Annotated in this window: 110 protein-coding genes, 2 pseudogenes and 2 riboswitches (2 of these 114 running past the window's edge); of the genes and pseudogenes, 50 read left to right on the top strand and 62 right to left on the bottom strand. The window is 69.0% G+C overall.

Going from position 1 to position 113,618, the window contains the following annotated elements; all coding sequences use genetic code 11:
- A protein-coding gene (locus tag DL990_RS35780) for a YbaB/EbfC family DNA-binding protein (protein WP_125801342.1) crosses the window boundary here: on the top strand, positions 1-66 show its 3' portion. Its footprint begins 288 nt before the window's first position; only the last 66 of its 354 coding nucleotides appear in the window; its start codon lies beyond the left edge, outside the window; it ends in the stop codon at positions 64-66.
- Here the strand turns inward: DL990_RS35780 and DL990_RS35775 are convergent.
- Positions 63-665: a DUF2537 domain-containing protein gene (locus tag DL990_RS35775; protein ID WP_125782021.1), complete on the bottom strand. Its 603-nt coding sequence runs from the start codon at positions 663-665 to the stop codon at positions 63-65. The two genes, DL990_RS35780 and DL990_RS35775, sit on opposite strands and share 4 nt — an antisense overlap.
- 25 nt (positions 666-690) lie before the next feature.
- Positions 691-1,506, bottom strand: a complete 816-nt coding sequence (locus DL990_RS35770) for an RNA methyltransferase (protein WP_125801341.1) — start codon at positions 1,504-1,506, stop codon at positions 691-693.
- A gap of 216 nt (positions 1,507-1,722) precedes the next feature.
- Between DL990_RS35770 and DL990_RS35765 the strand changes: the two genes are divergently transcribed.
- From DL990_RS35765 to DL990_RS35725, 9 genes are all read left to right on the top strand, one after another.
- Entirely contained in the window at positions 1,723-3,222 is a 1,500-nt protein-coding gene (locus tag DL990_RS35765) for a glutamate-cysteine ligase family protein (protein ID WP_125782025.1), read from the top strand.
- 24 nt (positions 3,223-3,246) lie between these two features.
- Positions 3,247-3,840 carry a TetR/AcrR family transcriptional regulator gene (locus tag DL990_RS35760; RefSeq protein WP_125801340.1) on the top strand — a complete coding sequence of 198 codons (594 nt, stop codon included), beginning with the start codon at positions 3,247-3,249 and terminating at the stop codon, positions 3,838-3,840.
- Between the two features lie 73 nt (positions 3,841-3,913).
- Positions 3,914-4,582 (top strand): heme oxygenase (biliverdin-producing), encoded by a 669-nt coding sequence (locus DL990_RS35755; RefSeq protein WP_125782029.1) that lies wholly within the window; start codon positions 3,914-3,916, stop codon positions 4,580-4,582.
- A gap of 185 nt (positions 4,583-4,767) precedes the next feature.
- Positions 4,768-6,636 (top strand): serine hydrolase, encoded by a 1,869-nt coding sequence (locus tag DL990_RS35750; RefSeq protein WP_125801339.1) that lies wholly within the window; start codon positions 4,768-4,770, stop codon positions 6,634-6,636.
- Between the two features lie 198 nt (positions 6,637-6,834).
- A complete protein-coding gene (locus DL990_RS35745; protein ID WP_037317970.1) occupies positions 6,835-7,458 on the top strand; it encodes a superoxide dismutase in 624 nt (207 codons plus the stop codon).
- Between the two features lie 90 nt (positions 7,459-7,548).
- Positions 7,549-8,307 (top strand): arylamine N-acetyltransferase, encoded by a 759-nt coding sequence (locus DL990_RS35740; RefSeq protein ID WP_125801338.1) that lies wholly within the window; start codon positions 7,549-7,551, stop codon positions 8,305-8,307.
- A 217-nt stretch (positions 8,308-8,524) separates the two neighbouring features.
- A complete protein-coding gene (locus DL990_RS35735; RefSeq protein ID WP_125801337.1) occupies positions 8,525-9,364 on the top strand; it encodes an SDR family NAD(P)-dependent oxidoreductase in 840 nt (279 codons plus the stop codon).
- Positions 9,365-9,409: 45 nt separating this feature from the next.
- Entirely contained in the window at positions 9,410-10,399 is a 990-nt protein-coding gene (locus DL990_RS35730) for a hypothetical protein (RefSeq protein ID WP_125801336.1), read from the top strand.
- 191 nt (positions 10,400-10,590) lie between these two features.
- The gene (locus DL990_RS35725; RefSeq protein ID WP_125782039.1) at positions 10,591-11,604 is read left to right on the top strand and encodes a hypothetical protein; all 1,014 of its coding nucleotides are present in this window, start codon (positions 10,591-10,593) and stop codon (positions 11,602-11,604) included.
- Here DL990_RS35725 and DL990_RS42020 read toward each other — a convergent pair.
- From DL990_RS42020 to DL990_RS35705, 5 genes are all read right to left on the bottom strand, one after another.
- Positions 11,601-11,768 (bottom strand): hypothetical protein, encoded by a 168-nt coding sequence (locus DL990_RS42020; RefSeq protein WP_233598691.1) that lies wholly within the window; start codon positions 11,766-11,768, stop codon positions 11,601-11,603. The two genes, DL990_RS35725 and DL990_RS42020, sit on opposite strands and share 4 nt — an antisense overlap.
- Entirely contained in the window at positions 11,746-12,039 is a 294-nt protein-coding gene (locus DL990_RS35720) for a hypothetical protein (protein WP_233598692.1), read from the bottom strand. The genes DL990_RS42020 and DL990_RS35720 overlap by 23 nt, the downstream gene beginning before the upstream one ends.
- Positions 12,036-13,295 carry an MFS transporter gene (locus tag DL990_RS35715; protein WP_125782041.1) on the bottom strand — a complete coding sequence of 420 codons (1,260 nt, stop codon included), beginning with the start codon at positions 13,293-13,295 and terminating at the stop codon, positions 12,036-12,038. The genes DL990_RS35720 and DL990_RS35715 overlap by 4 nt, the downstream gene beginning before the upstream one ends.
- A gap of 107 nt (positions 13,296-13,402) precedes the next feature.
- On the bottom strand, positions 13,403-13,834 hold the full coding sequence (locus DL990_RS35710) for a MarR family winged helix-turn-helix transcriptional regulator (protein WP_016337543.1): 432 nt from the start codon (positions 13,832-13,834) through the stop codon (positions 13,403-13,405).
- Positions 13,835-13,901: 67 nt separating this feature from the next.
- Positions 13,902-15,359: an NCS2 family permease gene (locus DL990_RS35705; RefSeq protein WP_125801335.1), complete on the bottom strand. Its 1,458-nt coding sequence runs from the start codon at positions 15,357-15,359 to the stop codon at positions 13,902-13,904.
- An 80-nt stretch (positions 15,360-15,439) separates the two neighbouring features.
- Here DL990_RS35705 and DL990_RS35700 point away from each other — a divergent pair, with 80 nt between their 5' ends.
- Complete coding sequence (locus DL990_RS35700; protein WP_125801418.1) at positions 15,440-15,667, top strand: DUF2530 domain-containing protein; 228 nt, start codon at positions 15,440-15,442, stop codon at positions 15,665-15,667.
- Between the two features lie 104 nt (positions 15,668-15,771).
- On the opposite strand, the gene DL990_RS35695 is transcribed toward DL990_RS35700, so the two are convergent.
- Complete coding sequence (locus tag DL990_RS35695; protein ID WP_125801334.1) at positions 15,772-18,579, bottom strand: sacsin N-terminal ATP-binding-like domain-containing protein; 2,808 nt, start codon at positions 18,577-18,579, stop codon at positions 15,772-15,774.
- Positions 18,569-19,510, bottom strand: a complete 942-nt coding sequence (locus DL990_RS35690; protein WP_125801333.1) for a DUF3027 domain-containing protein — start codon at positions 19,508-19,510, stop codon at positions 18,569-18,571. Before DL990_RS35690 ends, DL990_RS35695 begins: the two co-directional genes overlap by 11 nt.
- Before the next feature lie 49 nt (positions 19,511-19,559).
- Here DL990_RS35690 and DL990_RS35685 point away from each other — a divergent pair, with 49 nt between their 5' ends.
- From DL990_RS35685 to DL990_RS35675, 3 genes are read left to right on the top strand one after another with little or no spacing between them, the layout of a single operon-like run.
- Positions 19,560-20,324 carry a glutaminyl-peptide cyclotransferase gene (locus DL990_RS35685; protein WP_125801332.1) on the top strand — a complete coding sequence of 255 codons (765 nt, stop codon included), beginning with the start codon at positions 19,560-19,562 and terminating at the stop codon, positions 20,322-20,324.
- 51 nt (positions 20,325-20,375) lie between these two features.
- Positions 20,376-22,316, top strand: coding sequence for an MFS transporter (locus DL990_RS35680; protein ID WP_125801331.1), 1,941 nt, complete (start codon positions 20,376-20,378; stop codon positions 22,314-22,316).
- Between the two features lie 28 nt (positions 22,317-22,344).
- Positions 22,345-22,809, top strand: coding sequence for a DUF2771 family protein (locus DL990_RS35675; RefSeq protein ID WP_125782279.1), 465 nt, complete (start codon positions 22,345-22,347; stop codon positions 22,807-22,809).
- Positions 22,810-23,256: 447 nt separating this feature from the next.
- Here the strand turns inward: DL990_RS35675 and DL990_RS35670 are convergent, their stop codons facing one another.
- Positions 23,257-23,643, bottom strand: a complete 387-nt coding sequence (locus DL990_RS35670) for a cold-shock protein (protein WP_016337551.1) — start codon at positions 23,641-23,643, stop codon at positions 23,257-23,259.
- Between the two features lie 132 nt (positions 23,644-23,775).
- Here DL990_RS35670 and DL990_RS35665 point away from each other — a divergent pair, with 132 nt between their 5' ends.
- Positions 23,776-24,021, top strand: coding sequence for a hypothetical protein (locus DL990_RS35665; RefSeq protein ID WP_125782053.1), 246 nt, complete (start codon positions 23,776-23,778; stop codon positions 24,019-24,021).
- Here DL990_RS35665 and DL990_RS35660 read toward each other — a convergent pair.
- Complete coding sequence (locus DL990_RS35660; RefSeq protein ID WP_125801330.1) at positions 23,957-24,610, bottom strand: HAD family hydrolase; 654 nt, start codon at positions 24,608-24,610, stop codon at positions 23,957-23,959. The two genes, DL990_RS35665 and DL990_RS35660, sit on opposite strands and share 65 nt — an antisense overlap.
- A 94-nt stretch (positions 24,611-24,704) precedes the next feature.
- Between DL990_RS35660 and DL990_RS35655 the strand changes: the two genes are divergently transcribed.
- A complete protein-coding gene (locus DL990_RS35655) occupies positions 24,705-25,316 on the top strand; it encodes a TetR/AcrR family transcriptional regulator (RefSeq protein ID WP_199746734.1) in 612 nt (203 codons plus the stop codon).
- A complete protein-coding gene (locus DL990_RS35650; protein WP_125801329.1) occupies positions 25,313-26,284 on the top strand; it encodes a R2-like ligand-binding oxidase in 972 nt (323 codons plus the stop codon). The genes DL990_RS35655 and DL990_RS35650 overlap by 4 nt, the downstream gene beginning before the upstream one ends.
- Before the next feature lie 63 nt (positions 26,285-26,347).
- Here DL990_RS35650 and DL990_RS35645 read toward each other — a convergent pair whose 3' ends face one another.
- A complete protein-coding gene (locus DL990_RS35645; protein WP_125801328.1) occupies positions 26,348-27,493 on the bottom strand; it encodes a hypothetical protein in 1,146 nt (381 codons plus the stop codon).
- A gap of 77 nt (positions 27,494-27,570) precedes the next feature.
- Positions 27,571-29,229, bottom strand: coding sequence for an AMP-binding protein (locus DL990_RS35640; RefSeq protein WP_125801327.1), 1,659 nt, complete (start codon positions 29,227-29,229; stop codon positions 27,571-27,573).
- Positions 29,230-29,362: 133 nt separating this feature from the next.
- Here DL990_RS35640 and DL990_RS35635 point away from each other — a divergent pair, with 133 nt between their 5' ends.
- Both DL990_RS35635 and DL990_RS35630 read left to right on the top strand, forming a co-directional pair.
- Positions 29,363-30,124: a PhzF family phenazine biosynthesis protein gene (locus tag DL990_RS35635; protein ID WP_125782063.1), complete on the top strand. Its 762-nt coding sequence runs from the start codon at positions 29,363-29,365 to the stop codon at positions 30,122-30,124.
- A complete protein-coding gene (locus DL990_RS35630) occupies positions 30,124-30,498 on the top strand; it encodes a YccF domain-containing protein (protein ID WP_125782065.1) in 375 nt (124 codons plus the stop codon). The genes DL990_RS35635 and DL990_RS35630 overlap by 1 nt, the downstream gene beginning before the upstream one ends.
- A gap of 124 nt (positions 30,499-30,622) precedes the next feature.
- Here the strand turns inward: DL990_RS35630 and DL990_RS35625 are convergent, their stop codons facing one another.
- Genes DL990_RS35625 through DL990_RS35595 form a run of 7 tightly spaced genes read right to left on the bottom strand, consistent with a single transcriptional unit; the run spans position 30,623 to position 35,852 of the window.
- Positions 30,623-31,438, bottom strand: coding sequence for a metallophosphoesterase family protein (locus tag DL990_RS35625; protein WP_125801326.1), 816 nt, complete (start codon positions 31,436-31,438; stop codon positions 30,623-30,625).
- Positions 31,439-31,475: 37 nt separating this feature from the next.
- Positions 31,476-32,270: an HAD-IIA family hydrolase gene (locus DL990_RS35620; RefSeq protein ID WP_125782068.1), complete on the bottom strand. Its 795-nt coding sequence runs from the start codon at positions 32,268-32,270 to the stop codon at positions 31,476-31,478.
- A gap of 10 nt (positions 32,271-32,280) precedes the next feature.
- Positions 32,281-33,348 (bottom strand): sulfate/molybdate ABC transporter ATP-binding protein, encoded by a 1,068-nt coding sequence (locus DL990_RS35615; RefSeq protein ID WP_125801325.1) that lies wholly within the window; start codon positions 33,346-33,348, stop codon positions 32,281-32,283.
- Positions 33,345-34,163, bottom strand: a complete 819-nt coding sequence (locus tag DL990_RS35610; protein WP_199746733.1) for an ABC transporter permease — start codon at positions 34,161-34,163, stop codon at positions 33,345-33,347. Before DL990_RS35610 ends, DL990_RS35615 begins: the two co-directional genes overlap by 4 nt.
- Before the next feature lie 25 nt (positions 34,164-34,188).
- Positions 34,189-34,944 carry a molybdate ABC transporter substrate-binding protein gene (modA, locus tag DL990_RS35605; RefSeq protein WP_125801323.1) on the bottom strand — a complete coding sequence of 252 codons (756 nt, stop codon included), beginning with the start codon at positions 34,942-34,944 and terminating at the stop codon, positions 34,189-34,191.
- Positions 34,941-35,345, bottom strand: a complete 405-nt coding sequence (locus DL990_RS35600) for a molybdopterin-binding protein (protein WP_125782076.1) — start codon at positions 35,343-35,345, stop codon at positions 34,941-34,943. The genes modA and DL990_RS35600 overlap by 4 nt, the downstream gene beginning before the upstream one ends.
- 33 nt (positions 35,346-35,378) lie before the next feature.
- Entirely contained in the window at positions 35,379-35,852 is a 474-nt protein-coding gene (locus DL990_RS35595) for a MarR family winged helix-turn-helix transcriptional regulator (protein WP_125801322.1), read from the bottom strand.
- 78 nt (positions 35,853-35,930) lie between these two features.
- Here DL990_RS35595 and moaA point away from each other — a divergent pair, with 78 nt between their 5' ends.
- The 4 genes from moaA to DL990_RS35575 all read left to right on the top strand — a co-directional run bounded on the left by moaA (position 35,931) and on the right by DL990_RS35575 (position 39,320).
- Positions 35,931-36,995: a GTP 3',8-cyclase MoaA gene (gene moaA / locus DL990_RS35590; RefSeq protein ID WP_199746732.1), complete on the top strand. Its 1,065-nt coding sequence runs from the start codon at positions 35,931-35,933 to the stop codon at positions 36,993-36,995.
- 1 nt (position 36,996) lies between these two features.
- Entirely contained in the window at positions 36,997-37,251 is a 255-nt protein-coding gene (locus DL990_RS35585; RefSeq protein ID WP_199746731.1) for a MoaD/ThiS family protein, read from the top strand.
- Between the two features lie 125 nt (positions 37,252-37,376).
- A complete protein-coding gene (locus tag DL990_RS35580; RefSeq protein WP_125782080.1) occupies positions 37,377-38,228 on the top strand; it encodes a phosphatidylinositol-specific phospholipase C/glycerophosphodiester phosphodiesterase family protein in 852 nt (283 codons plus the stop codon).
- Positions 38,229-38,684: 456 nt separating this feature from the next.
- Complete coding sequence (locus tag DL990_RS35575; RefSeq protein WP_125782082.1) at positions 38,685-39,320, top strand: transglycosylase family protein; 636 nt, start codon at positions 38,685-38,687, stop codon at positions 39,318-39,320.
- Positions 39,321-39,548: 228 nt separating this feature from the next.
- Here the strand turns inward: DL990_RS35575 and DL990_RS42340 are convergent.
- The 5 genes and pseudogenes from DL990_RS42340 to DL990_RS35545 all read right to left on the bottom strand — a co-directional run bounded on the left by DL990_RS42340 (position 39,549) and on the right by DL990_RS35545 (position 44,370).
- A pseudogene (locus DL990_RS42340) lies at positions 39,549-40,465 on the bottom strand (molybdenum cofactor biosynthesis protein MoaE).
- Positions 40,462-40,932 (bottom strand): cyclic pyranopterin monophosphate synthase MoaC, encoded by a 471-nt coding sequence (gene moaC, locus DL990_RS35560; protein WP_125782088.1) that lies wholly within the window; start codon positions 40,930-40,932, stop codon positions 40,462-40,464. Before moaC ends, DL990_RS42340 begins: the two are co-directional and overlap by 4 nt.
- A gap of 17 nt (positions 40,933-40,949) precedes the next feature.
- Positions 40,950-42,497, bottom strand: a complete 1,548-nt coding sequence (locus DL990_RS35555; protein WP_125801320.1) for an alpha/beta hydrolase — start codon at positions 42,495-42,497, stop codon at positions 40,950-40,952.
- Between the two features lie 178 nt (positions 42,498-42,675).
- A complete protein-coding gene (locus DL990_RS35550; RefSeq protein ID WP_125782092.1) occupies positions 42,676-44,085 on the bottom strand; it encodes an NAD-dependent malic enzyme in 1,410 nt (469 codons plus the stop codon).
- Between the two features lie 102 nt (positions 44,086-44,187).
- On the bottom strand, positions 44,188-44,370 hold the full coding sequence (locus DL990_RS35545) for a hypothetical protein (RefSeq protein ID WP_125782094.1): 183 nt from the start codon (positions 44,368-44,370) through the stop codon (positions 44,188-44,190).
- A 93-nt stretch (positions 44,371-44,463) separates the two neighbouring features.
- Here DL990_RS35545 and DL990_RS35540 point away from each other — a divergent pair, with 93 nt between their 5' ends.
- On the top strand, positions 44,464-46,707 hold the full coding sequence (locus DL990_RS35540; RefSeq protein WP_125782096.1) for a helicase-associated domain-containing protein: 2,244 nt from the start codon (positions 44,464-44,466) through the stop codon (positions 46,705-46,707).
- A 67-nt stretch (positions 46,708-46,774) separates the two neighbouring features.
- Here DL990_RS35540 and DL990_RS35535 read toward each other — a convergent pair whose 3' ends face one another.
- The 7 genes from DL990_RS35535 to DL990_RS42510 all read right to left on the bottom strand — a co-directional run bounded on the left by DL990_RS35535 (position 46,775) and on the right by DL990_RS42510 (position 54,066).
- Entirely contained in the window at positions 46,775-47,362 is a 588-nt protein-coding gene (locus DL990_RS35535) for a DUF742 domain-containing protein (protein WP_125782098.1), read from the bottom strand.
- A gap of 6 nt (positions 47,363-47,368) precedes the next feature.
- The gene (locus DL990_RS35530; RefSeq protein ID WP_020631857.1) at positions 47,369-47,791 is read right to left on the bottom strand and encodes a roadblock/LC7 domain-containing protein; all 423 of its coding nucleotides are present in this window, start codon (positions 47,789-47,791) and stop codon (positions 47,369-47,371) included.
- Positions 47,792-48,221: 430 nt separating this feature from the next.
- Complete coding sequence (locus DL990_RS35525; protein WP_125782100.1) at positions 48,222-48,830, bottom strand: ATP/GTP-binding protein; 609 nt, start codon at positions 48,828-48,830, stop codon at positions 48,222-48,224.
- Positions 48,811-49,596 (bottom strand): DUF742 domain-containing protein, encoded by a 786-nt coding sequence (locus tag DL990_RS35520; protein WP_125801319.1) that lies wholly within the window; start codon positions 49,594-49,596, stop codon positions 48,811-48,813. The genes DL990_RS35525 and DL990_RS35520 overlap by 20 nt, the downstream gene beginning before the upstream one ends.
- Positions 49,597-49,621: 25 nt before the next feature.
- Positions 49,622-50,080: a roadblock/LC7 domain-containing protein gene (locus tag DL990_RS35515; RefSeq protein ID WP_085939650.1), complete on the bottom strand. Its 459-nt coding sequence runs from the start codon at positions 50,078-50,080 to the stop codon at positions 49,622-49,624.
- 20 nt (positions 50,081-50,100) lie between these two features.
- Complete coding sequence (locus DL990_RS35510) at positions 50,101-53,226, bottom strand: nitrate- and nitrite sensing domain-containing protein (RefSeq protein ID WP_125782104.1); 3,126 nt, start codon at positions 53,224-53,226, stop codon at positions 50,101-50,103.
- Between the two features lie 594 nt (positions 53,227-53,820).
- A complete protein-coding gene (locus tag DL990_RS42510; protein WP_370305767.1) occupies positions 53,821-54,066 on the bottom strand; it encodes a hypothetical protein in 246 nt (81 codons plus the stop codon).
- On the opposite strand from DL990_RS42510, the gene DL990_RS35505 reads away from it, so the two are divergent.
- The 5 genes from DL990_RS35505 to DL990_RS35485 all read left to right on the top strand — a co-directional run bounded on the left by DL990_RS35505 (position 54,056) and on the right by DL990_RS35485 (position 58,658).
- Entirely contained in the window at positions 54,056-54,898 is an 843-nt protein-coding gene (locus DL990_RS35505; RefSeq protein ID WP_370305769.1) for an ABC transporter substrate-binding protein, read from the top strand. The genes DL990_RS42510 and DL990_RS35505 overlap by 11 nt on opposite strands.
- 308 nt (positions 54,899-55,206) lie before the next feature.
- A complete protein-coding gene (locus tag DL990_RS35500) occupies positions 55,207-56,151 on the top strand; it encodes an ABC transporter substrate-binding protein (RefSeq protein ID WP_125782289.1) in 945 nt (314 codons plus the stop codon).
- A gap of 8 nt (positions 56,152-56,159) precedes the next feature.
- Positions 56,160-56,930, top strand: coding sequence for an ABC transporter permease (locus tag DL990_RS35495; RefSeq protein ID WP_125782106.1), 771 nt, complete (start codon positions 56,160-56,162; stop codon positions 56,928-56,930).
- Complete coding sequence (locus DL990_RS35490; protein WP_125782108.1) at positions 56,927-57,760, top strand: ABC transporter permease; 834 nt, start codon at positions 56,927-56,929, stop codon at positions 57,758-57,760. The genes DL990_RS35495 and DL990_RS35490 overlap by 4 nt, the downstream gene beginning before the upstream one ends.
- 19 nt (positions 57,761-57,779) lie before the next feature.
- Positions 57,780-58,658 carry an ABC transporter ATP-binding protein gene (locus DL990_RS35485; protein ID WP_125782110.1) on the top strand — a complete coding sequence of 293 codons (879 nt, stop codon included), beginning with the start codon at positions 57,780-57,782 and terminating at the stop codon, positions 58,656-58,658.
- 716 nt (positions 58,659-59,374) lie between these two features.
- Here DL990_RS35485 and mdlC read toward each other — a convergent pair.
- From mdlC to DL990_RS35470, 3 genes are all read right to left on the bottom strand, one after another.
- Positions 59,375-60,958, bottom strand: coding sequence for a benzoylformate decarboxylase (gene mdlC, locus DL990_RS35480; RefSeq protein ID WP_125782112.1), 1,584 nt, complete (start codon positions 60,956-60,958; stop codon positions 59,375-59,377).
- 239 nt (positions 60,959-61,197) lie between these two features.
- Complete coding sequence (locus DL990_RS35475) at positions 61,198-61,875, bottom strand: copper homeostasis protein CutC (RefSeq protein ID WP_125801318.1); 678 nt, start codon at positions 61,873-61,875, stop codon at positions 61,198-61,200.
- Positions 61,876-61,984: 109 nt separating this feature from the next.
- Complete coding sequence (locus DL990_RS35470; RefSeq protein ID WP_199746730.1) at positions 61,985-64,672, bottom strand: nitrate- and nitrite sensing domain-containing protein; 2,688 nt, start codon at positions 64,670-64,672, stop codon at positions 61,985-61,987.
- Positions 64,673-64,863: 191 nt separating this feature from the next.
- On the opposite strand from DL990_RS35470, the gene DL990_RS35465 reads away from it, so the two are divergent.
- Positions 64,864-65,823, top strand: a complete 960-nt coding sequence (locus tag DL990_RS35465; protein ID WP_125782118.1) for an ABC transporter substrate-binding protein — start codon at positions 64,864-64,866, stop codon at positions 65,821-65,823.
- 138 nt (positions 65,824-65,961) lie between these two features.
- On the opposite strand, the gene DL990_RS35460 is transcribed toward DL990_RS35465, so the two are convergent.
- On the bottom strand, positions 65,962-66,597 hold the full coding sequence (locus tag DL990_RS35460) for a hypothetical protein (protein ID WP_125782120.1): 636 nt from the start codon (positions 66,595-66,597) through the stop codon (positions 65,962-65,964).
- Positions 66,598-66,683: 86 nt separating this feature from the next.
- On the opposite strand from DL990_RS35460, the gene DL990_RS35455 reads away from it, so the two are divergent.
- From DL990_RS35455 to DL990_RS35445, 3 genes are all read left to right on the top strand, one after another.
- The gene (locus tag DL990_RS35455) at positions 66,684-68,330 is read left to right on the top strand and encodes a DNA repair helicase XPB (RefSeq protein ID WP_125782122.1); all 1,647 of its coding nucleotides are present in this window, start codon (positions 66,684-66,686) and stop codon (positions 68,328-68,330) included.
- 430 nt (positions 68,331-68,760) lie between these two features.
- Positions 68,761-69,516, top strand: a complete 756-nt coding sequence (locus DL990_RS35450) for a DUF4253 domain-containing protein (protein WP_125782124.1) — start codon at positions 68,761-68,763, stop codon at positions 69,514-69,516.
- A gap of 52 nt (positions 69,517-69,568) precedes the next feature.
- Positions 69,569-70,384, top strand: coding sequence for a DUF72 domain-containing protein (locus DL990_RS35445; protein ID WP_125801316.1), 816 nt, complete (start codon positions 69,569-69,571; stop codon positions 70,382-70,384).
- A 114-nt stretch (positions 70,385-70,498) separates the two neighbouring features.
- On the opposite strand, the gene DL990_RS35440 is transcribed toward DL990_RS35445, so the two are convergent.
- Positions 70,499-73,321 carry a BTAD domain-containing putative transcriptional regulator gene (locus DL990_RS35440; RefSeq protein ID WP_125801315.1) on the bottom strand — a complete coding sequence of 941 codons (2,823 nt, stop codon included), beginning with the start codon at positions 73,319-73,321 and terminating at the stop codon, positions 70,499-70,501.
- A 57-nt stretch (positions 73,322-73,378) separates the two neighbouring features.
- On the opposite strand from DL990_RS35440, the gene DL990_RS35435 reads away from it, so the two are divergent.
- The gene (locus tag DL990_RS35435) at positions 73,379-74,317 is read left to right on the top strand and encodes an o-succinylbenzoate synthase (protein ID WP_125801314.1); all 939 of its coding nucleotides are present in this window, start codon (positions 73,379-73,381) and stop codon (positions 74,315-74,317) included.
- Positions 74,318-74,393: 76 nt separating this feature from the next.
- On the opposite strand, the gene DL990_RS35430 is transcribed toward DL990_RS35435, so the two are convergent.
- The 6 genes and pseudogenes from DL990_RS35430 to DL990_RS42245 all read right to left on the bottom strand — a co-directional run bounded on the left by DL990_RS35430 (position 74,394) and on the right by DL990_RS42245 (position 77,626).
- On the bottom strand, positions 74,394-75,302 hold the full coding sequence (locus tag DL990_RS35430) for a M23 family metallopeptidase (RefSeq protein ID WP_233620671.1): 909 nt from the start codon (positions 75,300-75,302) through the stop codon (positions 74,394-74,396).
- A 157-nt stretch (positions 75,303-75,459) separates the two neighbouring features.
- Positions 75,460-76,071, bottom strand: coding sequence for a hypothetical protein (locus tag DL990_RS35425; protein WP_125801313.1), 612 nt, complete (start codon positions 76,069-76,071; stop codon positions 75,460-75,462).
- A 79-nt stretch (positions 76,072-76,150) separates the two neighbouring features.
- Positions 76,151-76,945 (bottom strand): transporter substrate-binding domain-containing protein, encoded by a 795-nt coding sequence (locus DL990_RS35420; RefSeq protein ID WP_125801312.1) that lies wholly within the window; start codon positions 76,943-76,945, stop codon positions 76,151-76,153.
- Positions 76,945-77,286, bottom strand: coding sequence for a nucleotidyltransferase domain-containing protein (locus DL990_RS42255; RefSeq protein ID WP_255431417.1), 342 nt, complete (start codon positions 77,284-77,286; stop codon positions 76,945-76,947). The genes DL990_RS35420 and DL990_RS42255 overlap by 1 nt, the downstream gene beginning before the upstream one ends.
- Before the next feature lie 64 nt (positions 77,287-77,350).
- Positions 77,351-77,479: pseudogene (locus tag DL990_RS42250) on the bottom strand (nucleotidyltransferase); the annotation flags it as partial.
- Between the two features lie 18 nt (positions 77,480-77,497).
- Complete coding sequence (locus DL990_RS42245) at positions 77,498-77,626, bottom strand: hypothetical protein (RefSeq protein ID WP_255431416.1); 129 nt, start codon at positions 77,624-77,626, stop codon at positions 77,498-77,500.
- A 129-nt stretch (positions 77,627-77,755) separates the two neighbouring features.
- Here DL990_RS42245 and DL990_RS35410 point away from each other — a divergent pair, with 129 nt between their 5' ends.
- Positions 77,756-77,968: a PspC domain-containing protein gene (locus DL990_RS35410; RefSeq protein WP_125782136.1), complete on the top strand. Its 213-nt coding sequence runs from the start codon at positions 77,756-77,758 to the stop codon at positions 77,966-77,968.
- A gap of 144 nt (positions 77,969-78,112) precedes the next feature.
- On the top strand, positions 78,113-79,810 hold the full coding sequence (locus tag DL990_RS35405) for a hypothetical protein (protein ID WP_125782138.1): 1,698 nt from the start codon (positions 78,113-78,115) through the stop codon (positions 79,808-79,810).
- A 625-nt stretch (positions 79,811-80,435) separates the two neighbouring features.
- On the opposite strand, the gene groL is transcribed toward DL990_RS35405, so the two are convergent.
- The 5 genes from groL to DL990_RS35380 form a co-directional block, all read right to left on the bottom strand.
- Positions 80,436-82,064 (bottom strand): chaperonin GroEL, encoded by a 1,629-nt coding sequence (gene groL / locus DL990_RS35400; RefSeq protein WP_125782140.1) that lies wholly within the window; start codon positions 82,062-82,064, stop codon positions 80,436-80,438.
- Positions 82,065-82,326: 262 nt separating this feature from the next.
- A complete protein-coding gene (locus tag DL990_RS35395) occupies positions 82,327-83,784 on the bottom strand; it encodes a serine/threonine-protein kinase (RefSeq protein WP_125801311.1) in 1,458 nt (485 codons plus the stop codon).
- A gap of 56 nt (positions 83,785-83,840) precedes the next feature.
- Entirely contained in the window at positions 83,841-84,047 is a 207-nt protein-coding gene (locus tag DL990_RS35390) for a cold-shock protein (protein ID WP_005164266.1), read from the bottom strand.
- Between the two features lie 114 nt (positions 84,048-84,161).
- Positions 84,162-84,785 (bottom strand): AIM24 family protein, encoded by a 624-nt coding sequence (locus DL990_RS35385; RefSeq protein WP_125782143.1) that lies wholly within the window; start codon positions 84,783-84,785, stop codon positions 84,162-84,164.
- A gap of 4 nt (positions 84,786-84,789) precedes the next feature.
- Entirely contained in the window at positions 84,790-85,467 is a 678-nt protein-coding gene (locus DL990_RS35380; protein WP_125782145.1) for a TIGR00266 family protein, read from the bottom strand.
- 74 nt (positions 85,468-85,541) lie between these two features.
- Between DL990_RS35380 and glp the strand changes: the two genes are divergently transcribed.
- Positions 85,542-86,744, top strand: a complete 1,203-nt coding sequence (gene glp, locus DL990_RS35375) for a gephyrin-like molybdotransferase Glp (protein ID WP_125801310.1) — start codon at positions 85,542-85,544, stop codon at positions 86,742-86,744.
- A gap of 73 nt (positions 86,745-86,817) precedes the next feature.
- On the opposite strand, the gene DL990_RS35370 is transcribed toward glp, so the two are convergent.
- The gene (locus DL990_RS35370; protein WP_125782149.1) at positions 86,818-88,053 is read right to left on the bottom strand and encodes an MFS transporter; all 1,236 of its coding nucleotides are present in this window, start codon (positions 88,051-88,053) and stop codon (positions 86,818-86,820) included.
- The gene (locus DL990_RS35365; protein WP_125782151.1) at positions 88,050-88,613 is read right to left on the bottom strand and encodes a helix-turn-helix transcriptional regulator; all 564 of its coding nucleotides are present in this window, start codon (positions 88,611-88,613) and stop codon (positions 88,050-88,052) included. The genes DL990_RS35370 and DL990_RS35365 overlap by 4 nt, the downstream gene beginning before the upstream one ends.
- 179 nt (positions 88,614-88,792) lie before the next feature.
- Between DL990_RS35365 and DL990_RS35360 the strand changes: the two genes are divergently transcribed.
- The 4 genes from DL990_RS35360 to DL990_RS35345 all read left to right on the top strand — a co-directional run bounded on the left by DL990_RS35360 (position 88,793) and on the right by DL990_RS35345 (position 93,820).
- Entirely contained in the window at positions 88,793-89,074 is a 282-nt protein-coding gene (locus tag DL990_RS35360) for a GlsB/YeaQ/YmgE family stress response membrane protein (RefSeq protein ID WP_125801309.1), read from the top strand.
- 475 nt (positions 89,075-89,549) lie between these two features.
- On the top strand, positions 89,550-90,278 hold the full coding sequence (locus DL990_RS35355) for a phosphatidylserine decarboxylase (RefSeq protein WP_125801308.1): 729 nt from the start codon (positions 89,550-89,552) through the stop codon (positions 90,276-90,278).
- A gap of 3 nt (positions 90,279-90,281) precedes the next feature.
- Positions 90,282-91,262 (top strand): CDP-diacylglycerol--serine O-phosphatidyltransferase, encoded by a 981-nt coding sequence (gene pssA / locus DL990_RS35350; protein ID WP_125782157.1) that lies wholly within the window; start codon positions 90,282-90,284, stop codon positions 91,260-91,262.
- Positions 91,263-91,540: 278 nt separating this feature from the next.
- Positions 91,541-93,820 (top strand): AAA family ATPase, encoded by a 2,280-nt coding sequence (locus DL990_RS35345; RefSeq protein WP_125801307.1) that lies wholly within the window; start codon positions 91,541-91,543, stop codon positions 93,818-93,820.
- A 51-nt stretch (positions 93,821-93,871) separates the two neighbouring features.
- Here the strand turns inward: DL990_RS35345 and DL990_RS35340 are convergent, their stop codons facing one another.
- Together DL990_RS35340 and DL990_RS35335 are read right to left on the bottom strand one after the other, a co-directional pair.
- Complete coding sequence (locus DL990_RS35340; RefSeq protein ID WP_125782161.1) at positions 93,872-94,507, bottom strand: LytR C-terminal domain-containing protein; 636 nt, start codon at positions 94,505-94,507, stop codon at positions 93,872-93,874.
- Positions 94,504-94,815, bottom strand: coding sequence for a DUF3263 domain-containing protein (locus DL990_RS35335; protein ID WP_005160574.1), 312 nt, complete (start codon positions 94,813-94,815; stop codon positions 94,504-94,506). Before DL990_RS35335 ends, DL990_RS35340 begins: the two co-directional genes overlap by 4 nt.
- Before the next feature lie 157 nt (positions 94,816-94,972).
- Between DL990_RS35335 and DL990_RS35330 the strand changes: the two genes are divergently transcribed.
- Complete coding sequence (locus tag DL990_RS35330) at positions 94,973-95,545, top strand: peptide deformylase (protein ID WP_125801306.1); 573 nt, start codon at positions 94,973-94,975, stop codon at positions 95,543-95,545.
- 91 nt (positions 95,546-95,636) lie between these two features.
- Here DL990_RS35330 and DL990_RS35325 read toward each other — a convergent pair whose 3' ends face one another.
- Entirely contained in the window at positions 95,637-97,805 is a 2,169-nt protein-coding gene (locus DL990_RS35325) for a glycoside hydrolase family 15 protein (RefSeq protein ID WP_125801414.1), read from the bottom strand.
- 101 nt (positions 97,806-97,906) lie between these two features.
- Between DL990_RS35325 and DL990_RS35320 the strand changes: the two genes are divergently transcribed.
- The 3 genes from DL990_RS35320 to thiD (DL990_RS35310) all read left to right on the top strand — a co-directional run bounded on the left by DL990_RS35320 (position 97,907) and on the right by thiD (DL990_RS35310) (position 100,972).
- On the top strand, positions 97,907-98,239 hold the full coding sequence (locus DL990_RS35320; RefSeq protein WP_125801305.1) for a LysE family translocator: 333 nt from the start codon (positions 97,907-97,909) through the stop codon (positions 98,237-98,239).
- 129 nt (positions 98,240-98,368) lie between these two features.
- Positions 98,369-98,502: riboswitch (TPP riboswitch) on the top strand.
- A gap of 47 nt (positions 98,503-98,549) precedes the next feature.
- On the top strand, positions 98,550-100,154 hold the full coding sequence (thiC, locus tag DL990_RS35315) for a phosphomethylpyrimidine synthase ThiC (protein WP_125782165.1): 1,605 nt from the start codon (positions 98,550-98,552) through the stop codon (positions 100,152-100,154).
- Positions 100,151-100,972: a bifunctional hydroxymethylpyrimidine kinase/phosphomethylpyrimidine kinase gene (thiD, locus tag DL990_RS35310; protein ID WP_125801304.1), complete on the top strand. Its 822-nt coding sequence runs from the start codon at positions 100,151-100,153 to the stop codon at positions 100,970-100,972. The genes thiC and thiD (DL990_RS35310) overlap by 4 nt, the downstream gene beginning before the upstream one ends.
- A gap of 63 nt (positions 100,973-101,035) precedes the next feature.
- On the opposite strand, the gene DL990_RS35305 is transcribed toward thiD (DL990_RS35310), so the two are convergent.
- Together DL990_RS35305 and DL990_RS35300 are read right to left on the bottom strand one after the other, a co-directional pair.
- Positions 101,036-102,553 carry an alkaline phosphatase family protein gene (locus tag DL990_RS35305; RefSeq protein ID WP_125801303.1) on the bottom strand — a complete coding sequence of 506 codons (1,518 nt, stop codon included), beginning with the start codon at positions 102,551-102,553 and terminating at the stop codon, positions 101,036-101,038.
- 95 nt (positions 102,554-102,648) lie between these two features.
- Positions 102,649-103,047 carry a helix-turn-helix domain-containing protein gene (locus DL990_RS35300; protein ID WP_199746729.1) on the bottom strand — a complete coding sequence of 133 codons (399 nt, stop codon included), beginning with the start codon at positions 103,045-103,047 and terminating at the stop codon, positions 102,649-102,651.
- Between the two features lie 88 nt (positions 103,048-103,135).
- Between DL990_RS35300 and DL990_RS35295 the strand changes: the two genes are divergently transcribed.
- The 3 genes from DL990_RS35295 to DL990_RS35285 are packed head-to-tail and all read left to right on the top strand — an operon-like array spanning position 103,136 to position 105,737.
- Positions 103,136-104,059 carry an NADP-dependent oxidoreductase gene (locus tag DL990_RS35295; protein ID WP_125801302.1) on the top strand — a complete coding sequence of 308 codons (924 nt, stop codon included), beginning with the start codon at positions 103,136-103,138 and terminating at the stop codon, positions 104,057-104,059.
- 23 nt (positions 104,060-104,082) lie between these two features.
- Positions 104,083-104,913: a bifunctional hydroxymethylpyrimidine kinase/phosphomethylpyrimidine kinase gene (gene thiD, locus DL990_RS35290; protein WP_125801301.1), complete on the top strand. Its 831-nt coding sequence runs from the start codon at positions 104,083-104,085 to the stop codon at positions 104,911-104,913.
- Positions 104,914-104,939: 26 nt separating this feature from the next.
- Positions 104,940-105,737, top strand: a complete 798-nt coding sequence (locus DL990_RS35285; RefSeq protein WP_125782172.1) for an ion transporter — start codon at positions 104,940-104,942, stop codon at positions 105,735-105,737.
- Here DL990_RS35285 and DL990_RS35280 read toward each other — a convergent pair.
- The 4 genes from DL990_RS35280 to thiO all read right to left on the bottom strand — a co-directional run bounded on the left by DL990_RS35280 (position 105,715) and on the right by thiO (position 108,292).
- Complete coding sequence (locus DL990_RS35280) at positions 105,715-106,149, bottom strand: MarR family winged helix-turn-helix transcriptional regulator (protein ID WP_125782174.1); 435 nt, start codon at positions 106,147-106,149, stop codon at positions 105,715-105,717. The genes DL990_RS35285 and DL990_RS35280 overlap by 23 nt on opposite strands.
- A gap of 109 nt (positions 106,150-106,258) precedes the next feature.
- Complete coding sequence (locus DL990_RS35275; RefSeq protein WP_125782176.1) at positions 106,259-107,017, bottom strand: thiazole synthase; 759 nt, start codon at positions 107,015-107,017, stop codon at positions 106,259-106,261.
- A gap of 1 nt (position 107,018) precedes the next feature.
- The gene (gene thiS / locus DL990_RS35270) at positions 107,019-107,219 is read right to left on the bottom strand and encodes a sulfur carrier protein ThiS (RefSeq protein WP_005160548.1); all 201 of its coding nucleotides are present in this window, start codon (positions 107,217-107,219) and stop codon (positions 107,019-107,021) included.
- Positions 107,219-108,292 (bottom strand): glycine oxidase ThiO, encoded by a 1,074-nt coding sequence (gene thiO, locus DL990_RS35265; protein ID WP_125801300.1) that lies wholly within the window; start codon positions 108,290-108,292, stop codon positions 107,219-107,221. Before thiO ends, thiS begins: the two co-directional genes overlap by 1 nt.
- A riboswitch (TPP riboswitch) is annotated at positions 108,286-108,393 on the bottom strand. It overlaps the preceding gene by 7 nt.
- A 30-nt stretch (positions 108,394-108,423) precedes the next feature.
- Here thiO and thiE point away from each other — a divergent pair.
- Positions 108,424-109,089 carry a thiamine phosphate synthase gene (thiE, locus tag DL990_RS35260; RefSeq protein WP_125801299.1) on the top strand — a complete coding sequence of 222 codons (666 nt, stop codon included), beginning with the start codon at positions 108,424-108,426 and terminating at the stop codon, positions 109,087-109,089.
- Between the two features lie 72 nt (positions 109,090-109,161).
- Here the strand turns inward: thiE and DL990_RS35255 are convergent, their stop codons facing one another.
- Positions 109,162-109,884 (bottom strand): hypothetical protein, encoded by a 723-nt coding sequence (locus DL990_RS35255; protein WP_125782182.1) that lies wholly within the window; start codon positions 109,882-109,884, stop codon positions 109,162-109,164.
- Positions 109,885-110,034: 150 nt separating this feature from the next.
- Here DL990_RS35255 and DL990_RS35250 point away from each other — a divergent pair, with 150 nt between their 5' ends.
- Positions 110,035-110,973 (top strand): threonine/serine dehydratase, encoded by a 939-nt coding sequence (locus DL990_RS35250; RefSeq protein ID WP_125782184.1) that lies wholly within the window; start codon positions 110,035-110,037, stop codon positions 110,971-110,973.
- A gap of 145 nt (positions 110,974-111,118) precedes the next feature.
- Here the strand turns inward: DL990_RS35250 and DL990_RS35245 are convergent, their stop codons facing one another.
- Entirely contained in the window at positions 111,119-112,630 is a 1,512-nt protein-coding gene (locus tag DL990_RS35245) for an MFS transporter (protein ID WP_125801298.1), read from the bottom strand.
- A gap of 236 nt (positions 112,631-112,866) precedes the next feature.
- Positions 112,867-113,618, bottom strand: the 3' portion of a protein-coding gene (locus DL990_RS35240) for a GntR family transcriptional regulator (RefSeq protein WP_125782188.1). Its footprint extends 4 nt past the window's final position; the window shows 752 of its 756 coding nt (coding positions 5-756); the start codon falls outside the window, past its right edge; its stop codon occupies positions 112,867-112,869.

The following is a 113,618-nucleotide window of genomic DNA, read 5'->3' as shown; positions in this document are numbered from 1 at the left end:
TCGAAGCGTGCTGCCCCCGCGGAGGACGAACACGACGAGCCGATCGACACCGTTTTCGATCTTTAGAAGACGACGATCAGTACGCCGATCCACGCGATCACGATTCCCGCGGCCGCGCCGAAGGACGCCCACCGCACGATCGGCACCCGCCGCGCGAGCCACAGCGAGGGCGTGATCCCGGCGGTGACGACGACGGACGCCAGCAGCGCGAGCCAGCCGTTGGTCTCGCGCGCGAGGGTGTTCGCCAGCGCCAGCATCGCCACGACGACCACGGCCGCGACGAACGCGGAGACGGTCAGCCCGGTCAGCCACGGCGTCGGTTCCCCGGCGGGGTCCGGTGTGCCGAAAAGCCGCCGCGCGAGTTCGCTGCGGGGCGCGGGGGGAGGCGGGTCGACGATCACGCCGTCGCCGGAGACGGGGTCGACGTACCGCACCGAGGTGCCCATCGTGGCGGCGACCCGCTGGGCGAGCTGGCGGCCTCGCTGGGAGACCACGGAAGCGGCCTCGGTGCCGGAGGAGCCGACGGCGGACGCGACGCGGGCCCATTCGTGCAACGCCTGCGCGAGATCCGAACCGATCGCGAGCGAATGCGGGTCCACCTCGTGCGCGCTGTCGCCGCCACGCCCGGCCAGCACCGCACGTCCCTCACGGATCCGCAATTCCATGGGTTCTCCTCGTCGCCTCGGGTGCTCACGATAGCGGTGGACGCGTCTCGTAGAACGCGATCGCGCCCGCCGTGGCGACATTCAGCGAATCGACGCCTTCTGGCATCGGGATCCGCACCGCGACGTCGGCGGCGGCGATGGCCTCGTCGGTCAGGCCGGGGCCCTCGGCGCCCAGCATCAGCGCCACCTTCCCCGGGGTCTGGTCGCGTAACTGGCGCAGCGAAACGGAATCCGCACGAGGGGTGAGGGCCGCGATACGGAAACCGCGTTCCCGCAGCAGTTCCAGATCACCGGGCCAGGATCCGACGGTGGTGAACGGCACGCGCAGGACGTGCCCCATCGAAACGCGGACGCTGCGCCGGTACAGCGGGTCCGAGCAACCGGCGCCGAGCAGGATCCCGTCGACCCCGAGCGCGGCCGCGTTGCGGAACAGCGAACCGAGATTCTCGTGGTCGCCGACGCCTTCGAGGACGGCGAGCACGCGTGCGCCGTCGATGACGTCCTCGACCGTCGGCGACGGGACCGGCCGGTCCGCGACGGCCAGTATCCCGCGATTCAGGTGGAAGCCGACCACTTCGGCCATCGTCTCGGCCGACGTCACATAGCCGGGGACGTCGGCGCGGGCCAGGTCGTCGCCCAATTCCCGGAACCGCCGTTCCACGCCGAGCAGGGCGCGGACCGGATAGCGGGAGTTGAGCAGCCGTTCGACCACGACGGTGCCTTCGGCGATCACGAAGCCACGCCCACCCGGCCTATCGGGCCGCCGATCGGCTGTGGACAAGTCGCGGAAATCGTCGAGCCGCGGGTCGTCACGGTCGTCGATGGTGATCAGTTCTGCCACGAGGAGAGTGTGTCATCCGCCCGCTGCGCGCCGTTTGCGTCCGATCGTCGACGGGTAGGTAGTACGAATGGACGTATTTTGCTGTCAGTTAACCCCTAGTGACAGAGAGCACCAGTTTGGCCGCTAGCCGGGCGGCTGCGATGCGTGAAACCGTTGGGCCGCCTGGCAGTCCCGCCTGGATCCCGCGGAGCGTGGCCAATGAGGAGCTCGACGAACATGGGTAAGAATCTTTCGGCGGACCCCTGTGAGCCGCAGGATCGCGGACGTTACCGCCGGAAGGTACAGCGCTGCCTCGACACCTTGGCCCGGATGCTCACCGATGGCAGTTTTTCCTTCCCGCGCAAGAATATCGGGCTCGAGGTGGAACTCAACCTCGTCGACGCGGAGCTGCGCCCGTCGATGACGAACACGACGGTGCTCGAGGCGCTGAACGACCCGTCGTTCACCACCGAACTCGGCCAGCACAACCTGGAGCTCAACGTGCCGCCGCGGCCGCTGGCCGGCGAGTCCGCGCTGCAATTGGAGGACGACCTCCACGCTTATCTGGGCGCCGCCTCGCGCAAGGCGGAGGAATCCGGCGCCTCGCTGGCGATGATCGGCATCCTCCCGACGCTGCGGCACGAGCATTTCGATCAGAAGTGGCTCACCAACAACGCCCGGTATTCGCTGCTCAACGACCGGATCTTCGCCGCGCGCGGCGAGCGCACCGTGCTCTCGATGGAGGGCGCGCCGCTGCCCGGCAGACAGCCGGAGCGGCTGCGCAGTTACTCCGAATCGATCCTTCCCGAGGCCGCCTGCACCTCCGTCCAGCTGCATCTTCAGGTGGCGCCGGAGGAGTTCGCGGCGCACTGGAACGCGGCACAGGCACTGGCGGGCGTCCAGATCGCGGTGGGCGCGAATTCGCCGTTCCTGCTCGGCAAGGCGCTCTGGCACGAGACGCGGATCCCGCTGTTCCTGCAGGCCACGGACACCCGGCCGGAGGAGCTGAAGAACCAGGGCGTGCGGCCGAGGGTGTGGTTCGGCGAGCGGTGGATCACCTCGATCTTCGACCTGTTCGAGGAGAACGTCCGGTACTTCCCCGGTCTGCTGCCCGAGACCGACCGCGAGGATCCGATCGAGGCGCTCGACTCCGGTCAGGCGCCGAAACTCACCGAACTGCGGATGCACAACGGCACCGTCTGGCGCTGGAACCGGCCGGTCTACGACGTCGTCGACGGCCTGCCGCATCTGCGGGTGGAGAACCGCGTGCTGCCCGCGGGCCCGACCGTCGTCGACATGGTCGCGAACGCCGCCTTCTTCTATGGCGCGCAACGGGCACTCGCCGAAGCCGACCGTCCAGTGTGGACACAGATGTCGTTCCAGGCGGCCGAGGAGAACATGTACGCGGGGGCGCGCCGGGGGTTCGACGCGCAGCTGTACTGGCCGGGGATCGGCTGGATCCCGCCGGACGAGCTGGTGCTGCGGGTCCTGCTGCCGCTGGCGCACGAGGGACTACGCCGATCGGATGTTTCGGACGAGGCGAGAGAGCGCTATCTGGGCATCATCGAGCAGCGGTGTCTCACCAGGCGGACCGGCGCGGCGTGGCAGCGGGAGTACGTCCTGCGCGCGGAGGAGCGCGGCGCCGAGCGGGAAACCGCGCTGAACCGGATGCTGGGCCGGTACCTGGAGCTGTCTGCCACGGAGACGCCGGTGCACACGTGGTCGCTTGAGGCTTAGAGTCATCTCCCAGGGAGGTGGCTCGTGCCCAAGATCATCGGCCGGTCGCTGGAGGAGCACCGGCGCGAGGTCCGCAGCAGGGTGTTCGACGTCCTGCGCGGGCAGCTGTACGAGCGCGGGTTCGACGCGATCACGCTCGCGGGTGTCGCCGCCGATGCGGGCCTCGGCCGCACGGCGATGTACAACCACTTTCCGGACAAGGAAAGCCTGCTGGTCGCCTTCGTCGAGGATGAGGCGACGCGGTACGTCGAACGGCTGACGGCGGCCGTCGCGACCGCGGACACCGCGGTCGAGAAGCTTTCGACGTTCGTCCGGCTGCAACTGCGGGTGCTGGCCGAGTACCACCTGCCGCCGGGGACGGCGCTCGCGTCGGCGCTGGCGCCCGCCGCGTACCGGCGGATCAGCGCGCACGCCGACCCCATCACCGGCCAGCTGCGCGAGATCCTCGCCGAGGGCGTCCCGGAGGAGGATCCCGACGTGCTGATCCCGATGATCACCGCCGCGCTCGGCAGCCGCCAGGTCGTCGACGTGCCACCCGAACGGCTGGACGACGCGATCGAGGGAGCGGTCCGATTCGTGCTCAGAGCGGTCGGGATGACGGAAGACTCGAAAAATTAGGGTAGCCTAACCCGCGATTGTGCCTTACGCTCTTTCTGACAGCATGTCAGATCGATGCTTGGAGGCTCTGTCCATGCCGGTGACCACCGACGTCGAATCCGGGCCGTTCTCCGCGACCCTGCGCGCCTCCACCTTGCCCGCCCACGAGCGGGCCAACCACTCCGAGTACATGAACGCGCTGCTCGGCGGCGAACTCTCGCTCGAGGGATACACCCGGCTGGCGATCCAGTACTACTTCATCTACCAGGCCATCGAGCAGGCCGCCGACAAGCTGGCGACGGACCCGGTGGCCGGCAAGTTCGTCTTCGAGGAACTGCGGCGGCTGCCGAACCTCGAACGCGACCTCGGACACCTCGTCGGCCCGGACTGGCGCGAGACCGTCCGCCCGCTGCCCTCCACCGAGCGGTACGCGCGGCGTGTCGCCGAGGCGTCGGACTGGTCCGGCGGGTTCGTCGCGCACCACTACACGCGCTACCTCGGCGACATCGCCGGCGGCCAGGTCATCCGGCGGCTGCTGGAGCGCAAGTACGAGCTCACCGACGCGGGTTCGCTGTTCTACCACTTCGACCAGGTCGGCAGCGCGCCCAAGTTCCGCGACAACTACCGCGAACAGCTGAACTCCGCGCCGTGGAGCGAGGACGAGCGCGCGCGGCTCATCGAGGAGGCGATCGTGGCCTTCGAGTGCAACATCGCGGTGTTCGACGAGCTGGCGAGCGAGTTGGACGCGTACCGGGCCGCTTGACCTCGTGAGCGACGACCGGCCTCGGCCCCGAACGCCATGAACGGTCCGTTCATGGCGTTCGGACGGCTTCATCCCGGTCTCCTTTCCCCGCTGGCGGGCGGGGGCGCGGGGTAGGGCGGACCCCACCCCGCGACCGGCGGCCCACCGGATCCCTTTCCCCTGGGGAAATCCCTAGTTTTCAGCACATGTTCCGAATCGCGGCCACCGCCGCACTGCTGACCATCACAACGGTCTTGACGGCCCCCGCCGCCCAAGCGGCCACGCCGGCCTCCGCGGCGGCCGTCTTCGACGAGATCATCCCGCGAAGCCTTGCCGAGCATCACATTCCCGGCGCCGCCGTGGTGGTCGTCGAAGGCGGCGAGACGGTGTTCTCGGCAGGCTACGGTGTGTCCTCAGTGGACACTCAGGCCAAGGTGGACCCGGAACGCACCGGGTTCCTGATCAACTCCGTCGGCAAGTCGATCGCCGCCACCGCCGCGATACAACTCGTCGAACAGGGCAAGCTGGCGCTGGACGCCGACGTCAACACGTACCTGAAGTCGTTCAAGATCCCCGAAACCTTCCCCGGCCGTCCGGTCACCCTGTTCTCCCTGCTGACCCACACCGCGGGTTTCGAAGACCGCGTGTACCGGATGTTCACGCCACGGGACGAGAAACTGCCGGCGCTCGCGGAACACCTCGCGAACGAGATGCCCACGCGCGTCCGCCCACCCGGCGAGGTCGCCCTTTATTCGAACTACGGCTTCGCATTGGCCGGGTATCTCGTGGAACTGGCGTCGGGACAGTCCTATGCGGACTACGTGCGGGAGCACATCTTCGAGCCGTCGGGCATGAAGGACAGCAGCGTCGCCCAGCCCACTCCCGACGTCCCCCTGGCGACCGGCTACCGCTGGAACGGCTCGGCTCAGGTCGTCCCGCCGTCGAACTTCGGCCCCGAACCGCCCGCCGGCGACGGGAACGTCGCCACTCCGGCCGACATGGGCCGCTACCTGTCCGCGAACCTCGTCCCCGGCACGTTCAGCCGCTCGTTGCTCGACCGGTTGCACGGCGCGCGGTTCCGCAACGACCCGCGGCTGCCCGCGATGGGGTTCGGCTTCTCCGAGCGGTATCTGAACGGCTTGCGCCTGGTGGAGAAGACCGGCGATTCGCCGGGGTTCCTCAGCGTGCTGGAACTGATCCCGGAGAAGAACACCGGCGTGTACCTGGCGTTCAACGGCGGCGCGTTCTCCGGCGACGCCGCCGCGGTCACCGCCGAGGTACTGAAGGCCTTCGTCGACCGGCTACAGCCCGCCGCTCCCGTTCCCGCGCCCGTGCCACTCGCGGGTGACGTCTCACGGTTCGAAGGCAGCTACAACAACACCCGGCTGGACTACGACAGCTTCACGAAGGTCCGCGCGCTCGCGGGCGGCGTCACGGTGACCGCGGACGGGGACGGCGCGCTGACGACGTCCGGCCTCGGCGAGGGGACCCGGCGATGGACCCAGACCGAGCCCAGGCTGTTCACCGACGTGGCAGGCGAGCGGATCGCGTTCCGCGAGTCCGGCGGTCAGGTCCTGCTCTTCGCCGGTGACGACCCGAACTCCTCCTACGAACGCATGTCGTGGCTCGAATCGTCCTCCACCCACCTGCTGATCCTCGGGGTCGCGCTGCTGCTCCTGCTGGGCGCGCTGGTGTTCTGGCCGATCCGCGCGTTCGTCCGGCGTGGCCGGGAACGGAACCCGTCGGGCGCCCGGTTCGCGACCGTCGCCGCCTGGTCCGCGGCGCTGGCCGTCCTGCTGTTCGCAGGCGGCTTCGCGCTGCTCATGAGTGATCTGAGCGCCGCCGCCGTCGCGCTGACCTCCGGGCACTCCCCCTTGCTGAGCGTCACCCTGCTCCTGCCCGACGTCGTCCTGCTCCTGACCGGCGCCGCCGTCGTCTGCACGGCACTCGCGTGGCTCCGCGGCTGGTGGAACACCCCCGCCAGGATCACCTACACGGTGGTTTCCGTGGCCTTGACGGCCTTCCTCGGGGTGGTCGCCTCCTATCATCTGGTCGGGCTGCCCTACCTGGCTTGATGACCGCCGTCACATCGCCTTGACCTCCAGCTAACTGGAGCTAGCAAGGTGGGTTTCAGGCGGTGCTCACAACGGGTACTGCCGCTACGAACGGGTCGTTCCACCTGGGGAGAAACGCGGCGCCCCCGGTCGCCGCGAACGGGTGAAGACGACTAAGTTCGTCCTTGGAAACTTGTGTCGAAGACAGAAGGAGGGCCGATGGCCCGCTACGTGCTCCCCGATCTCGACTATGACTACAGCGCCCTGGCGCCGCACATCTCCGGCGAGATCAACGAGCTGCACCACAGCAAGCACCACGCGACCTACGTCAAGGGCGCGAACGACACGCTCGACAAGATCGCCGAGGCCCGCGAGGCCGGCAACTTCGGTGACATCGTCGGCCTGCAGACCACGCTGGCGTTCCACCTCGCCGGGCACGCCAACCACGTCGTGTGGTGGAAGATCCTCTCCCCGGAAGGCGGCGACAAGCCGACCGGCGAGCTGGCCTCCGCGATCGACGAGGCGTTCGGCTCCTTCGACAAGTTCAAGGCGCAGTTCACCGCGGTCGCCACCACGATCCAGGGCAACGGCTGGGCCGCGCTCTCCTGGGACCCGATCGGCAAGACGCTGATCACCCAGCAGCTGCGCGACCACCACAACAACCTGGTCCTGCCGACCACGCCGATCCTGCTGGTCGACGTCTGGGAGCACGCGTTCTACCTGGACTACAAGAACGTGAAGCCGAAGTACGTCGAGGCCCTGTGGAACATCTTCAACTGGGCCGAGATCTCCAAGCGGTTCGACAACGCCGTCGCCGGCGGCAACGGCCTGCTGCTCGGCTGACTTCTCGCCACGACACGGGGCTCTCCCTTTCCGGGAGGGCCCCGTTTTTCGTCTTGACCTCCAGTGCGGTCGAGGTGTCAAGGTCGACGCATGGACGTCGCCGCATACCTCGATCGACTCGGAGTCGACAGACCCGCCACCGCGGACGTCGCCGCGCTGCGGACGCTGCAGGAGCGCCATCTCGCGACGGTGCCGTTCGAGAATCTGAGCATCCACCTCGGCGAGCCGATCGTCCTGGACACCGAGGCGCTGTTCGACAAGATCGTCCGGCGGCGCCGCGGCGGCTTCTGTTACGAGCTGAACGGACTCTTCGCCGCCTTGCTGCGGGAACTGGGCTTCGATGCCGTCCTGAAGTCGGCGAAGGTCTTCCGGCCGGACGGCACCCTCGGGCCGCCGTTCGACCACGCCGTCGTCAGCGTCGAACTGGACGAGCCGTGGCTGGCCGACGTCGGTTTCGGCCGGTTCAGCCGGTTCCCGTTGCGGCTGTCCGCCACCGAGGCGCAGGCCGACCCGGAGGGCGAGTTCCTGGTCCTCGACGCGCCCCACGGCGACATCGACGTCCTCCAGGACGGCAAGCCCCAGTATCGGATCGAGCGGCGGCCGCGGGCGCTGGACGAGTTCGCCCCGACTTCGTTCTGGCAGGCGACGTCACCGGACTCGCATTTCACGCGGGGGCCGACCTGTTCGCTGCCGGGCAAGCACGGCCGGGTCACGCTGGCGGGCGACAAGCTGATCGTCACGACCCACGGCGTCCGCGAGGAGACCAGGCTTTCGAGTGACCAGGAGATCCTCAAGACCTACCGGAAGGAATTCGGGATCGAACTCGCCCGGGTGCCAGGACGGCCTTGACCGGACCGGCGGGGTCATCGACCATGAACCCTCCGGAATGAACGAAGCCCCGCCTCCGGGGGTGACCCGGTTGCGGGGCTTCGTCCGTTCCCGAACTGACTGCCGCTCCCACCACGAAGCGGACATGTATGAGGTTAGCCTAACCTCATCTATCCCGGCAAGGGGTACGGCCGAGAGACGCCGATCTCACCCTTCCGAGTGACGGCAGACTGTCCTCATGAGTCTTCTGAGCGGCAAGGCCGTGGTCATCACCGGCGCCGGACAGGGCCTGGGCAGGGCGTTCGCGCATCACGCGGCGTCCCAGGGCGCGGCGGTCGTGGTGAACGACGTCGAAGCGGGTCTCGCGGACGAGGTCGCGAGGGAGATCCGCGCGCTGGGCGGGCGCGCCGCGGCCAACGACGGCTCGGTCGCCGATGCCGAGCAGGCCGCCGGGCTGATCGACCAGTGCGTCGCCGAATTCGGCAGGCTCGACGGCCTGGTCAACAACGCCGGCGTCAACTACCGGGCCGACCCGTGGGCGGACGACCCGGCGCGGATGCGCGAAGTGGTCGAAGTCAACGTGCTCGGCCCGCTCTTCTGCGGGACCGCCGCCGCGAAAGTGCTGCGTGACCAGGGCGGCGGCGTGATCGTGAACGTGGGCTCCGGCTCCATGATCGGCCAGCGCCGCGCGGCCGCGTACTCGGCCTCGAAAGGCGCCGTCGCCTCCATGACCGCCTCGTGGGCGGCCGACCTGGCCGAACACGGCATCCGGGTCAACGCCATCGCGCCGGTGGCCTGGACGCGGATGGCCCGGAACGACCCGACCGTCGTCCAAACCCCTGAGCACTCCCCGGAACGGGTGGCGCCGCTGGTGACGTACCTGCTCAGCGACCTTTCGGCGGGGGTCACCGGGCAAATCCTCCGGTTCCGCGGCGACATCCTGTGCGTCCTTCGGCAGACCGCGATCAAGGACCCTGTCCTCGAACGCGACGACTGGACCGCCGAAGACATCGCGGACGCGGTGGGCGGCGATCTGCGGGAGGCGCTGGAGCCGCCTCCCTCGGCCAGGTGGAAGTGACCGTTTTCGAGTCCCCGACCTGCGTCGATCCGCTAGCGTGCGCGCGTGACCACATGGGGTGTCAAGGGTTTCCTGGCGATCGTGATCGCCGGACTCTGCGCGGGGTGCATGACGAAGGTCGACACCTACGAAGAAGGGCTCGGGCCGAAGGAACTCCCCAAGGAGTGGCCGACGGCGAACGGCCGTCCGCTGCGCCCGGTGCCGATGCCGTCCGGGGAGTTCCTGCCGGCGTTGCCGCAGGAGACCGCGGCCCAGGTGCTGTGCCAGGCGATCCCGGCGGACCGCTGGAAAGTGCTGATGAGCGGCGACGTCGCGCGCGAGGTGGAGCACGGCGAGTCGTGCCACGCCGTCGGCCTGGACAGCTGGGTGCGGATCTCCTTGAACCGGACCGCCATGGCCGACTCGCCCGGGCTGGGCACAGGCAAGAAGGTGACCGTCGCCGGACGCCCGGCGACGGTCGTCCTTGGCGGCTCACCGTCGTTTGTGGAGACCAAGCTCTCCGACACCGATGTGCGCGTGCTGCGGATCGAGACCAGCTGGACGCGTGTCCCCCCGCAGCACGACCAGAGCGAAGGCCTGCTGCTCGGGCTGACCGAGGCGGTACTCGGCGGCGCTTTCGGCCCCGGCCCGAAGCTGCCCGCCGCGGACGAACGTGACGTCATCGAACGGAAAACCGTCGAGCCGGGCGCGGGCATCCTCGACGCTCCGCTGCCCGAGATCTCGTGGAAACTGTGCACGCAGATCCAGCGCGCGCTCGGCCTTCCCGCCGCGGCCACGGAGCCGTACGCCGACGGGAAATGCACGGCGATCGCGGCGGATGACTCGCCCATCCGGGTCGAGCACGCCGCCCTCCGGACGGAGCTTCGAGGTGAGCCGGTGGCAGGCCGCCCGGCTTCGGAGAGCGGTGGGCAGTTGAGCGTCCTGTTGACGGACAACGGTTCCGGGCAGGGGTTGCGGTTCTCCTGGCGGGATCGCTCGGAGGCGGAACTGCGGGAACTGGCGGGAAAGATCCTGCCGCCACTACTGGGCGGCTGACTCTCCCTCCCTCTCCCGAGGCTGCGCCCAATGTGGCATTGGGGACGGTGAGTGACCCCAATGCCACATTGGGCGCATCTCACAACCGGCGCTGGTCTACCGCACCCCTTCCCGAACGCCCACTCGCCGGATCCACCCATCGGGTTGGCGTTTCGCCGGACAGCGGGCGTCCGACGGGCTAGCTTCTCCCCGTGGCCACCCCGCACGACTACCGCGCCATCGCGCGCAAGACCGACCGTCCGATGTGGATCTGGGCGGGTTGCGCGCTGACCAGTGTCCTGTTGTTGTTCGGTGTGGGGATCGTCGTCGCCATCACCCTGCTGAACGAAAACGACGAGCCAGAGGCCACGCTCCCCACGGTCTGGCCGTCCACGTCCGGGCAGGCGCTCCGCCCGGTCCTGATGCCGACGGGTGAGATGGTGGCCGCGCTGACGGACGAGACCGGCGCGCAGGTGCTCTGCCAGGCGATCCCGGAGCAGCGCTGGGAGGAGATCCTCGGCGGCCCGACGCTCCTGGAAGCGGGAATGTCCTGTCACGCGGTCACGGCGAAGCTCGACGTCAGCGCGCGGATGATCGCCGCACTGCCCGAGGACACGAGCCGGGGCATGCCCACGAGGACCACCGTCGCGGGCAAGCTCGCGGTCATCGCCACGGACAAGGACGGCACCAGCCTGAGCGTCGAACTCGTCGAGGTCGCGCCGCACAACGGCGCCTCGCCGGTGCTGCACGTCTCCGTTCGCGGCAGGCTCACCGAAAGCCCTGGATCGGAAGAGAAGGCGAAGGCGCTCGCCGAGGCGCTGATCGCCGGTGCGACACCGCCGGGGCCGAAGTTGCCGAAAATCGGCGAAGACGGTGAGATCCCGCTGGAGCAGATCGAGCCGGGCCCGATCAAGGACCGGCCGCTTCCGGTGATCTCCTGGCTGTTGTGCGGCGAACTCGGCCGCGCGCTCGGCGTGACCGCAGACAAGGCGAAGCCGAACTTCTTCGCCGCGTGCGAGCTGAACGGCGTGACCGCGGATTACAGCGCGCTGTCCACGGCCGTCGTTCCGACCACGACGATCGCCGGGCTGCCCGCTCAGGTCGACGAACGAGGCGTCGTCGTGCAGCTCACCGACGATCCCGACGGGCAGACGCTGAAGTTCAAGGGCACCGGCGATCTCCCGGCGCTCGCCGAGAAGATGGTGCCGCCGCTGCTCGGCCGTTAGACCCGGTAATTCGACAAGAGGTCACCGAGCAGGGTCTCGTACGCCTTCCGGTCGAATCGGGCCCCGGTGAACGAGAACTCCTGGTCGGGATCGAAAGGCTCGTAGTCGTACTGGTGGCCGAAAGCCCGCCACTCGACCACGTCATCGCCGAAGACGACCTCCACGCTGTACCCGCCGCAGCCCAAGTCGCCGCACAGCGGGCAGAAGAGCAGCGCGACACGCGCCGTCGTCGAAGTCGCCGGGCAGGTGGCCGAGCAACCGCGAAAGCGTCTCGACCGCCGACTCACGCCACCGTTCGTCGTGCAGGAACAACGGTGTCTGCTCCTGTACGGGAACCATCGAGCGCACCGCCACGCCGTCGATCGTCCAGTCCAGGAACCGGGCCTCACCGTCGTTCCAGGACGTCACCGACGGCTCGACACCGAGCCTGTTCACACCCGTTCCCTCTTCAGCACGCGCAGCCCGTTCCCGAACCGCCGCACCGGCAGGCTCACCCCGCCGCGCCGGATCAGCACGACGGCGCAGACCACCGCGGCGACCGCCGAGATCGCGCCGCCGATGTAGAACGGCGAGCGGCCGCCGAAGGCGTCGGCCATCCAGCCGGTCATCGGGCCGCCGACGGGGTTGCCGCCGATCAGCACCAGCACGTACAGGCCCATCACGCGGCCGCGCATCTCCGGGCTGACCGCGGTCTGCACCAGCGCGTTCGCCGTGTTCAGGAAGGTGATCGTGGCGAAGCCGAGCGGGATCAGCGCGAGGCCGAAGGTCAGGTACGTCGGCATGAACGCGGTGATCACCTCGAACGCGCCGAGCAGGAACGCCGAGATCAGCAGCAGCCGCACCCGGGGACCGCCGCGAGTGTTGCGGCGGGCCGACATCAGCGCGCCGGTGAAGGTGCCGACGGCGACCAGTGTCGACAGCAGGCCGTAGCCGTCGGCGTCGGTGTGGAAGACGTTCGCGGCCACGATCGGCAGCGACGTGAAGTACGTGATGCCGAACGTGCTCACGAAGAACACCAGCACCATCACGGTCATCAGGTCACTGCGCCGCCGGACGTACCGCAGCCCCTCGACGAGTTGCCCCTTCTCGCGCGGGATGGCCGGGCCGCGGAAGAGCTTGTCCGGGTTCATCATGACCAGCGCGACGATGACGGCGCCCGTGCTCACCGCGTTCGCCATGAACAGCCAGCCGGTGCCGACCCAGGTGATCGCGAAACCCGCGATGGCCGGGCCGACGATGCGGGCCATGTTGAAGATCGAGGAGTTGAGCGCGACGGCGTTGGTGACCTTGTCCCTGCCGACCATCTCGGCGACGAACGACTGCCGCGCGGGCACTTCCAGCGACGCCGTCACGCCGAGGGTGAAGCAGAGGAGGTAGACGTGCCAGAGCGCGGCGATCCCGCTCAGGTCGAGTGCGCCGAGGACGACCGCCTGCGCCAGCACGGCGATCTGGATGCCGATCAGCAGCCGCCGCTTGTCGACGCGGTCGGCGAGCACCCCGGCCCACAACGAGAGGAACAACGTCGGCAGGAACTGCAGGGCGACCGCGATGCCGAGCGCGATCGGGTCGTTGCCGCTGAGGGTGAACACCAGCCAGTCCTGGGCGATGCGCTGCATCCAGGTGCCGATGTTCGAGATGACCTGGCCGGTGAAGAAGAGCCGGTAGTTACGGACCTTCAGCGAGGAGAACATGCTCCCGCGCGGCTTCTCGGGCGTGGGTGGCGGTGGTGGAGCGGGTTCCCGGGTAACGGTGGTCTTCGAAGGACACTGTGTTTCGTTACCCGTGGTCGTCACCGCTGTTAGTTCCCCGCCATCCTGTCGATGATCTCGGAGGCGCGAGAGAGCACTTCACGTTCTTCGGCGCTCAACTCCGCCAATTGCTTGTCCAGCCAGATCTCCCGCGCGGTGATCTGCTCGATCACGTAGGCCCGGCCGCGGTCGGACAACTCGACGATGGCCTGGCGGCCGTCCGTCGGATGCGGCCTGCGCTCGACGTAACCCATCTCCTCGAGCGCGGCGATCACCCTCGTCATCGAGGGCGGCTGGACGCCTTCCTTCGCGGCGAGCTGGCCAGGGGTCAGCGCACCGCATTTGTGCAGCGTCGACAACGCGGAAACCTGGGTCAGCGAGATGCCGTCACCGGCCCGCTGGGCCCGCAGCCGTCGATTGAGCCGCACCACCGCGAGACGCAGGCGGCTCGCCAATGAGCGCTCGTGCGTGTCTCCGGACATATAGTTAGCTTACCTCACGATCGGGTCATCGGCCCGTGAGATCGCCCACGGCTGGCAAAACCGCTGGTCAGTTGAACGCGGCTTGGATGGGGCCGACCGCGAAGTAGGCCACGAACATCACCGCGATGCCCCACATCAGCGGGTGCACGCCCTTCGCCTTCCCGGTGACGGCGCGGATGACGACGTAGCTGACGAAGCCGGCGCCGATGCCGTTCGCGATCGAGTAGGTGAACGGCATGATCACGATGGTCAGGAACGCGGGGAGCGCGATGGTGAAGTCGGAGAAGTCGATCTCCTTGACCTGGCTCATCATCAGCGCGCCGACGACGACCAGCGCCGGAGCGGCGGCCTCGACCGGCACGACCTGGTAGAGCGGGGTCAGGAACATGGCCGCGATGAAGAGCACGCCCGTGACGACGTTCGCGAGCCCGGTCCGGGCGCCCTCCGCGATACCGGACGCGGATTCGACGAAGACGGTGTTCGAACTCGACGACGCGAAGCCACCCGCCACCGCGGCGGTGCCGTCGACGAACAGGGCCTTGCCGACGTTCGGGAGTTTGCCGTCCGGCGGGAGCAGGCCGCCTTCCTTCGCCAGCCCGGTCATCGAGCCCATGGTGTCGAAGAAGTCCGCCAGCACCAGGGTGAACACCAGCAGCACGACGGTGATGATCGGCAGCCGCGTCCAGGCGCCGAAGGAGATGTCGCCGACCAGCGAGAGGTCCGGCATGCCGAGGACCTGATCCGGCAGGGCCGGGTAGCCGAGGTTCCAGCCCAGCGGGTTGACGCCCTTCGACGGGCCGACCTTGGTGATCGCCTCGACGACGATCGCCAGCACGGTCGAGGCGAGCACACCGATCAGGATCGCGCCCTTGACCCGCTTCGCCACCAGGATGCCGGTGACCAGCAGGCCGACGACGAACACCAGCGTCGGCCACGACGCGATCGAACCGTTGATGCCCAGCCCCACCGGCACGGTGGTCTTCGCGTCGTCCGGGACGCGGCGGACGAATCCGGCGTCGACCAGGCCGATCAGGCAGATGAACAGGCCGATGCCGACCGCGATCGCGGATTTCAGCGGCGGCGGCACGGCGTTGAACACCGCCGTCCGGATGCCGGCGAAGACCAGCAGGACGATGACCAGCCCCTCCATCACCACCAGGCCCATCGCCTCGGGCCAGGTCATCTGCGAGGCGAAGGTGACCGCGATCAGGCTGTTGATGCCGAGGCCGGTGGCGATGGCGAACGGGTAGTTCGCGACCAGGCCCATGATGATGGTCAGCACCCCGGCGACCAGCGCGGTCACCGCGGCGACCTGCGGCACGGGGAGGATGTTGCCGAGGATGTCCTTGTGCGCGCCCGCGTCGTCCGCGGAGAAGCTGCCGAGGATCAGCGGGTTGAGGACGACGATGTAGGCCATCGTGAAGAAGGTGACGATCCCGCCGCGGACCTCACGCCCCGGTGTCGAGCCGCGCTCGCTGATCTTGAAGAACCGGTCCAGTGTGGACCGGGTGCGCTGCTCCGCCATCGCGTACCACCCTTCGCCCGTTGCCGGGTACCCTTCCCCACGTGGGCGATTCGATCAATTCCGGGGAAGTAAACGGTTCATTGCGGCCAACGCCGGAGCTGCCGAAGCGGCTGACCGACCTGACGCCGGTCGTGATCGTAGGTACCTCGCTCTGGGCGGTCGCGACCGTGGTCCTGTTCTTTGTGACCGACGGCATCTGGGTGCAGACGGCGTTCTCCGGCCTCGTGCTCGGCTTCATCGGGCTCGCGATCATCGCCTGGCAGCGCGCCGCCGCCCGCCGGGGCTCGAAGAGCGCCCAACGCTTCTAGCTTCCCCGCGATTCGTCACTTACTTGCGATGGGTGCGCTCCGCACTCGTCGCAAGTAGGTGACGAATCGCGGCGGGTCGGGTCGCAAGTAGGTGACGAATTGCGTCAGTTGAGCAGGGCCGACGGCGAGGGGTCGTCGAGCAGGGCCGTGAGCACGTGGCGGTCGGCCCACCGGTCGGTGGCCCAGGCGAAGGCGCGGCCGAGGCCTTCAGGGGTGTCGGCGGCGTGCAGCGTGCCGTCGGACCACCAGGCGACTTCGTGCTCCGCGTCCTCGAAGGTCACCGTCAGAGACTCGTGCAGCAGCACGCCGCCGTCGGGCAGTTCGACGCCCAGCTGATCGGCGGCCAGCCGGAGCGCGGAAAGCTCCGTCCACGGCACGTACTCGCCGCCCTCGGTGACCTTGGCGTCGAGACCGCTCGCCACCGGCAGGTCCAGCAGTTCCGCCAGCGCGGCGGCACCGCTCGCCGAGACGACCATCCGGTCCGGCGCCAGCACGGCGGCGAACCACGGCACGTCGAGCACGACGGCGTCGCGAGCGTCGACGGCCGAACCGTCCGCCGCCCGGACACGATCCGGCGGCGCGACGTCCACTGTGTACTCGGCGAGTGCCGCGTGCGCCCGGGAAGCGAGACCGGGGCTCACCTTGCGCCCGGGATCACCCAGCCGCTCCAGGAGATCTTCGACGTCTTCGGCGTCCGTTCCCAGCTCTGTCCGCACCCCGGCGGCGAGCAGGATCTCCTTGCTCAGCCCCGAATCCGGGACGACGTCGTAGAGCCCGGCCAGCGCGGTGGCCGACGGCATCCGCCAATCGAGCGGCGCGTGCCCGTCGAGCAGCGCGTAGCGCGCGAGCCACCAGCCGGTGTGCCCGCCGGGTTCGGTGAGGGCACGCCAGGTTTCCGGACGGGACGCGAGCAACCGCAGCGCCTCCGGCCACGCGTCGTCGCCGACGAGGTCGAGATCGCGTACGGCGAGCACCCGTGACGGCGGCCGCTCCCGCGAATCCCACCATTCGTGCTCGTCGGGCAGGCCGTGCTCGGGTTCCAGCGGTTCGTCGTCGGTGATGATCGCGAAGGAATCGAGTACCCCGACCGCGACAAGCGTGGCCGTCGGCCAGTCCTCGGCGAATTCCTCGTCCAGTACGGACAAGGCGCCGTCTTCCTCGAACACCTCGGGATCGAAGATGTCGCCCAGCGGCGAGGTGGGCAGGACGAGTTCGTCCGCGCGCCGCCAGCCGTCCTCGCTCGGCAACGCCAGCGCGCCCGCCCATTCGGGCGCCTCGTCGCCGACTTCGGCGATCAGGCGGAGCACCGCACCGGCGAGCGCCATACCGTCCAAACCGGACCGGACGTCTTCGGCACTGCGCTCGACGGCGGCGCTCAGCGCGTCGGCCTCCAGCAGGTCGCTCGCCTCGGCATGCTTGGCGCCCAAGCGTTCCAGCAACGGATGCGCGGCGGCCGGATGCACGAGCCGCAGCCCGAGAATGTCCACATCGGACAGCAGTTCGAGCAGTTCCGCCGAGCCGCCGACGAGCAACGCGTCGCGCACGCCGGGCAACGTGCGGCCGTCCGACATCGGCACCGGCAAGGCGCCGAGGTCGTCCTTGGTGAGGTCGTGCGCTTCGAGGGCCGGGAGCAGCACGTCGTAGAGCGAGCGCCACCACGACGGCTCGCGCTGGACCCCGGTCAGCTGCTCGATGGCTTCGGCAGGCGAAACCGATTGCGCACCGACGGCGCGAAGGTCCACACCGGACAGGGAAATCAGCCCGGGCACGAGATCGGCCAGCAGTGGCGCCAGCCCCGGTACGTCCACCGACAGGACACGCGCCCGACGCCCCGGCAAGTCGTCACCTGCTTGCGAGGGAAGCCAGGGCGAGTCGGCGAGATTTTCGAGGATGGCCTCCCGCAGCGTTCCGTCCACAGTGGAACGCGGGAAGCCCCCGCCTGGCACGAGCAGCAGGCGTTCCTTGGCGGGCAAGGAACAAACGAGGGCGACGTACTCCCGCGCGGCGTTCTTCAGCGCCGCGGTCAGCTCCGGCCCCGGCAGCGCGCGACGACGTGACGGCTCGATCGGCAGCGTCGCGATCAGCCTCGCGGGCAGGGAAAGCTCGTCGTCGGTGGGGGTCGGCGCGTGCAGGACGTCTTCGCCGAGCGGCCGCGGCGAACCGGCGCCGTCCAGCGGGACGGCCCAGACGACCTCGCCACGGTGGACCTGCCAGTGCTCGGAACCGTCCGGTGACGCGAGTTCGACGACACCGTCACCTAGATCGGACCGGCGCCAGACACCGCCCTCGACCTCGATGCTCTCCAGCCAGGACAGGGTGAGCAGGAGGTCGCCGATGTCGTTCTTCAGCTCCGCCAGCAGGGCTTGACCGTCGACGCCCTCGCGCAGTGGAAGCCGGACCTCGGTCGTGAAACCTTCGGGCACCGGAGGTTCGTCGTCCGCGACCGGCCACGGAAGCCGGAGCACGGGAACGTCGCCGGTGCGGCCGGCTTCGGCCCGTGTGCGTTCCGCGGAGAACGCGACCCCGCCGGTCGCCGAAACGATCCGCGGCTCGGCGGAAACGGTGAGCACGGCGGCGAACCCGACGCCGAAACGACCGACGGTCTCCTCCCCCTTGCCCGAAGCACGAAGGGAGGCAAGGGATTCGACGCCGCGCGCGTCCAGCGGCGCACCCGTGTTGGCGAACCTCAGCTCACCATCCACAAGGGACACCCGGAGCGTGCCGCGTTCGCCGGCCGCCAAGGCCGCGTCGGCAGCGTTCTGCGCCAGCTCGACGAACAGCCGGTCACGGTAGCCGCCGACCCGCAGGTCGTTCTCGGTGTTCGTGTCCTCGGTGAAGCGCGTCGGCGAGTCGGCCCACGCTCGCAGGACGGCGGCACGCAGCCGCTCGGTGCCGAACGGGTCAGTGCTCACTGGCGCTTTCGGCTTCGACCTGCGCTTCGTCGGCGGTGTCCACGGCGACGGCCTCGGGCTCGACCTCCGGCTGGACTTCGGCGGTCTCAGGCGCCTCGGCGACCGGGGCTTCGGACTCGTCGACGACCGTGGCCTCGGCGGGCTCGGGCTCAGTGACCTCGGTGGCCGCTTCCGGCGCGGGCTCGAAGTCGATCAGCGAGTCGTCGTAGACCAGTTCCGCCACCGGCACCGACGAAGTCACCTCGACCTCGATCTCGGAGTGCGCGCCACAGCCGTACTCGACGTCGACGACGTGACCGTCCGCCGGGGAGATGTCGTTGGTGCACGCGCCGAAGGCCGCGCTCAGCGACCCGGCGAGCGGCACGAAGAAGCCGCAGCTCCCGCAGACGTCCGGCGCGCTGCGCGCCATGTCCGACCGCGGGCCGAACTCACCGCTGTGCCAGCGGGCGGCGGCGTCGAGCCTGCCGTGCCGCGACAGCACGTGGACCCGGCCGAGACCGGCCTCCTTGGCGACCTCCTCGACCGCGGGGTCGTCGGACTGCAGGTACGCCGGGGCGAGCCGCGGGTCGTCCTTCTCCACCGGGAAGATGTCGCCGACACCGAGATCGCCGGCCTGGACGCGGCGATCCCACGGCACCCACGCCGGGGCGACGCGCGCTTCCGGACCGGGGATCAGCACGACCTCGCTGACCGTGATCGGCTCTTCCTCGCCGGCGAGCGCGACCGTGACCGACCAGCGCCAACCTCGATAACCCGACACGGTCGCCTCGAACAGGTGGCTCGCGGAAACCGCGTCCTCGGAGTCCACGCCGACGTGCGCGCCGACCTGTTCGGCACCGGCGTCCGCCAGCACCGCGGTACGGGCGAGATCGACCGCCTCGGCGAGTTTGCGCTGGATGGAGCCGTCGTCCAGGGTCAACAGCAGGGTCATGCCCCCATTCTGCCGCACGCGATATCGCGGTCCGTGTCAGGCTGTCCGCGTGCGCACGCCGATGACCATGTCGCTCCTGCTGGCCGCCGTCCTCGGCGGCTGCGCCGCCGCGCCGGTGAGCGAGGCGGCCCCGCCGGAGAAGTTCCAGGTGCAGGTGCTGTCGAAGCTGCCTCACGACCCGGCCGCCTTCACCCAGGGCCTCGAGTTCTCCGGCGAGACGCTGTACGAGGGGACCGGCCTGGTCGGGAAGTCGTCGATGCGGGCCGGGCCCGCGGGCGCGGCGCCGACGGTCCGGCAGGACCTGCCCGGCCTGTTCGGCGAGGGCATCACCGTGCTCGGGCCGACGACCTGGCAGATCACCTGGCAGGACGGCGTCGCGATCGAACGCGACGCCAAGACGCTGGCCGAGCTCAGGCGGGTGAACTACACCGGTGAGGGATGGGGCCTGTGTCACCGCGAGAGCACGGGACAGCTGGTGATGAGCGACGGCTCGTCGAAGCTGACCTTCCGCGACCCCGTGTCCTTCGCTCCGACGGGCGGCGTCGACGTCGGGCGTGACCAGCTGAACGAACTGGAATGCGTCGGGGACTCCGTGTACGCGAACGTCTGGCAGACGGACCGGATCCTGCGGATCGACGCCGCGACCGGGCGGGTCACCGGCGAAATCGACGCGTCCGGGCTGCTCACTCCCGAGGAACGGAGCTCCGCCGACGTCCTCAACGGCATCGCGGCGGTGCCCGGGACCGACGAGTTCGTGCTCACCGGCAAGCTCTGGCCAAGGATGTTCCGCGTGAAATTCGTCCCTGCCGCCTAGAAAGCAGTGGTGAACGCGCGAAGCGGGTCCCGCGTAAGGCAGGATTGCAGGGTGGGAATCTTCGGCTCGAACTCTGGACCCGACGGCACGCCTTCCGGCCGGTCGGGCAAGGAGCGTGGCCGCAAGAGCAAGCGGAAGTGGACGCCGGAGCCGGGAGCCGCCCAGGCGCGCAACTGGTCCGCGCCGCCGCCGACCCGCGTCGACCAGCAGCCGGTGCCGCCCGCCCCGCCGCGCGCGGCCCGCCCCCAGCCACAGCACCACCCCCAGTACCAGCCGCATCCCGCCGGGCCGACCGCCGACGAGGCGCGCACCAGCGCGATCCCGATGGGGCACCACCAGCCACCACCGCCGCCTCCGCCTCGGACACCTCCCCGCGGCGCGCGCCCGTATCCGGATCCTTCGCAGCGGCAGACCGAACCAGTCCGGCGTCGTCCGGGCGGGTTCTACGACGACCACCCACCGGGCAGCGGCGAGTACGAGCACTACGACACCGGCGGTTACGCGGGCGAGCCGCGCTACGCCGAAGAGCTGCCGCAGGAGAACCCGACGACCGCGGTCCCGCCGCGGGCCGGTTCCCTGCCGAAGATGCCGAAGAAGATCACGGTCACCCGGGTCGCGGCGATGCGCAGCCGTCAGCTCACCGGGCAGGCCGTCGGCGCCTTCCAGCGCGCGACGAAGGCGGACGGCGCCGACAAATCGGGCCTGACTTCGCTGACGTACGCGGTGATGCTGAACTACGCCAGCGACGCCGCGATGGCGATCGCGCTGGCCAACACCTTGTTCTTCGCCGCCACCAGCGGGGAGAGCAAGGGCAAGGTCGCGCTCTACCTCCTCATCACGATCGCCCCGTTCGCGCTGGTCGCGCCGGTGATCGGCCCGGCACTGGACAGGATCCAGCGCGGCCGCCGTCTCGCCATGTGCGTGTCTTCGGCAGGCCAGGCGCTGATGGCCATCGTGATGGCGCTGCACTTCGACGACTGGCTCCTGTACCCGGCGGCGCTGGGCATGATGGTGCTCTCGAAGTCGTTCACCGTGCTCAAGGCCGCGATGACCCCACGGGTGCTGCCGCCCGAGATCACCCTTTCGAAGACGAACGCGCGGCTCACCGTGTTCGGCCTGATCGCCGCCGGCGCGTTCGGCGCGCTGGCGAGCGGGGTCAACGCGATCTGGGGCTCGCAGGGCGCGCTGTGGTTCACCATGGTGATCTGCGTCGCGGCCGCGGTGCAGTCGATGCGCATCCCGTCCTGGGTCGAGAAGACCGAAGGCGAGGTGCCCGCTTCGCTGTCCGCGCATCCCGAACGGCGGGTCAAGAAGCAGCGGCAGCCGATGGGGCGGCAGATCGTCGTCTCGTTGTGGGGCAACGGCACCGTCCGCGTGCTGACCGGGTTCCTGATGATGTTCTCCGCGTTCGCGGTGAAGGCGCAGGCCGAGGGCAGCGGGCAGAGCCCGTTCGACCAGTTGCTGCTGCTCGGCATCATCGGCGCCGCGGCGGGCGCCGGCGGTTTCCTGGGGAACGCGCTCGGCTCCCGGCTGCACTTCGGCAAACCGGACCAAGTGATCCTGGCCTGCGTCGGAGCCTGTCTCGGCATCGCGGTCATCGCCACCGTGGCGGCAGGCCTGGCGACGGCGGCGATCGTCGCGCTCGTCGGCGCGACCGCGAGCGCGCTGGCGAAGATCAGCCTCGACGCCGTCATCCAGGAAGACCTGCCGGAAGAGTCGCGCGCGTCGGCGTTCGGCCGGTCGGAGACCGTGCTGCAGATGTCCTGGTGCTTCGGCGGTGCCGTCGGCCTGCTGCTGCCGCCGACGTACTGGATCGGCTTCCTGGTGCTTTCGATCCTGCTGGCCGTCGGGTTCACGCAGACGTTCATGGTCCGGCGCGGCACTTCGCTGATCCCGGGACTCGGCGGCGACCGGCCGCTGCGCCCGGAGCCGACCAGCGAATCGCCGATCCCCTCGCAGCCCGGTGACTCCCGGTGGCGGCCGAGCTCGTAATCTTCACCGTATGCGGCGACTTCGTATTTTGGCCCTGCTCGCGGCGGGTGGTTTCGTGGTGGCCGGTTGTTCGGCCCCGGGCCCCGAAGAGGTGACCTTCTTCGCCGACGGCAAGACGGTGAACGTCACCCCGCTGGCCTCCTGCGACATCAAGAGCGCCCAGTGCACGACCAAGCCCGACGCCGCGGGCAAGCTGCGCATCCGGCCGGGGAAGCCGGTGCAGATCTCCGTGCCGAGCGCGATCGCGGAAACGCCGTGGAAGGTCACGGTGCAGTACGTGAACGGCAAGGGCGAGCCGCAGGAGCTCAAGCAGGACATCATCACGTCGCTGGACCGGTTCGCCTACACCGTGACGACACCCCGGCCCGACGACCAGATCCTCGTCGTCGAGGTCGCGCAGGCTTCGGTGATCAGCCAGACCGGACGTCCTGAGGACGCCGAGGCGGTCACGACGGCGATCTGGTCGCTGCAGGTCGAGCCGCCGGCCGTCTGAGGGAGCAAGGGACCTTTGCTACCGCGCGGGCTTGTTCCTGAGCTGATCAGGTGAAGGCCTCCTTCACTACCTTCAGGGTCAATGCCAGGAACTTAGGGCCGCGGCTCTTCAGACTCGCCAATCGTCCACAGAGGACGGAAATCGAGGAGAAATGTCCGTTTGCATCTAGTTTGACCGTGTCCGCAAGTACGTGAAGGCCCCCTTCATGGCGCCTAGCGCAATGAAGGGGGCCTTCACGTACTTGCCCGCTCGAGTCCACTACCCGCCGGACCGCACCTTCCAGGTAGGCAAGGAGGCCTTCACAGACCCGGGCACCCAGCGGCCAACCGCAGTCAGAATCCGGCAGATACCTAAGACACCGTGCGGGCGTAAAACGACATGAAAGGCCCCTTCATTGCAAATTTTGCAATGAAGGGGCCTTTCATAGCGCTTGGAGACGGCGCCGGATCAGGGATCGAGGTCCCTGGCGACGGCGCGCATGATCTCGGCGATCTGCTTGGTGTTCTTGCGGTCCGGGTAGCGGTTGCGCCGCAGGTCCGGCTGCACCTTGAGCTCGAGCAGCTTGATCATGTCCTCGATGAGCCCGTGCAGCTCCTCGGCGGGGCGGCGGCGCGCCTCGGCGACCGAGGGCGGCGGGTCCAGCAGCCGGACGGAGAGCGCTTGCGGCCCGCGGCGGCCGTCGGCGACACCGAACTCGAGGCGCTGCCCGGCCTTGAGTCCTTCGACGCCCTGTGGCAGCGCGGCTTTGCGGATGTAGACGTCGGCGCCCCCATCCTGGGTGACGAAACCGAAACCCTTCTCCGCGTCGTACCACTTGACCTTGCCGGTCGGCACTTCCCTCACCAATCCTTTGCTGTCCCGCTCACAACGAACGCGCCCGGGGGCGTACCCAGGGCGCGCGTCCCATAAGCGTATCTCGACACATGCCCTGTGGAGAAGCGGATACCGGCGGATACCCTTTGGTTCATGGAGACCGCAGTAAAGGAGGCCGCTGTGGCCGTCCCCGAAAAGCCCGGCAAACCGATCCTGATGCGCGTGGGCATCGGCCTGTTCGCGCTCGGCATGATCGCCGTCACAGCGGTGTTCGTCCTGTTCGCCGCCGGACTGGAGAACCTGCCGGTGTGGCTGTCCGCCGCGGCGGGCGTCATCACCCCGCTGGGGCTGGCCCTCGGCCTGATCGCCCTGGTTCGCGAGGCTCGCCGAAAGAGCTGAACCAGCCGGGGAACTCGGTCAGCGAGTCGAACACCACGTCGGCTCCTTCCGCGAGCAGTTCGTCCTTGGTGCACGGGCCCGTCGTGACCCCGACCGGGACGGCGCCCGCAGCGCACGCGGCGCCCACGTCGCCGAGGTGGTCCCCGACGTAGACACGGGCACCGTGCTCGGTGAGCGCGGCGGCCTTCTCCGTCGACCACAGCTCTCCGACCAGGACGTCGACCTCGAGCCCGAGTGCGTCCAGGTGGAGTTTGGCGTTGGGCCCGTATTTGCCGGTGACGACGACCGTGCGCCCGCCCGCCTCGCGGACCGCGTGCAGTGCTTCGGCCGCCCCGGGCATCGCGACCGTCACCGGCACGACGGTCTCCGGGTACATCGCGCGGAACCGTGCCACGAGCTCCGGGATGCGTTCCTCCGGCGCGCCGAAGCCGCGCAGGCTGTCGTCGAGGGGCGGGCCGAGGTTGGCCGCGAAGAACTCGCCGTCCAGCGGCAGGCCGGACTCCACGCCGAGCGCGTTCATCACCGCGACCATGCCCGGCCGCGGATCGATCAAGGTCATGTCGAGGTCGAACCCCACGGTGATGCCCACCCGATCACGGTAGCCGCCACCACCGACTGATTTACACCGGATGGATGCTCGTCAACTTCTTTGACATCGATGTGATCTGTGTCAAGCTGGAAGTGTGGGCGAGATCACGAGCTTCTCCGACCGGACCAAGGCCTCTCTACGGGAGGCGCTGCTCGACGCGGCCACCGAACTGCTCACCGAACACGGCTTCACGGCCCTGCGGATGGCGGACGTCGCCGCGCGCGCCGGGGTGAGCAGGCAGACCGTCTACAACGAGTTCGGCACCAAGGCCGCGCTCGCCCAGGCCGTGGTCCTCCGGACGACGTCGGAATTCCTGGAGGGCATCCGGCTGCGCGTCCAGCACGCGCGGGATCTGCGCGACGGGATCCGCGAGGCGGTCGTCTACACGATCGAGCACGCCCGCGAGAACCGGCTCGTCGCCACCACGCTGGGCACCGAAGCGGGCGAGGACCTCCTTCCGCTGCTCACCACCAAGGGCGAACCGATCCTGACCGCGGCCACCGAGGTCGCGGCCGGGCAGTACCGCGAGTTCGAGCCGTCGCTCTCGCCGGGGTCCGCCGCGCTGCTGGCGGAGACCGTCGTGCGGCTTTCCCTGTCCCATCTCGTCATGCCGACGCATTCGGCCGACGAGGCGGCGGCTTCCGTTGTCGCCGTGCTGGCACCCGCGATACGGGCGCTGACCACCGATTCGAAGGGGACGTCATGACCGGCACTCTTTCCGAGCTGCGGACCGGGTTTTCCTCACTGCGCAAGGGCGGGCTGAACTGGGACTCGTTCCCGCTGCGGCTGTTCGTCAAGGGCAACGACAAGTTCTGGAACCCCGCCGACATCGACTTCTCCCGTGAACGCGAGGGCTGGGACACCCTCAACCCGGAGCAGCAGCGGTCGGCGACCTACCTGGTGGCGCAGTTCATCGCGGGCGAAGAGGCCGTCACCGAAGACATCCAGCCGTTCATGCGGGCGATGTCCGCGACGGGCCGCTTCGGCGACGAGATGTACCTGACGCAGTTCTGTTTCGAAGAGGCCAAGCACACCGAGGTGTTCCGCCGCTGGATGGACGCCGTCGGGCTCACCGAGGACCTGCATCCGTACGTCGCGGAGAATCCCCACTACCGCAAGCTTTTCTACGAGGAGCTGCCGCGGTCGCTGCGGGCGCTGGAGGACGATCCCAGTCCGCTCAACCAGATCCGCGCGAGCGTCACCTACAACCACGTCATCGAAGGCAGTCTCGCGCTGACCGGGTACTACTCCTGGCAGTTGATCTGCACCCAGCACGACATCCTGCCGGGAATGCAGGAACTGGTGCGCCGCATCGGCGACGACGAACGCCGCCACATGGCCTGGGGCACCTTCACCTGCCGCCGTCACGTCGCCGGGGACGACTCGCTGTGGGACGCGGTGCAGCAACGCATGGGCGAACTGCTTCCCCACGCGCTGGGCATGATCCAGTGGGTGCAGGACCAGTTCGAGGAGATCCCGTTCGACAACGATCCGGAGGAGATCATCCAGTACGCGGCGGACCGGGCGCAGCGGCGTCTCGGCGCGATCGAATCCGCGCGCGGGATGCCGGTGGAGCAGATCGACCTCGACTATTCGCCGGAGAACCTCGAAGAGACCTTCGGCGAAGAAGACGCGAAGGCGATCGCCGAGGCTGCCGCCAACACCGCGGCCTAGCGCGTGAAGGCCTCCTTCCCTCGGCTCAGCCGAGGGAAGGGGGCCTTCACGCGCGTTCGGAGGTCACCCGGCGGGCCAGTAGACGGCGTGCGTGCGGCCGTTCTCGTTGTCGGACAAGCCGACGATCGTCCCGTTCGCCGTGATGTGGTCGGCGACGCTGTAAGTACCGCCCGGCAACGTGCCGAGGACCGTCCGCGTGCCGGCGGAGTCCCACTTCGTCGCGATGTTGTTCTCCAGTCCGACGACCGTCCCTTCCCGGTCGATGTCGTAACCCAGTCCGCGTTGGGTCGACAGCGTCGTCCGGGTCCCGGCCTGGTCCCACTTGACCGGGCTCTCCGTGCCGAACACCAGGTACCCGCCGCCGGCGGCGGCGCCGGCGTCGTTGACCGCGTTCGCCCAGGCCGGCCCGCTCTCCGGGTACTCCAGCCAGGTCATCCGCCCGTCGAGCTCCCACCGCACGGGCTTCGGATTGCCGTTCAGCTCGGCACTGCCGACGATCACGCCGAAGTCGTTCATGTCCTCCGGAGTGCTGTACGGGTTGCCGGGGGAAAGATCGGTGATCGCACCGGCGAGGTTCCAGCGCACGACGTGGTTGCGCCCGGCGGAGTCGGACGCCGTTCCGGCGATGGTCCGGCCGTCCGGGGTGATCCAATCCGCGTTGGCGTAGGAACCGCCCGGCAGCCCGCCGAGGTCCACCACCTCGCCGTCCGGGTTCCACCGGACGGCGTGGATCTTGCCGTCCGCGGCACGCCCGGCGCCGACGATCACCCCGCCGTCGGTGATCGCGTTCGCGGTCGCGTAATCCCCACCGGGCAGGTACGGCAGCGCGGTGACCGTCCCGTCCGGCGACCATTTGACCGCCGCCTGGTTCGAGAAGTCCTTGTCCGCCCAGCCGACCGCGACCCCGGCGCTGTTGACGTCCGTCGCCTTGCTCTGCTCACCGCCGAGGCTCGGCAACGCGGAAATACGGCCCAGCGCGTCCCATTTCGCCGCGTGGTACTTGATCTGACCTTCCAACGGCGTCGACGAGCCGACCATGACACCGTCGTCGTTGACCGCGTTGACCTGGCTGTACTGGTCTCCCGGCAGGGTTCCGAGGTCGATCGGGGCGGTCGCGACGCCGGCGGCCGCCAGGCCGGGCAGCATCAGCGGCAGGACGACCAGCGAGGCGCCCAGGGCGAGAACTCTTCTGCTTCGCTCGAGTTTCATTTTTCTCCCCTTCGCGGCGGTTCGGATCCACCGCGAAGGGAACACGCGCCGAAACTGTGACAGGTTGCCTCGATATGTCAGGCGTGCTTGGCGGTGGCCGCCTTTTCCAACCCGAGGATGCTGATCGACTCCGCGCGCATCTCGACCTTGCGCACCTTTCCGGTGACCGTCATCGGGAACTCCTCGACGACATGGACGTACCGCGGGATCTTGTAGCGCGCCAGCTTCCCCTCGCAGAATTCCCGCACCGCTTCGGCCGTCAGCGGTTCCGCACCCTCGCGCATGCGGACCCACGCCATCAGTTCTTCGCCGTACTTCTCGTCCGGGACGCCGATGACCTGCGCGTCGAGGATGTCCGGGTGGGTGTAGAGGTACTCCTCGATCTCGCGCGGGTACAGATTTTCGCCGCCTCGGATGACCATGTCCTTGATGCGGCCGGTGATGTTGACGTACCCGTCGGCGTCCATGATCGCGAGGTCGCCGGTGTGCATCCACCGGGCCGCGTCGATCGCCTCGGCCGTCTTGTCGGCCTGCTCCCAGTAACCGAGCATCACCGAGTAGCCGCGGGTGCAGAGTTCGCCCGGTTCGCCGCGCGGCACGGTCAGCCCGGTCTCCGGATCGACGACCTTGACCTCCAGCTGCGGTCCGACCCGGCCGACCGTCGACACCCGCCGCTCCACCGAATCGTCCGCGCGCGTCTGCGTGGACACCGGCGACGTCTCGGTCATGCCGTAGCAGATCGACACCTCCGCCATGCCCATCCGATCGATGACCTGCTTCATCACCTCGACCGGGCAAGGCGAGCCCGCCATGATCCCGGTGCGCAGCGAGGACAGGTCGTGGGAAGCGAAGTCCGGGTCGGCCAGTTCGGCGATGAACATCGTCGGAACCCCGTACAGGGACGTGCATTTCTCGGCCGCGACGGCTTCGAGGGTGGCCTTCGGCTCGAACGCGGGCGCCGGGATGACCATGCACGCGCCGTGGCTCGTCGCCGCGAGATTGCCCATCACCATGCCGAAGCAGTGGTAGAAGGGCACCGGGATGCAGATCTTGTCGGCTTCGGTGTAGTTGCAGAGTTCGCCGACGAAGTAGCCGTTGTTGAGGATGTTGTGGTGGCTGAGCGTGGCGCCCTTGGGGAAACCCGTGGTGCCGGACGTGTACTGGATGTTGATGGGGTCGTCCGCGGAGAGCTCGCTCTGACGCTTGGCCAGCGGCGCGTGGTCGGCTTTGGCACCGATCTCCAGCAGTGACGGCCACGCGGGGCCGTCGAGCAGCACGACGTGTTCCAGCGCCGGGCATTTCGGCCCCGCTTCGGCGATCATGCCCGCGTAGTCCGAGGTCTTGAACGAGTTCGCGGCCACGATGAGCTTGATCCCGGCCTGGTTCAGCACGTACTCGAGTTCGTGCGAGCGGTACGCCGGGTTGATGTTGACCAGGATCGCGCCGATCTTCGCGGTGGCGTACTGGACGCAGGTCCACTCCCACCGGTTCGGCGACCAGATGCCGACGCGGTCGCCCTTGGCGATCCCGAGGTCCAGCAGACCCGACGCGAGCGCGTTCACCTCGGCGGCGAGTTCGTCGTAGGTCCAGCGTTTCCCGGCCGCCCGGTCGACGAGCGCGTCCCGGTCGCCGAAGGCGGCGACGATGCGGTCGAAGTTGTCCCCGATGGTGTCCCCCAGCAGCGGGGTGTCCGAGATTCCCGATGCATAGCTCGGTAATGCGGGGGCGTCAGGCATGGAAACTCCTGCGTTCGGCGGCATCGACGCGTCGAGTCTAAGAACGCGGCGTGACCACGGCCACCTGCAAGTGGAGACCACCTCAGGGGAAACCCGGAGGCCGGGCCGGGTCGTGGCCGATATCGTCGGGATCATGCGCCTCTACATCGTCGACGCCTTCACCTCCGAAGCCTTCGCCGGTAATTCCGCCGGCGTCGTGCTGCTGGACTCGCCGGGCGACGCGGGCTGGATGCAGTCGGTCGCCGCCGAGTTGAAGCACGCCGAGACGGCCTTCGTCGAGGTCGGGGGCGAAGGCCCGAAGTCGCTTCGCTGGTTCACGCCGGAGACCGAAGTCGACCTGTGCGGGCACGCGACGTTGGCGACCACGCACGTCCTCGGCGGCGAGCAGACCTTCACGACGAGAAGCGGCGAGTTGCGCTGCCGCGCCGAAGACGGCTGGGTGTCGATGGACTTCCCGTCGGATCCGCCCCGCGAGTCCGGCGACGACCTGTCGCCGATCCTGCCGGGCGTCTCCTTCGAGTACGTCGGGCGCAGTAAGCACAACCTGTTCGCGGTGGTGGACGACGCGTCCGTGGTGCGCTCGCTCGCACCGGATCTGGCCGCGCTGCGCGGGCACTGGAACGGGCGGCTGATGGTCACCGCCCCCGGCGACGTCGACGGGATCGACTTCGTCACCCGGTTCTTCGCGCCGGGCGTCGGCATCGACGAAGACCCCGTCACCGGCTCCGCGCACTGCGTCCTCGCGCCGTACTGGGCCGCTCGCCTCGGCCGGGACAAGCTCGTCGGCGAACAGGCCTCGGCCCGCGGCGGCATCGTGCGGATGAGTCTCGAAGGCGACCGCGTCCTGCTTTCGGGCCAGGCGGTCACCGTGGCCAGCGGGGAGTTGCACGTCTGATGCGCCTGATCCTGAACGTCATCTGGCTCGTGCTGTGCGGCCTGTGGATGGCACTCGGCTACATCGTCGCCGGTGTCATCTGCTGCATCCTGATCGTCACCATCCCGTTCGGGCTGGCGTCGTTCCGGATCGCTGCCTACGCGCTCTGGCCGTTCGGCCGCACCGTGGTGGACCGGCGCGACTCCGGGGCCGCGTCGACGATCGGCAACGTCATCTGGTTCCTCTTCGCCGGGCTTTGGCTCGCCATCGGGCACGTGCTGACCGGGGTGGCGCTGTGCATCACGATCATCGGGATCCCGCTGGGCGTGGCGAACTTCAAGATGATCCCGGTCTCGCTGATGCCGCTGGGCAAGGAGATCGTGGAGCTCCCCTGACTGCCCCCGGCCCCACCGTGAGGCGCCCCCGGGCCCTGCAATGAAGGACGCTTTCATTGCAAATTTTGCTATGAAAGCGTCCTTCATTGCGCGCGCGGGGAGGCCACTCACGAGGCCTGATGGCTCAGTCTTCGGGCTCCCAAGGCAGCGAAACGATGAGGCAGGGGCCGCCGACGAACAACCCGCCGTCGATCCCCAGCGCCTTCCCGCCCGCGTAGAGGTACGGCCCCTCGATCTGCGCGGGGTGGATGCCGAGCTGGTCGGCGATGACGCTGTGCCCGTGCACGATCCGCTCGCCGCCGAGCCGGTCCATGAGCTGTTGCGCGACGTCGGCGCCTTCGGGGCCGCGGAAGGCGTAGCGCGTGGTCATCCGCCGCCACACGTCCCACCAGGCCTGGATGTCGCTGCCTTGGAGGATCTCGCGGCCACGCGCGTTGATCTCGTCGATGTTCTCGCCCCACCCGAGGTACTCGAGCGTGTCCGAATGCATCAGCAGGTGGTCCGCGGCCAGCGTCAGCATCGGGCGGGAGGTCAGCCATTCGATGTGCTGCGGAGTGAGCCTGTCCTGGTCTTCGAGCAGTCCGCCGTTGATCTCCCAGCTGCGGGCGAAGCTGCGCGGCCCGAAGTCGGACGGCACCTCCGTGTCGCCGAAGTGGTACATCCCGAGCAGCAGGATCTCGTGGTTGCCCAGCAGCGTCCCGCAGCGCCCGCCCGCCGCGGCGGCCTGCCTTTCGAGCCGCATCACCAGGTCGATCACGCCGACACCGTCGGGTCCACGGTCGACGAAGTCGCCGAGGAACCAGAGGGTCGCTTCGCCACCTGCCCAGTCGTCGTCGGAGTCGAGCAGCCCTTTCTCCCGGAGCGTCTCGGCAAGCTCGTCCCGGTGTCCGTGCACGTCACCGACCACATAGGTCGGGGACGCGGGCTGATCGTCGTGCATCGTCTGACGATAAGCCCTCCGCATCCGGATGTGTCGCTCAGCCTTCGGCGAAGGGGTCGCCGGTGCGCCCGACCAGATCGGCGATCGAGTCGATGATCTTGGTCGGCCGGTACGGGTAGTGCTCGGCGCTCTCCCGCGAGGAGATGCCGGTCAGCACCAGGATCGTCTGCAAACCGGCCTCGATTCCCGAGTGGACGTCGGTGTCCATCCGGTCGCCGATCATCAGCGTCGACTCCGAATGCGCGCCGAGCCGCCGCAGCGCCGAGCGCATCATCAGCGGGTTCGGCTTGCCGACGTAGTACGGAGAGCGGCCGGTGGCCTTTTCGATCAGCGCGGCGACCGAGCCGGTGGCGGGCATCGAGCCCTCCATGCTCGGGCCGGTGGCGTCGGGGTTGGTGGCGATGAACTTCGCGCCGCCCTCGATGAGCCTGATCGCGCGGGTGATCGCGCTGAAGCTGTACGTGCGCGTCTCGCCGAGGACGACGTAGTCCGGGTCGCGTTCGGTCAGCACGTAGCCGACTTCGTGCAGCGCCGTGGTGAGCCCGGCTTCGCCGATCACGAACGCCGAGCCGTTCGGCCGCTGCGACGCGAGGAACTTCGCCGTCGCCAGCGCGGAGGTCCAGATCGCCTCCTCGGGGATGTCGAGACCGGTCCGCTCGAGCCTCGCCCGCAGGTCGCGCGGGGTGTAGATCGAGTTGTTGGTCAGCACCAGGAAGCCGATGTCGTTGGCGCGCAGTTCCTTGAGGAACTCGTCCGCGCCGGGTACGAGGTGCTCCTCCTGGACCAGCACGCCATCCATGTCGCTGAGGTATGTCCAACGGCGCTCGTTCATGGGTCCCACCCTAATGATCGGAGACCGCGTGAACAGCCACGGACGCCGCCTTGACCGAAAGATTGACCGGTGTCCCGGGTTCGAGCGCCAGTTCGGCGACCGCGGCGGGGGTCAGGTCGGCGGCGAGACCCGCCGCCCAGTCGTCACCGCGGGTCCGGACGCGGATCACCGGTCCGTGCGGTTCGAGCGCGTCGACGACTCCCTCGACGGTGTTGCGCGGGCTGCCCCGGTGCTCACCGTCCCGCAGGTACACCGCGACGGCGCTGGGGGCGAAGACGGCCACGGCCGCCTCGTCGACGACGACGTCCTCCGCCGGGATCCCGGCCAGCGACAGCCCGCCTGACGTGCGCAAACCGCCCTCAACGGCGATGCCGGGCACCAGATTGAGCCCGGCGATCCGCGCGGTGAACGCCGTGCGCGGCGCGGAGAGCACCTTGCGGGTCTCGCCGCGTTCGACGATCCGGCCGTCGCCGAGGACGGCCACGTGATCGGCCAGCGCCAGCGCGTCGAGCGGGTCGTGGGTGACCAGCACGGTCGGCGGTCCGGAACGCAGCACCCGCCGGAGCAGCCCTCGGATCGCGGGTGCCGCGTCGACGTCCAGCGCGGCGAAGGGCTCGTCGAGCAGCAGAAGCCCCGGCTCGGCCGCCAGTGCCCGCGCGATCGCGACCCGCTGCGCCTGCCCGCCGGAGAGTTGCGCGGGCCGCCGTCCGACCAGTTCGAGCGCGTCCACGTCGGTCAGCCACTCCCGCGCGAGCCTCTTGGCCTCGGCGCGTCCGGTGCCGGTCGATCGCGGCGCGAAGGCGACGTTGTCCAAAGCGGACAGATGCGGGAAGAGCAGGGCGTCCTGGGAGAGCAGGCCGATACCGCGCGCGTGCGGCGGCAGGCCCGCCAGGTCGCGGCCGTCGAGGGTGATCCGCGCGCGATCGGGCCGGAGCAGGCCGGCGAGGCAACCGAGCACACTGGACTTCCCCGACCCGTTCGGGCCGAGCAGCGCGAGCACACCGCCGTCGGGGACTTCGAAGCCGACGTCCAGGGTGAACTCGCCGCGCCGGAGGGCGATCTCCGCCGAAAGGGTCACGACCGGACCCCTTCGAGCGCGCGCGGCCGGGCGAGCGCGATCACCGCGACGGCGACCAGGATGAGCAGCAACGCGAGCGCCACCGCGCTGTCGACGTCGACCTCGGCCTGCGTGTAGACCTCCAGTGGCAGGGTCCGGGTCACCCCTTCCAGGCTGCCGGCGAAGGTGATCGTCGCGCCGAACTCGCCCAGCGCCCGCGCGAAGCTCAGCACGATGCCCGAACCGAGCGCGGGCAGCAGCAGCGGCAGCGTGACCCGGCGGAACACCGTCCACGGCTTGGCACCCAGCGTCGACGCGACCCTTTCGTACCGGTCACCGGCACCGCGAAGGGCTCCTTCGAGGCTGACCACCAGGAACGGCATCGCGACGAACGTCTGCGCGATGACCACCGCGGCCGTGGTGAACGGCACCTGCTCTCCGGTCAGCGCGGTCACCAGGATGCCCAGGAAACCCTTGCGGCCCAACAGGTACAGCAGCGCCAGGCCGCCGACCACCGGCGGCAGGACCAGCGGCAGCAACACCACCGCGCGCAGCACGCGCACGCCGCGCGCCCGCGAGCGCGCGAGCACCACGGCGAGCGGGACCCCGAGCAGCACACTGGCCACAGTGGACAGTCCGGCGGTGATCAGCGAGAGCTTGAGCGCGTTCAGCGACGACGTCGAGGTGATGAGGCTCGGGAAGCGGCTCAGGTCCGAGCGCACCAGCAGGCCGACCACCGGCAGCACCACCAGCGCCAGCGCGCACACCGCCGGCGGCCACAGCACCCACGGCACCGCTCCCCCCGCAATTCGCCGCCTACTTGCGCGCGCATCCATCGCAAGCAGGTGACGAGTTGCGGGGTCAGGGCGCGCCAAAACCGACCTTCGCGAGTTCCTTCTTGCCTTCCTCGCCCAGGACGAAGTCCCTGAACAGCCCGGCGAGCTGAGCCTGCGGAGCGTCCTTCACCACCGCGATCGGGTAGTCGTTGACAGCGCCCGCAGCCTCCGCGAAGTCCACTTTGTCCACGTTCGCGGCCGCCGAGGTCGCGTCGGTGACGTAGACGAGCCCGGCGTCGGCGTCGCCCGACCGCACCTTCGCGAGCACCGACTTGACGTCCTGCTCCTCGCTCGACGGCTTGAGCGTGACCCCGGACGTCTGCTGGACCTTCTTCGCCGCCGACCCGCACGGCACCTGCGGCGCGCAGACGACCACGGTCAGCCCGTCCTTCGCGAGATCCGCCAGGCTCTTGATGCCCTTCGGATTGCCCTTGCCGACCGCGATGGCGAGCCGGTTGGTGGCGAACACCGACGGCTGCCCGTCGATCACGTCGCCCTTGGCTGCCTTGTCCATATTGGCCTGGTCCGCCGACGCGAAGACGTCCGCCTTCGCGCCTTGAGTCAGCTTCTGGACCAGCGCCGAGGAGCCCTCGAAGCTGAACTTCACGGTCACCCCGGAGTTCTGTGCCTCGAACCGCTTGCCCAGCACCCCGAACGACTCGGTCAGCGACGCCGCCGCGAACACGGTGAGCGTCCTTCCCCCTCCTTGAGACGCCGCCTCCGAACCACAGGCGGTCGCGGCCAGCGCCAGCGCGAGCAGGACGGGGCCGAGCTTCCTCATCGGCTTCCTTCCGGGGTTTCGATCAAGACGGTGGTCGCCTTGACGACGGCGACCGCGAGCACCCCCGGCCGCAGTCCGAGTTCGCGGACGGCCTCGGCGCTCATCAGCGAGACCACGCGATGCGGGCCGCATTGCAGCTCGACCTGTGCCATCACCTTGTCCGTGATCACTTCGGTGACGAGCCCGACGAACCGGTTCCGCGCGGAGCGGCCGACGCTCGAAGGATCCTCGGGCTGTTCGGCCTGCGCCTTGGCGAACGCGGCGAGTTCGGCGCCGTCGACGACCTTGCGGCCCGCCGAGTCGTCGAACGCGGTCAACTGGCCCGCGCGCACCCAGCGGCGGACGGTGTCATCGCTGACGCCGAGCAGGCGAGCGGCTTCAGACAACCGGAATTGCGGCATGTCTGGCAGGTTACTTCCGCAGATGCGGAAAAGCTACGCGGGCGAGGAATTGCCGGGGAGTTCGTCGCGGAGGCCATCGAGCAACGCGCTCTGGAAACGTTCGAGCACTTTCCGTTCCTCGGGGGAGAACCGTTCGAGGACGTTCTTCATGTTCGTGTACGCGGATTCGAAGAGCGGCGCGTGCCGCTCCAGCGCGTCCGGAACGACCTCTATCAGGACTTTCCGGCGGTCGACGGTGTCGCGGACGCGGCGGGCGAGGCCTGCTTTTTCGAGCCTGTCCATGACGCCGGTCACAGCACCCGTCGACAACCCGGTCAGTTCGGCGATCCTGCCCGCTGTCAACGGTCCCGGCGTCTGGCCGGCGAGCTCGAGGACCTGGTGATCGGTGGCCGACAGGCCCATCCGCTCGGCGATGCGCGTGTGCCGGAGGACGGTCAGCGTGCCGCCTTCCCTGCCGAGATCGGCGAACCTGGCCAATTCCTCCGCCGAGAGCGGATATTTCGCCATCCGGAAACCCTTCCGATTCGATGCGAAAAGGGATTCTAGACAGTCGGTTTCGCCCCGTTCGGGGTTAGTCTGGTGACAATGACAGCAGTCGATCTCGGGTTTCCCCGTGTCCCCGGTACACGCGGCGGCCCAACCGTGCCCAGGCCGGACAATCCCGCGCTGATCGACACCTTCGGCCGGGTCGCGACCGACCTGCGGGTGTCGCTCACCGACAAGTGCAATCTGCGCTGCACCTATTGCATGCCCGCCGAGGGGCTCGAATGGATGCCGAGCGCGGACGTGCTGACCGACGACGAACTCGTGTTCCTGCTGCGGATCGCCGTCGAACGGCTCGGCGTCACCGACATCCGGCTCACCGGCGGCGAACCGCTGCTGCGCCAAGGGCTGGAGAAGATCGTCGAGCGCGTCGCGGCACTCGAACCGCGACCGCGGCTTTCCATGACCACCAACGGGATCGGGCTCGCGAAGCGCGCGAAGTCGCTCGCCGACGCCGGCTTGGACCGGATCAATGTCTCGCTGGACACCGTCGACCGCGCGCTGTTCGAGACGATCACGCGCCGCGACCGGCTTCCGCACGTGTTCGCCGGCATGGCCGCCGCGAGGGAGGCCGGGCTGGACCCGGTGAAGGTCAACGCGGTCCTGATGCGCGGACTGAACGAGGACCAGGCCGTGCCGCTGCTGAAGTTCTGCCTCGCCGAGGGCTACCACCTGCGGTTCATCGAGCAGATGCCGCTGGACGCGCAGCACGGCTGGAACCGGGCCGACATGATCACCGCCGAGGAGATCCTCGGCATGCTCGGCGAGGAGTTCTCGCTGTCGCCGTTCCCCGCCGCGCGGGGCGGGGCGCCCGCCGAACGCTGGCTGGTCGACGGCGGACCGGGCGACGTCGGTGTGATCGCGTCGGTGACCCGCCCCTTCTGCGGCGCCTGCGAGCGCACCCGGCTGACCGCGGACGGCGCGGTGCGCTCGTGCCTGTTCAGCAACGACGAGACCGACCTACGCGCCCTCGTGCGCGCGGGCGCGCGCGAAGAAGAGGTGGCGGACGCCTGGCGGACGACCATGTGGGGCAAGCTCGCCGGACACGAGATCAACGAGGCCGGGTTCGCGCAGCCGATCCGGCCGATGAGCGCGATCGGCGGCTGACATGGTGACCATCGTGGTGCGGTACTTCGCCTCGGCTCGCGCGGCCGCCGGCCTCGACGAGGAGAAGGTGACCCTGCCGGACGGCGCCCGCGTCGCCGACGCCGTCGCCCGACTGCGTGAACTTCACCCGGAAAAGCTCGCGAAGCTGCTCGAAGCGGTCTCATACCTGCTGGACGGCGTCGCCGTGCGGGATCTCACGCGACCGCTGACCGAGGGCGCCGAACTGGACGTCCTGCCGCCGTTCGCGGGTGGCTGACCTGCGGAAACGCGGGAAAGTGAGAGCAAAGGTCCCTTGCTCCCCCGCGAGCCGTTCCGGGGCCTTTGACCTGCGGTCCGTCCGGAATTCACCGGCCGGTCGCCGACGCCGCCGAGGATGCGCCAGTGATCACTCCCCGCCGTGTCCTCGCCGCGCTGCTCGCCGCGGTCGCCGCCACGAGCCTCGCGACCGCCCCCGCCTCCGCCTCCGAGCGCGGCGTCCGGCCGCTGCCGCAGGCGCACAGCCACAACGACTACGAGCACACGCGTCCGCTGCAGGACGCGCTCGACCAGGGCTTCACCAGCGTCGAGGCCGACATCTTCCTGGTGGACGGGCAGTTGCTGGTCGCGCACGACCTCGCCGACACCCGCCCGGACCGCACACTCGAGTCGCTCTACCTGGAGCCGCTGCGCAAGCGCGTCCTGGCCAACCACGGCGTCGGCGTCTACCGGCAGCGTGTCGAGTTCCAGTTGCTGATCGACGTCAAGGGGGACGCGAACAGCACGTACGCGGCGCTGGAGAAGCGGCTGTACGACCCGCGCTACTCCTTCCTCTTCTCTCTGTACGCGTTCGGGCACGTACAGAAGCGGGCCGTCACCGCGGTGATCTCCGGCGGGCGGCCCAAGGACGTGATGCTCGGGCAGAAGTTCCGGCTCGCCTTCTACGACGGCCGGATCAAGGACCAGAACGACCTCGGCATCGGCTCGGACCGCCGGATGACCCCGCTGGTCTCGGACTCCTGGACCGGGCTGTTCACCTGGACCGGCGAAGGCCCCTTCCCGGCCGCGGAGCGGGCAAAACTACACGAAATGGTCGAAAGCGCCCACGCGGCGGGCCAGCGAGTGCGCTTTTGGGCGACGCCGGACACCGCCGGCCCCGCACGTGACGCGCTTTGGAAAGAGCTGGCCGACGCCGGAGTCGACCACCTGAATACGGACGACCTGCCAGGGCTGGCGAACTTCTTGAGGTCTCGCTAAAGTGCGCGGCCCAATAGCGCGCGAAGGCGCACGAATGGGCCAGTCAGCCCTTAATCCACGTGATGCAAGCCTCACGATCCGTGAATTATCTCGGCCAGGAAACGGTCCGATAACGGCCCGCTGACCTGCATAAACAGCCGAATCGTTATGGGTTGCGTGCTGTTACTGTGATGTAGGTCACAGCTCGAATAATTTCCGATCAGGCCGTTCGTTACGTACCGTCGCTTTTCGGTTGGCCCCGACCGACCACGCAACACCGGGAACCCGTAGCGCCGAGCCCTGTCCAACGGATTCCCGGACCCAACCCCGAGCGAAAGCATTTCCGGACAGGGACGAGGGGACAGAGCCGACGCGGCGTGCGTCCGGCGAAGTCAGCCGGCCTGAGACGGCCGGCCAGGACCCGCGAGTCCTTCCCTCAGCACAGACTCGTAGGCGCAGGAAGCGAGATGTACTCACATGTCTTACCGAGGCAAGCACCGCAAGATGTCCGCCGCCACCCGTCACATCGCTCGCGTTGCCATTGCGGGCGTCGCGGTCGGCGCCCCCCTCGCCATCGCCGCGACCCCCGCGTCGGCGACCAACTGGGACGCCATCGCGCAGTGCGAGAGCAGCGGAAACTGGAACACCAACACCGGTAACGGCTACTACGGTGGTCTGCAGTTCTCGCAGAGCACCTGGCGCGCCTACGGTGGCACCGGCAGCGCGCACAACGCGTCGCGCGAGCAGCAGATCGCCGTCGCCGAGCGGGTCCTCCAGGGCCAGGGCATCGGCGCGTGGCCGCACTGTGGCAAGAAGGGCGGCTCCGCCAGCCCCGCCAAGGCCAAGTCGACCGCCCCGAAGGCCACCAAGAAGGTGACCCCGAAGAAGTCGACCGCTCCGGTCACCAAGCAGCAGGCCCCGGCCCCGGCCGCCGCCAATGTCGCGAGCTCGAACCCGGCGGGTGACTACACCGTCGTGGCCGGCGACACGCTGTCCAAGATCGCCTCCAAGTTCAACGTCCAGGGCGGCTTCCAGAAGCTGCAGGACCTGAACAAGGAGTACGTGCCGAACGCCGACTTCATCGTCGTCGGCCAGAAGCTCGCCACCAAGTGAGCTCTTGAGCACCGGTAAGTCGTGATGCCCGCGGGATTCCCCGCGCGGCCACGTCACGACTGACAAGGCCCCACCGCGCCATTCCCCCGGCGGTGGGGCCTTGTCGTGTCCGGGGGTCCGGCGCCCCAGGCCCGGCCGCCCGCGCGCGTGCAATGAAAGGTCCTTTCCTTGCAAATTTTGCGAGGAAAGGACCTTTCATTGCACGCCGCTCACGGCTCGGTCACCTCGCTACGGCGAGTTGACCCACTCGTCGCTGCCGTCGCTGAAGTGCTGGTGCTTCCACACCGGCAACCGCGCCTTGACCTCGTCGACCAGCTCCGAACAGGCCGCGAAGGCCTGGCCCCGGTGCTCGGCCGCCACGGCGCAGGCCAGCGCGACATCCCCGATGGCCAGCGCGCCCAGCCGGTGACTGACAGCGACCGCGCGTACGCCGGTCCACTTTCCCGAGAGGTCCGAGACGACCTCCGCGAGCACGTCGGCGGCGCTGGGGTGGCCTTCGTAGGCGAGCCGTTCCACCGAACGCCCGCCGTCGTGGTCCCGAACGACCCCGCCGAAGGTGACCACGGCGCCCGCGGCCGCGTCGTCCACCAGCCGGGCGTGTTCTTCGACCGAAAGCGGCTCGTCGACCACCGCGATCCGTGCGACCCGAACGCTCACTGCTGTGCCTCCCGTGGGTGGTCGCCGCCCGCCAGCTGGTCGACGGCGTGGTCGAGGATCCCGTCCAGTACGCCCAGGCCGTCCTTCACGCCGCCGCGTGAGCCGGGCAGGTTCACCACCAGGGTCCGGCCGGCGACGCCGGCGATCCCGCGTGAGAGCACGGCCGTGGGCACCTTGGGCAGTCCGGCGGCCCGGATCGCGTCCGCGACGCCGGGGAGTTCGTAGTCGAGGACGGCGCGGGTGACGTCCGGGGTGCGGTCCGTCGGCGAGATGCCGGTGCCGCCGGTCGTCACGATCACCTGGACCCCGGCCGCGACGGCGTCGCGCAACGCTTCACCGACCGGGTCCCCGTCCTCGACGACCACGGGCCCGGGCACGTCCCAGCCGCGTGAGGCGAGCCAGTCCGTGATGACCGGACCGGTCGTGTCCTCGTAGACCCCCTTCGCGGCACGGTTCGACGCCACGATCACCCTCGCGACGCGGTTCACGGCCGCTCCCAGGTCCCGGTCTTGCCGCCGTCCTTGCGGATCAGGCGGACATCGTCGAGGGTCGCCGCGGGATCGACGGCCTTGATCATGTCGTGCAGGGTCAGCCCGGCGACGGCGACGGCGGTCAGCGCCTCCATCTCGACGCCGGTCCGGTCGTCGGTCTTCGCGGTCGCGGTGATGTGCACGGCGGTCTCGGCGAGGGCGAACTCGACCTTCACCCCGGACAGCGCGATCTGGTGGCACAGCGGAATCAGCTCGGGCACCTTCTTCGCGCCCATGATGCCCGCGATCCGGGCGGTCGCGAGGGCGTCGCCCTTGGGTAGCCCGTCCGTCGCCAGCAGGCCGAGCACCTCGGCCGTGGTGTGCACGGTGCCGCCCGCCAGCGCGGTGCGGGCGGTGGGCGTCTTGCCGGAAACGTCGACCATACGGGCGGCACCCGTATGGTCGACGTGGCTGAGTTCACTCACGCCAAGCAGGCTAGTCCTCAGAACATCCGTTGCTTCGAGCGAACCTCGTCGAGCGCCTTCTCGCGTTCCTGCCGCTGCTCCGGCGTCATCGAAGCGAAGAGCCCTCCCTTGTCCGCGGCACAGGCCGTGTCGCGCACCGGACGCTTGCCCTCCACGAGGAACCGGTTGACGGCGTTGTTGCCGCAAGCGTTCTCGTCGCTCAGCCAGACGCCGTGCCCGCCCTCGTCCACGGTCACGATCCGCGCCCGGTCACCGAGTGCGCGGCGCATCTCCTCGGCACCGCTCAGCGGAGTCGCTGGGTCACGCAGGTTCTGCACCATCAGGATGTTCGACGGTCCCCGGTCGCCGATCCGTACCGTCGGCTCGATCTGCTCGGACGGCCAGTACGCGCAGGCCCAGATGTTCGCCCCCGCCGCGCCGAACATCGGGTACTTCACCCGGTCCTTGGCGACGTTGCGCTGGTAGGTCCCGACGTCCTCCGGCCAGTTCGCGTCGTTGCAGACCACGTGCAACTGTCCGGACAGCAGCTGCGACACGTCGATCTGCGCCGTCTCGGCGGCCTGCTTCGAGACGCCTTCGCCATCGAACGCCTGCCACTGCTGCGCGAGCACCGGGAAGGACCTGGTCGAGTAGAGCGCGCCGAACGTGCCCATCCGGAACGCCGCGCCGTCCACGCCAGGGACCGCGCCGCCGTCGAGTTTGGCGGCGAGTTCGTAGAACTTCGCGGTCACCTGCTGCGGCGTGCGGCCCAGCCCGTAGCTCGCGTGCCGCGCCGCCGCCCATTTCGCGAAGTCCGGGAAGCGGTCCTCGAACCCCTCCGCCAGGCGACGCGAGGTGGCCGGATCGAGCCCGCCAGGACCGGTCACGCTGTCGATCACGACGCGATCGGTCTGCTGCGGGAACAGCGTCGAGTACACGGCGCCCAGGTAGCTGCCGTAGGAGACGCCGTAGTACGAGAGCTTCTTCTCACCGAGGGCTTCCCGGACGCGGTCCATGTCGCGGGCGGTGTTGGCCGTGGTGATGTACGGCAGGTTCGCGGCTGTCTTCGACTCACCGCACTGCTTCGCGATACCGGCCACGTACGTCGCCCGCTCGGCCACCGCCGCCGCGTCGCGCGCGTACGGCGGGACGTTGCTCACCTGCTGCTCAGGCTTGAGATCGCAGGTGACCGGTGTGCTGCGCCCGATCCCGCGCGGGTCGAACCCGATGACGTCGTACGCGTCGAGCACACTCGACGGCATGCCCGCCGCCCGCAGTTCGGCGGGCATCGACAGCCCGGGCCCGCCGGGGCCGCCCGGGTTCGTCAGCATGATCCCGCGCCGCTTCGCCGGCTTGGTGCTGGCGAGTTTCGAAACGGCGATGTCGATGGTGGCGCCGTCGGGCTTCCGGTAGTCGAGCGGGACCGGCAAGGTGCCGCATTCGACCCCTGGCGCGGCCACGTCCTCCGGACACGGCCCCCAGCGCACAGACGAGACCGCGGCGGACGCCGTGGCCGGTACGAGTACCGCCACGGTCGCCGCCGCGGCCGTGAGTGTCCCGATCCTGCTCAGGACAGAGCGATTCATCCCCAACCCCCGTCATGATCGACTTCTTGGTCGGGATCGAGCCTATGAGCGGGCCGGGCGCGGAGTCGTCACCCTGAAGTCGGCCACGAGGTCGGCCTCAGTGATGACGAGGACTCCGAATGGAGCAAGGGAGATTTGGTATCACTTCCGGCTACGGGGTCTCCCGAAGCCGGTTTCGTCAGCGCTCGGCAGACTGAGCAGCTTTGACGGCCTTAGCCGCTTTCTTCACGGCTTCGGCCACGGCGGGGGCGACCGCGCTGTCGAACACGCTCGGCACGATGAACGAAGCGTTCAGCTTGCCGTTATCCACCACGTCCGCGATGGCGTCGGCGGCCGCGAGGAGCATCGAGTCGTCGATGTGGTGCGCCTGCGCGTCGAGCAGCCCGCGGAAGACACCGGGGAACGCGAGCACGTTGTTGATCTGGTTCGGGAAGTCGCTGCGGCCGGTGGCGACCACGGCCGCGTGCTTCTGCGCTTCCAGCGGGTCGATCTCCGGGTCCGGGTTGGCCAGCGCGAACACGACGGCGTCGGACTTCATGGTCGCGACCTGCTCGGCCCCGAACAGGTTCGGCGCGGAGACGCCGATGAACACGTCGGCGCCGACGAGCGCCTCGTGCAGCGTGCCCGCCTGCTGCTCCTTGTTCGTGTGCTCGGCGATCCAGGTCAGGTTCTCGTCGAGGTTGCCGCGCGCGGAGTGCACGATGCCGTCGATGTCGGCGGCCACGATGTCACCCGGGTTCTTGCCGAGGATCAAGCGGATGATCGCCGAGCCCGCCGCGCCGACGCCGCTGACGACGATCTTGCAGTCTTCGATGTTCTTCCCGACCACGCGCAGGGCGTTGCGCAGCGCGGCGACCACGACGATCGCGGTGCCGTGCTGGTCGTCGTGGAACACCGGGATGTCGAGCTGCTCACGCAGGCGCTTCTCGATCTCGAAGCAGCGCGGCGCGGCGATGTCCTCGAGGTTGATGCCCGCGTAGACCGGCGCGAGCGCCTTCGCGATCATGATGATCTCTTCGGTGTCCTGGGTGTCCAGGCAGACCGGCCACGCGTCGACGTCGGCGAACTTCTTGAACAGCGCCGCCTTGCCCTCCATCACCGGGAGCGCGGCGGCCGGGCCGATGTTGCCGAGGCCCAGCACCGCGGAGCCGTCGGTGAGCACCGCGACGGTGTTGCGCTTGATGGTCAGGCGGCGCGCGTCCTCGGGGTTCGCCGCGATCGCCTGGCAGACGCGGGCGACGCCCGGCGTGTACGCGCGGGAGAGATCGTCACGGTTACGGAGCGCCACCTTGGGGGTGACCTCGATCTTGCCGCCGAGGTGGATCAGGAACGTCCGGTCGGAGACCTTGCGCACGCGCACGCCCGGCAGCGAGTCCAGGGTCTGCGTGATGTCCTGCGCGTGGTTCTCCGACAGGGCGTTGGCGCTGATGTCGACGACGATCGACTCGGGGTGCGACTCGACGACGTCGAACGCGGTCAGCACACCGCCGACCCTGCCGACGGCGGTCGTCAGGTCACCCGCCGCGGTGGACGACGCGGGGGCCTCCACCCGGACGGTGATCGAATATCCGGGACCGGGAACCGGCATGGCACTACCCCCGCTGAGGAACGCTCGAATAGGTCGATCGAAAACCTACTCCCGTGACGACCGCCACGGACCTTCGCAGGGGTAACCGGCGAGTAGCTTTTTCTACCGGTTGATCTCGGTCTCGGGGTGCACGTAAGGCACGTTCTCGAGCGGGAAGGTCACGTCGCCGAACGGGGACAGCGCGCCCTGCCGATCGGACGCGAGCTCGGTGACGGGGTGCTCCCCGTCTTCACCGGGCCACGTGGGGTCGATGCCCGCGCGCTTCTTGTTATCGCCCTTCGCCACAACGTCCTCCAGAGCATGGTCAAGCCGTTCTCACGGGACAGTCTGCCCGAACGCCACTGGCGGGCCACCACCCGCCCGGTATCCTGGTCGTCTATGCCCGCGCCATCCCTGGCGGACTGGCTGCGCCAGGAGTCCGACGACGCTCTCGCCGCACTGCTGCGCACGCGTCGCGACCTGTCCACGCCACCCCCGTCCGACACCATCGTGCTCGCCACCCGGGCCGGCACGCCGGGCTCCGTCGCGCGTGCTTGCGAAGACCTCGACACCTTCACTCTCTCCGTCCTCGACGCTCTCCTGCTGGCCGGAGCGGACACCGATCCGGTCGCCGCGGCCGAGGTCGCGCGGCTCGTGGGCACGAAGATCGGCGAGCCGCTGGCGCTGTTGCGCAAGCGGGCCCTGGTCTGGGGCGAGGACGACGCGCTGCGCGTCCCGCCGTCGGCCCGTGACGCGCTCGGTCCCTTCCCCGCCGGGCTCGGGTCGTCGTCGCCCTCGCTCGCCGGAACGGACATCGAGGCCGCGCTCGCGGAGGCCGGCGAGGATGAACGAGCCCTGCTGACGACGCTGGCCGCCGGGCCGCCGATCGGCCGCACCCGCGACGCGTCGGCCGACGTCCCGCTGGAGCGGGCGCGGAACCCTGTCCAGCGCCTGCTCGCGCGTGGCCTGCTGCTGCGCCGGGACGACCAGACCGTCGAGCTGCCGCGCGAGATCGGGATCGCGCTTCGCGGCGGGTCGGTGTTCGACCCGGCGTCGCTGCGCGAACCGGAGCTCCCCACGCATCCGCATCAGCCGTCCACAGTGGACGCGACGGCGGCCGGCGAGGCGATGGAGTTCTTGCGCCAGACCGAAAGCATGCTTCGTGCGTGGTCGGAGACGCCGCCGCCGGTGCTGAAGTCCGGCGGGCTCGGGGTCCGCGAACTGAAGAAGCTCGCCAAGGATCTCGACGTCGACGAGACACGGGTGACCCTGCTGGCGGAGATCGCGGTCGGCGCCGGGCTGGTGGCCGACAGCGAAGCGACCACGCCGGAATGGGTGCCGACGACGCTCACGGATTCGTGGCTCGCGTCGCCGACCGCGCAGCGCTGGATGACGGTCGCGCAGGCCTGGCTCGAACTGCCCCGGCTGCCCGGCCTCGCCGGCGGGCGGGACGCGAAGGACAAGCCGATTGCGCCGCTGTCGGAGGATCTGCGCCGTCCGCTGGCGCCTGCGTCGCGGCGGCGGATCCTCCTCGCCCTCGCCGCGCTTCCCGACGGCGCGGGCGTGAAGAGCACCGACGAACTGGTCGCCGCCCTCGCCTGGCGCGCGCCGCGGCGGGGCGGGCGGCTGCGGGACGAGACCGTGCGCTGGACGATGGCGGAGGGGGCCGCACTCGGCCTGATCGGGCTCGGCGGGCTCACCACGGCGACCCGGGCACTGCTGGCCGAGGATCGGCCGGGAGCGGTCGAGGCGATGATCGACGCACTGCCGCGTCCGGTGGACCACGTCCTGGTCCAGGCCGATCTGACGGTGGTCGCGCCGGGTCCGCTGGAGGCCGAACTCGCGGCCGACATGACCGCCGTCGCCGACATCGAATCCTCCGGGCACGCGACCGTCTACCGGATCACCGAGACGTCCGTGCGGCGCGCGCTCGACACCGGGCGGACCGCGGGCGAACTGCACCAGCTGTTCACGACGCGGTCGGCGACGCCGGTGCCCCAATCGCTGAGCTACCTGATCGACGACGTCGCGCGGCGGCACGGGCGGCTGCGCGGCGGGGCCGCCGAATCGTTCCTGCGCTGCGACGACGCGTCGCTGCTCGCGGAGGTCATGGGCAGCCCGGTCGCGACGGAGTACGGCTTGCGCATGATCGCGCCGACAGTGCTCATCAGCGCGTACCCGCTCGCCGAAGTCCTCGACGCGCTCCGCGCCGCCGGGTTCGCTCCTGCCGCCGAAGGTCCCGACGGACGCGTCATGGACATCAGGCCTTCCGGACGTCGCCTGCCCGCGAAGGCGCGTGCCGCGCGCCGGGCCCCCGGAGAGCCTGCCGGGCTGACCGACGACCAGGTCGGCAAGATCGTCGCGCACGTCCGGGCCGGTGACGCCGCTTCGGCGCGCCGCCGGGGCGAGACGGTGCGCGCGCCACAGGGAGGCGGCGCCGGGGACACGTCCGCGACGCTGGCGTTGCTGTCCCAGGCGACCATGGAGCGCCGCGAGGTGTGGATCGGCTTCGTCGACTCACGCGGGACGGCGAGCCAGCGGGTGGTGCGGCCGCTGCGGGTCGGCGGCGGGGTCCTCGAAGGGACCGACCACGAGCGCTACCCGCTGCACCGGATCACGTCGGCTGCCCTCGTCGAAGACTGACCCCCGCAATTAGTCACCTACTTGCGGGCTGTTCGGAGCGCAAGTAGGTGACTAATTGCGGGGGGGGTTAGAGGGCGCGAAGGCCCTGAAGCACCCGCTCCATGAAAGCGCGCGAAGAAGAGTCGCCGAGGATCAGTTCCGTCTGGTGGATCAGCACCAGACCGGCGTCCGCCATGTCGCCGACGAGCACCTTCACCACGCCCAGCGGCAGCCGCAGATGCGCGGCGATCTCCGCGATCGACCGGGTATCGAGGCAGAGGTCGCAGATCTGGCGGTGTTCGGGGGTCCGCACGCCGCGGTACCGGCGGCCGTCGTCGCTGGTCGACACCAGCGCCTCCAGCGCCAGGTCGTGCGCGGTGCGGGTGCGTCCGCCGGTGCGGGTGTAGGGCCGGACCCGCGAGCCCGGTGACGGCGGCATGTAGACCGAAGCGGGCGCGGCGTCGTCGGCGGTGACGCGCGGCGGCGGCGATTGGCGAAGGGGCGAAGGCATCGGCGCCGGGGCGGGGGGCGGGGCGGCGGGCGGGCGTCGCGGCATGACCGTGCTGATCGAGCTCAGCTCGAACCGGCTCGGGGAATCGAAGGCCTCGCGTTCGGTGCCCTGGTAGAGGGAGTCCCAGCCGGAGGGTTCCGGTTCGGTGAATCCGGTGATCTTCATCGGCGCTTACCCACGTACGCCGCCCTGCAGCTGCGCGCGCAGCTCGGGCGTGATCTGCTGGCCGACCCGCTCGACGAGCAGGGTCATCTCGTAGGCCACGGTGCCGATGTCACAGGTCGGCGCGGCCAGTACGGCGAGTGAGGAGCCGTCGGCGACCGACATGAGGAAGAGGTAGCCGCGTTCCATCTCGACGACGGTCTGGTTGACCCCGCCCGCGTCGAAGCAGCGGGCGGCGCCGGCGGTGAGGCTGATCAGCCCGGAGGCGACCGCGGACAGCTGTTCGGCCCGCTCCTGCGGCAGCCCTTCCGACGGCGCGAGGAGAAGACCGTCCGCCGAGACCAGCACGGCGTGCGCGGCACCGGGAACCCGGCGCGCGAAATCCGTGATGAGCCAGCCGAACGAGCTCTGCTGCTGTCCGGATGCCGTCACAAGTCCCTCCTCGCTGCGTCAAGACCACCTGGGCGACGTGGTCCGGGCGACTCTCCCCGACCAGCACCGATCCCGGTACCGGCGGTCCGAAAGACGCCTCCACCCAGCGTATTCGTCCCGTCGATCGTGTCGAGTCCGCCACCCGGCCATCGGCGTTAACCGAACGTAAACGTCCGGCCGCTCACCGCGTCGACCCATCGCGAACCACGCATTCGTGGGTCACCCCGTGGTGGCCGGGTGCGACCGGACGTGAACCGGCGTCCGCCCAGGTCATCGCCGTTCCGGTCACCCGTTCGGGCGCCTTCGGCACCGGATCGCGTGAAAGGGATCGCCCCGCGTCCGCTCCGGTTGGTGGCGCCACTCCCCGAAGCGGGTGAAGCCTGCCGAGTTCACTCCAACGGCCGCATCCGCTCCGGGGTTTCGCCTGTCGCTATCCCGCGCGCAACGCCGAATCGTGTGCGATGGCGTGCTGCACGACCGAGATCAACACCTGCTTGGCGGAGTCACGTTCCCGGGCGTCACAGGCCATGATCGGCACGGACGGCGAGATCGTCAGCGCGTGCCGGACGTCCTCGATCTGGTGGTGCAGCAGCCGGTCGAAGCAGTTGATCGCCACGACGTACGGCAGCTTCCGGTTCTCGAAGAAGTCGATCGACGGGAACGCGTCGGCGAGCCGCCGCGTGTCGACCAGCACGACGGCACCGATGGCGCCGACCGCGAGGTCGTCCCACATGAACCAGAACCGGTGCTGGCCCGGCGTACCGAACACGTACAGCACCAGATCCGAGTCCAGCGAAATCCGGCCGAAGTCCATGGCCACGGTCGTCGTCGACTTGTTCGGGGTGGCCGAATTGTCGTCGACGCCGGTACTGGCCTCGGTCATCATGGCCTCGGTGGTCAGCGGATCGATCTCCGAAACCGCTCCGACCAGCGTGGTCTTCCCCGAGCCGAATCCGCCAGCGACCACGATCTTGGCCGACGACGTCGGCCCGGCCACCTGCGGCGCATTCGCGTCGGAGTCAAATTCTCCGAAGCCCACTGAGCACCCTCTCCATGAACTCGATACTGGGCCGGTCACCCACGTTCTGGCTGGCAGTGTGCACCAGGACCAGGCCGAGGCCGGCCACGTCTCCGATCAGCACCCGGACCACGCCGAGCGGCAGGCGCAACAGCGCCGCGACTTCGGCGACGGACCGGGTGTCCAGGCAAAGGTCGCAGATCGACCGGTGTTCGGGGACGCGTACCCGGTCGAGCACACGTCCCTGTTCACTGGTCGAGATCAACGCCTCGATGGCAAGGTCGTACGTCGGCTTGGTCCGTCCCCGCGTGCGGAAGTACGGCCGGACCAGGCCGGATGATTCGACGTCGGTGGTGTACTGCTCGTCGACGTATTCGTTCTGTGCCTGCTGCGGCAGTGCCGCGGCGAGCGGAGCCGCGTCGGCCGCGGCCGCCCGTCGTTCCTCCTCCTTGTCGAAGGAGAACTTGGCGAACTCGCCGGAATCGTAGAGCGGACCGCTGCCACCACCGAACAGTTCGGCCCCGGGTCCGCCGAGCAGGCGTTCCCGGTAGTCCGTGACGCTGAAATCGGCGGGTCCCTGTCCCGCGTTCGAATCGGTCAGCCAGCGGGAGGCCTCGTCCGGGGACACGGGGTCGTTGTCCGACCCCTGTGCCCGTCGCGATCGCCATTCGCGGTCGACCCGGTCCCGGAAGGACGTCCAGTCCTCCCGGCCGTCGTCACGTTCCGACCACCCGCCGGAGAAGTCGTCACCGAGCCGGCCATCGCCCCTCAAGCGCCCGTCGTCCACGGCATTCTCCTCGGTTCCCGGTCGCTCAGCGGCGGACCGACGCGCCCTGCAGCTGCGCGCGCATCTCCGGTGTCAGCTGTTGCCCCACCCGTTCCACCAGCAGGGTCATCTCGTAGACGACCAGGCCGATGTCACTCTCCGGCGATCCGAGGACCGCCAGACAGGACCCGTCGGACACCGACATCAGGAAGAGGAAGCCGTTGGCCATCTCGACCACCGTCTGCGCGACCGTGCCGCCTTCGAACACCTTCGCCGCACCGCGTGCGAGGCTCGTGAGCCCCGACGCGACCGCGGCCAGCTGATCGGCCCTGTCCTTGGGAAGTCCCTTCGAAGAGGCCAGCAGCAAACCGTCCGCCGACACCACCACGGCATGCGCCGCGCCCGGGACCCGGTGCACGAAATCCGTGATCAGCCAGGCAAAGCTGCTCGTGTGTCCTTTACCCTGCGCCTGGCCGCCAGGCTGCGCCGGACCACCCGGCTGCATCGCACCCGCCCGTGTCACTGTCACTCCTTACTGCTGTCATCGGCGGAGGAACCTCCGCCGGTCACCGGAACGCCGTTGTCATCCAGCGCGTCGATCGGACGATCCTTCAACGCGTGCCGTCCCGACTTGTAGCCCTGCTGGAAGCTTGCCATCCGACTCCTCGCCGCAGTCGCCGAGCGGGCGATCGCACCCGTTCCCGGCATTCCGGAGGTCTTGTCGGCGAACGAGTCTTCCTTCTTCGGCTCGTTCCCGCCGATCGAGCCGGGGACGAGGTACTGGTTCGGCACCCGTTTGGGCAGGCCGGCCGGGGTGATCTCGTCGTTCCGCTCTTCGTACAGGACCTGCGCCGCCTGCCAGCCGTCGTCCGACGCGCTGCGCCAGCCATTGTCCTGGAGCGCGGTCTCCGGCGGAACAGTCCGAGGGGTCCGAGTGGGCAATGCCTCTTCGGGAGTGTCCTCGACGTCGGGTTCCACCACGTCGGCGGCGGTGTCGCGGGTCTGCTCGGGCAGGTCGGGCTCGACCGGCTCCGTGTAGGTGGTCGGGGTGTCGGCGCCTGCCTCGTCGCCTTCGCTGAACCAACGGGACAGCACCGACTGGTAGATCGGCAGCCGCCGGGTGGGCACGTCGTCGTCGAGCGCCGACTTGCCTTCGTCCGAAGACCGCTCGGACTCCGAAGACCCCGAAGACCCCATTGCCCTGTTCGGCGTTTCGACCGGGGTGTACTTCGGCTCCCGCTTCGGCAGCACCAGCGACGAGAACTGGGTCTCGGTGCCGCTGGAGGCGCCGTCGCCGTTCGGCGGCGAGATGTCGTCCGCCGTCGGCCACGCCGGGGTCTCCTCGGCGGGGACCGCCGGGCTGAGGAACGGTCCGGCCGCGTTCTTGCCCGCGACCAGGTCGTCGAGGCTGATCGGCTGGTCGAGCGGGACGAGCCCGCCCTGCTGCGCGATCGGTTGCGAAGCCGGGGGCTTCGACGGTGGCGGCGGGGTCATCTCCAGGCCGCGGTCGGAAGCGGGGATGTTCGGCAGCGACGTCGACATCTCGGACACCGACGGCATCGAAGGCATCGACGTTTCCGAGCGGTTCGACGGCGGCGGGGTCCGCACGCCGGGCCGCATCTGCGTGAGCAGTTCGGCGGGCACGACGACCCGCGCGATCACGCCGCCCTCGATGTCCTCGTTCTCCCGCAGCCGGACCTCGATGCCGTGGCGGCGCGCCAGGCGCGCGACCACGTACAGGCCCATCCGCCGGGTCACCGAGACGTCCAGGTCCGGCGGGTCGGCCAGGCGCTGGTTCACCTCGGCGAGCCGCTCCTCGGTCATGCCGACACCGTGGTCGGTGACCTGGATGGCGAGCGCCTTCTTGCGGGTGATCACCGCGCGGACGGTCACCTTCGTCTCCGGCTCGGAGAAGTAGGTGGCGTTGTCCAGCAGTTCCGCGAGCACGTGCACGAGGTCGTGGATCGTCAGGCCCTGGACGGCGACCTCGGGGACGATCCCGATCTCGATCCGGGCGTACTGCTCGATCTCCGAGACCGCGGCGCCGATGACGTCGGCGGCGGGCACCGGCTTGGGCACCGACTTCGCGAGACCGGCGCCCGAGAGCACCAGGAGGCTTTCACCGTTGCGGCGCAGCCGCGTGGCGAGGTGGTCGAGCTCGAACAGGCTGGCCAAGTGGTCCGGATCCTGCTCGTCGGCCTCGAGCCGGTCGATCACGCCGAGCTGGCGTTCCACCAGCCGCTGCGACCGGCGGGACAGGTTCACGAAGATGCCGTTGACGTTCTCTCGCAGGAGGGCCTGCTCGGCGGCCATCTTGACGGCCTGCGCGTGGACGACGTCGAAGGACCGCGCCACTTCACCGATCTCGTCACGCGAGGTGACCGGCACCGGCTCGACCGAGCGCTTCGAGGCGTTGACCGGGTCCGGGTCGTCGAGGATCGCCTGCACGGTTTCCGGCAGTCGTGTGTACGCGACGTCGAGCGCGGTCTTCCGCAGGATCCGCAGCGGGCGCAGCATCAGCCTGGCGATGACGAGCATCAGGAACAGCGCCGCGAGCAGGGCGAGCAGGACGATCGCGCCGCCGATCCAGGCCGAGTTGATCGCGTCGGTCGCCAGTTCGTCGGCCTGTGCCCGCAGCTGGCCGAGCAGATTGGTCTCGACCGCGCGGAGTTTGTCCAGCGCGACCCGGCTGTCGTTGCCGAGCGCGACGTTGTCGATCGACGGCGGCTCGTTCTGCTGGTGCAGCGAGAACGCCATCGTGGTGATCCGGCGGCGGTCGTCGACCTCGGGGCCGGAGAAGGTGTCCGAGTAGAGCTGCCGCTGTTCGGGGCTGGCGTTGGCGAGGAAGGCCGCCGTCGAGGCGTCACCGCTCGCGACCGCCGAACGCGCCTGGTCGAACAGGTCGCCGGGGAACGAGGAGCGGAAGGAGGCGATCAGCAGCGCCGCGTCACCGCGGGCGATGAACTCCTTGCCCTCACTGACGGCCTGCACGGTCACGCCGAGCCGGAGCACGTCGCGGTTCGCCACCGCGGTCGTCACCTCGCGGCCGAGCTGGACCAGCGAGTCGAGGATGCCGGAGTAGGCGATGAGGACCGGGGTGTCGCCCAGCAGCGAGGTGTTCATCGCGCCGCGCAGCGGGCGCAGGGCGTCGAGCCGCTGCAGACCACGCGAATAACGGTCCCTTGTGTCCTGATCGTCCGGGTTGATCTGGTTCGCCGAAGCCCGCAGATCGTCGACCGCGCGGTCGACCTTGGAGATCTGCGCGTCGAGACCGGCTTGGCGCGACGCGTCACCGGAGGCGATCTTGGCGACGGCGAGCGAGCGTTCGCTCTGCAGCTCGTGCACCACGAGCGTGATCTTGTCGGCGAACGCGACCTGGTCGGCCGTGTCCTGGAACCTCGCCGCCTCGCCGCTGTCGTCGATCACGCGCAGCGTGCCGAGCGCGAGCGCGGTCAGCGTCGGGATGATCAGAACGGCCGCGAGCTTCGATCGCAGACGCCAGTTACGCAGGCCCAGGAACGACCCGGCCTTCCCGCCAGGACCGTCTCCGGTATCCCGCGCAGGGGCCCCTCCCACCCCCGCGGTGTCTTCGTTCGGCACCGCCGCACCACCATCATCTTCATCCGGGCCGGGAAAGCCCATTTTGGACATGCCGTACTGCTGCTGTCTGGGTCGGTTGTCGGAGACCACTATCCGCTCGCTCCCGTCACCCTGGAGGAGCGCGCACGGCGTGCGGGTCCACTCCTGGAAATGCGGAAGTCGTCTTTGACGCAGTCTCTCAAGTGCACTTGACCGAAACCCTGCCTGACGCCATTGGTCTATTCGGCCCAACCCGCCAGTGCGCGGGGACGCACCAGTGAAGCACGGACGTGTTCAACGTGTTCGACACAGAGTGCCTTGCACCTCGGGAAAGGTCCAGAGCGTTCGGCCATCCAAGGCACTCTCTTTCACTACATCAGTGGTCCACACCTCACTACCGGTGCATGAGGGTAGCGAACGGGAGGGCCAGATGTAACCCTTCGGTCAAGACGTGCAAGAAGACCCCGTACGGGTCTTGACCCGTTGGCGCTCAGTTGGCAACAAGTCCCCGCCGCGAACACGCCCCGTTGTGTTCACTTCTGACAAACAACCTGTTCGGGTGATCGTTACCACTTGGGATCATGGGATGACCACCCATTGTGAGCGCTGTGTCCGTTCTCTACAGTGGGCCCGTGGCTCGACAAAGAGTCACTTCCGAATTCCACATCAGGCCACGTCATCACGTGTCCCTCCCTTGATCAGGAGCACCCCTTTGCTTGGCTCTGCAAGCTCGAAGAAGGCCTTGAGCGTCAGCCTGGGCCGGCGTGGAGCCCTCGCCTTCGCGATGGCGGCCGTCGTCTCGGTATCGGCCAGCGGCTGCGGCCTCCTCGGCGGCGACGATTCGTCCTCCTCTTCCGGCGGCTCGGGGAACCTCGAGAAGTCGAAGATCAAGGTCGCCGTGATGTCGACCATCGACCTCGCCCCGCTGCGCCTCGCGCAGGACGGCGGCTACTTCAAGAACGAGGGTCTCGACGTCGAGGCCATCGAAGCCGCGACCGGCCAGGTCTCGCTGACGAAGCTGATCGGCGGCGAGGTCGACATCGCGTACGCGAGCTACACGCCGTTCTTCATCGCGATGAGCAAGGGCACCGCGGACATCAAGCTGGTCGCGGACGCCTCCTCCGCCGGTCCGAAGAGCACGATGCTGGTCACCCTGCCGACGTCGACGGTGAAGAGCGTCAGCGACCTGGCGGGCAAGAAGATCGGCATCACCGCGCCGAACACCGTGTCGGACACACTGTCCAAATCGGTCATGAAGGACCACGGCGTCGACGCGAGCAAGGTGCAGTGGGTGCCGATCCCCCTGCCGAACATCGGGACCGCGCTCAAGAACGGTGACATCGATGCCGGCTTCCTGACCGAGCCCTTCATCACCCAGACCGCGAAGCAGGCGGGCACCGTCCCGGTCGTGGACACCGCCACCGGCGCCACCCAGGACTTCCCCACCGCGGGCTACGGGTCGCTCGGCAAGTTCGTGAACGAGAACCCGAAGACCGTGGCCGCCTTCCAGCGCGCCATGCAGAAGGCCACCCGGGACGCGGCGGACCGCTCCAAGATCGAGCCGCTGCTGGTCAAGTACGCCAAGATCGACCAGGACACCGCCGCGCTGACCACACTGCTGACCTTCCAGTCCACCCTGGACCCCCGCCGCATCCAGCGGGTGCCGGACCTGCTCCTGCAGATGGGCGCCATCCAGACCAAGATCGACGTCGGCCCGATGATCGCGCCGCAGACCACCAGTTGATGACACGCGGTTACCCCGAATTGCGGTTCCACCCGTAATTCGATCACTGAAAGTAATGTTGTCCAAGCGGGTGATCCGGTGATCGGGCGAATGGCCTAAAATGATCACCCGCTGACAACACCCATTGTGAGCAGGTGGGCAAATCTCTAAGGTGACCGCGTGCCTGGCGAATCGAAGCCACGACACGGATGAAAAAACCCCAACGGTGATTCATTGTTTCCGAGGAGCTGGCTTTGTTTCGAAACGCCATGAGCAGAAGTGGTGCGCGTAGAGGCCGAGGTGCCGTCGGCGTCGCCCTGAGCGCGCTCATGCTGGCCACGTTGGGCGCCTGTGGCGCCCTCGGCGGCGACGACACGTCCAAAGCGTCCGGTGGTGACGGCTCGCTGGAGAAGTCGAAGATCAAGGTGGCCCTGCTGCCCGTCGTCGACCTCGCGCCGCTGCGGCTGGCTCAGGAAGCCGGCTACTTCAAGGCCGAAGGTCTCGAGGTCGAAGCGGTCGACGCCCCCAGCGGTCAGCAGGCGATGACCAAGATGATCGGTGGCGAGGTCGACATCGCCTTCTCCACCTACATGCCGTTCTTCGTCGCGAAGAGCAAGGGCGCCGCCGACATCCGGCTCGTCGCCGACTCCGTGTCGGCCAGCCCCAAGAGCAACGCGGTCGTCACGGTGCCGAACTCCACGGTCAAGACGATCAACGACCTCGCGGGCAAGAAGATCGCGATCACCGACAAGAACACCGCCTCTCACCTGCTCACCGTCTCGGTGATGAAGGACCACGGCGTCGACACCAGCAAGGTCCAGTGGGTGCCGATGGCGCTGCCGAACATCGCCGCCGCGCTCGGCTCGGGCCAGGTCGACGCGGGCTACCTGCCCGAGCCGTTCCTGACCCAGGCGTCCAAGGTCGTCGGCGCGACCCCGGTCGTCGACATCGCGACCGGCGCCACCACGGACTTCCCCCTGGCGGGCTTCGGCGCGCTCGGCTCCTTCGTGGACAAGAACCCGAAGACGCTGGCCGCGTTCCAGCGCGCACTGGCCAAGGCCGTGCGCGAATCGGCCGACCGCTCCAAGATCGAACCGATGATCGTCAAGTACGCCAAGGTCGACGCCGAAACCGCCTCACTGCTGACGCTGCCGACGTTCGGGGCCACCCTGGACGCCCGCCGGCTGCAGCGCGTGCCGGATCTGCTGCTGCAGACCGGAGTGATCTCGGCCAAGCTCGACGCCGCTCCGATGCTCGCCCCTCAAGCTGGATAAAGGTCAAGGTGCCACGACTTCTCCGTGCTCTGGCCGGTCTGGCCGGTTTCTTCCTCATCTGGGAAGTGATCGTCCAGGCCGGCCTGGTCCGTAAAGAGTTCCTTCCCCCGCCGACCGTCGTCCTCGTGACGATCTTCGAACAGTTCGGCGAGACGCAGTTCATCCGGGACCTGATCGCCACGTTCCTCGCGTGGGCGATCGCCCTGCTGATCGCGGTCGCCGTCGCCGTACCCGCCGGTCTGCTGCTGGGCAGCATCCCCGGCCTGCGCACCGCGACCGCGGTGGTCATCGAGTTCCTGCGGCCGATCCCCGCCGTCGCGCTGATCCCGCTGGTGCTCCTGCTGATCGGCGGTGGCCCCGAAGCGAAGATCACGCTGGCCGTGTACGCGTCGTTGTGGCCCATCATGTTCAACACGATCTACGCGCTCGGCGAGATCGACCCTGTCCTGCAGGAGACCGCGAAAGCCTGCGGTACCAGCAAGTTCCGGACGTTGACGTCGGTGGCGCTGCCGCATACCGCGCCGTTCGTGTTCACCGGGGTCCGGCTGTCCGCCAACATCGCGCTGATCGCGGTGGTCAGCACCGAATTCCTCGCCGGGGCCAAACTCGGCATCGGCAACTTCATCATGCAGGCCAGCACCGGCTCCACCAGGTTCGACCTCGTGCTCGCGGGCACCGTGGTGGTCGGCGCGCTCGGCTTCCTCATCAACGGCGGGCTCGAGATGATCGGCAGGCGGGCGTTCCGCTGGAGCACGGTCGACCGGGAGGCGGTCTCGTGACGACCCTCACGCTGACCAGCCGCGTCGGCAGGCGCGTGGGCCGGGGTATCGGCATCCTCGTCCGCAACTGGCTGCTCTTCTTCGCCCTGCTCGGGATCTGGGAGCTCGCGACCCGGCTCGCGGAGAGCCCGTTCTTTCCGCCGCCGACCGAAATCCTGACCGCCTCGGCGAAACTGTGGTTCACCGGTCCGGCCTCACAACTGTTCCTCACCGACACCGTCTTCGCCAACGTCCTGCCGAGCCTCGGCCGGACACTCGGCGGCTGGCTGCTGGCCGGCGCCCTCGGCGTCGCGCTGGGGGTCATGCTCGGCCGGTCCAAGACCGGGATGGACTACGTCGGACCGCTTTTCGCGTTCTTTCGCTCGGTGCCGCCGCCCGCGCTGATCCCGGTGTTCATCGTCCTTTTCGGACTCGGGCCGGGCATGCAGACCGGATCGATCATCTTCGGCGCGATCTGGCCGGTGCTGCTCAACACCGTGGACGGGGTCCGGTCGGTGGACCAGGTGAAGATCGACACCGCGAAATCGTTCCGGACCCCGCGGTCGTACTGGGTGCGCTCGATCGTGCTGCCCGCCGCCGGGCCGAAGATCTTCGCGGGGCTGCGGCTGAGCCTGTCCATTTCCCTGCTGCTGATGGTGATCTCGGAACTGGTCGGCTCCTACAACGGCATCGGCCGGTCACTGATGGACGCCCAGCAGGCGTTCGACTTCCCGCTCATGTGGTCGTGGCTGGTCCTGCTCGGGCTCCTCGGCTTCGGGTTCAACGCGGCCTTCCTCGCGGTGGAGCAGAGAGTGCTCCGCTGGCAGCCCACCCGCAACGGCCGTCTCTAGTTTTCGAAGGGTCAGCAAGATGTCAACCATGCTCGAAGTCTCCGGGCTGAACCACCGTTACGGCGCGGGAGAAAAGGCGCACATCGCGGTCAACGATCTGTCGTTCACCGTGGAAGCGGGACAGCTCGCGAGCATCGTCGGCCCGTCGGGCTGCGGCAAGTCGACGCTGCTGCGCTGCATCGCCGGGTTGATCAAGCCGACGTCCGGCCGCGTCAGCCTGCACGGCGACGACGTCTCCGGCGTGCCGGAGGATCTGGCCGTGGTGTTCCAGGACTACAGCCGCTCACTGTTCCCGTGGCTCTCGGTCGCGAAGAACGTCGAATTCCCCTTGCGGTGGCGTAACTTGAGCCGCTCGGAGCGCCGGACGCGGGCGCAGGAGGCGCTGGATTCGGTCGGCCTTTCCGAAGTCGGCTCGAAGTTCCCGTGGCAGCTCTCGGGCGGTATGCAGCAGCGCGTGTCGATCGCGCGAGCGCTGGCCAGCCGCCCCGCCCTGCTGCTGATGGACGAGCCGTTCGCGTCGGTCGACGCGCAGACGCGATTCGAACTCGAGGACCTGACCCGGCGCGTGCAGCGCGAGAACGGCAGCACGGTTCTCGTTGTCACGCACGACATCGACGAGAGTGTCTACCTCTCGGATCGGGTGCTGGTGCTGTCGAAGTCGCCCGCCAAGATCGTCGCGGATCTGCCGGTCGGGCTGCCCGCGGAGCGGGACCAGATCACCACGCGCGAGTCCGCCGAGTTCGTGACGCTGCGCGGTGAAGTGGCGCGGCTGCTGCACGGTGGCACCCCCGAGAACGCCGCCGCTGTCACTGCGGCTTCCGACGCGGCCGAGTACGAACTCGCGCAGCAAGACGCCGAAGCCGACGCTGCCGCCTCCGAGGTGCGCGCGAAGAGCTGACGCGTCGAGGGGATGACCAGATGCGCGGTTCGCGACGAGGGTCGTGAGTGGCGATTCGGGTTCTAACCGAGCCTCCTCTTAGGTGCCTACTGCGTGACCTGCGGCGGTTCTTGCGTGATGCCTGGTTTGAAGTACATGAAGGTCCCCTTCCTGTACTTAGGCGCAAGGATGGGGTCCTTCATGCGCTGTCGCTGTGGCGCTGAGGCTCACGGTGGCGTTCCTGCCCGGCCGTGGCAGCGGGGCCGCCTCGGCCCAGGCTGAGGCGGGCCGGTGTGTCGTGAAGGGCCCCTTTGAGACCTTCAACGTCTCAAAGGGGCCCTTCACGACATCCCCACGACCGCGAAAGCTCACGTGAGCGCCTCTGGCCGGAGTCCTTCACGGACCGGCCTGGCATCAACCGCAGCGGAACCACGTAGGTACCTAAGACCCCCTTGGCTCTAACCCGAATCGCCACTCACGACCCCCCTGCAAATCCGCACAAATCGGGCTCTGCCGTCTCGGAAAGTGTCCCTTATGGACAGTCGAGAAGGCGCCAGGCCCTGGCCCTGCCGCCAACCCCGGCACACGACACATTTGCCTTACGCCTCGACAAGTACATGAAGGCCCCCTTCACGTACTAGCAACGGCTTCACAACGCCCAAATAGCGAAGGCCTCCTTGCCTGCCTTGATGGCGGGAAAGGAGGCCTTCGCTACATCACGAGGCGGCCCCAGCGCCTCAGTACAGCGTGCGCGGGTTCGCGTCGATGCGGACGTGCACCAGATGCGGCCGCTCGTCCGGCAGCGCGGCTTCCAGCGTCGGCTTGAGGTCTTCGGCCTTCTCGACGACCGACGTTCCCAGCCCCAGGCTCTTCGCCAGCGCGGGGAAATCGATGCCACCGAGGTCGACGCCCGGCACCTTCTCGCCGCCCGCGGCCTCGCCGAGGATGCGCACGGCGGCGTACTGCGAATTGTCGAAGATCACGAACGTCACCGGCAGGTGGTGCTGCGCCGCCGTCCACAGTGCCTGGACGCAGTACATGCTCGACCCGTCGCCGAGGATGGCGACGACCTTGCGGTCCGGACGGGCCAGCGCGACGCCGACGGCGGCGGGCAGGCCGTAGCCCAGGGTGCCGCTGGCGACGGTGAAGAAGCCAGAGTCGGTGGACTTGATCGGCAGGTGGTCGTGCAGTTCGTTGCGGTGGCTCGGGGTCTCTTCGACGACGATCGCGTTGTCCGGCAGGACTTCCGAGATTACCGAGTAGGCGAAGCTCGGCGTGATCGGGGTGACCGCGGCGGGCTTTTCCAGCCGGGTGCGGGATTTTGGCGCCTCCCGCGGCGTGGCGCGCTCCAGCAGCGCGCGGATCGCGAGCTTCGGCGTCGCGCGGATGCCGGTGCCAGCCTCGGCCCTGGCGAGGACCTGCTCGTCGGAGTTGACCAGGAACAGCGGCGGCATCGAGATCTCCGACTCGCCGCGGTACACGTGGTAGATGAACGCCGGAGCGCCGATGACGACCACGAGGTCGTGGTCGATCAGCGCGCTCGCGAGCGCTTTGCGTTCCGGCTGCAGGAAACCGAAGAACTGCGGGTGGTCCTCGGGGAACGAGCAACGCGCCGCCATCGGCGACGCCCAGACGCCCGCGCCGACCTTCTCGGCCAGCTCGACGAGATCCGGTACGGCGCCCTCGTCGTCGACACCCGCGCCGACCACGATCGCCGGATGCTCGGCGGCGTCCAAAGCGGACACCAATTCGTCCAAAGCGGACGGATCGGGCGCGAAACCGCGGATCGTCGGCCGGGAGACGATCGGCTTCGTGGTCTCGACGTCCCAGTCGTCCACCGGCACCGAGACGAACACCGGCCCCATCGGCGCCTGGGTCGCGACGTGATACGCCCGCGCCAGCGCCGCCGGGACGTCCTCGGCCCTCGCCGGTTCGCAGCTCCACTTCACGTACGGCTTGGGGAAGTTCGCCGCCTCGACGGCGCCGAGGAACGGATCGTCCGGCAGGAGCGACCTGGTCTGCTGGCCGGCGACGATGATCAGCGGCGCGTTGTTGCGGTACGCGGTGAAGATGTGCCCGAGCGCGTGGCCGACCCCGCCGGCGGAGTGCAGGTTCACCAGCGTCGCCCGCCTCGTCGCCCGCGCGTACCCGTCGGCCATCGCGACGACGGACGCCTCGTGGAGCGCGAGCACGTAGGTGAAGTCGTCCGGCCACTCCGTCAGGAAGGCGATCTCGGTCGTGCCGGGATTGCCGAAAACGGTGGTCAGGCCGAGATCGCGCAGCAGTTCCCTGGTCGCGTCACGTACGGTGCGGGTAGCCATGACCACACGGTATCTGGTCGGAACCCGATAGTTGAAGATGCAACCTCGTATCACCGTATGTGGTCTGGACCTGACCCCTTGCATACGGTCTGGCGCGGGCGCGATGCGGCGAAGGCCTCCTTGCCGACTTCGAGGGTCAATGCCAGGAGTTCGACCGTATCCGGAAGTACGTGAAGGCCCCCTTCCTTGCGTCTGGCGCAAGGAAGGGGGCCTTCACGTACTTCCGGATACGGGCCTGCCTACTCCTTGACCAGAGCCGCCCACTCGCGAACGGCCGCGACGTCCACATCGGACTCCCAGCCGCCGGGACGGACCGCGCTGCCGACGTGGAACGCGCCCACCCCACCGGCCCGCAGCAGATGCACCTGCTGCGCCCGCAGGCCCCCGCCGACCAGCAGCCGCGGCCCGTCCGAACGGCGGGCGAGCTGCTGCAGCACCGAAAGTCCGTGCGCCACGCCGTGCGGATGCCCGGCCGCGAGCACCGTGTCGCAGCCGAGCGCGGTCAGCTGATCGTAGGCGCGCAACGGGTCCCGCGCGCGGTCGATGGCGCGGTGGAAGGTCCACGGCAGCCCGTCGAGTTCCTTGACCAAGGTCTCGCAGGCGTCGACGTCGATTTCGCTTTCCAGGTCCAGGAAACCGAGCACGAACTCCCGGGCGCCCGCGTCGATCAGCCGCACGGCGTCCACGCGCAGTCCGTCGAGATCACCGGCGGCGAAGGACATGTTGTCACGCAGCATGACCCGCACCGGAAGGTCGGTGGCGGCGAGTACGTCGCGCAGCGTCTCGACCGACGGCGTGAGACCGTCGCTGGCCATGTCGCTGACCAGTTCGAGGCGATCGGCCCCGCCATCCTGTGCGCGCTCCGCGTCCGCCGCGGTCAGCGCGATCACTTCCAGCAGGCCGGTTTTCGGGCTCATGGACCTTCCAATTCGCTCAGTGTCTGTCGGTGAACCCGCGGCGGCCGCGATGGAGGCGGGTTCAAGCTCAGGGTCGCCTTCCGGGTACATCGCAGCTCCGCACATTCGCTCAATCCGAAGGGTTGTCTTCACCCCTGGCGTGGCGACCGCGCCGGAATCCGCCTTGCAGGCTGGTCATCCGTTCGCGGACCGCTTCGGGGGAAAGTGAGAGTATCGGCCTCTCCCCTCGCGGCTTCTCCGGCCTGTCGTCCTGCGACCGGGCCTCGGGAACGACGGCGGGGAGCACCGGCCAGGTCTCCTCCACCCCGTCCTCTTGTTCCAGCTCGGCGGGTGTCGGCCAAGCGGGTTCCGGCTCCGGCTTCTTTTCCTTCGGCGGCACCGGCTTCAGCGTCGGCTCGGTCGGCTCGTCCGGGTCCTGCGCCGGTTCCTCCCGCGCGGCGCTCTCCTCGGCCGCCTTCACCGGTTCGAACGAGGGCAAGGAGGGCGGGCCGGGTTCGGCGGGCGAAGGCCCTTCGCGCGGGCCGCCGTGGTCGAACCACTGCGAAAGCACGCTCTGGTACTTGGGCATCCGCTCGGTCGGCGAGTCCAGCTCGAGATGGTTGACGGCGTCGTCGTCCGAAGAAGGCCACTCCGGCTGGGTCTCGCGTTCGACGACGGGAGCGCGCCGCAGCGGCCCGGGATCCAGCACCGGCGCGGCGAACCGCGACTCCTCGACGCTCTCCTGGAGTTCGGGCAGCGGCGGGACTTCCAGCGGCGGCTCGGGTTCCGGCTCGGGAACGACGACGACGGGCGGGGGCTCCGGCAGCTGGGCGGGCTGGGGCGCTTCGACGATGAGCGCGGCGGGCACGACGACCACCGCGGTGATCCCGCCACCGTCGGCGGACCGCAGGCGGACGTCGATCCGGTGCCGGACGGCCAGTGTCGCGACCACGAACAGGCCCATCCGCCGGGAGACCTCGACGTCGACGTCCGGCGGGTTCGCCAGCCGCGCGTTGGTGCGGTCGATCTCCGCCTGCGGCATCCCGGCGCCGTGGTCGGTGATGTCGATCTGCCATTCGCCGCGTTCGGTCTCGTGCCCCTCGACCTGCACCATCGTGCTCCGGTCCGAATAGCGGGTCGCGTTCTCCAGCAGTTCGGAGACCACGTGCACGAGGTCGTTGACGGCTTCGCCGCGCACCGCGATCCGCGGCGCGGCGCCGAGTTCGATCCGCTGGTAGTGCTCGACCTCCGAGAGCGCGGCGCCGATGATCTCGTCGGCGACGACGGCGCCACCGTCCTCACGGACGACGTCGGTCCCGGAGAGCACCAGGAGGTTCTCGCTGTTGCGGCGCATCCGGGTCGCGAGGTGGTCGAGCTCGAAGAGGCCGGCGAGCGTGTCGGGATCCTGTTCGTCGGCCTCCATGCGGTCCAGCACGGACAGCTGCCGCTCGACCAGATCCTGGCTCCGCTGCGACAGGTTCACGAACATCGCGTTGATGTTCTCCCGCAGCATGGCCTGTTCCCCGGCGAGCCGGACCGCCTCGCCGTGCACCGCGTCGAACGCGCGCGCCACCTGGCCGAGTTCCTCTCGGCTGAACACCGGGACCGGCGCGACGGCCAGCCGGCGCCGCAGGTTCTCCGGCTGCGGTTCGGGATCGCTGAGCAGACCTTCGACGGCCGCCGGGAGCTGGTGTTCGGCGACCTGGAGCGCGCTGCGGCGCAGGATCCGCAGCGGCCGCAACAGCGAGCGCGCGATGATCACGGACAGCACGCCGGCGACGAGCAGGACGCCGAGGACGATGCCGCCGTCCCAGATCGCGGACGTTCTCGCCTGTGCCGCGAGGGCGTCGGTGCGTTCCTGCAACTGGACCAGCAGCGCCTGCTGCACCTGGTGGGCCAAATTGACCGTGTAGGTGGCCGAGGTGTCCCACTGGTTCGGGTCCAGGCCGCCGAGCCCCTGATCGTTCTCGGCGCGGATGAGCGCCGACTCCACCATGTCGTTGCCGATGTCGACGATCAGGCCGATCACCGTGTCGTCGTACATCCGCTGCTGCTCGGGTGTCGCGAAGGTGCGGTAGTCGTTGCGGGCGGCGGCGAGTTCGGCCTCCGCGCCGAGGAGCGCGCGGGTCCGGTCGCGGTTGAGACCGCCCTGGGCGAGCGCGGCCGCCATGATCGCGCGCTTGACCGACATCTGATCCTTGACCCGCGCGAGGGCGTTGCCCGCGAGGCGGAGCTTCCCCAGATCCGGATCGGACACGTCGGCGGCGGTGGCATCGCTGATGTCGAGCAGGCCGGAGATCAGTTCGCTGTAGGAACGCAGCACCGCGTCGGCGGGAAAAGCCGAGTGTTCCGCGGAAAACCGGAGTCCGGTGAGCACACGCAGGCGGTCGCTGGTCAGTTGCAGACTCGTCGCGGCCTTGTCGCCGAGCCTGTTCTTGCTTTCGCCGAGGGTGCGGTCGAACGTGCCGATGGCTTCGTCGGCACGTTTGCGCTGCTCGGTCAGTTCGGACACGTCGCCCTTGCGATCGCCCGCGACGAACCGGACGGTGAGGTCCCGTTCACGCTGGAGCTGGTGCACGGCTTCGGCGACGGTGCTGTCGACCCGGCCGCGGGTGGCGAATTCGGCCAGCTGCCGGGCGTCACGCAGATCCGAGTCGACCCGGAGCCCGACGAGGGCGACCACCGCGAGCGCGGGGATCAGGAGCACCACGAAGAGCTTGGTACGCAGGTGCCAGTTCCGGAGCCGCCATCGTCCGCCGACACGAGGATGCCGTTCCGCCGCGTCGCCCCCACGGGGACGCTTGTCGCGACGGGCCACCTGGTTTCCTTTTCCCACCACGGGACCCTTTCCCATGGCTGACATCGGGGACGAGAGCCCGAACCTACTGTAGAGTAACAAGGTTCGAGGACGATCGAAAGCCGCGCAATCCGGCGTCTCCCGCAGGCGATCGTATGGGGCACGGACCATACGATCCAGAAGGAGGAGCACATTCTCTCGGTAGGTGAGCGGTGACGAAGATGCGCGTCTTGGCGATTCCGCTGGTAGCGGCCCTGCTGGCGACCGCCGGTTGCGGAGTGTTTTCAGGTGGTGACGCAAGCACCGACGCGCCACTCGAACGGACGGAACTACGCGTCGGCGTCGGAAGCCCCATCGACACGGCACCCCTGCGGGTCGCCGTCGCCGAAGGGAAGTTCACCGCCGCGGGCCTTTCCGTCACCCTCGTCGACGTTCCCGGCGACCAGGCGATCGGCAAGCTCGCCGCGGGCGAAGTCGACATCGCGTTCGCCAGCGACGTCTCGATCTTCCGCGCCGCCGCGGCCGGGACACCACTGCAACTCCAGGGCGAGGCCTACACCGCCGGCCGCAACACCATGGCGCTCGTCACACTCCCCGGCTCCGACTACACCGAGCCGACGCTCAAGAAGTCACCGAAGATCGCGGTGAACATGCTCGACGACATCGGCGTGCTGGCCGCCCGCTCGGTCTTCGGGACCGCGGGCATCGACGTCACCAGGATCCAGTTCGAACAGCACCCGTTCGACCGGATGCCGCAGGCGTTGCAGGCGGGCGAAGTCGACGCCGCGTGGATGGTGGAGCCGTACATCACCAGGGCCGAGAAGGAACTCGGGGCGAGCATCCTCGCCGACGGCGCCCGCGGCGCGACCCTGGACTTCCCGATGTCGGCCTACGTCTCGTCAGGGGCCTTCGGCCAGGGCAACGCCCGCACGCTCGCGGTGTTCCGGAAGGTGCTCGGCGAAGCGCAGGTGCGAGCGGCCGACTCCGCCGTCGTCCGCGACGCGCTGCCGACGTTCTCCGACATCGACCGCACCACGGCTTCGCTGATCTCGCTCGGGACCTACCCGGTCTCCCTCAACGGCATCCGGCTGCAACGCGTCGCCGATCTGATGCACAACTCGGGCATGATCGGCGCCCGGCTCGACGTGCAGGCGCTGGTGCCGCGGCCTTGAGCCGATGCCCGGCGCCAGTCCCGCTGGTGCCAATGGCTCATTCGGCGCGCCCAATGTGGCATTGGGGACGCTGAGCGTCTCCGATGCCACATTGGGCGCGCCCAGGCCTGGCTTGGAAACCCGATCAAGACCGCGTCTCTAGATGTTCTCCCCGGTCGGCCGCAAACACACTGTGCGCTCAGGCGGCCCGGTGTAGTGCAGCGCCGTGTCGTCCGACGAACAGGCGCTCTCCGACGACCCCCGCGTCACGACTGCCCGCGCCTCCGCGCTGATGTCCGTGCAGCGCACCTTCGCGATCCGCGTCTCGTGAACGACGTCGCGCAGGCAGTCCCCGGTCTCGACGTTCAGCGCCAGGCAGAGCGTCTTTTGGGCCTTCTTGCTCGACGAACTCCCGTACAGCTCGAACTGGATGTAGTCGGAATCGCGGCAGTCGGACGAGCCCGTGCGCACCTCGTCGACGCGAAAGGTCGCACGGCTCGACGTGCAGCTGGCGGTCGTGTAGCTCTGGTTGCCGCCCGCCTCGTCGGTCAGGTACAGGCATTTGCCCGCCTCGACCTTGGCGTACCTGCTCGACTGCGAAATCCCCCAGGCGGCCAGGCTCCCCAGGCCCAGCGCGGCGACGACGCCGAGCACGATCGAAACCTTGGCAGGCACACTCAGCGGTCGCGGCTTCGGGAACGGTGTCGGCGGTCCCACCTCCGGCATCGGAGGCAGCGGCGCGGGCGCGTTGAACGGGTCGTACTCGGGCGGGCCGCCGGTCGGTGTTGTCGTCAAGGTCCCCTCCTCCTCACCTGACGCACATCCTTCCACCAGCGGTGCCGCGACGGGAGCCGGTGTGGCCGGAACGTATAAAGGACGATGTGACCGATGGCCCGCTGATCGTCCAATCCGACAAGACCGTGCTCCTCGAGGTCGACAACAGCCAGGCCGACGACGCGCGGATCGCCATCGCGCCGTTCGCCGAACTGGAACGCGCGCCCGAGCACGTCCACACCTACCGGATCACGCCGCTGGCGTTGTGGAACGCCCGTGCGGCCGGCCACGACGCCGAACAGGTCGTCGACGCGCTGACGTCCTACTCACGGTTCCCCGTGCCCCAGCCGCTGCTCATCGACATCGTCGACACGATGGGCCGGTTCGGCCGGTTGCAGATCGCCAACCACCCGGCGCACGGCCTGGTCATGTCGACCATCGACCGCGCGGTGCTGGAGGAGATCCTCCGGCACAAGAAGATCAGCCCGATGCTGGGCGCGCGCATCGACGAGGACACCGTCATCGTGCACCCGTCCGAACGCGGACGGCTGAAGCAGGCGCTGCTGAAGGTCGGCTGGCCCGCGGAGGACCTGGCGGGCTACGTCGACGGCGAGGCGCACCCGATCGAACTGGCCGAGGTCGACTGGGAGCTGCGCGACTACCAGCGCAAGGCCGCCGAGGCGTTCTGGGCGGGCGGGTCCGGCGTCGTCGTGCTGCCCTGTGGCGCGGGCAAGACGCTGGTCGGCGCCGCGGCCATGGCGCACGCGAAGGCGACCACGCTGATCCTGGTGACGAACACCGTCGCCGGACGGCAGTGGAAGCGGGAGCTGATCGCGCGCACCTCGCTCACCGAGGAGGAGATCGGCGAATACTCCGGGGAGAAGAAGGAGATCCGGCCGGTCACCATCGCGACGTACCAGGTGGTCACGCGTAAGACCAAGGGCGAGTACCGGCACCTGGACCTGTTCGACTCGCGGGACTGGGGCCTGGTGGTCTACGACGAGGTCCACCTGCTGCCCGCGCCGGTGTTCCGGATGACCGCGGACCTCCAATCGCGGCGGCGGCTCGGGCTGACAGCGACCCTGGTGCGCGAAGACGGGCGCGAAGGCGACGTGTTCTCCTTGATCGGCCCGAAGCGATATGACGTCCCCTGGCGCGACATCGAGGCGCAGGGCTGGATCGCGCCGGCGGAATGCACCGAAGTCCGGGTGACCCTGACGGACGCCGAGAGGCTCGCCTACGCGACCGCCGAGGCCGAGGAGCGGTACAAACTGGCGGCGACCGCGGACACCAAGACCAAGGTGATCAAATCGCTGGTCGACCGGCATCCTGGCGAGCCGACACTGGTCATCGGGGCCTACCTCGACCAGCTGGAGATGATCGGCGACGAACTCGACGCGCCGGTGATCCAGGGCGCGACCCGGAACAAAGAACGCGAGGAACTGTTCGACGCGTTCCGGCGCGGTGAGATCAGGACGCTGGTCGTTTCGAAGGTCGCGAACTTCTCGATCGACCTGCCGGAGGCCTCGGTCGCGATCCAGATCTCCGGGACGTTCGGCTCGCGGCAGGAAGAGGCCCAGCGGCTCGGACGGCTCCTGCGGCCCAAGGGCGACGGACGGCAGGCGCACTTCTACTCGGTCGTCTCGCGGGACACCGTCGACACGGAGTACGCGGCGCACCGGCAGCGATTCCTGGCCGAACAGGGCTACGCGTACCGGATCGTGGACGCGGACGACCTGCTGCGCCCCATGTAGGGACCCGGGCCTGGCCCGCGAAAAGAGAGCAAGGGACCTTTGCTATCGCTTCGCTCCCGGCGGCCTCGAAGTCCGTGAAGGCCTCCTTCACTACCTTCAGGGTAGGTAAGGAGGCCTTCACGGAACGGCCTCCACGGTCGACCACAACCAGAATCCAGCCCGCCTGACCACGATTGCTCGCATGGAGCGCCGGAAGGTGTGAAGGTCGAGTTTCCTCGGCTGAGCCGAGGAAAGGGGTCCTTCACGCGCCGCTTGTGGCGCTGCCGACCATGCGAATGTCCACTGTGGACACTCCTTCCGTGGCCACTGTGACACCAGTGACTCATGAGGCGGCACCCGCGACATCCCGCAAACGGGGTATCGAAAACTGTCGGTGCTTCGAACTAGTGTTCGGGTAGAGTTGACCGAACACCAGTTCGAGGGGAAGCCGATGACGATCGCACCGTTCCGCCCGGGTACGCCGCCCGTCCAGACCCTGCCGCCCGGCCGGTGGCACGGCCGGATCTGGGTTTCGGATCTGCCTTTGGCCAGGCCGGAGCGCTACACCGGCTGCGTCGCGGAGTTCGACCGCTCCGGGCTGTGGCCGGTGCTGATCCCGCACGACCAGCGTTTCGCGGCCAACGGCGAGGACTGGATCGACGACCGCGGCAGGCTCGCTCCCGCCGATCACCGGATCTCCTCGGTGGATCCGGCGGAGGTGCTGGCCCGCTGGTGGGACACGTCGTGCTGCGACGGCGCCTGCCTGCGCCCGTTCGGCGCGAAGTTCCCAGGGCTGGCCCGCCGTCCGTCGCGCCGGGCGGATCCGCTGGCCGAGGCGGGCAACACCGGTTCGATCCTCGCCGCGCGCGGGCAGCATCGGCTGGCGCTGGTGCAGACCGAGCGGCCCGCCGACATCCCGGCGATCCTCGGCTGGACGGGCATGATCAAGGCGACCGATCAGGTCCATGAGCTGTCCGCGGTCCTGCGCAGCTGGGAAGACCGGTTCGGCGCGACGCTCACGGTGCTGGGCTTCGATTCGATGGAGCTGTCGGTGGCCGCGCCGCCGCGCACCCAGGGCCGCGCGCTCACGGTCGCCGCCGAGCACCGTTCGTTCTGCCTGCCCGCGTTCGCCGGTCAGCCGGGCAATCTGCGCGAATTCGCTTCCAGTCTGGTCCAGACCCGCAGGTGGCGGTTCTCGTGGGCGTGAGGGCGCGTTTGCGCGCGCGGGAGAGGGGGAATCAGGGCAACGCGGGAAGGCGGTGATCGACGTCGCGGAGCTCAGGATCGGCACTTCGGGCTGGCGCTACCCACCGTGGCGCGGGGACTTCTACCCTCGCGGCCTGGTGCAGCGGCGCGAGCTGGAATACCTGTCGTCCCGGATGAACTCGGCGGAGATCAACGGCTCGTTCTACTCGCTGCAACGTCCCGAGCGGTACCGGGCGTGGGCCGAGCAGACACCGGACGACTTCGTCTTCGCCGTCAAGGGCGGCCGCTTCATCACGCATATGAAGCAGCTGCGTGACGTCGAGACGCCACTGGCGAACTTCTTCGCGTCCGGCGTGCTGGCGCTCGGCCGGAAACTGGGTCCGTTCCTCTGGCAGTTGCCACCGCGGCTGACGTTCGACGCCGAGCGGGTCGAGGGGTTCTTCGAGCTGTTGCCGCGCACCAGTCACGCCGCCGCCGAGCTCGCGCACAAGCACGACGACAAGCTGAAGGCCGGACCGCACACCGATCCGAAGCCGCGCCGGAAGCTCCGGCACGCCGTCGAAGTACGGCATCCGAGCTTCGCCGAGCCCGAAAGCCTCGCACTGTTCCGGAAACACGGCATCGCGCTCGTGGTCGCCGACACCGCGGGCAAGTTCCCGTTCGTCGACGAGATGACGAGCGACGAGTTCGCGTACGTCCGCCTGCACGGCGACGAGGAACTGTACGTCAGCGGGTACAGCGACAAGGCCTTGAAGCAGTGGGCCCGGAAGATCAAGGGCTGGAGCCGCGACACGTACGTCTACTTCGACAACGACGTCAAGGTCGAGGCGCCGAAGAACGCGATCGCCCTCGCGGAACTCCTGGCTTGACCGCGCACGCTGCACAGTCAGCGCGCAGTGAGCGGTGTCCTGTTAGGTAGGGCCTGAGGTCACGGGCGTACTCGCGTGCTGCGACTGGGGGTCGGCACGCCGGTCGCCCGTGCCTCACTCCGCCTTGACCGCGTCGCTCACGAGCGAGGCCAGCTTCGTGCGGACGTCCTCGGCGTCCGGATGCGACAGTTCGGTCAGCACCCGGACCGAGCGCAGCCAGCATTCACGTGCCGCCGGGGGATCACCGCGCCGCAGATGGATTCCGCCGAGCTGCGCCAGCACGTCGGCCGCCTCGTAGAGCTCGCCGTGGGCGAAGAACATCTCGACGGCCTGCCGCATACAGGCGATGCCCTCGTCGCCACGGCCGAGCCCGACGAGCGCGATGCCCTTGGTGTGCAGGGTGAAGCGGGCTTCGTCGGGGAGCGCGTGCGCCTCCAGCGCCAAGGCCTGATCGGCGAAACCGAGGGACTGCTCGAAGCGGCCCGCCTGGGCGCAGATGTCGCCGAGGGCCTGCAGCGCGCTGGCCTCCATGCCGGCGCCGACGTTGCTCTCCCGGATGAGCCGTAACGCGCGCGTCCCGTATTCCCAGGCCGTGTCGGGGTCCTGGCTGGCCAGCGTGAGGTTGTAGAGGGCCCGCGCCTCGCCTTGCCGGTCGCCGACCTGCCGCTGCAGTTCGACGACCTGCTCCAGGTAGGCGATGCTGTCTTCGTATTGGCGGGCGACCCCACAGGCCACTCCGAGTCCGCTGAGGATGGCGGCCTCACCGGAGCGGTCCCCCATGTCACGGGCGGCGCGGAGCGCCACGCCGAACACCGAACGCCAGTCCTCCAGCCGGGACCGCACGATGAAGTACGACTGCAGCAGCCACGCCAGCTGCCAGCACTCCCGGTACCGCCGCTCCCGGTACGCGACGTTCACCGCGGCGATGAGGTTGCCCGCCTCCTCGTCGAACCAGTCGAGCGCCTGTTCGTAGTGCCCGAACTTCAGTCCGGCGCCGTCGAAGCGCTCCGGTTCGACGAGCCGGTAGTGCCGGTCCGAACGCAAAAGCCGCGACGCGTTCAGCGCCGAAGCGAGCGACGCGTGGAGCAGCCTGTCCAGCACGCCCTTCCGCGCCTCGGGTCCGTCGAGTTCCGCCGAGAGTTCGGCCGCGTACGCGCGGATGAGGTCGTGGAACTGGTACCGGCCGGGCCGGGACCGCGCGATCAGGTGCGCGGAGGCCAGTTTCGCCAGATCCTCGTGCGCTTCCGCGATGTCGACCCCGGCCACCGCCGCGGCCGCGGCCCCGCTGAAGTCGCCGCCGGTGGGCAGGCCGAGGAGCCGCAGCATCCGCGCGGCTCGTTCGTCGAGCGCCCGGTACGAGTACGAGAAGACGGCCCGGATGTTCGTCTCGTCGCCGTCGGCGAGGTCGAACGAGCCCAGCCTGTCCTGTTCGGCTTCGAGCAGCCGGACGAACTCCCGCAGCGGGAGGTCCGGGAACTGCGCCGCCCGCACGGCGAGGATCCGGATGGCCAGCGGCAACCCGCCGCAGTACCGGACGAACCGTTCGGTGGCCTCGGGGTCTTCGGTGACCCTGTCCAGCCCGATCGTCGAAGCGACGAGGGCGATCGCGTCCTCGTGCGGCAGCTCCCCCAGCGCGACGCGACGCGCGCCGTGGGTCGCCACGAGCGCCTGCAACTGCCAGCGGCTGGTCACCAGCACCAGACAGCCGGGGCCGGGCAGCAGCGGCCGGATCTGTTCGGTGCTCGCGGCGTTGTCGAGCAGGATGAGCATCCGGCGGCCCGCGCTGTGGGTGCGCCAGGTGGCCGCGCGACCGTCGGCGCCGGCCGGGATCCGGTCGGCGGGGACACCGACGGAGACGAGCATGGTTTCGAGCGCTGCGGCGGCTTCGACCGGCTCGCCGGGACCGTATCCACGCAGGTTGAGGTACACCTGTCCGCCGGGGAAGCGATCGCCGACCTCGTGCGCGAAGTGGATGGCGAGGGTCGTCTTGCCGATGCCGCCCATCCCCTCGATCGACGCGATGGACGTCGACCGCTCGGTGTCCAGCGCTTCCGGGACGAGTTCGTGCAGTGCCTTGAGGTCGCGCTGCCGACCGGAGAACACCCGCAGATCCGCGGGCAGCTGACGCGGGATCAGCGGTTCGGAGCCGAGCCGGTACCGCGTCAGCTCGGAGTCCAATGTGGTCTCGCCGGACTCTTCGCCGGTCAGGATCGCGTGGTGCGCCCGCCGCAGTGACGCGCCGGGATCCAGGCCGAGTTCTTCGGCCAGCACCGCGCCGATCCGGCGGTAGACGTTCAGTGCCTCGGCCTGTCTGCCGGAGCGGTAGAGCGCGATCATCAGCTGCTCGTGCAGCCGCTCCCGCAGCGGGTTTTCGCGGCACAACCTGGTCAACTCGGGGACGACCGCGGCGTGATCGCCGAGGGCGATGAGCGCGTCGGCCCACTGCTCGCGGACGCGTAGCCGCTCTTCGCCTAGCTGGTCGGCTTCGTCCCGAAGCAGCGCTTCGGAGTGGACGTTCTGCAGCGCCGGGCCGCGCCATTCGGCCAGCGCGGCGGCGAACCGGTCCGCGGCGCGGCGCGGATCGCCGTCTCCCGCGGCCCGCGCTCCCTCCGCGGCGAGCGCGCGGAAGCGGGCGAGGTCGAGCAGGCTTTCGTCAAGTTCGAGCAGGTAACCGCCGCGTTCGGTGCGGATGGTGACCTCGTCGCCGAGCGCGCGACGGACCCGCAGGATGTAGGTCTGCAGGGCTCCTTTGGACCGCCGCCGGTCGTCCGGCCACAGCCAGCGGCCCAGTTCCTCGACCGTCACCACCGTGTTCGCGCGCAGCAACAGGCCTGCCAGCACGATGAGCGGCCTGCTGCCACCCAACGGAACCGGCAGCCCGTCGGCCGTGACCTCGGTGGGCCCCAGCACGCGAAAGTCGAGTGCCACGTCGCTCATTCTGTCCGTTATCGCGTGAATCGGCACATGATTCCAACGGTGGCATGATCGGTGTCGATGGACGTCTACGCGATCCCCCTGCGCACACGGTTCCGCGGCATCACCGTCCGTGAAGGACTGCTGATCCGCGGCGACGCGGGCTGGGGCGAGTTCTGCCCGTTCTCCGACTACTCCGACGCCGAAAGCGCGCCGTGGCTCGCCTCCGCGCTGGAGGCGAGCGAACGCGGATGGCCGTCGCCGGTGCGGGAGAGCGTCGAGGTGAACGCGACCGTCCCGGTGGTGCCGGCGGAGCAGGCGTACGAACTCGTGTCCGCGTCGGGCTGCCGAACGGCGAAGGTGAAGGTCGCCGACCCGCGGGTGAGCCTCGCCGAGGACTGCGCCCGGGTGGAGGCGGTGCGGGCAGCGCTGGGTCCGAGGGGCGCGGTTCGCGTCGACGCGAACATGGCCTGGGACGTGGACACCGCGGTCAAGGCCATCGGTGAACTGGACCGAGCGGCGGGCGGGCTCGAATACGTCGAGCAGCCGTGCCCGTCGATCGAAGAACTGGCGGACGTCCGGCGCCGCGTCGGCGTGCGGATCGCCGCGGACGAATCGATCCGCCGGGCCGAAGACCCGCTCAAGGTGGCCGTGGCGGGCGCGGCCGACATCGCCGTGCTGAAGGTCGCGCCGCTGGGCGGGGTCCGGCGCGCGCTGGAGGTCGCCGAAGCCTGCGGCCTGCCGTGCGTGGTGTCCTCCGCCGTCGAGACGAGCGTCGGGCTCGCCGCCGGGCTGGCGCTCGCGGGCGCACTGCCCACTTTGGACTTCGCCTGCGGTCTGGGCACGATGTCCCTGCTGACCGGGGACGTCTGCGGCGCTTCACTGTCCCCTGTGGACGGACGTCTGCCGGTGCCGCTCCAGGCTCCCGCCCCGGACCTGTTCGCCGCGCATGCCGCCGCCCCGGAGGTCCGCGCGGCATGGGAAGCCCGGTTCACCCGCGTCCGCGCCCACCTCAGATGAGATGAAGGACGCTTTCATTGCAAATTTTGCAATGAAAGCGTCCTTCATCTCACGCTGCCGGACCGGGAAGGCTCGGTCAGCCGCAGTGCTCCAGCGGGGACTCGTAGCTGGCCGACCCGGCCGAGCCGCCCCACCTGACGCACTTCGCACCGGCGGCCGCGCTCACCGGACCCGCGTAGTACTCGAAGCTGCCGGAATCACTCTTGCGCGCCGAACCCTCCACTTCGAGGAAGGCCGAAACCGCGCTGCCCGTGCCGACCGAGGTGGACTTGATGGTCGTGACGCAGTTGTTCTTGTTCGTGCCGTTGTACAGCAGGTACGTCGTCGCCGCGCTGCCGAGTGCCTGCGAGTCGATGACCTTGTAACCGTCGCCGCACACCTCGACGGCGTCGTACGGGTTGGGGTTCCCGTTGCCGCTGCAGGTGTTCTTGGAGGTGACGTTGGCGTTGGGGTAGCCGAACTTCACACCGTTGAAGTACGCGGGCTTGATGTTGCTCGGCCACGACGAGTCGTTGGTGCGGACTTCGTAGTGCAGGTGGGGGCTGATGTTGTTGCCCGGCTTGGAGGTGTTGCCCACCTCGCCGATCTTCTGCCCCTGCGCGACCTGCGCGTTCAGCGCGACCGAACGGACCTTCAGATGCGCGTAGTAGGTCGACCATCCTCCGCCGTGGTCGATCTTCACCAGGTTGCCGAAGCCGTTCTCCGAACCCTGGTGCGCCGAGATGACGACCTTGCCCGCCGCGGCCGCGACCACGGTGTCGCCGAGGTCCGCCCCCGCCGAACTGCCGCGGTTGAAGTCGATTTCGTAGGCCCGGTGCGCGCTGCTGTTGTCGTTGTCGCCGTTCCACACCTGGTTGCAGGGGAACGGGAGCTGGAAGTTGGGGCGCGGTCCGACGGCGGCCTCGGCCGACGTCGCGGTGATCGCCAGCCCGGCCATGCCAAGCAAGGCGGTGGCGGCCGCCGTGACCACTCGTCTGAATCTCATCGGATGTCCTTTCTCGGCGCTTCGTGAGAAGCGTCCCGAAAGGGCGTACAAGCGAGATACAAACGACCACGAGCCCTCCTGGCCGAGGGGACCAGGAGGACTCGCGCCGCCTCCGCACCGGATCCGTCCGCGTCTTCCCCGTTCCGGTGCGGGTGTCTCAGCCGACCCGCTCGATGGTGGCCCGGCGGATCAGGAACTTCCCGGGTTCGCGGACCTGTTCGAAGGCCGCGTTGTTCAGCAGCGCGCAACTGCCGGAAACGCCCGTGACCTCGACGGTCGTGGACTTGTCGTTGTCCAGGTTCGTCACTTTCAGCTTGGTGCCCGGCGGGAACTCGCTGCTGGACGCGGCGGGCGCGCTGGCCTCGCCGGACAGCGTCACCGTGGAACCAGGGCAAACGACTTCGCCTTCACCCGCCACTGCTTCTTCCATCCCGGCGTCCTGCTCGGCGGCCGGGTTCTGCGCTTGTTCGCCGCCGTCCGCCAATACCTCTTCGGTGCAACCCGCGGCTTCGCGGCGTTGCTGGATGAGGTCGACGACGGCCTGCCGGTTCGCGATCCGCGCCGCGGAGACGGCGTCCGGATCCGCCTGCTGGCCCGCGATGAAATCGAGGTTGCTTTGGAGAGCGGTGTCCAGTCCCTGACAGCTTTCCGCGGCTTGCCCGTCCGGAGTGCTGACCGCGAACATCACCGCGGCGATGGCGGCCACCCCGAGAACGGACGCGATGCCGATCGTCGCACGCTTGCGGTGTTTCCCGGCGCTGTTCATCATCGATGTCTTCCTCCGGTCTGAGTCCTCCTCACCCACATCCAGGGATACGGATGGGTAACGGAAGTGGTTCAAACCGGTTTCAGCCGAGCCAGGGTTTCGCGATGCGCGCATAGGTGCCGTCGTTCAGCGCGAGGTGCAGCCACTGGTCGGCCCACTCCTTGAACACGACGTCGCGCGGCAGCAGGTACGCCTTCTCGGAGAAGGTGAACGGCCGGTCGGGATGCACCGCGCACAGCCGCGGATCCTGCTTCGCCTGCCAACGGGTTTCCGTCGCGTCGGTGATCATCAGATCCGCGCGACCGGCGAGGATCTCGGCGAAGATGGTGTTGTTGTCCGGATGGCGCACGATGGTCGCGCGTTCGAGGTTCGCGTCGGCGAACTGTTCGTTGGTGCCGCCGGGGTTCACGATGACGCGGACGCCCGGCTGATCGATCTGCTCCACGGTCTGGAACCGCTTTTCGTTCTCGCACAAGGTGATCGGTGTCTTGCCGTCCCGAAGATAGGGAACGGTGTAGAAGCCCTTCTTCGCGCGGTCCAAGGTCACCGACACGCCACCCATCGCCAGGTCGCATTTCCGCCCGACGTCGTCGGCGATTGCCTTCCACGTGGTCTGAACCAGTTGGAGCCGGACGCCGAGCCGCTTCGCGAGGTCGCCCGCGAGGTCGATGTCGATCCCGCTCCACGAGCCCGCGGCGTCGCGATAGGTGAACGGGCGGTAGTCCCCCGTCGAACACACGCGGAGCTCGCCGCGGGCCTGCACGACGTCGAGCCTGCTTTGCGCGCCATGGCCTTCGGGCGCGGCGCCTGCCGTGCCGATTCCCAGCACGGTGAGCACCGCGACCCCGAAGATGAGCGCTTTCGCCTTGATCGTCATCAAGGCATCTTCCATGCCCTGAGGTAGGTCCGCACCAGCCAATCGTCGACCCAGCCGGTGTCCGGTTCCGCCGGCAACGGCGACGCCACGCGCACGAGCTCGTCGAGACGGCGTTCGAGGGACTCGGCCGCCTCCAGTGCTTCCTCGCGGGTTTTCTTGCCCTGCCTCAGCTCACGGAGCCAGCTCAGCCACGGTTCGGGGACCGGCAGCGTGATCCGTCCGGTCTCCAGCAGCTCCACACCCTGCACGCCGAGGCGCACCATGTGCATGGCGAACTTCGTGTCGAAGCCGTACTTCTCGATCAGCTCCGGCCGCCCCGGCTTGCCCCGCAGTCCCAGCATCCGCTCGCGCTGTGCGCACGATCTCGTTCTCGGGCACGAACAACGGCAACAGGACGGTCGGGTTCCCGCTGACCGCGAGGCGCAGCCACTTACGCAGCGAGTAGACGATCAGGTCCAGGTCGCCGGGACCGGACCGGACGCCTTCGGGCTGCGTGCGGAAGATGTACTGCTCGAACCGCTTCAGGCCGATCACGTGGTCCGGCGGCTCGATTCAGATGCCGAGTTCGTCCCGGTCGTCCTGGCCGAGCACGGCGGTGCCGTGCAGCCCGGACCCGACCTGGCAGCGCAGGATCGTGCCCTGCTCGGCGATGGCGGCGAATTCGGGGCTGTCGTGTTTCACCCGGCAAGTTGTACTCGCGCGGATACCCCGGGAGCATCCGGTTTTCGCGCCCCTCAGGGTCGGATTCCAGGGTCGGGTCGGGGCCGTTCCCCGATGTGCCGGGGGTCGTCCCGGGGCGACCATGGAGCCATGACGAACAGCGTGGCCACCAAGAAGCTCTACCGCAGCCGTACCGACAAGATGCTCGCGGGCGTCGCCGGCGGCTGGGCCGCCTACCTCGGCGTCGACGCGGCGATCCTGCGCATCGCCCTAGTGGCGGGCGTCTTCTTCACCGCCGGATTCGCGATCCCGGTCTACGCCGCCGCGTGGTTACTGACTCCGGAACAGCCCGGCGAATCCTGAGCGAGGGGCAAGGGGACGAGGTGAAGAGCCCGGACAGGGGGATGTCCGGGCTTTTCGCTTTTCCTCCGGTTCGGCCGCGCGATCGCGCCTTCGCCGTTACACTCCCCATGACTTTGTCACAGGGAGCGGGAAGCGGGGGCCTCCATGGCCGGCAAGTATCTGACCCTCAGCGAGTACAAGAGGATGCTCGACGGAGCGCTGGACGACCTCCTCAAGGCGCTCACCAAACGCTGGATGGAAGACGCCGTCGACGCCATGACGAACCTCTCGACCACCGTGCCGTGCTCGGCGGAGCCATGGGCCTGGCAGTGGCCCGCCGAATCGTACGGTCACCTGGCAGGCTCCGACGACATCTGCGGATACCTGACCTGGGTCATGGACGGCATGCTCGGCCATTACAAGGACGTCCACTGCCAGGGCTGGAATCCGCAGACCCAGAAGTACGTGGAATGCCATGTCGAACGGAATCTGGCACAGATCGAGCGGCTGGCCTGGAACCGGCGGCAGGAAGTCGCCAAGTTCGTCCCGCAGCTGGAAGGGCCTGATCTCACGAAGCTGGAGACCGCCCACAACACGTTCCTCAACGTCGCGGGCAACCTCGGTTTCCAGGACAAGAACGGGCGGGTGACCGAACTGCTCGGGCAGGGCGAGGTCGTCCGGAACGTCGAGTGGCTGGACGGTACGACCAGCGCGAACGAGGAATGGTTCATCGAGTGGACCGGGCTCGCCGCCAAGGCCTTCAAAGCCGGATTCTTCGCCTCGATCGCGCCGACCATCCTTAACCAGGCACTCATCCTCGCCAGCCTGTCCACCCTGTACTCCACGCGCGCGACCACGATCCAGGTGACCCGGCTCAACATCATCAAACGACTCAACTGGGCCACCAAGAAACTGGACGAAAAGGTCACTCTCACGATCTCCACCGCGGACGCGATCCTGGAGAAGCTCGATCGAGCGCAGGCGATCCACGGGATCGTGAGCAATCTGCTGGCCGCGGGGGCGAAGCTCAGCAAGGTCGTGAGCACCGTCAACGAGGCGGGCGGGAAGGTCCTCGGCCCGGCCGGCGCCGTCCTCACCTTGGCCGGTTTCGTCGGCGCGGCCCTCAAGAGCCACACCGTCGAGCAGGACGCCATGTCCCTCCAGGACATCCTGCAGAAGCTCACCACCTCGATCCAGGACGAACACAACGCGTTGAGCGGCCTCGAAGACGACTTCGGCGGGGATGTGCTGGCGCTGCAAAAGGCGATGGCCGGGGTGCACAGCTACAACCTCGAACTCTACGACCTCACCGCGAACACGCTGCCGAACCAGACCGACCGCGCGAAGTACAAGGGGATCAGGGTCGAGGTCCACTTCCTCCTGCGGGTGGCGCAAACCTGCTTCGAAGCGGCCGAAGGCTATTCGGCACAATTGCGGATCCTCGCCGGGGCGGATATCGCCGACCGGCACCTCGCGGGCCGTGACGAGCAGACGTGCACGGGCGACGACACGACCTTGGAGATCCGCGACGCCGTCGAACAGTTCATGAGGACGAGCTGTGCTCGCTTCATCCTCGCCGGTGAACAGCTCAGGAAGGCGGCCGAAGCCTACGCGAAAACGGACGGCGAGCTTTCCGACGACCTCAAGAAACTGTTCGCCGACTGGGAAAGCGCCAACAAGGACCGGGGGAAGATCGACCCCAATCCCGAGACCGTGGAAACGGAAGGCGCGGCCAAGGAGGCGGGCAAAACCGACCGGACGGGCCTCGAGCCGAGGAAGACTTCGGAGCCGAACTCCATCGACCCGTACGAGAAGGACCGCCGTCAGCAAGGCGGCAAGTACGTGGTGGACGGGCAACGGTAGGGCCCACGGGTCCCTTACGGGCACCTTCGGCACGTACTGCCGGTGCGCGGTCGCTCCGTCGTGAGTAGCGATTCGGGTTCAGGCGAGCCCTTCTTAGGTACCTACTGCGTGACCAGCGGCGCTTCTCGCGTGCTGCCTGAAGTACATGTCCTGTACCTAGGCGCAAGGATGGGGGCCTTCACGCGCTGTCGCTGTAGCGCTGAGGCTCATGGTGGCGTTTCTGCCTGCCCGTGGCAGTGGGGCCGCCTCGGTCCGGGCTTGAGGTGGCCCGGCGGGTAGTGAGGGGCTCCTTCCCTACTCTCAGGGTAGGGAAGGAGTCCTTCACGGACTTTCGATCCCGACCCGCCCGCCACTTGGTACCCAGCTTCAGTGCTCCCCGACGGCCCGGCGTCGAACTCCTATGTCCCCACGAACCGGGGCCTCGCATCAACCGCAGCCGGAACCCACGTAGGTACCTAAGACACCCTCGGGTTCTAACCCGAATCGCCACTCACGACCCGTCCGCAAAACGCCCCTGGCGCCCAGGTACAGGAAGCGGTCCTTCATGCACCTAGGGCGCACCTGACAAAGGAAAAGCCCGGACGCGCGAGGCGCGTCCGGGCTTTCCGGTGTTACGGGCTCGAACTCAGAAGTCCATGCCGCCCATGCCACCGGACGGGTCGGCGGGAGCGGCCGAGGCCTTCTCCGGCTTGTCCGCCACGACGGCTTCGGTGGTCAGGAACAGCGCCGCGATGGAAGCGGCGTTCTGCAGCGCGGAGCGGGTGACCTTCGTGGGGTCCGGCACGCCGGCGGCGAGCAGGTCCTCGTAGACACCGGTGGCTGCGTTGAGGCCGTGACCCTGCGGGAGGGACTTGACCTTCTCCGCCACGACGCCGCCTTCGAGGCCGGCGTTGATCGCGATCTGCTTGAGCGGCGCCTCGACGGCGACCTTGACGATGTTGGCACCAGTGGCCTCGTCGCCCTCGAGCTTCAGACCGGCGAAGGCTGCCTCGGCGGCCTGGATGAGAGCGACGCCACCACCGGCGACGATGCCCTCTTCGACGGCGGCCTTGGCGTTGCGCACTGCGTCTTCGATGCGGTGCTTGCGCTCCTTCAGCTCGACCTCGGTGGCGGCACCGGCCTTGATGACGGCCACGCCGCCGGCCAGCTTCGCCAGCCGCTCCTGGAGCTTCTCGCGGTCGTAGTCCGAGTCCGAGTTGTCGATCTCGGCGCGGATCTGGTTGACGCGACCCTGGATCTGGTCGGCGTCGCCCGCACCCTCGACGATGGTGGTCTCGTCCTTGGTGATGACGGCCTTGCGAGCCTTGCCCAGCAGGGAAAGGTCCGCGTTCTCCAGCTTGAGGCCGACGTCCTCGGAGATGACCTGGCCACCGGTCAGGATCGCGATGTCCTGCAGGATCGCCTTGCGGCGGTCACCGAAGCCCGGGGCCTTGACGGCGACGGACTTGAAGGTGCCACGCATCTTGTTGACGATGAGGGTGGCCAGGGCCTCGCCCTCGACGTCCTCGGCGATGATCAGCAGCGGCTTGCCGGACTGGATGACCTTCTCCAGCAGCGGCAGGACGTCCTTGACGGTGGAGATCTTGGAACCGAAGAGGAGGACGTACGGGTCCTCGAGCTCGGCTTCCTGACGCTCCGGGTCGGTCACGAAGTAACCGGAGATGTAGCCCTTGTCGAAGCGCATACCCTCGGTGAGCTCGAGCTCGAGCCCGAAGGTGTTGCTCTCCTCGACGGTGACGACGCCTTCCTTGCCGACCTTGTCCAGCGCCTCGGCGATGAGCTCGCCGATGGTGCGGTCAGCGGCCGAGATCGAGGCGGTAGCAGCGATCTGCTCCTTGGTCTCGATCTGGACGGCCATCTTGTGCAGCTGCTCGGTGATGGCCTCGACGGCCGCCTCGATGCCGCGCTTCAGGCTGATGGGGTCGGCCCCGGCGGCGACGTTGCGCAGACCCTCGCGGACGAGAGCCTGGGCGAGCACGGTGGCGGTGGTGGTGCCGTCACCCGCGACGTCGTCGGTCTTCTTGGCAACTTCCTTGACGAGCTCGGCCCCGATCTTCTCCCACGGGTCCTCGAGCTCGATCTCCTTGGCGATGGAGACACCGTCGTTGGTGATCGTCGGCGCGCCCCACTTCTTTTCGAGCACGACGTTCCGGCCCCGCGGGCCGAGGGTCACCTTGACGGCTTCGGCGAGGATGTTCAAGCCGCGCTCAAGACCGCGGCGGGCGTCCTCGTCGAACGCGATCAGTTTGGCCATTGCGGTGTGGTCCTCCGGTATTGGGCGCCGCCGCACGCTCTGTCTCGAAAGTCACAGAAGCGCGGCGGCAGGACTCTTCCTCGGCCAGGCTCGGTGCCCGCGACGGACGACCCACCCGATCAAGGGTGCGGCCTCACCGTCCCGACCTTCAGGCGAGCGATCGGTGACCGCTCCGCCTGGCACTCGACGGCGTCGAGTGCCAATGTCGTGTTTAGCACTCTCCACCGTCGAGTGCAAGAACCGCAGGTCAGCGCGGTGGTATTCAGTTGCTCGGCTTGATGGGGATCGATGAGGGCGGAGGCTTCAGCGACGATCCGGGAGCCTGCGACTGCGAGCCGCCGGGCCCGACCGGGATATTCGGCGCGGTGGTCTGCGTGCCGTTGCCGCCGCTCGAATCACTGAAGATGAAGATCGCCGCGACGATCGCGCCCGCGACCACGAGGGCGCCGACGACGATCCAGATCCACTTGGCGCCGCCGCCCTTCTTGGGCTGCTGCTGGAAACCGCCCTGCTGCTGCGGCGGAGGGCCGTAGCCAGGGGGCGGGCCCTGCTGGAAGCCACCCTGCTGGAAGCCGCCCTGCTGCTGCGGAGGGCCGTAACCGGGGGGTGGTCCTTGCTGGTATCCGCCCTGCTGGAAGCCACCTTGCTGCGGCGGCGGGCCGTAACCGGGCGGCGGGCCCTGCTGGGGCGGGCCTTGCGGCGGGGGACCCTGCGGTCCCGGTCCCTGCTGGCCGTAGCCGGGCTGCTGTCCTCCGTACGGGTGCACGGGGCCCCCCTCTCCCTGTGGCGGCGTGTTCTGCCGTGGCGCCTGCTGCGGTGCGGTCTGCTGGACCGGCGCCGCGGCCCCGGGCGGGCCGGGCGGCTCGTTCGAAGTCGCGAGCGGACCGAGCGCGCGCCTGGCGGCCGCGATCATCTCAACACAGTTGGGGTAGCGATCGGCGGGATTCTTCGCCATTCCCTTCCGGACGACCTCGTCGATCCCGGCAGGCAGGCCGACGATCCGCGAGATGGCCGGGGGCTCCCCGTTCAGATGCCCCTTGATGACCGTCTGCACGTCGCCCTTGAAGGGCGGGCTGCCGGTCAGGCAGGCGTAGAGGACGCAGGTGAGCGCGTACTGGTCGGTGCGGCCGTCGAGCGGCTCGCCGCGCAGGTGCTCGGGGGCCGCGTACGTGGGCGAGCCGAGGAAGTCGCCGCCGCGGGTGCGGTGCCCGGTGGCGCCGCGGCGGGTCAGGCCGAAGTCGGCGACGTAGACGTGCTCGCGCGAGGTCTCCTTGCTGGTGACCAGGACGTTCGCCGGTTTGACGTCGAGGTGCACGAGACCCCGGTTGTGCAGGGTGTCGAGCGCGTCGGCGACCTGGTCGAGCATGGTCAGCGCACGGGCGGGCGCGATCGGGCCACCCGAGATCAGCCCGGCGAGGTCCCCGCCGTCGACCATCCGCATGGCGATGTAGAGCATGCCTTCGAGCTCGCCGAAGTCGTACAAGGGCACGACGTTGGCATGGTCGATCGCGGACGTGTTCCGCGCCTCGTCGACGAAGCGTTCGCGGAACTCGGCGTCGGCCCCGAGGTGATCACCGATGACCTTCAGTGCCACCTTGCGTCCGAGCCGCACGTCCGTGGCCTTGTAGGTCACGCTCATGCCGCCCTTGCCGAGCACACCGTCGATGCGGTAGTTGCCCAGCCGGCGACCGGTCAGGTCCCCCGACTCATCGCCTGTCACGCAGCGAAGCGTAACGCGCCAGTTCCGGAGGCCGCCGGGGGTCGGCCGAAGTCCTGCTATGAGACCTTGCGGACGTCCGCCGCCTGACTCCGCCCGTCGCGCCCGGACTGGACTTCGAATTCCACGCGATCGCCCTCGTCGAGCGTCCGGAATCCGTCGGCCTGAATGGCCGAGTAGTGGACGAAGACGTCGGGCCCTTCGGTGGATTCTATGAATCCGTAGCCCTTTTCCGAGTTGAACCATTTGACGGTGCCGACTGCCACGACGCACTCCCTCAGCACAGGATCCGCCGGCCTCGCCTGCCCCGGACGGCGGTTTCGAGTGCAGTTCACGCTACCCGAATCACCGGCGTCGGCAATGCTCAATTCGTCTTAAGGTCATCCGCGAGAAAGCCGCCTATTGCGCGCTTGCACAAGGACGCGTCCTGGTCCCGCGAAGTCCAACGCGAGCCCTTCGCCGGTGCGGACGGACTGCGGGCCGGACTGGTCGACCGCGCGGAGGCGGCACTGCACGGTGTCCGGGTAGGCGAGCAGGAAGTCCGGCCGCACGGTGACGAGTTCGCCCGCGGTGAGCTCGAAGGCGTCGACCGGGCCTTGCGCGGCCAGCACGAGCGGACCGGTCCCGCTGTAGTGCTCCAGGAAACCGGAGTCGGCCCCGAAGAGTTTCTGCAGCGGCGCCCAGCCTGGATCGAGCCGGACGGTCGCCGGCCGGGCGAGGATCGCGTCCCGGCTCACGCACCAGCCCGCCCCGCCGGTGAACTCCAGCGGGTAGACGTCACCGGCGGTCAGCGGCGCGAAGTCGATCCAGCCGCCGCCCTCCGGCGCGTTGAACACCGAAGGCGCGGCCTTGCCCGCCCGTGAACCACCGCGGGCGGGAACGGTTTCGGTGATGCCGAAACTGCTGGCCAGCATGGTGTCCCCGGCGGCCTGGACGGCCTCGCCGGGGGACAGCAGCACGCGTGCGACCCCGAAGTTCGGGGTGTGCCTCGTCTGGACCCGCATGCGCTCAGCGGGAGGGGACCTGGGCGATCACCCAGGCGGACAGCGCCGACGGGTTGCGGGTCTGGGTGAGCAGCTGGCCCGGACCGGCGAAGTCGAAGACGAGGCCTTCACCGCTCTTCATCGACTGGATGACGCCGGTGGCCACCTTGCGGATCTGGTACTGGAGGGTGTCGGCGAACGCGACGACGTGCCCGGTGTCGATGGTGATCACCTCGCCCTGCTGCAGGGTGACCGTCTCCAGCGCGCCGTAGCAGGCCACGACCAGCGGGCCCTGTCCCGTCGCGTGGGTCAGGAAGCCGCCCTCGCCGCCGACGAGGTTCTTGAGCCCGCCCCATTTGGTCTCGGTCTGCACGCCGTGCGACGACGCGAGCCACGAGCCGCGGGTGACGCACCAGCCGGTGCGGCCGTCGAGGTTGATGATCTGCATGTCGCCGGGCAGGTTCGCGGCGACGTCGACCCAGCCGCCGTTCTGCGGGGCGGTGTAGGTGGAGATGAAGAAGGACTCGCCGGAGAGGAAGGCGCGGCCGAGCCCCTTCATGATGCCGCCCTGCGCCTGCGACTGGACCTGCACGCCGTAGCTCGTCGCCATCATCGCGCCAGACTCGACCTGCGCCGGCTCGCCCGGGGCGAGGACGAGCCTCGCCACCGCGAACGACGGCTGGTGACGGATCTGAACCTGCATGTCTTCTTCTCCCCGGTGGTCGTTGTGACGCGCAGAGTCTTGCATGCGACCCCCGACCGAGGAGGATGGTCTGCGTGATCTCCGTCGACGCCCACCGTGAGACCGTCACCGGCCTGCTCGGAAACGCCCCTGTCATCCGCCTTCCGCTCGCCTCCGCCGCCGGGCTCGTCCTCGCCGAGGACGTGCGCGCGGGGGTTTCGCTACCGCCTTTCGACAACTCGGCGATGGACGGTTACGCGGTCCGCGCCGAAGACATCGCCTCCGCCGCCGAAGCGCCGGTGACGCTGCCGGTCGCCGAGGACATCCCCGCCGGCCGCGTCGACATCACGAAACTGGAGCCGGGCACCGCGCACCGGATCATGACCGGCGCCCCGCTGCCTCCCGGCGCCGACGCGGTGGTGATGGTGGAACACACCGACGGTGGTGTGACGGACGTCCGGATTCTCAGGACGGCCGTCCCGGGGGCGCATATCCGGCGCCAGGGTGAAGACGTCGTCGAGGGCACGGTGGCGCTTTCGGCCGGAACCGTGCTCGGCCCGGCGCAGCTGGGGCTCGCGGCGGCGGTCGGGCTCGCCGAGGTGCCCGTGTTCAGGCCGTTGAAGGTGCTCGTCGTGTCCACCGGGACCGAACTCGTCGACGCGCCGGAGCCCTTGCGGCACGGGCAGATCTACGAGTCGAACAGCATCATGCTGGCGTCGGCGATCCGCGCGCTCGGCTGCGAGGCCGAGGTCGTGCGCAGTGTCGTCGACGACGTGGACGAGTTCCGCGCGGTGATCGAGCCGCGGCTGGCGGACGTGGACCTGCTGGTGACCTCGGGCGGGGTCAGCGCGGGGGCGTACGAAGTGGTGAAAGACGCGCTGACCGGGCAGGGCGTGGAGTTCCGGAAGGTCGCGATGCAGCCGGGCGGGCCGCAGGGCTGCGGACGGTGGAACGGCGTGCCGGTGGTGACGTTGCCGGGCAACCCGGTGAGCGTGCTCGTCTCGTTCGAAGCGTTCCTGCGGCCGGCGTTGCTCGCGGCGATGGGGCACGCGGGCGTCGACCGGCAGCGCGTGCGGGCCCGGCTGACCGAGGCGATGACCTCCCCCGCCGGACGGCGCCAGTTCCGGCGGGGCTTCTACACGCATTCCGAAGGCGAGGTCACCGGCATCGTCGGGCCGCGCGGCGGGCCGGGATCGCATCTGCTGGCGTCGTTCACCCAGGCGAACTGCCTGATCGTCCTGCCGGAGGACGTGGACTCGGCCGAGCAGGGCGACGAGGTGGACGTCCTGCTGCTCTGACGTCCCCCCGCCCGCAATTCGTCACCTACTTGCGCCCGGGCACCGTCGCAAGTAGGTGACGAATTGCGGGGTGTCAGGTCGGGAAGTCGCGGCACCGGCCGACTGGCGTGAACAGGAGCGCGAAGACGGCGACGACCTCGAGCCCGGCCATCAGGCCCAGCGTCTGCCGCACCCCGGCGGTCTCGCCGAGGATCCCGCCGAGCAGGCCGCCGAGCGCGATCGCGCCGAAGCTGAGCACGGACATGCTCGCGGTGACCCTGCCGAACATCGACGCCGGGACGTACCGCTGTTTGAAGGTGGCGTTGAGGACGTTCGAGCCGACCACCCCGGCGCTGAGCGCGAACCCGGCGGCGACGAAGAACGCGAGCCCCCAGCCGCCTTGGGCGAGCGGTCCCAGCAACATCATCAGCGCCCCGAAGGCCTCGCAGAGCACGAAGGCGCGCGCGGTGCCGATCCGCGCGGCGAGCTTGCCCGAAAGCGCGGCACCGGCGACGCCGCCCGCGCCGACGAGCGCGAGCACGAGCCCGACGGTCGCCTCTCCCACGCCTAGATCGCGGGCGAGAAAGACGACTTCGATCGACTGGTAACCCATGAGCGCGACATTCGAGACCGCGCCGAAGACCGCCAAGACCAGCAAGTACCGGTCGTGGACCACGAAATCGAGGCCCTCGCGGATCTCGTCCCGCAGCCGTGATCGCGTCTTCGCCGGGCGTTCGGGCTCGCGATAGCGGATGGATCGCAGGCACAGCACGGAGATCCCGAAACTGACGGCGTCGGCGAGCACCCCGGCGACGGCGCCGAAACCCTGCGCCAGCAGACCGGCGAGACCGGGTCCGCCGATCTGCGCGGCGGACTCGCTCCCCTGCAGCTTTTCGTTGGCTTCCTGGAGGTCCTTCTTCTCGACCAGCGAAGGCAGGTACGCGCGGTATGCGACGTTGAAGAACACCTTCGCGACGCCGCCGGCCAAGGCGACGACGAGCAACTGGGTCATCGTGAGCAACCCGAACCAGGCGGCGACCGGGACGCTCAGGAACACGAGCATGGAGACGGTGTTGCAGGCCAGCATGATCGGGCGTTTCGGCCGTCTGTCGACCCAGGCGCCGGCGGGCAGGCCGATCAGCAGCCACGGCAGCCAGGCGACCGCGGTCAGCAGCCCGACCGCGAACGTGCTCGCCTGCAGGGTGACGACCGCGACGAGCGGCAGCGCGACGACGGCGATGGAACTGCCGAGCACGCTGGTCGTCTCACCGGTCCACAACAGCCGGAAATCGCGTGAGCGCAGCAATCCGCCGCGTTCGCGGGTGGTCACGGGCGGGCCGGGACGGCGCGGGTGGAGATGAAGACGGGGCGACGTTCCTGGCCGTCGTCCGGGATCTCACGGCCGCTGTAGGACTTGATCAGCTCGTGGACCTTTTCTTCGAGTTCGGCCAGTTCGGCGACCGACATCTTCGCCCAGCTGTCGGTGGCGAAGGCGGCGCGATGCCACTCCTCGGGGTAGGTGTCGCGTTCGGCGAACCACTGGCGCGCCATGGAAACCTGGCGTTCGAGGGCGAGAGACTCGGCGGCGGCCGCGACCGGATCGTCGGGGAAGTCCGACGGCGACCAGGAAACCGCGTACCCGACGCGGCGCCACCAGCGCTCGCGCCGGTCTCGAGCCAGTTCGGGTGCCTCCTCGACGAGGTCGCTGGCGGCCAGCACCTTCAGGTGGTGACTGACGTTCCCGACCGCCTGCCCGGTCCGCTCGGCGAGCACGGACGCCGTGCACGGGCCGTCGAGGCGCAGGACGTCGAGCAGGCGGCGCCGCAACGGATGCGACATCGCGGCGAGCACTTTCGAATCGTGGACTTCACGTACCTCACGGTCGGCCATGACACACAACAGTAGTTGTACAAGGTGTCTTGTACAAGAGTCGTTGTGTGCGCCGGGGGCGATGGGTCGGGTTGGTCGTGAGTGGCGATTCGGGTTAGAACCCGAATCGCCACTCACGACCAACCCGAGGTGACGGCGCCACCGGGTTCGACTCCCGCACTCCACGTAACCTCGACGGCATGGGTTTCTTCTCGTGGATCGTGTTCGGCGCCATCGCCGGGTGGCTGGCCAACGTCGTGGTCGGCGGTCCGGATCGGCGGGGTGGCTGCCTGTTCAGCATCCTGATCGGCGTGCTCGGGGCGGCGCTCGGCGGTTTCATCTACCGGCTCGCGACGGGCACCGAGCGGAGCTTCGAGTTCGACTTCCCCAGCTTCGGCGTCGCCATTCTCGGTTCGATCGTGCTGCTCGCCCTGCTGCGGCTGGTGCGCGGCTCCGGGCGGAGCGACGCCTCCCGCAGGTGATCAAGGGAGTGACGGTTGGTAACGGTTTTCTCGCGACGGGTGATCACGGGCGTCCGGCGAACTAGAGTGGGACGTTCGCTCAGTTCCAGCGGCCGCGTCCGGGTGCATATGCCGTCGGGGGGCATATGCATCCGGACGCGCGTGCCTCGGCGATGACCGAGGCGGCGCGGACGGGGTCTACGAGTGAAGGCATCGGCGCCGCCGAAATGTCCCTCTTCCAGGCTCGGAACAGCTCGGCGAGTCGCTCGCCTGCGGGGTCCGGGCTGGCGGGCATTCGCGGGTCCTCAAGGTCGGCGATCGGCTTCAATCACCTAGAGTTATCGCTCATTTCCACCGACCGTTACCGGGATGTGGTGCCTCCCACCCACGCCGGGGAAACCCTTCCGGGGGAGGCACGGCCCTGGCCAGGAGAGGGCGGTAGCGTGGTGGCTCTTCATACCCAACCCCCCGACACGAACTGCGGTGAACCCGACCAATGAGCGGCAACCGGCCGGAATCCACTGGAAACCCACTCACGCACGCCGTGAAGCTGGCCCGCGAGACCGTTCCGCCGATGCATCCGGCCGGCAGGCCGTTCGTGCTCGGTGGCCTCGCCGCGACGCTGGTGCTGCGGAAGGTCTCCAAGCCCCTCGGCGTCCTCGGCGCGCTCGCGACGGCCGCCACGGCCGCGTTCTTCCGTGAGCCCAAGCGGGTGCCGCCCGCCCAGTCCGGCCTCGCGGTCGCGTCGGCGGACGGCCTGGTCTCGCTGATCGAGGAGGCCGTGCCGCCGCCCGAGCTGGGGCTGTCCACCGAACCGCGGATGCGGGTGAGCGTGTTCCTGTCGGTGTTCGACGTGCACGTCCAGCGGGTCCCGGCGTCGGGCGTGATCGAGCGGGTCGCCTACCGGCCCGGGAAGTTCCTGTCCGCGGACCTGGACAAGGCGAGCGACGACAACGAGCGCAACTCCATGCTCATGCGCACCGAAGACGGTCACGAGCTCGTCGTGGTGCAGATCGCCGGGCTGGTGGCGCGGCGCATCCTCTGTGAGATCCGCGAGGGTGACAAGGTCGGCGTCGGTTCGACGTACGGCATCATCCGCTTCGGCTCGCGAGTCGACCTGTATCTGCCGCCGGGCAGCAGGGTTCTCGTCTCGAAGGGCCAGCGCACGATCGGCGGCGAGACGCCGATCGCCGAGCTGCCCACGGCGCCGCACCCGGAAGGCTGATCCATGGTCCGCGTGACCACGACAACTCCCGGCGTCCGGCTGTTGCCGAACGCCATCACGGTGCTCGCCCTGTGCGCCGGTCTGTCGTCGGTGCAGTTCGCGCTGATCGGCAACTACCCGATGGCGATCGCGTCGATCGGGATCGCCGCGGTGCTCGACAGTCTCGACGGCCGGATCGCCCGGCTGCTGGACGCGACGTCGAAGATGGGGCAGGAGCTCGACTCGCTGTCCGACGGCATCTCGTTCGGTGTCGCTCCCGCGCTGGTGCTGTACGTCTGGCACGCCGAGGGCGAGCGGATCGGCTGGGTGGCGTCGCTGATCTTCGCGGTCTGCATGATCCTGCGGCTGGCGCGGTTCAACACGCTGATCGAGGACACCGAGCAGCCGCCGTACGCGGGTGAGTTCTTCGTCGGTGTGCCCGCGCCCGCCGGTGGTCTGCTGGCGATGCTGCCGCTGATCCTGGAGCTGCAGTTCGGGCAGGGCTGGTGGTCGCACCAGTACATGGTGTGGGTGTGGACGATCGCCGTGGCCGCGCTGCTGATCAGCCGGATCCCGACGCTTTCGCTGAAGACGGTGAAGGCGCCGCCGAAGGCGATCGCGCCGCTGCTGGTCGGGGTTGGCCTGCTGGCCGCCGCGATCATCCAGTTCCCGCTGGTGGCGCTGGCGATCGCGCTGATCCTGTACCTGGCGCACATCCCGTACTCGGTGTATCGGCACCGCTGGCTGGCGAAGCACCCGGAGGCGTGGATGGCGCCGCCAAGGGAACGGCGCGCGATCCGGCGCTCTTCGAGCCGCCGCCGTCTGGGTCTGCGCCGCCCGCCGCTGCGGCGGGTGGTGGCCGGGGCCGCCCAGCGCGTCCGGCTCCAGCGAGGCGAACAGCACGTCGCCCGCGCTCCGCGCACCATCAGCACCGACAAGGACCGAGACAACGGCCGCGGCCCGCGGCGCCGCTCGTGGCGCCGGATCGGCCTCCGGAAACGCTGACCCGCGCCACCCCAGCCCCCCGCCCGTCCCTGGGGGACGGCCCCGCGCCCAGCGTATCGGTGCCCACTGACGGGGCCGGGGGGGAACGGGGGTCGGAGGCGGGAGTTGTCCACAAGTGGGTGAGCCTGTGGACAACTCGGAAGTCGAGTACATGAAGGCCCCCTTCCTTGCGCCCAGCGCAAGGAAGGGGGCCTTCATGTACTCGGGCGATCGCGGTCGTGAGGCTCGAGCGGCGCGCGGCGACCACTGGGAGCCCGCCGCGTAGATAGGGTGGCGGGGTGAGCGCACCCCAGATCACGCTGACCGTCCGGCACACCCCGTCCGCCCTGGACTCCCGCCGCGGCGTCGTCCGGCTGCACCCCGAAGTCCTCGACGCGCTCGGCCTGATGGCCTGGGACGCCGTCCGCGTCACCGGCGCCCGCGTCAGCTCGGCGCTGGCCGCCCCGTCGGACGCGGAGGGGATCCCGGGCGTGATCCTCCTCGACGACGTCACGATGTCGAACCTCGGCGTGACCGAGGGAGCGGAAGTGGTCGTCACGCCGGCGGAGGTGTCGGCCGCGAAGACGGTCACCGTGTCGGGTTCGAGGATGGCGAGTGTCTCGCTGTCCCCGCACACCCTGAGGCTCGCCCTGATCGGCAAGGTCCTGACCGTCGGCGACGCCGTTTCCCTGCTCCCCCAGGACCTCGCGCCCGCGCCGGGCTCCGACGTCTCCGCGGTCCGCGGCCAGCTCTCCCGCGCCATCGGCATGACGTGGACGAACGAACTGCTCACCGTCACCGCCACCGAGCCGCCGGGACCGGTCGCCGTCGGACCGTCCACTGTGGTCAGCTGGCGTGACGGCGCCCGCACCGGCGAGGCCGCGCCCGCCGCCGTCCCGGCCCGTGCCGGGACGACGCTGGTGCGCAGCACGCCCTCCACACCCCACGAGGACTTCATCGACGCCGAGATCGTCGAAGACGAGCGAGTCGACGAAGTGGCCGAGGAGTCCGTGCCTCCCCTGTCGGATCTCGCCGGCTCCGAATCGGCCGCGCGCAAGCTCGCCGAATGGTTCGACCTGGCCTTCCACCGTCCGGAGCTGTTGGCGAAGCTCGGGACGTCGGCGCATCTCGGAGTCCTGCTGTCCGGGCCGGAAGGTGTCGGGAAGGCGACGCTGGTCCGCGCCGTGGCGCAGGCCGAGAAGGTGCGGGTGGTGTCGCTCGCGGCGCCGAACATCGCCGTCCTCGATCCGAACGTGGCCGCCGCGCGGCTGCGATCGGCGATCGAACAGGCCACCCGCGACGAAGACCCCGCCGTCCTGCTGATCACCGACATCGACGCGCTGCTGCCCGCGTCCCAGCCGCCACCGCTCGCGACGGTCGTCCTCGACGACCTGCGTAAAGCCTTGCGCAGCAAGGGTTTCGCGGTCATCGCCACCACGGGACGGACCGAGTCGACCGATCCCCGGCTGCGCGCCGCGGACCTGCTCGATCGCGAACTCGGCCTGCCGCTCCCCGACTCGAAGACCCGCACGGAACTCCTGCGCGTGCTCCTGCGCGAAGCCCCGCTGGAGTCCGGCGTCGACGTCGGCCCGATCGCCGAGCGCACGCCCGGTTTCGTGGCCGCGGATCTCATCGCGCTCCGCCGCGACGCCGCCCTCCGAGCCGCGCTACGGCAGCGTGACGCCGACGAGCCGCGGATCTCCCAGCAGGACCTGCTCGACGCGCTGACCACCGTCCGCCCCATCTCGATGTCCACTTCGGACAATCTGGCCACCGGCGGACTGACGCTCGACGACGTCGGCAACATGACGGACGTCAAGCAGTCGCTCACCGAAGCGGTGCTGTGGCCGCTGCGCTACCCGGACTCGTTCGCCCGGCTCGGCGTCGATCCGCCGCGCGGCGTGCTGCTGTACGGCCCGCCGGGCGGTGGCAAGACGTTCCTGGTCCGCGCGCTCGCGGGCACCGGCGCGTTGAATGTCTTCGCGGTCAAGGGCGCCGAACTGATGGACAAATGGGTCGGCGAGTCCGAGCGCGCGGTGCGGGAACTCTTCCGCCGCGCCGCCGAGGCCGCGCCGTCGCTGATCTTCCTCGACGAGATCGACGCGCTCGCCCCGCGCCGCGGCCAGTCCTCGGACTCCGGCGTGTCGGACCGGGTCGTCGCGGCCCTGCTGACCGAATTGGACGGTGTCGAGCCGATGCGCGAGGTCGTCGTCCTCGGTGCGACGAACCGGCCGGAACTGGTCGACCCGGCGCTGCTGCGGCCGGGACGGCTGGAGCGCCGCGTCTACGTCCCGCCGCCGGACGCGCACGCGCGCGAGGCGATCCTGGCCGCCAGCGCCAAGAACACGCCGCTCGCGTCCGATGTGGACCTCGCGGCGTATGCGGCCACTTTGGACGGTTACTCGGCGGCGGACTGCGCGGCACTGATCAGGGAGGCCGCGCTGACCGCGATGCGCGAGTCGCTGGAGGCCAAGGAGGTCAACGCCACGCATCTGACGAAGGCGGCCGAGGCCGTCCGGCCGTCGCTCGACCCGGCACAGCTCGCGGCGCTGGAGGCCTACGCGCAGAACCAGGCCTGAGTACGGAAAGGGCCCTCTTCCTCGCGAGGAAGAGGGCCCTTTCCGTAGCTGCTAGGAGCCGTCTTTGTCGTTGGTCTTGTAATCCTTGGTGAGGATGACGATCACTCCAGGGCCGATGTTCTCGATCTCCTTGAACCTGGGCTCGGCGCGGAAACCGAACTCCAGCGCCAGCGCCTTCGCGGCCGCTTCCTCGTCGGTGCCCGGCCGGAAGTAGGCCACGGTCTCGGGGAGCCTGCCCGGATAGCCCTTGACCTCGGAGACGTTCCAGCCGGAAGCGCGGAAGTCCTTCGCGGCCTGCTCGCCGAGCCCCTGGACCGTGCTGTTGTTGTAGACCCGCACGGTCACCCACTTGTGGGACGCCTGCTGATCGCCACCGGGCTGCCCAGGACCGGGCTGACCCGGCTGACTCGCCGGCGGGGCGGAACTCGCGGGCGCGCTCGACGGCGGCGCCGACGAGGCGGGCGGCGTGCTGGCCGAAGGCGAACCCGGCGCCGGAGACGAAGGCTGGGTCGCACCGTCCGAAGGCTCTGCCGACGTGGGCGTGGTGCCGGGCGGCGTGGCGGTGTCCGAATCACCGCCGCCACTGGTCAGGGTGATTCCGCCGATCACGGCGGCGATCACGGCGACACCGACCAAGGCCAGTCCGGCGGCCTTCATCGGCCGGGACAGCCCCGAAAACAGACTCATGAGAGATCGATCCCCAGTCGCCGGGCCGCGCGATTGCGCTGCCGGGCCGCTCGCGTCTTTCGCAGGCGCTTCACCAGCATCGGGTCGGCCTGCATGGCTTCGGTCTTCTCGAGCAGCCGGTTCAGCAACTGGTAATAGCGCGTCGACGACATAGAGAAGCGTTCGCGGATCGCCTGTTCCTTCGCGCCGGCGTATTTCCACCACTGACGTTCGAACGCGAGCATGTCGAGCTCGCGCTCGCTGAGGCCGTTCACGGTCTCCGACGGGGACGGCTGGTCGGGCTCGGCCATCGACTCCGCGGCGTCCATCCGACTCCTCGCAATCAGGTCAGTGCTCGGCGGCGTGAAACCACAGGCTTGTCATTCCGCGGCGCCATTAGACCACGGAACCGGCGCCCGGCCTCGGTATCGGCGTCGGCGCGTCATGGGTAAGGGTGTACCAGAAGGGTCCGACTAAACTGCGCGCGTGACCGTCCATCCCATCGTGATCGCCGGCGAGCCAGTGCTGCACAACCCGACTCGGGAGATCACCGAGTTCGACGACAAGCTGCGCACCCTCGTCGACGACATGTTCGAGACCATGTACGCCGCCGAAGGGGTGGGCCTCGCGGCCAACCAGATCGGCCTCGACCTGCGCGTGTTCGTCTACGACTGCCCCGACGACGAGGGCACGCGCCACAAGGGCGTCGTGGTGAACCCGAAGCTCGAGACGTCGGAGATCCCGGAGACCATGCCGGATCCGGACGACGACTGGGAAGGCTGCCTGTCGGCGCCCGGCGAGTCGTACCCGACCGGACGCGCTTCGTGGGCGAAGGTCACCGGCTTCGACGTCGAAGGTAATCCGATCGAGGTCGAAGGAACCGGCTACTTCGCGCGCTGCCTGCAGCACGAGACCGATCACCTGGACGGCTTCATCTACCTCGACCGGCTGGTCGGGCGCCACGCTCGCGCGGCGAAGAAAATGCTCAAGTCGAACAAATGGGGCGTTCCGGGCAACTCGTGGCTGCCGGAGGCTCAGCCCGAATCGGCCGACGACTGACCCTCTCGCACCCGTCCCCGCGTGCAATGAAGGGGCCTTTCATAGCAAATTTTGCTATGAAAGGCCCCTTCATTGCACTAGCGAGCCGGGGTCAGCAGCCCAGGAAGTGGCACCGCACCACCCGCGGCTGCTCGATCACCTTCCCCGCCTGCACCGACCACGCGAGCCGCAGGTACTGGGCGTGCGTCCAGGCCAACGGTGTCGCGGACGCCGTCGGAGTGCCCGCCGGGAAGCCAGGCTGCCCCGAAGGCGCGTTCTCGTCCCAGACCTGCTCCGGCATCGTGTCCCCGGAGCTGCTGACGCGCCCCAGGTCGCGAAGGCGCTTCGCGGCCGTACCGCGGTCACCGGCGGCGAGGTCGTACTCGCCGCGTTCACCCGCGAGCAGCGGCCACAGTCGCCCGAAAGTGGTCCGGCTTTCCGCCGGGAACGTGTAGTCCCACGGCGCCCCGTCCGCCTTCTCGCCGTAACCGTCCTTCGTGTAGCGGTGCCAGAACTGACCCGTCGGGGTGGTGAAGGCGATGTCGGCGTCGGTGACCTTGACGCTGTTCCTGATCACCGGATCGTCGGCGCGGTAGATGCCCAGCCTCACCAGTTCGAGGAACCCGGCGTCGGTCACGGCGCGCTGGTCCATGGTCACGCTGGAATTGCCGAGGTTGTACTTCGTGCCGTTGTTCGCGTTGCCGTCCTTGGTCAGCCGGACGAAGTACGGGTCCTTCGACAGCGGGCCGTTCGTGGTCACCGTCCATTGGGCGAGCTTCGCCTTGAACGCGTCGGCGGTGTCGAGGTAGCGCTTCGCGTCGGCGCCGGCGCCGTTCGCCTTGGCGATGTCGGCCGCGCAGACCAGTCCGGCGATCACCGCGGCGATCGTCGAAGGCGAGTAGCCGTCCTGTTCTTCCCAGCGCTCCTGCTGGCTGTACGGCGACGCGTGCCCGTTGTCCGCCTTGTAGGACAAGAGGAATTCCGCCGCCTTGCGCACACCCGTCCAGGTCTTGGCGTCGGTGCGGCCGAGCTGCTGGGCGAGCACGATCGGCAGCGCGGTCTCGTCGAGCTGGATGGAGGTCCAGTACGGCGTGCCGTCGACGTGGCTGTTCTGCGGCAGATGCCCGTCCGGCAGCTGCTGCGTGCCGAACATGTAGTCGATCGACCGGTTGGCGGCGTCGCGGTCGCCCCCGGCGAGCAGGCCGGTCGCGATCTGGTAGAGGTCGCGCGGCCAGACCAGGTGATAGGTGCCCGACGGCGACCATTCCGGGTCGTTGTTCCCGAACCGCCACGGCATACTCGGCGACGCGATGAGCGCCCCCTGGTGGATCTTGTCCTCGCTCGCCGCGAGCATGAGCACGGACGCCTGGTAGAGGTCCCGTTCCTGCTTGGTCTTGAGCGACGACGGCGCGCCCTTCACCTGGCGGAGGTACTGCTTCCAGCCGCGGTCGTACGCGCGGGCGGCGTCGGCGAATCCGCGCCGTAGCGAGGCTTTCGCGGTGGCGAGCGCGTCGGTGTCCTTCGCGCCCATGCCGAGCGAAAGCGTGAAGTCCCGTGAGCGGACACCGTCGGCGGACGTCTGCCCGGTGATCAGCACGTTGCCCTTGGCCGCGGTCGCGTAATCCTTGAGGGCGAAGGACTTCGTCAGCTGCGTGATGCCGTCGGAGGAACCCGCGTAGCCGACGGAAGTGCGCGAGAACGCCGGTTCCGCGGTCAGTGCGGCAGCGGTCTTCGCGTCGGACGCGACCGCGTTCACCCCATCGGTGCGTGCGGAGTCGTCGGATCCTTCGTTCGTGAGATCGGGATCCGCGACCGCGTACACCTGGTACGGACGGCCGGTCAGCGAAACGAAGTCGACGTCGATCAGCACACTCGCGCGCGCCGGGTCGGTGACGTAGGTCTTGCGGAGCTTCCAGCGGCGCTGGTCGTCGGTGATGGTCTGTTCGTAGGTGAGGCCATCGGTGCGGCGCACCTGCTGCGCCTTGGCCGAGGAATCGACCGTCGCGAAGCTCGTCCCGTCGGTGACGACGAGGTCGAGCGCGCGGACGCTCGGCGTGGACAGATCCGGGTAGTAGACCTCGGAGAGCCGGCCACCTTGAAGCGTGAACCAGACGTTGCTCGCGCGTTCGCGGGCGGTGCCGAACCCGGTCTTGTCCGCCGGGAGCCAGCTCGGATGGGCGCCGGGCGCACCGGGCGCCTCACCGCCCTGTGCCGCGGCCACCGCCGGGACCAGCCCCGCGACCAGCACGCCTGCCAGTGCCGGGAGCATGAGTTTTCGCATATCCACCCCAGACTTCTGTAACGGTGCAGAACCTCCGGGATTGTGTCGTGAATCCCCCGCGCGCACATGCTCCAAACCGGTGAACCGCTAACGCTGTCGACATGTCGGCCCCGGAAATCGCGTTGCTGTCGACAGGCCCCGTCGCCGACGATCGGGGGCATGCCGAACCGGTGATGCTGATCAAGCAGTCGGCGAAGGGCTCACGCCGGAACGCGTCCGCCACCATCGCGGGTATCGAGGCGGGCATCGCGTTCTGGGGGCTCGCCGCGGTCTTCGGTCTCACCGCGCTCCTCCTCGCCTCACCGGTCGCCTACGACATCTTGCGCATCGCGGGCGCGGTCTTCCTGATCAACGTGAGCAACCCGAAGGCGAGCGCGTTCGCGATCTCGTTCCTCCCCCAGTTGGCTCGCCTTCCTGGTCACACGCCTGGGTGAGTGGCTGCGCCGCGATCGCGTCAAGCTGTGGCCGGAGCGCACGTCCGGCGGCCTTCTGGTCGGCTTCGGAGTGACCGTCGCCTTGGAGGGTTGATTGTCCGAGCCCCGGCGTGGCATGGTCGGGGCACAACCAAACAACGCGGGAGCTCGCGCCATGGCGGGCTGAGAGGGCGGCTGGAGTCTTTTTTCTGGAAGACCCGGCGCCGCCGACCGCATGAACCTGACCGGGTAATGCCGGCGTAGGGAGTGAACGTCGTTGACGACGCTTGACAGTGCCTTTGAAAAGAATGCCCAGGGCATCACGCCGACCGTGACCACCGGGCCGATCACCGGTTCCCGCAAGATCTACCACCGGACGGAATCCGGGCTCCGGGTCCCCGCGCGGCGGATCGACCTTTCGAACGGCGAGCATTTCGACGTTTACGACACCTCCGGCCCGTACACCGACGACGACGCGCAGATCGATGTCCACAGTGGACTTCATCGATTGCGTGCCGGCTGGGCCGACGGTCGTGAGCACAACACCCAGCTCGGCTGGGCGAAACAGGGTGTCATCACCCGCGAGATGGAGTACGTCGCGGCACGCGAGCGCTGCTCGCCGGAATTCGTGCGGGACGAGGTCGCCCGCGGCCGTGCGGTGATCCCCGCCAACCGCAAGCACCCGGAGACCGAGCCGATGATCATCGGCAAGAAGTTCCTGGTGAAGATCAACGCCAACATGGGCAACTCGGCCGTCTGGTCCTCTGTGGAGGAAGAGGTCGACAAGATGGTGTGGGCCACCCGCTGGGGCGCCGACACGATCATGGACCTCTCCACCGGCAAGCGGATCCACGAGACCCGCGAGTGGATCGTCCGCAACTCGCCGGTGCCGGTCGGCACCGTGCCGATCTACCAGGCGCTGGAAAAGGTCAACGGGGAGCCGGAAAAGCTGTCGTGGGAGGTCTACCGCGACACCATCATCGAACAGTGCGAGCAGGGCGTCGACTACGTCACCGTGCACGCCGGGGTGCTGCTGCGGTACATCCCGCTGACCGCGCGACGGGTGACGGGCATCGTCTCACGCGGCGGCTCGATCATGGCGGCCTGGTGCCTCGCGCACCACAAGGAATCGTTCCTGTACACCAATTTCGCCGAACTCTGCGAGATCCTGCGCGAGTACGACGTCACGTTCTCGCTCGGTGACGGCCTGCGGCCCGGCTCGATCGCCGACGCCAACGACCGCGCGCAGTTCGCCGAACTGGAGACGCTGGGCGAGCTCACGCACATCGCCCGCGAACACGACGTCCAGGTGATGATCGAAGGCCCCGGCCACGTGCCGATGCACAAGATCAAGGAGAACGTCGAACTCGAGGAGAAGCTGACCGGCGAGGCGCCGTTCTACACCCTCGGCCCGCTCGCGACCGACATCGCGCCGGCGTACGACCACATCACCTCGGCCATCGGCGCGGCGCAGATCGGCTGGTACGGCACGGCGATGCTCTGCTACGTCACGCCGAAGGAGCACCTCGGCCTGCCGAACCGCGACGACGTCAAGACCGGCGTCATCACCTACAAGATCGCCGCGCACGCCGCCGACCTCGCCAAGGGACATCAGTACGCGCAGGAGTGGGACGACGAGCTTTCCAAGGCCCGCTTCGAATTCCGCTGGAACGACCAGTTCAACCTGTCGCTGGACCCGGACACCGCTCGCGCCTACCACGACGAGACGCTGCCCGCGGAACCGGCGAAGACGGCGCACTTCTGCTCGATGTGCGGGCCGAAGTTCTGCTCGATGCGCATCACCCAGGACATCCGCAAGTACGCCGACGAACACGGGCTGTCCACTGTGGAGGCCATCGAGGCCGGCATGGCGGAGAAGTCGAACGAGTTCGCCGAGCAGGGCAACAAGGTGTACCTGCCGGTGGTCAATCAGTGACAGCCACCCCCAGGACCGCCCTCACCATCGCCGGATCGGATTCCGGTGGTGGTGCGGGCATCCAGGCAGACCTGCGGACCTTCTTCGCCAACGGGGTGCACGGGATGGTCGCGCTCACCGCGGTCACCGTGCAGAACTCGCTGGGCGTGCAGGGTTTCAGCGAGATCCCGGTCGACGTCGTGACCGGGCAGATCAAGGCCGTCGCCACGGACATGGGCGTGGACGCGGCGAAGACCGGCATGCTCGCGACCGCCGAGATCATCAACGCCGTCGCGAAGACACTCGATGAAGTCCACATCGGACGCTCGTCGAACACGCCGTTCGTCGTCGACCCGGTCGCCGCTTCGATGACCGGGCACGCGTTGCTGCGCGAGGAGGCGCTGGAGGCGATCCGCACCGAGCTCTTCCCGCGGGCCACGCTGATCACACCGAACCTGGACGAGGTGCGGCTGCTGACCGGCGTTTCCGTGACCGGGCCGTCGACCCAGCGCGAGGCGGCTGAGGCGTTGCTGGAGTTCGGGTCCGAGTGGGTGCTGGTGAAGGGCGGGCACCTCGACGCTGCTCAGGACTGTGTGGATCTCTTGTCCGACGGCGAATCCTGGGTGGAGCTGAGCGGGCCTCGCTTCGACACGCGGAACACGCACGGCGGCGGTGACACGATGGCTTCGGCGATCACGTCTTCGCTGGCGAAGGGGGCGGACGTGCCGACCGCCGTCGCCGAGGGCAAACGGTTCATCGAGCGGTGTGTGGCGGAGTCGTATCCGCTGGGGGCGGGCGTCGGTCCGGTTTCACCCTTCTGGCGGCTCAGCGACGCTTGAGGCGTGCAATGAAGGGGCCTTTCATAGCAAATTTTGCTATGAAAGGCCCCTTCATTGCACGCGTTACCGGATCGTGACGCGAGGAGCGTCCACGGCCCAGTACCAGTTGTTCCCCGCCGCGTAGAGCCGCCAGGTCAGCTTCACCGAACGGGCCCCGGCGGGCACCTTGACCGAAGCCGACGTCGGCACCGAAAGCACATCGCCGCCCTTGTTCGCCGTACCGGATTCCGGCCCGTAAGCCAGCACGTTCTGCTCCGGACCACCGTCGAACGATGCCGTCAGCGCGCCCCGCTGCGTCCCGTCCTGCCGGTAGTGCGAGACGAACGAGACGTCCACTGTGGACTTCCCGGTGACATCAGCCGAAGGCGAGACCAGAGAAGAGTCGAAGGTCCCACGCGAAGAAGGCGAGCCCTTGTCGTCCCACTCGTCCGGGTCCGCGACCGCGAAGACGCCGCGCGCCCGCGCGTTCGCCTCGCGCTGCTGGCCGGGAGCGGTGCGGGTCCAGAAGTCGTCGGTGGTGAAGGACCAGCCCTGCCACTCCGTCACGCCGGCGGGCATGCCGGAAGCGTTGCGCACGGTCCAGCCGCCCGGCGCGTCGTGCGTCCAGCCGAGTACTCCCGCCGGGACACCGGTCTCGTCCTGCCGTGCCTTCAAAACGGCTGTGTCGAAGATGTCCGAGGGCGCGGCGCCGAGCGCGTAGCCGTCGTAGCCCGCCGGGGCCGCGATGCCGAGGTGCCGCAACACCGTGGGCGCGATGTCGACGATCTTCGGTGCCACGGCGGGGGTTCCGGCCGGGACCGTGCCACCGGCGGCGATCACGAACGTCATCCGTTCCTCGGGCGTGTCACCGCCGTGCCCGCCCGACGGCGTGTGGCCGTGGTCCGAGGAGATCATGATCAGCCAGTCCTCGTTCGCGCGGTTCGCGCGGGCTTCGACGGCGGCGAGCAGACGGCCGATCAGCGCGTCGTCGGTGCGCAGGCTGGCTTCGTACTGCGGGGAGTCCGCGCCGTGGTCGTGGCCCGCGATGTCCGTCTGTCCGAAGTAGACGAACGAGGCGTCGGCCTTGTCCTGCTTGAGGTGTTTCTCGGCGTCGACGGCGACCTGTTCGTCGGTTTTCTCGTAGCCGTCACTGTCGCCGTTCCGGACGAACTTGCGGTCCTGGCCGGTACGCAGGATCCGGTCGCCGATCGGCGTCCAGTCGACCGCGGCGTAGGTGTCGAGCGCCGGGTTCGCGGTTTCGGCGCGGGCGAGCCAGCTCGGATGCGTGGCGAGGTCGTTGCCGGTGAAGGAGTTGTCCCTCACCTTGTGCTTGTCCGGCCAGACGCCGGTGAGGATCGTGGACCAGCCGGGACCGCTCACCGTCGGCGCCATCCCGCTGCCGTACAGCGAACTGCGCGAGGCGTAGCCGCGCTCCACCAGCGCGTGGACGTTCGGTGTGTCTGCGGCCATCAGCTTGTCGAAGCGGGCCCCGTCCAGGCCGATGACCAGTACCTTCGGCGTCTTGGCCGCGGCGGTGGCCACGCCGGAGGTCAATCCGGCGACGGCCACCAGTGCCGACAGGAGGGAAAGCGTTCTGCGCACGAAAGCCTCCAGATAACTTGTTCGAACCAATTGTTCGTCAAGTTAGTGCGCCGAACTGTCTTCCCGATGAAGTCCGCGTGCCCCCGCGAAGGACTTCAGCCGACGGGCTCCATCACCCGCGAGTCGTACTCCTGACGCGATTCGAGGATCCCGTCGAAGTTGGCGACCGACCATTCGCTGACCGCCATGAGCAGCGTGCCCGCGCTCGCCCCGCGCTCGGTCAGCGCGTACTCGACGGTCGGCGGCGTGGTCGGGAAGACCGTGCGCGTGACCAGGCCGTCGCGTTCGAAGGCGCGCAGGTTCTGCGTCAGCATCTTCTGGCTGATCCCGCCGACGGCGCGGCGCAGTTCGCCGAACCGGTGGGGCCGCCTCGTCAGCGCGCCGAGCACCAGCGCGGTCCACTTGTTGGCGAGCAGGTCGAGGACGTCTCGGCACGGGCAGTTCCGCAGGTAGATGTCCCACGGGGATTCCGGCACTTCACAGGTGGTTTCCATCAGGTACCTAGTTTACCTTCAAGTGCCTTCTAGCGAAAAGAGACCACGCGGCCGAACATGGAGAGCACCAACAACGGAGGAGCTTTCGATGCGCGTCGTGACCCAGCAGCGGCTTGGTGGCCCGGAAGTGCTGGAGGTGACCGAGACCGATCGGCCGTCCCCCGGCCCGACGGAGGTGCTCGTGCGCGTGCGCGCGGCCGGGATCAACCCGGTCGACTGGAAGACCCGGGCCTATGGCGTCTTCATGGGCGAGCCACCGTTCGTCCTCGGCTGGGACGTGTCCGGGGTGGTGGAGGAGCTCGGCGTGGGCACGACGCGTTTCGTCGTCGGCGACGAGGTCCTCGGCTTCCCGTGGTTCCCCCGGCAGGCCGGTGGCTACGGCGAATACGTGACGGCCCCCGCCCGCCAGTTCGTGCGCAAACCCGCGAACCTCACCCACGAGCAGGCCGCCGGGTTGCCGCTCGCCGGGCTCACCGCCTGGCAGGGTCTCGTGGACATCGCCGACGTCCAGCCTGGACAGCGTGTGCTGATCGACGCCGCCGCGGGCGGGGTCGGGCACCTCGCCGTGCAGGTGGCGAAGGCACGCGGCGCGTACGTCCTGGGCACGGCGAGCGCCGGGAAGCACGACTTCCTCCGCGGGCTCGGTGTCGACGAGCCGATCGACTACCGCGACGAGACCGCGACGGCGGCCGGCGTGGACGTCGTGTTCGGGCTGGTCGGGGAGCGGAGCGACCTGCGCTGGCTGGACGCGGTGAAACCGGGCGGCCTGCTCGTCTCGGTCCCGGGCGGCGTGAGCGAGGCTGTCGCCGCGAAGGCCGAGAAGCTGGGCGTGCGGACATCGGGAATGCTCGCCGAACCCGACGAGATCGGCCTGCTGGCCCTGACCGGCCTGATCGAGAAGGGTGAGTTGCGCGTCCACGTCGACCAGACCTTCCCACTCGAAGACGTCACGAAGGCGCACGAAGTCGGCGAAGGCGGCAGGGTGACCGGGAAGCTCGTCCTGACCCTCTGAGATCGCGCATGGAAAATGGGTCCATGAGCGAGAACCCGAGCCCGCCGTCGGCGCTGACCATCGCGGGGTCCGATTCCGGCGGTGCCGCCGGCCTTCAGGCGGACCTGCGCACGTTCCTCACCTGTGGCGTGCACGGTCTGGTCGCGGTCACCGCCGTGACCGTCCAGAACACCCTCGGCGTCCACGACCGCACCGACATCCCGGCGAGCATCGTCGCCGGGCAGATCGAGGCGGTCGCGGCCGACATGGGCGTGAACGCGGCCAAGACCGGCATGCTCGCTTCGGCCGAGATCATCCACGCCGTCGCCGCGGCGTGCGACAAGGCCGAGATCGGCCGCGACACCAAGGTGCCGTTCGTGGTCGACCCGGTCGCGGCGTCGATGCACGGCCATCCGCTGTTCGACGAGGCCGGGCTGGTCGCGCTGCGCGACGAGCTCCTGCCGCGCGCGACCGTCCTCACGCCGAACCTCGACGAGGTCCGCCTGCTGACCGGGATGACCGTGACCACCCGCGAACAGATGCATCAGGCGGCCGTCGTCCTGCATCGGCTCGGGCCCAAGTACGTGCTCGTGAAGAGCGGTCACCTCGTCTCCGACCCAGAATGCGTCGACGTGCTCTTCGACGGTTCCACGTTCGTCGAACTGCCGGGCGAGCGGTTCGCGACGCAGCACACCCACGGCGCCGGGGACACCATGGCGTCGGCGCTGACGGCCGGTCTCGCGAAGGGGATGTCCGTCGTGGAGGCCGCCCGCTACGGCAAGTGGTTCGTTTCACACGCGGTCGAAAACGCCTATCCCATGGGCGCGAAGGTCGGTCCGGTTTCGGCGTTCTGGCGGCTTGCGCCGGAGCACTGAGCACCCGTCCGGTTACGATCTGCGCCGTGACCGCACGCGAAACGGTGGCCAAGGTCGTCGAAGACCGCCGCTTCCAGCACTTCATCATCGCGGTGATCGTCTTCAACGCCGTCACCCTCGGCCTGGAGACCTCCACGAGAATGCTCGCGGAGTACGGAAGCCTGCTGCACACGGTCGACTACATCGCGCTCGGGATCTTCGTCCTCGAACTGGGCGCGAAGCTGTACGCCTACCGCGGGAAGTTCTTCCGCGACCCGTGGAACATCTTCGACCTGGTCGTCGTCGGTATCGCGGTGATCCCCACGACCGGCCCGTTCGCGGTGCTGCGGGCGTTGCGGGTCCTGCGGGTGCTGCGGCTGATCTCGGTCGTGCCGTCGATGCGGAAGGTCGTCACCGGCCTGCTCGCGGCGATCCCCGGCATGGCGTCGATCGCCGCGCTCCTCGCGCTGATCATCTTCGTCGCGGGCGTGATGGCGACGAAGCTGTTCGGCGCGATCTCGCCGGAGAACTTCGGCGACCTCGGCACTTCGCTGTTCACGCTGTTCCAGGTGATGACCGGCGAGGCTTGGCCGGACATCGCCAAGGAGGTCATGAAGGAAGCGCCCATGGCCTGGGTGTTCTTCGTGGTCTACATCCTCGTGTCCAGCTTCGCGGTGTTGAACCTCTTCATCGCCGTGGTGGTGAGCGGGATGGAGGACGAGCTGCGCCAGGACATCCGCGAGGAAGAAGCGAAGCAGGCCGAAACCCAGGCTGTGGCGAACAAGGAGATCCTCGACGAGCTCCGCGCCCTTCGCGCCGAAGTCAGCGCTCTTCGTCAGCAATAAGCGCTTCGAGCGCGGGCAGAGCCGCCGCCAGGGCCGCCTGATGCTCCGGGGTCAGCCGTTCGAGGCGTTTGCCCAGCTCGTTCACCCGAGTCGACCGGACACCGGAAACCAGCCTCTCGCCTTCTTCGGTGGCCTCCGCGAGCCAGGCGCGCCTGTCGATCGGGTCCGATTCACGGCTGACGTAGCCCGCTTCGACCAGCGAAGCGACGATCCTCGACATGGTGGCCGCGGCGACGCCTTCCTTCGCCGCGAGATCACCCAGGCGGAGCTGGCCGTAGTTCACGAGCGTGGCGAGCGCCGAGATCGCGCCGTGGCCGGGACCGGGCACGCCCGCCTGGCGCAGTGACCGGGACAATCGGCCCACCGCCAGGAACAACCTGCCCGAAACATCCTGGACCGCTGACGTGGTCACCACTGGCTCCTCTGGGTACACGGCGGCGGGTGCGCCTCCGGAAAGTGCCGTCAACCATACGGGCTGACGGGGCGGACTCGCCGTGAAGGCCGTGAACCGTACAAAAGGGTTATCGAGGCGGGCTCGAAGCGTGCGCCCAGAACCGCTGGGGAATCCGTCCCGCACCGGCGGCGAGCCGTCCGGCGGTGACCGCGGCCCGCATCGCCGACGCCATCCGTTCCGGGTCCGCGGCCCTGGTCACGGCGGTGCTGAGCAGGACGGCGTCGCAGCCGAGCTCCATCGCCAGCGTCGCGTCGGAAGCCGTGCCGATACCGGCGTCGAGGATCACCGGGACTCCCGCGCGCGACACGATCAGCTCGATGTTGTGCGGGTTCCGGATGCCGAGACCGGTGCCGATGGGCGCGCCGAGCGGCATCACGGCCGCGCAGCCCGCCTCCTCCAGCCGCAGCGCCAGCACCGGGTCGTCGTTGGTGTACGCCAGCACGGTGAAGCCCTCCGCGGCGAGCTGTTCGGCCGCTTCGACGGTCTCGAACGGGTCCGGCAGCAGCGTGCGGTCGTCGGCGTGGACCTCCAGCTTGATGAGGTCGGTTTCGAGCGCTTCGCGGGCGAGCTGGGCGGTGAGGACCGCTTCGGCGGCCGTCCGGCACCCGGCGGTGTTGGGCAGCAGCCTGATGCCGAGCCGCCGAAGCAGTTCGAGGACACCGGAGCCGCCTTCGGCGTCGGCTTTGCGCATCGCGACGGTGGTCAGTTCCGTTCCGGACGCCACCAGCGCGCGTTCCAGGACGGCGAGGTTCGACGTGCCGCCGGTGCCGATGATCAACCGCGACGAGAGCTTGTGCTCGCCGATGACGAGGTCGTCACCATTCATGTCAGCCTCCTTGCACAGCGGTGAGGATGTCGACGCTGGCGCCCTTGCGCACCACCGCTTCCGGCCATTCGCCGCGCCGGACGACGACGCCGTCCACCGCGACCGCGACACCTTTCGTCGCCGTGCCCAGTGCCTCCAGTACGCCTTCGACGGTGGTCCCGTCGGGGAATTCACGCCACTGGCCGTTGACCTGGATCTCCATCACACCCGCTCCTCGCTTCGCCGCGACGGCGTTGCCGCCGCGACCTCGTCCGGCAACGGCACGCCGTCCAGCCAGGCGACCGCGGCGTCCGCGGTGACCGGGGCCATCAGGAGGCCGTTGCGATGGTGACCTGTCGCGGCGAAGACGCCTTCGCCCAGCTCACCGATGAAAGGCATCGTGTCGACGCTCGCCGCGCGAAGCCCGGCAGCGGTCTCGACGAGTTCGTACTCGGTGATGCCAGGGAAGACGCGCTCCGCGCCTTCGAGCAGCTCACGAACGCCCCGGACGGTGACGGTCTCGTCGAAACCCGCCTCGTACTGGGTCGCGCCGAGCACGAGCTGGCCGTCGTCACGCGGGACGAGGTAGATCGGGCGGCCCTCGACCATCGCGCGGACGGTCCGCTTCGGTGGCGGCAGGCAGCCCCGCCGCGGCCGCAGGCGGAGGATCTCGCCCTTCAGCGGGCGGACGGCGTCGGCGAGCGCGGGGTGCAGGCGCCCGGTCCAGGCGCCCGCGGCGAGGACGACGTCACCGTTGAGGGTTTCGAGATCCGTGACCGTCTCGTGGCGGAACTCGACCCCGTGCCTGCCGCAGGCGTGCGCGAGCGCGTGCAGCAGCCTTCTGTTGTCCACGGCCAGATCGCCGGGTACCAGCAGTCCACTTCGGACGGACCCGGCGAGACCGGGTTCGGCGCGGCGGGCCTCGCGGCCGGTCAGCTGCTCGGCCTCGCGGCCGAGTTCGGTGAGGTACGCGGCGAGCATCTCGAGGTTGCCCGCGTCGGCGCTGTCCAGCGCGACGACGAGCGTGCCGTGCGGCGAAAGGCCCGGGTCGATGCCCTCTTCCGCCAGGTCACGGGCGAAATCAGGCCAGCGCCGAAGCGACGCTTCACCGAGTGAGAGGACGTCCTCTTCGCCGGGCCAGGCTTCCGTGACCGGCGCGAGCATGCCGCCCGCGAGCCACGACGCGCCGCGCCCCGGCTCGGGGTCGTACACGGTGACGCGGTGGCCGCGCGCGGACGCGCGCCAAGCGACCGAGAGGCCGATGACCCCGCCGCCGACAACCGAAAGTTCTCTCATGAACGCACGCTCCCTGCGCCGGCATGACCCGGATCAGGTTCCACGGTCGGAGCGGTCTCGGCTCCCTCTCAGCCCGTCCTCGGGCTCCCGTGCGGACAACCCCACCGTAGCGCGCGGGTACCGTCGCCGCCATGCCCACCCTGTCTGGTTCGCTGATCCGCGCCCGGCTCGCGGACGCCCGCCTGTACCTCTGCACCGACGCCCGGTCCGGCCGCGGCGACCTCGCCGAATTCGCCGACGCGGCGTTGGCGGGCGGCGTCGACATCATCCAGCTGAGGGACAAGACCGGCGGTGCCCCGATCGAGGCGAAACACGAGATCGCCGCACTGGAAGTGCTGGCGGAGGCGTGCGAGAAGCACGACAAGCTGCTGGCGGTGAACGACCGCGCGGACGTCGCGCTCGCCGTCGGCGCGCACGTGCTGCACCTCGGCCAGGACGACATCCCGGTGTCGCTCGCCCGCCGGGTCCTCGGCGACGACGTGGTGATCGGCCGGTCCACCCATTCGGCCGAACAGGCCGAGGCCGCGGCCGGGGAGCCCGGCGTGGACTACTTCTGCACCGGCCCTTGCTGGCCGACCCCGACGAAGCCGGGCCGGTCCGCCCCGGGGCTCGACCTGGTGCGCTCCACCGCCGCACTGGGGACGTCGCGACCGTGGTTCGCGATCGGCGGGATCGACGCCGACCGGCTGCCCGAGGTCCTGGACGCCGGCGCGTCGCGGATCGTCGTCGTCCGGGCGATCACCGAGGCCGAAGACCCCGAAGCGGCCGCTCGCACGCTTCGCTCCGCCCTCTCCTGACGCAATTCGGCACCAGATTGCGGTAGTCGGGGATGCGAACTACCGCGACCTGGTGCCGAATTGCGGGAGGGGTCAGGGCGCGGGGGTGTTCGAAGCGGGGGCCGAGGGGGTCGTCGGGGGCGGTTGCGAGGTCGAAGGCGTCGTGGACGGCGTCGTCGGCGGCGCCTGGGTGGTCGTCGGAGCAGTCGGCGTCGTGGTCGGCGTCGGCGTGGTCGACGGCGTCGTCTCCGGCTGCTCGTCCCGCGTTTCCGAAGGCGATGTCGCCGGCGGGGTGTCGTGCTTGTCCTGGCGTTCCTGGGCCTGCCCGCCGCCGATGATCTTCCCTATGGTCGTCCCGGTGCCGCCGCCGAAGGTCTTGCCGGTCGCCCCCTCGAAGCCGGTGATGGCGACGAGCGCCACCGCGAAGGCCGCCACGCTGACCCCGGCGATCACCGCCCAGCGCGGCTTGAACTTCCGCCCCGACGGTTCCTCTTCGTCCTCGGACGGCTTCAACCGGACGGTTTCCTGCTCGCCGGGGTCGAGCACCCGGCGCCGTCCCGGCACGGTCAGCACCACACGCGCCTTCAGCGCCGCGTCCTTCGTCCGCTGAAGCGAACGCAGGTACAGCTCGCCGCCGAGCGTGGTGATCACACTCGCCAGCCCGGCACCCGCCACCGTTCCGGCGACGCCGAGCGTGGAACCCAGCAGTGCCGCGGTGATCGCGGCCATCGCGGCCGCGGTCACCTGGACGATCCGGCCCTGCTTCTCCGTCTTTTCGGTTTTCTCGGTGTCCTTCTCGGAAGTCTCCTTGGCCATGATCCCGTTCTGCAGCTAGTCGGTCCTCACCCAGTCCTAACGAGTAAGGCGCACGGGATGCTCCCTTCGTTGTCCGCACGTGAGGAGCGCCACGCCATCTGTCCAAAAAGGACTGTCCAGGGTTCACGAATCCTTGACATAATCGGCCGTATGGACCTGGTATCGATCGAGGAAATCCGCGACGCGGCGAGCCGCGTCAAAGGCGTCGCGGTGCGCACACCGTTACTGGAACAAACGTGGGCGCCGTTGTGGCTCAAACCGGAAAGCCTTCAGCCGATCGGCGCTTTCAAGGTGCGCGGGGCGTACAATGCGATCGCCGCGTTGAACGAAGATCAGCGCGCCCGCGGCGTCGTCGCGTTCTCCAGTGGCAACCACGCGCAAGCGGTCGCCTACTCGGCGAAGCGATTCGGAATCCACGCGGTGATCCTCATTCCGGATGTCGCGCCACGCGCCAAGATCGAAGCCACCAAAGCGCTCGGCGCCGAAGTGATCGAGGTCCCGATCGACGCCCAGGAGTCCTCGGCGCTCGCCGTCGCCGAAGAACGGGGACTCACCATGATCCCGCCGTTCGACCACCGCGACGTCATCGCCGGACAGGGCACCGTCGGCCTGGAGATCGCCGAAGACCTGCCGGACGCCGGCGTCGTGCTCGTCCCACTCAGCGGCGGCGGGCTGGCCTCGGGGGTCGGCACGGCGATCAAGGAACTGCTTCCCGGCGCGAAGGTCATCGGCGTCGAGCCGGAGCTGGCGGCCGACACGGCCGAAGGCTTCCGCGCGGGCAGGCGGATCGAGTGGCCGATGGACCTGCGGGCACGGACCAGCGCCGACGGCCTGCGCGCCCAGCCGTCGGATCTGACCTTCGCCCACCTCCAGGCGGTGCTCGACGACGTCATCACCGTTTCCGAGGCGGAGATCGGGGAGGCCGTCCGGACGCTGGCGCACCGCGCGCGCCTGATCGCCGAGCCGAGTGGCGCCACCGCGACCGCGGCGTTCCTCTCGCACCGCGACGCGCTACCGCCCGGCAAGGTCGTTTCGGTCGTTTCGGGCGGCAACCTGGACCCGGCGACCCTGGCCACCCTGCTGGCCTAGCCCGCGTGTCCGCCGCCGGATCACGCGTGATTGAAGGCGTAACTCGCGTGACTGGAGGCGTAACTCGCGTGATTGAAGCCGGATCTCCGTGTTCGCCCTTCAATCACGCGAGTTACGCCTCTGATCACGCGAGTTACGCCTTTGATCACGTGTGTCCGGCGGGGCGGACGTGTGTCGGCGGCGAGTCGACCCCGCAGTGGAGACATTCGCCGGGGTGCGGAGACTCGTCGGCGGTGTCGGGTGCGGAAGGCGTGTCGAGGACACCGTTGTGGATGCCGAGCGCGATGAGGCCGCCGCCGATCGCGAGCGCCGCGCAGACGAGCAGCGCCGTCCGCCAGCCCGCGGTCAGCGCCACCGGATCGGTGTAGGCGGCGCCGGACAGTCCGGCGACGGCGGGCAGCACGGCGATCGCGAGCAGGCCACCGGACCGGGCGATGGCGTTGTTGACGCCGGAGGCGACCCCGGCATACCGGTCCGGCGCGGCGGCCAGCACAGTCGCGGTCACCGGTGCGACGACCGTCGCCAGCCCGGCGCCGAACACGACGACCGCGGGCAGCACCGAACCGAGGTACGAAGATCCCGGCCCGACGCGCATCAGCAGGAGCATGCCGACGCCGACCAGGATCGGGCCGACGACCAGTTGCGTACGCGGCCCGATCTTCTGCGCGAGCGCGCCGGACCGGCCGGAGAACAGCAGCATGATGACGGTGATCGGCAGGCCGGCGAGGCCGGCCGCGGTCGGCGAATAGCCCAGCGACACCTGCAACTGCATGACCATCAGCATCATCACGCCGCCGAGTGCCGCGTAGACGACGAAGGTCAGCGCGTTGGCGAGGCTGAACGTCCGGTCGCGGAACAGTTTCGGCGGCACCAGCGGATCGGCCGAGCGGTGCTGGATCACCAGGAACGACACCAACCCGGCGACGCCGAGCACGATGGCCACCAGGACGACGACGTCACCGATACCGCGTCCCGGCGCCTCGACGAGCGCGCCGGTCAGCCCGGCCAGTCCGATCGCGCCGACGGCGGCGGCGAGGAAGTCGGGATGTCCGGTCGCCTCCTCGTCGCGGGACTCGGGCACGTAGCGCCGGGCGAGCAGGACGCAGACGGCGGCCAGCGGCAGGTTGATCAGGAACGCCAGCCGCCACGACCACACCTGGACGAGCACGCCGCCGAGCAGCGGGCCGATGGCGGCCGCGATTCCGCCGAGCCCGGACCAGGCGCCGATCGCGCGGGCCCGGTCGTCGTGGGCGAAGGACGCTTGGAGGATCGCGAGCGAGCCGGGCGTGAGCAAAGCTCCCCCGATGCCCTGGAGGATCCGGGTGGCGACGAGCATCTCGGTCGTCGTCGCGGCGGCGCACAGCCCGGAGGCGATGCCGAACCAGACGACGCCGACGATGAACATGCGGCGGCGGCCGTAGCGGTCGCCGAGTGATCCGGCGACGAGGATCAGGGCGGCGAGGGCGAGCAGGTAGCCGTCGAGGATCCATTGAAGGCCGGCGACGGAGGCCTTGAGTTCTTCGCCGATCCTCGGCAGGGCGACGTTGATGATCGTCCCGTCGAGCATCGCCATGCCCGAGCCGACGATGGTCGTGGCGAGTACGCCGCGCGCCACCGGCGTCCCCCACCGAATCCCCGTCGCCACCCCATCACCCATAAGACGACTGAATCACGAAGACCGACACCGGGCCACCGCGGATACCTGACACGTCAGAGAAAAAGACCGAACCCACTGGAACCGGCGGACCCGACTCCCCGAAGCGCGTCAGCGCGACGGGGAGTCCGCACAGCGCGCGCCCTCTTTTGGCCGAAGGCCACGGAAACGTTTTGTAGGGCGCCCGCGCCCTGCGAAACGTTTCCGTCAGCGCGCGCTCAAAGAGCAGTCAGCGCGCCTCAAGGAAGCAGCGTGGTGACGAATTTGTAACGGTCGCCCCGGTAGATCGCTCGCGCGAACTCGACCGGTTTTCCGTCGGTGGCGAAGGAATGCCTCGAAAGGAGCAACATCGGCATTCCGACATCGGCGCCGAGCATCTCCGCCTCATGCGGTCCGGCGAGGGCGGTCTCGATGGTTTCCTCGGCCCTTTCGAGCTCGACGCCGTAGTGCTCCCTCAGTACCGCGTACAGCGAGCCACCTGCGGAAACGTGTTTGCGCAAACCGCGGAAGCGGCCGAGTGGGAGATGCGTGGTCTCGAGTGCCATGGGCTGCGAATCGGCCAGCCGGAGACGCCGAAGGCGAAGGATTTTCGCACCGACGCGGACTCCGAGGAGTTTCGCGAGGTCGGCCTCGACCGGTAGCTCGTCGATCTCGAGGAGCTTCGAAGACGGTTTGAGGCCTTGCTTGCGCATGTCCTCGGTGTAGGACGACAGCTGGAGGCGCTGCGCGAGTTTCGGCTCGGCGGCGAAGGTGCCCTTGCCCTGTACGCGGTGGAGCCTGCCTTCGGCGGTCAGGTCGGCGAGGGCCTGCCGGACCGTGGTGCGCGAAACGGTGAATTCTCCCGCGAGCGCCCGTTCCGTCGGAATCGGCGAACCCGGGGGCAACGCGTCGAGCAGATCGAGCAGATGCTGTTTCAGCGCCCAGTACTTGGGTTCGCGTTGTCCGCGCATCCCTGCCGTAGCGCCCGCCTCACTCGCGGTGGTTGTCTCCA

Origin of the sequence: Amycolatopsis sp. WAC 01416 (assembly GCF_003947485.1) — a bacterium.
Classification (GTDB): Bacteria; Actinomycetota; Actinomycetes; order Mycobacteriales; family Pseudonocardiaceae; genus Amycolatopsis.
Note: the sequence above shows the minus strand (reverse complement) of the source record. Positions and strands in the feature narration are given on the sequence as shown.

Coding starts and splice junctions, on each gene's coding strand:
- DL990_RS35640 (WP_125801327.1), bottom strand. CDS start 29,229: ATGCCTGACGCCCCCGCATTACCGAGCTATGCATCGGGAATCTCGGAC.
- DL990_RS35715 (WP_125782041.1), bottom strand. CDS start 13,295: ATGTTCTCCTCGCTGAAGGTCCGTAACTACCGGCTCTTCTTCACCGGC.
- DL990_RS35475 (WP_125801318.1), bottom strand. CDS start 61,875: ATGAGCCCGAAAACCGGCCTGCTGGAAGTGATCGCGCTGACCGCGGCG.
- DL990_RS35690 (WP_125801333.1), bottom strand. CDS start 19,510: ATGACCCTGCTGTTGACCCTGGACGACGGCTCCATCCAGCGCAAACTC.
- DL990_RS35610 (WP_199746733.1), bottom strand. CDS start 34,163: ATGGATGCGCGCGCAAGTAGGCGGCGAATTGCGGGGGGAGCGGTGCCG.
- DL990_RS35755 (WP_125782029.1), top strand. CDS start 3,914: ATGCCGGTGACCACCGACGTCGAATCCGGGCCGTTCTCCGCGACCCTG.
- mdlC (WP_125782112.1), bottom strand. CDS start 60,958: ATGGCTACCCGCACCGTACGTGACGCGACCAGGGAACTGCTGCGCGAT.
- DL990_RS35325 (WP_125801414.1), bottom strand. CDS start 97,805: ATGCGAAAACTCATGCTCCCGGCACTGGCAGGCGTGCTGGTCGCGGGG.
- DL990_RS35420 (WP_125801312.1), bottom strand. CDS start 76,945: ATGACGATCAAGGCGAAAGCGCTCATCTTCGGGGTCGCGGTGCTCACC.
- DL990_RS35510 (WP_125782104.1), bottom strand. CDS start 53,226: ATGTCCAAAATGGGCTTTCCCGGCCCGGATGAAGATGATGGTGGTGCG.
- DL990_RS35650 (WP_125801329.1), top strand. CDS start 25,313: ATGACCGGCACTCTTTCCGAGCTGCGGACCGGGTTTTCCTCACTGCGC.
- DL990_RS35630 (WP_125782065.1), top strand. CDS start 30,124: ATGCGCCTGATCCTGAACGTCATCTGGCTCGTGCTGTGCGGCCTGTGG.
- DL990_RS35340 (WP_125782161.1), bottom strand. CDS start 94,507: ATGAGTCTGTTTTCGGGGCTGTCCCGGCCGATGAAGGCCGCCGGACTG.
- DL990_RS35710 (WP_016337543.1), bottom strand. CDS start 13,834: ATGTCCGGAGACACGCACGAGCGCTCATTGGCGAGCCGCCTGCGTCTC.
- DL990_RS42510 (WP_370305767.1), bottom strand. CDS start 54,066: ATGGTCGACATCACGGCGACCTTGATCTTCGACTTCTCGAGGTTCCCC.
- DL990_RS35625 (WP_125801326.1), bottom strand. CDS start 31,438: ATGCACGACGATCAGCCCGCGTCCCCGACCTATGTGGTCGGTGACGTG.
- DL990_RS35775 (WP_125782021.1), bottom strand. CDS start 665: ATGGAATTGCGGATCCGTGAGGGACGTGCGGTGCTGGCCGGGCGTGGC.
- DL990_RS35555 (WP_125801320.1), bottom strand. CDS start 42,497: ATGAATCGCTCTGTCCTGAGCAGGATCGGGACACTCACGGCCGCGGCG.
- DL990_RS35575 (WP_125782082.1), top strand. CDS start 38,685: ATGTCTTACCGAGGCAAGCACCGCAAGATGTCCGCCGCCACCCGTCAC.
- DL990_RS35320 (WP_125801305.1), top strand. CDS start 97,907: ATGTCGGCCCCGGAAATCGCGTTGCTGTCGACAGGCCCCGTCGCCGAC.
- DL990_RS35745 (WP_037317970.1), top strand. CDS start 6,835: ATGGCCCGCTACGTGCTCCCCGATCTCGACTATGACTACAGCGCCCTG.
- DL990_RS35440 (WP_125801315.1), bottom strand. CDS start 73,321: ATGAGCGACGTGGCACTCGACTTTCGCGTGCTGGGGCCCACCGAGGTC.
- DL990_RS35450 (WP_125782124.1), top strand. CDS start 68,761: ATGACGATCGCACCGTTCCGCCCGGGTACGCCGCCCGTCCAGACCCTG.
- DL990_RS35535 (WP_125782098.1), bottom strand. CDS start 47,362: ATGAAGATCACCGGATTCACCGAACCGGAACCCTCCGGCTGGGACTCC.
- DL990_RS35740 (WP_125801338.1), top strand. CDS start 7,549: ATGGACGTCGCCGCATACCTCGATCGACTCGGAGTCGACAGACCCGCC.
- DL990_RS35540 (WP_125782096.1), top strand. CDS start 44,464: ATGCCCGCGCCATCCCTGGCGGACTGGCTGCGCCAGGAGTCCGACGAC.
- thiD (WP_125801301.1), top strand. CDS start 104,083: ATGAGCGAGAACCCGAGCCCGCCGTCGGCGCTGACCATCGCGGGGTCC.
- DL990_RS35365 (WP_125782151.1), bottom strand. CDS start 88,613: ATGGCCGACCGTGAGGTACGTGAAGTCCACGATTCGAAAGTGCTCGCC.
- DL990_RS35385 (WP_125782143.1), bottom strand. CDS start 84,785: ATGCGGGTCCAGACGAGGCACACCCCGAACTTCGGGGTCGCACGCGTG.
- DL990_RS35435 (WP_125801314.1), top strand. CDS start 73,379: ATGGACGTCTACGCGATCCCCCTGCGCACACGGTTCCGCGGCATCACC.
- DL990_RS35505 (WP_370305769.1), top strand. CDS start 54,056: ATGTCGACCATCGACCTCGCCCCGCTGCGCCTCGCGCAGGACGGCGGC.
- DL990_RS35750 (WP_125801339.1), top strand. CDS start 4,768: ATGTTCCGAATCGCGGCCACCGCCGCACTGCTGACCATCACAACGGTC.
- DL990_RS35275 (WP_125782176.1), bottom strand. CDS start 107,017: ATGAATGGTGACGACCTCGTCATCGGCGAGCACAAGCTCTCGTCGCGG.
- pssA (WP_125782157.1), top strand. CDS start 90,282: ATGGTCCGCGTGACCACGACAACTCCCGGCGTCCGGCTGTTGCCGAAC.
- DL990_RS35430 (WP_233620671.1), bottom strand. CDS start 75,302: ATGAGATTCAGACGAGTGGTCACGGCGGCCGCCACCGCCTTGCTTGGC.
- DL990_RS35645 (WP_125801328.1), bottom strand. CDS start 27,493: ATGAAACTCGAGCGAAGCAGAAGAGTTCTCGCCCTGGGCGCCTCGCTG.
- DL990_RS35410 (WP_125782136.1), top strand. CDS start 77,756: ATGACGAACAGCGTGGCCACCAAGAAGCTCTACCGCAGCCGTACCGAC.
- groL (WP_125782140.1), bottom strand. CDS start 82,064: ATGGCCAAACTGATCGCGTTCGACGAGGACGCCCGCCGCGGTCTTGAG.
- DL990_RS35255 (WP_125782182.1), bottom strand. CDS start 109,884: ATGGCCAAGGAGACTTCCGAGAAGGACACCGAGAAAACCGAAAAGACG.
- DL990_RS35600 (WP_125782076.1), bottom strand. CDS start 35,345: ATGCCGCAATTCCGGTTGTCTGAAGCCGCTCGCCTGCTCGGCGTCAGC.
- DL990_RS35360 (WP_125801309.1), top strand. CDS start 88,793: ATGGGTTTCTTCTCGTGGATCGTGTTCGGCGCCATCGCCGGGTGGCTG.
- DL990_RS35245 (WP_125801298.1), bottom strand. CDS start 112,630: ATGGGTGATGGGGTGGCGACGGGGATTCGGTGGGGGACGCCGGTGGCG.
- DL990_RS35405 (WP_125782138.1), top strand. CDS start 78,113: ATGGCCGGCAAGTATCTGACCCTCAGCGAGTACAAGAGGATGCTCGAC.
- DL990_RS35705 (WP_125801335.1), bottom strand. CDS start 15,359: ATGGCGGAGCAGCGCACCCGGTCCACACTGGACCGGTTCTTCAAGATC.
- DL990_RS35295 (WP_125801302.1), top strand. CDS start 103,136: ATGCGCGTCGTGACCCAGCAGCGGCTTGGTGGCCCGGAAGTGCTGGAG.
- DL990_RS35485 (WP_125782110.1), top strand. CDS start 57,780: ATGTCAACCATGCTCGAAGTCTCCGGGCTGAACCACCGTTACGGCGCG.
- DL990_RS35735 (WP_125801337.1), top strand. CDS start 8,525: ATGAGTCTTCTGAGCGGCAAGGCCGTGGTCATCACCGGCGCCGGACAG.
- DL990_RS35300 (WP_199746729.1), bottom strand. CDS start 103,047: ATGGAAACCACCTGTGAAGTGCCGGAATCCCCGTGGGACATCTACCTG.
- thiE (WP_125801299.1), top strand. CDS start 108,424: ATGCCCACCCTGTCTGGTTCGCTGATCCGCGCCCGGCTCGCGGACGCC.
- DL990_RS35635 (WP_125782063.1), top strand. CDS start 29,363: ATGCGCCTCTACATCGTCGACGCCTTCACCTCCGAAGCCTTCGCCGGT.
- DL990_RS35425 (WP_125801313.1), bottom strand. CDS start 76,071: ATGATGAACAGCGCCGGGAAACACCGCAAGCGTGCGACGATCGGCATC.
- moaA (WP_199746732.1), top strand. CDS start 35,931: ATGACAGCAGTCGATCTCGGGTTTCCCCGTGTCCCCGGTACACGCGGC.
- DL990_RS35380 (WP_125782145.1), bottom strand. CDS start 85,467: ATGCAGGTTCAGATCCGTCACCAGCCGTCGTTCGCGGTGGCGAGGCTC.
- DL990_RS35335 (WP_005160574.1), bottom strand. CDS start 94,815: ATGGACGCCGCGGAGTCGATGGCCGAGCCCGACCAGCCGTCCCCGTCG.
- DL990_RS35585 (WP_199746731.1), top strand. CDS start 36,997: ATGGTGACCATCGTGGTGCGGTACTTCGCCTCGGCTCGCGCGGCCGCC.
- DL990_RS35355 (WP_125801308.1), top strand. CDS start 89,550: ATGAGCGGCAACCGGCCGGAATCCACTGGAAACCCACTCACGCACGCC.
- DL990_RS35250 (WP_125782184.1), top strand. CDS start 110,035: ATGGACCTGGTATCGATCGAGGAAATCCGCGACGCGGCGAGCCGCGTC.
- modA (WP_125801323.1), bottom strand. CDS start 34,944: ATGAGGAAGCTCGGCCCCGTCCTGCTCGCGCTGGCGCTGGCCGCGACC.
- DL990_RS35665 (WP_125782053.1), top strand. CDS start 23,776: ATGGAGACCGCAGTAAAGGAGGCCGCTGTGGCCGTCCCCGAAAAGCCC.
- DL990_RS35595 (WP_125801322.1), bottom strand. CDS start 35,852: ATGGCGAAATATCCGCTCTCGGCGGAGGAATTGGCCAGGTTCGCCGAT.
- thiS (WP_005160548.1), bottom strand. CDS start 107,219: ATGGAGATCCAGGTCAACGGCCAGTGGCGTGAATTCCCCGACGGGACC.
- DL990_RS35620 (WP_125782068.1), bottom strand. CDS start 32,270: ATGAACGAGCGCCGTTGGACATACCTCAGCGACATGGATGGCGTGCTG.
- thiO (WP_125801300.1), bottom strand. CDS start 108,292: ATGAGAGAACTTTCGGTTGTCGGCGGCGGGGTCATCGGCCTCTCGGTC.
- DL990_RS35515 (WP_085939650.1), bottom strand. CDS start 50,080: ATGCAGCCGGGTGGTCCGGCGCAGCCTGGCGGCCAGGCGCAGGGTAAA.
- DL990_RS35500 (WP_125782289.1), top strand. CDS start 55,207: ATGCTGGCCACGTTGGGCGCCTGTGGCGCCCTCGGCGGCGACGACACG.
- DL990_RS35765 (WP_125782025.1), top strand. CDS start 1,723: ATGGGTAAGAATCTTTCGGCGGACCCCTGTGAGCCGCAGGATCGCGGA.
- DL990_RS42255 (WP_255431417.1), bottom strand. CDS start 77,286: ATGCTGGGACTGCGGGGCAAGCCGGGGCGGCCGGAGCTGATCGAGAAG.
- DL990_RS35550 (WP_125782092.1), bottom strand. CDS start 44,085: ATGCCGGTTCCCGGTCCCGGATATTCGATCACCGTCCGGGTGGAGGCC.